The organism is Prauserella halophila (assembly GCF_024171895.1).
GTDB classification, from domain to species: Bacteria; Actinomycetota; Actinomycetes; order Mycobacteriales; family Pseudonocardiaceae; genus Prauserella; species Prauserella halophila.
The window spans coordinates 400,161-504,935 of sequence record NZ_JAMTCQ010000011.1 but is presented as its reverse complement, the minus strand read 5'-3'; the positions used below and the strand labels follow the sequence as shown (position 1 = coordinate 504,935).

The 104,775-nt window shown below is 70.5% G+C and carries 93 protein-coding genes and 2 pseudogenes (1 of these 95 cut by a window edge); 64 read left to right on the top strand and 31 right to left on the bottom strand.

Going from position 1 to position 104,775, the window contains the following annotated elements; translation table 11 throughout:
• The 12 genes from metK to LY41_RS17120 all read left to right on the top strand — a co-directional run.
• Positions 1-737: methionine adenosyltransferase (gene metK / locus LY41_RS17175; protein WP_253865037.1), on the top strand; the 737-nt coding region annotated here is incomplete at its 5' end.
• Between the two features lie 227 nt (positions 738-964).
• On the top strand, positions 965-2,098 hold the full coding sequence (locus LY41_RS17170; RefSeq protein ID WP_372493302.1) for an acyltransferase family protein: 1,134 nt from the start codon (positions 965-967) through the stop codon (positions 2,096-2,098).
• A 25-nt stretch (positions 2,099-2,123) separates the two neighbouring features.
• Positions 2,124-4,505, top strand: coding sequence for a primosomal protein N' (locus LY41_RS17165; RefSeq protein ID WP_253865036.1), 2,382 nt, complete (start codon positions 2,124-2,126; stop codon positions 4,503-4,505).
• Positions 4,506-4,566: 61 nt separating this feature from the next.
• Positions 4,567-5,532: a methionyl-tRNA formyltransferase gene (gene fmt, locus LY41_RS17160; RefSeq protein WP_253865035.1), complete on the top strand. Its 966-nt coding sequence runs from the start codon at positions 4,567-4,569 to the stop codon at positions 5,530-5,532.
• Positions 5,529-7,238: an RsmB/NOP family class I SAM-dependent RNA methyltransferase gene (locus LY41_RS17155; RefSeq protein ID WP_253865034.1), complete on the top strand. Its 1,710-nt coding sequence runs from the start codon at positions 5,529-5,531 to the stop codon at positions 7,236-7,238. Before fmt ends, LY41_RS17155 begins: the two co-directional genes overlap by 4 nt.
• Before the next feature lie 28 nt (positions 7,239-7,266).
• Entirely contained in the window at positions 7,267-7,803 is a 537-nt protein-coding gene (locus tag LY41_RS17150; RefSeq protein WP_253865033.1) for an HFCD family protein, read from the top strand.
• A gap of 111 nt (positions 7,804-7,914) precedes the next feature.
• Entirely contained in the window at positions 7,915-8,589 is a 675-nt protein-coding gene (gene rpe / locus LY41_RS17145; protein ID WP_253865074.1) for a ribulose-phosphate 3-epimerase, read from the top strand.
• Positions 8,590-8,674: 85 nt separating this feature from the next.
• Positions 8,675-9,682 (top strand): bifunctional diaminohydroxyphosphoribosylaminopyrimidine deaminase/5-amino-6-(5-phosphoribosylamino)uracil reductase RibD, encoded by a 1,008-nt coding sequence (gene ribD / locus LY41_RS17140; protein WP_253865032.1) that lies wholly within the window; start codon positions 8,675-8,677, stop codon positions 9,680-9,682.
• A 1-nt stretch (position 9,683) separates the two neighbouring features.
• Entirely contained in the window at positions 9,684-10,310 is a 627-nt protein-coding gene (locus LY41_RS17135) for a riboflavin synthase (protein WP_253865031.1), read from the top strand.
• 1 nt (position 10,311) lies between these two features.
• Entirely contained in the window at positions 10,312-11,670 is a 1,359-nt protein-coding gene (locus LY41_RS17130; protein ID WP_253865030.1) for a bifunctional 3,4-dihydroxy-2-butanone-4-phosphate synthase/GTP cyclohydrolase II, read from the top strand.
• Positions 11,667-12,176 carry a 6,7-dimethyl-8-ribityllumazine synthase gene (gene ribH, locus LY41_RS17125; protein WP_253865029.1) on the top strand — a complete coding sequence of 170 codons (510 nt, stop codon included), beginning with the start codon at positions 11,667-11,669 and terminating at the stop codon, positions 12,174-12,176. Before LY41_RS17130 ends, ribH begins: the two co-directional genes overlap by 4 nt.
• 50 nt (positions 12,177-12,226) lie before the next feature.
• On the top strand, positions 12,227-12,697 hold the full coding sequence (locus LY41_RS17120) for a PH domain-containing protein (RefSeq protein ID WP_253865073.1): 471 nt from the start codon (positions 12,227-12,229) through the stop codon (positions 12,695-12,697).
• Between the two features lie 149 nt (positions 12,698-12,846).
• Here LY41_RS17120 and LY41_RS17115 read toward each other — a convergent pair whose 3' ends face one another.
• The gene (locus tag LY41_RS17115; protein ID WP_253865028.1) at positions 12,847-13,632 is read right to left on the bottom strand and encodes an exodeoxyribonuclease III; all 786 of its coding nucleotides are present in this window, start codon (positions 13,630-13,632) and stop codon (positions 12,847-12,849) included.
• Positions 13,633-13,768: 136 nt separating this feature from the next.
• On the opposite strand from LY41_RS17115, the gene uvrC reads away from it, so the two are divergent.
• The 15 genes from uvrC to LY41_RS17040 all read left to right on the top strand — a co-directional run bounded on the left by uvrC (position 13,769) and on the right by LY41_RS17040 (position 34,261).
• Complete coding sequence (gene uvrC, locus LY41_RS17110) at positions 13,769-15,868, top strand: excinuclease ABC subunit UvrC (RefSeq protein ID WP_253865027.1); 2,100 nt, start codon at positions 13,769-13,771, stop codon at positions 15,866-15,868.
• A gap of 56 nt (positions 15,869-15,924) precedes the next feature.
• Positions 15,925-16,782, top strand: a complete 858-nt coding sequence (rapZ, locus tag LY41_RS17105) for an RNase adapter RapZ (RefSeq protein ID WP_253830561.1) — start codon at positions 15,925-15,927, stop codon at positions 16,780-16,782.
• Positions 16,783-16,790: 8 nt separating this feature from the next.
• Complete coding sequence (locus LY41_RS17100) at positions 16,791-17,798, top strand: gluconeogenesis factor YvcK family protein (RefSeq protein WP_253865026.1); 1,008 nt, start codon at positions 16,791-16,793, stop codon at positions 17,796-17,798.
• A complete protein-coding gene (whiA, locus tag LY41_RS17095) occupies positions 17,789-18,775 on the top strand; it encodes a DNA-binding protein WhiA (protein WP_253865025.1) in 987 nt (328 codons plus the stop codon). Before LY41_RS17100 ends, whiA begins: the two co-directional genes overlap by 10 nt.
• 215 nt (positions 18,776-18,990) lie before the next feature.
• Positions 18,991-20,070, top strand: a complete 1,080-nt coding sequence (locus LY41_RS17090) for a glucosyl-3-phosphoglycerate synthase (protein ID WP_253865024.1) — start codon at positions 18,991-18,993, stop codon at positions 20,068-20,070.
• A 148-nt stretch (positions 20,071-20,218) separates the two neighbouring features.
• Positions 20,219-21,895, top strand: coding sequence for a putative hexosyltransferase (locus LY41_RS17085; RefSeq protein ID WP_253865023.1), 1,677 nt, complete (start codon positions 20,219-20,221; stop codon positions 21,893-21,895).
• Positions 21,896-22,029: 134 nt separating this feature from the next.
• Entirely contained in the window at positions 22,030-23,634 is a 1,605-nt protein-coding gene (locus LY41_RS17080) for a hypothetical protein (RefSeq protein ID WP_253865022.1), read from the top strand.
• Between the two features lie 56 nt (positions 23,635-23,690).
• Entirely contained in the window at positions 23,691-24,422 is a 732-nt protein-coding gene (locus tag LY41_RS17075; protein WP_301297261.1) for a hypothetical protein, read from the top strand.
• Between the two features lie 8 nt (positions 24,423-24,430).
• Complete coding sequence (locus tag LY41_RS17070) at positions 24,431-28,873, top strand: coiled-coil domain-containing protein (protein ID WP_253865020.1); 4,443 nt, start codon at positions 24,431-24,433, stop codon at positions 28,871-28,873.
• Between the two features lie 71 nt (positions 28,874-28,944).
• Positions 28,945-30,153 carry a winged helix DNA-binding domain-containing protein gene (locus tag LY41_RS17065; protein WP_253865072.1) on the top strand — a complete coding sequence of 403 codons (1,209 nt, stop codon included), beginning with the start codon at positions 28,945-28,947 and terminating at the stop codon, positions 30,151-30,153.
• 200 nt (positions 30,154-30,353) lie between these two features.
• Positions 30,354-31,358: a type I glyceraldehyde-3-phosphate dehydrogenase gene (gene gap, locus LY41_RS17060; protein WP_253865019.1), complete on the top strand. Its 1,005-nt coding sequence runs from the start codon at positions 30,354-30,356 to the stop codon at positions 31,356-31,358.
• 3 nt (positions 31,359-31,361) lie between these two features.
• On the top strand, positions 31,362-32,567 hold the full coding sequence (locus LY41_RS17055) for a phosphoglycerate kinase (protein ID WP_253865018.1): 1,206 nt from the start codon (positions 31,362-31,364) through the stop codon (positions 32,565-32,567).
• Positions 32,568-32,791: 224 nt separating this feature from the next.
• On the top strand, positions 32,792-33,577 hold the full coding sequence (gene tpiA, locus LY41_RS17050; RefSeq protein WP_253865017.1) for a triose-phosphate isomerase: 786 nt from the start codon (positions 32,792-32,794) through the stop codon (positions 33,575-33,577).
• A 59-nt stretch (positions 33,578-33,636) separates the two neighbouring features.
• Entirely contained in the window at positions 33,637-33,867 is a 231-nt protein-coding gene (gene secG, locus LY41_RS17045; protein WP_253865016.1) for a preprotein translocase subunit SecG, read from the top strand.
• Between the two features lie 46 nt (positions 33,868-33,913).
• Positions 33,914-34,261: an RNA polymerase-binding protein RbpA gene (locus LY41_RS17040; RefSeq protein ID WP_253865015.1), complete on the top strand. Its 348-nt coding sequence runs from the start codon at positions 33,914-33,916 to the stop codon at positions 34,259-34,261.
• A gap of 136 nt (positions 34,262-34,397) precedes the next feature.
• Here LY41_RS17040 and LY41_RS17035 read toward each other — a convergent pair whose 3' ends face one another.
• The 7 genes from LY41_RS17035 to tkt form a co-directional block, all read right to left on the bottom strand.
• Complete coding sequence (locus LY41_RS17035; protein ID WP_253865014.1) at positions 34,398-35,651, bottom strand: sensor histidine kinase; 1,254 nt, start codon at positions 35,649-35,651, stop codon at positions 34,398-34,400.
• A 148-nt stretch (positions 35,652-35,799) separates the two neighbouring features.
• The gene (gene pgl / locus LY41_RS17030) at positions 35,800-36,591 is read right to left on the bottom strand and encodes a 6-phosphogluconolactonase (protein ID WP_253865013.1); all 792 of its coding nucleotides are present in this window, start codon (positions 36,589-36,591) and stop codon (positions 35,800-35,802) included.
• Entirely contained in the window at positions 36,588-37,712 is a 1,125-nt protein-coding gene (gene opcA, locus LY41_RS17025) for a glucose-6-phosphate dehydrogenase assembly protein OpcA (RefSeq protein ID WP_253865012.1), read from the bottom strand. The genes pgl and opcA overlap by 4 nt, the downstream gene beginning before the upstream one ends.
• A 73-nt stretch (positions 37,713-37,785) precedes the next feature.
• Complete coding sequence (gene zwf, locus LY41_RS17020; RefSeq protein ID WP_253865011.1) at positions 37,786-39,315, bottom strand: glucose-6-phosphate dehydrogenase; 1,530 nt, start codon at positions 39,313-39,315, stop codon at positions 37,786-37,788.
• Positions 39,312-40,919, bottom strand: coding sequence for a phosphoglucose isomerase-related protein (locus LY41_RS17015; RefSeq protein WP_253865010.1), 1,608 nt, complete (start codon positions 40,917-40,919; stop codon positions 39,312-39,314). The genes zwf and LY41_RS17015 overlap by 4 nt, the downstream gene beginning before the upstream one ends.
• 9 nt (positions 40,920-40,928) lie before the next feature.
• Positions 40,929-42,038, bottom strand: coding sequence for a transaldolase (gene tal, locus LY41_RS17010; RefSeq protein WP_253865009.1), 1,110 nt, complete (start codon positions 42,036-42,038; stop codon positions 40,929-40,931).
• A gap of 20 nt (positions 42,039-42,058) precedes the next feature.
• Complete coding sequence (gene tkt / locus LY41_RS17005) at positions 42,059-44,158, bottom strand: transketolase (protein WP_253865008.1); 2,100 nt, start codon at positions 44,156-44,158, stop codon at positions 42,059-42,061.
• 535 nt (positions 44,159-44,693) lie between these two features.
• Here tkt and LY41_RS17000 point away from each other — a divergent pair.
• From LY41_RS17000 to LY41_RS16990, 3 genes are all read left to right on the top strand, one after another.
• Positions 44,694-45,719 carry a heme o synthase gene (locus LY41_RS17000; RefSeq protein WP_253865007.1) on the top strand — a complete coding sequence of 342 codons (1,026 nt, stop codon included), beginning with the start codon at positions 44,694-44,696 and terminating at the stop codon, positions 45,717-45,719.
• A gap of 399 nt (positions 45,720-46,118) precedes the next feature.
• Positions 46,119-48,503 carry an ATP-binding domain-containing protein gene (locus LY41_RS16995; RefSeq protein WP_301297175.1) on the top strand — a complete coding sequence of 795 codons (2,385 nt, stop codon included), beginning with the start codon at positions 46,119-46,121 and terminating at the stop codon, positions 48,501-48,503.
• 21 nt (positions 48,504-48,524) lie between these two features.
• The gene (locus LY41_RS16990) at positions 48,525-49,124 is read left to right on the top strand and encodes an FKBP-type peptidyl-prolyl cis-trans isomerase (RefSeq protein WP_253865006.1); all 600 of its coding nucleotides are present in this window, start codon (positions 48,525-48,527) and stop codon (positions 49,122-49,124) included.
• Positions 49,125-49,230: 106 nt separating this feature from the next.
• Here the strand turns inward: LY41_RS16990 and LY41_RS16985 are convergent, their stop codons facing one another.
• Positions 49,231-50,202: a quinone oxidoreductase family protein gene (locus LY41_RS16985; RefSeq protein ID WP_253865005.1), complete on the bottom strand. Its 972-nt coding sequence runs from the start codon at positions 50,200-50,202 to the stop codon at positions 49,231-49,233.
• 122 nt (positions 50,203-50,324) lie between these two features.
• Between LY41_RS16985 and LY41_RS16980 the strand changes: the two genes are divergently transcribed.
• A complete protein-coding gene (locus tag LY41_RS16980) occupies positions 50,325-50,648 on the top strand; it encodes a hypothetical protein (RefSeq protein WP_253865004.1) in 324 nt (107 codons plus the stop codon).
• Positions 50,645-51,526, top strand: a complete 882-nt coding sequence (locus LY41_RS16975) for an ATP-grasp domain-containing protein (protein ID WP_253865003.1) — start codon at positions 50,645-50,647, stop codon at positions 51,524-51,526. Before LY41_RS16980 ends, LY41_RS16975 begins: the two co-directional genes overlap by 4 nt.
• A gap of 50 nt (positions 51,527-51,576) precedes the next feature.
• Here the strand turns inward: LY41_RS16975 and LY41_RS16970 are convergent, their stop codons facing one another.
• From LY41_RS16970 to mptB, 5 genes are all read right to left on the bottom strand, one after another.
• Positions 51,577-52,530, bottom strand: a complete 954-nt coding sequence (locus LY41_RS16970; RefSeq protein WP_253865002.1) for an acyl-CoA desaturase — start codon at positions 52,528-52,530, stop codon at positions 51,577-51,579.
• Positions 52,531-52,928: 398 nt separating this feature from the next.
• Entirely contained in the window at positions 52,929-54,011 is a 1,083-nt protein-coding gene (locus LY41_RS16965) for a COX15/CtaA family protein (protein WP_253865001.1), read from the bottom strand.
• A gap of 335 nt (positions 54,012-54,346) precedes the next feature.
• Positions 54,347-55,138 (bottom strand): ABC transporter permease, encoded by a 792-nt coding sequence (locus LY41_RS16960; protein WP_253865000.1) that lies wholly within the window; start codon positions 55,136-55,138, stop codon positions 54,347-54,349.
• Complete coding sequence (locus LY41_RS16955) at positions 55,135-56,061, bottom strand: ABC transporter ATP-binding protein (protein ID WP_253864999.1); 927 nt, start codon at positions 56,059-56,061, stop codon at positions 55,135-55,137. The genes LY41_RS16960 and LY41_RS16955 overlap by 4 nt, the downstream gene beginning before the upstream one ends.
• Positions 56,062-56,123: 62 nt before the next feature.
• Positions 56,124-57,896 carry a polyprenol phosphomannose-dependent alpha 1,6 mannosyltransferase MptB gene (gene mptB, locus LY41_RS16950; protein WP_253865070.1) on the bottom strand — a complete coding sequence of 591 codons (1,773 nt, stop codon included), beginning with the start codon at positions 57,894-57,896 and terminating at the stop codon, positions 56,124-56,126.
• Positions 57,897-58,357: 461 nt separating this feature from the next.
• Here mptB and LY41_RS16945 point away from each other — a divergent pair, with 461 nt between their 5' ends.
• The 7 genes from LY41_RS16945 (at position 58,358) to LY41_RS16915 (ending at position 64,991) form a co-directional block, all read left to right on the top strand.
• A complete protein-coding gene (locus LY41_RS16945) occupies positions 58,358-59,218 on the top strand; it encodes a helix-turn-helix transcriptional regulator (protein ID WP_253864998.1) in 861 nt (286 codons plus the stop codon).
• Positions 59,215-60,663: a Fe-S cluster assembly protein SufB gene (sufB, locus tag LY41_RS16940; protein ID WP_253864997.1), complete on the top strand. Its 1,449-nt coding sequence runs from the start codon at positions 59,215-59,217 to the stop codon at positions 60,661-60,663. Before LY41_RS16945 ends, sufB begins: the two co-directional genes overlap by 4 nt.
• Before the next feature lies 1 nt (position 60,664).
• Entirely contained in the window at positions 60,665-61,843 is a 1,179-nt protein-coding gene (gene sufD, locus LY41_RS16935) for a Fe-S cluster assembly protein SufD (protein WP_253864996.1), read from the top strand.
• Between the two features lie 54 nt (positions 61,844-61,897).
• Positions 61,898-62,659 (top strand): Fe-S cluster assembly ATPase SufC, encoded by a 762-nt coding sequence (gene sufC, locus LY41_RS16930; protein ID WP_253864995.1) that lies wholly within the window; start codon positions 61,898-61,900, stop codon positions 62,657-62,659.
• A 68-nt stretch (positions 62,660-62,727) separates the two neighbouring features.
• Positions 62,728-64,026, top strand: coding sequence for a cysteine desulfurase (locus tag LY41_RS16925; RefSeq protein ID WP_253864994.1), 1,299 nt, complete (start codon positions 62,728-62,730; stop codon positions 64,024-64,026).
• A 4-nt stretch (positions 64,027-64,030) separates the two neighbouring features.
• A complete protein-coding gene (gene sufU, locus LY41_RS16920; protein WP_253864993.1) occupies positions 64,031-64,483 on the top strand; it encodes a Fe-S cluster assembly sulfur transfer protein SufU in 453 nt (150 codons plus the stop codon).
• A gap of 91 nt (positions 64,484-64,574) precedes the next feature.
• Positions 64,575-64,991 carry a metal-sulfur cluster assembly factor gene (locus LY41_RS16915; protein WP_253864992.1) on the top strand — a complete coding sequence of 139 codons (417 nt, stop codon included), beginning with the start codon at positions 64,575-64,577 and terminating at the stop codon, positions 64,989-64,991.
• Between the two features lie 166 nt (positions 64,992-65,157).
• Here LY41_RS16915 and LY41_RS16910 read toward each other — a convergent pair whose 3' ends face one another.
• From LY41_RS16910 to LY41_RS16870, 9 genes are read right to left on the bottom strand one after another with little or no spacing between them, the layout of a single operon-like run.
• Positions 65,158-66,249, bottom strand: coding sequence for a serine hydrolase domain-containing protein (locus LY41_RS16910; protein WP_253864991.1), 1,092 nt, complete (start codon positions 66,247-66,249; stop codon positions 65,158-65,160).
• Positions 66,250-66,251: 2 nt separating this feature from the next.
• Positions 66,252-67,943 (bottom strand): nickel ABC transporter ATP-binding protein NikE, encoded by a 1,692-nt coding sequence (nikE, locus tag LY41_RS16905; RefSeq protein WP_253864990.1) that lies wholly within the window; start codon positions 67,941-67,943, stop codon positions 66,252-66,254.
• Entirely contained in the window at positions 67,940-68,821 is an 882-nt protein-coding gene (locus LY41_RS16900) for an ABC transporter permease (RefSeq protein ID WP_253864989.1), read from the bottom strand. Before LY41_RS16900 ends, nikE begins: the two co-directional genes overlap by 4 nt.
• Entirely contained in the window at positions 68,818-69,774 is a 957-nt protein-coding gene (locus LY41_RS16895; protein WP_253864988.1) for an ABC transporter permease, read from the bottom strand. Before LY41_RS16895 ends, LY41_RS16900 begins: the two co-directional genes overlap by 4 nt.
• A 15-nt stretch (positions 69,775-69,789) precedes the next feature.
• Positions 69,790-71,355, bottom strand: coding sequence for an ABC transporter substrate-binding protein (locus LY41_RS16890; RefSeq protein WP_253864987.1), 1,566 nt, complete (start codon positions 71,353-71,355; stop codon positions 69,790-69,792).
• A 29-nt stretch (positions 71,356-71,384) separates the two neighbouring features.
• Positions 71,385-71,822: a thioesterase family protein gene (locus LY41_RS16885; RefSeq protein ID WP_253864986.1), complete on the bottom strand. Its 438-nt coding sequence runs from the start codon at positions 71,820-71,822 to the stop codon at positions 71,385-71,387.
• Positions 71,815-72,786, bottom strand: a complete 972-nt coding sequence (locus LY41_RS16880; RefSeq protein WP_253864985.1) for a 3-hydroxyacyl-CoA dehydrogenase NAD-binding domain-containing protein — start codon at positions 72,784-72,786, stop codon at positions 71,815-71,817. The genes LY41_RS16885 and LY41_RS16880 overlap by 8 nt, the downstream gene beginning before the upstream one ends.
• The gene (locus tag LY41_RS16875) at positions 72,779-73,672 is read right to left on the bottom strand and encodes a beta-keto acid cleavage family enzyme (RefSeq protein WP_253864984.1); all 894 of its coding nucleotides are present in this window, start codon (positions 73,670-73,672) and stop codon (positions 72,779-72,781) included. Before LY41_RS16875 ends, LY41_RS16880 begins: the two co-directional genes overlap by 8 nt.
• An 8-nt stretch (positions 73,673-73,680) precedes the next feature.
• Entirely contained in the window at positions 73,681-74,535 is an 855-nt protein-coding gene (locus tag LY41_RS16870) for a TetR/AcrR family transcriptional regulator (RefSeq protein ID WP_253864983.1), read from the bottom strand.
• A gap of 219 nt (positions 74,536-74,754) precedes the next feature.
• On the opposite strand from LY41_RS16870, the gene LY41_RS16865 reads away from it, so the two are divergent.
• From LY41_RS16865 to LY41_RS24105, 10 genes and pseudogenes are all read left to right on the top strand, one after another.
• Positions 74,755-76,317, top strand: coding sequence for a deoxyguanosinetriphosphate triphosphohydrolase family protein (locus LY41_RS16865; protein WP_253864982.1), 1,563 nt, complete (start codon positions 74,755-74,757; stop codon positions 76,315-76,317).
• Between the two features lie 180 nt (positions 76,318-76,497).
• Positions 76,498-79,626 (top strand): RHS repeat-associated core domain-containing protein, encoded by a 3,129-nt coding sequence (locus tag LY41_RS16860; RefSeq protein WP_253864981.1) that lies wholly within the window; start codon positions 76,498-76,500, stop codon positions 79,624-79,626.
• A 101-nt stretch (positions 79,627-79,727) separates the two neighbouring features.
• The gene (locus tag LY41_RS16855) at positions 79,728-79,958 is read left to right on the top strand and encodes a hypothetical protein (protein ID WP_253864980.1); all 231 of its coding nucleotides are present in this window, start codon (positions 79,728-79,730) and stop codon (positions 79,956-79,958) included.
• A 33-nt stretch (positions 79,959-79,991) separates the two neighbouring features.
• Positions 79,992-80,138: pseudogene (locus LY41_RS16850) on the top strand (DUF6188 family protein); the annotation flags it as partial.
• A 71-nt stretch (positions 80,139-80,209) separates the two neighbouring features.
• Positions 80,210-80,788: a hypothetical protein gene (locus LY41_RS16845; protein ID WP_253864978.1), complete on the top strand. Its 579-nt coding sequence runs from the start codon at positions 80,210-80,212 to the stop codon at positions 80,786-80,788.
• A 5-nt stretch (positions 80,789-80,793) separates the two neighbouring features.
• Positions 80,794-81,120: a hypothetical protein gene (locus LY41_RS16840; protein ID WP_253864977.1), complete on the top strand. Its 327-nt coding sequence runs from the start codon at positions 80,794-80,796 to the stop codon at positions 81,118-81,120.
• On the top strand, positions 81,099-81,269 hold the full coding sequence (locus LY41_RS16835; protein WP_253864976.1) for a hypothetical protein: 171 nt from the start codon (positions 81,099-81,101) through the stop codon (positions 81,267-81,269). Before LY41_RS16840 ends, LY41_RS16835 begins: the two co-directional genes overlap by 22 nt.
• A gap of 64 nt (positions 81,270-81,333) precedes the next feature.
• The gene (locus LY41_RS16830; RefSeq protein WP_253864975.1) at positions 81,334-81,648 is read left to right on the top strand and encodes a hypothetical protein; all 315 of its coding nucleotides are present in this window, start codon (positions 81,334-81,336) and stop codon (positions 81,646-81,648) included.
• A 278-nt stretch (positions 81,649-81,926) separates the two neighbouring features.
• Positions 81,927-82,253, top strand: coding sequence for a hypothetical protein (locus LY41_RS16825; protein WP_253864974.1), 327 nt, complete (start codon positions 81,927-81,929; stop codon positions 82,251-82,253).
• The gene (locus LY41_RS24105) at positions 82,169-82,405 is read left to right on the top strand and encodes a DDE-type integrase/transposase/recombinase (protein WP_372493300.1); all 237 of its coding nucleotides are present in this window, start codon (positions 82,169-82,171) and stop codon (positions 82,403-82,405) included. Before LY41_RS16825 ends, LY41_RS24105 begins: the two co-directional genes overlap by 85 nt.
• A 35-nt stretch (positions 82,406-82,440) precedes the next feature.
• Here the strand turns inward: LY41_RS24105 and LY41_RS16820 are convergent, their stop codons facing one another.
• Complete coding sequence (locus LY41_RS16820; RefSeq protein ID WP_253864973.1) at positions 82,441-82,992, bottom strand: endonuclease V; 552 nt, start codon at positions 82,990-82,992, stop codon at positions 82,441-82,443.
• 580 nt (positions 82,993-83,572) lie between these two features.
• On the opposite strand from LY41_RS16820, the gene LY41_RS16815 reads away from it, so the two are divergent.
• The 6 genes from LY41_RS16815 to LY41_RS16795 all read left to right on the top strand — a co-directional run bounded on the left by LY41_RS16815 (position 83,573) and on the right by LY41_RS16795 (position 86,087).
• Positions 83,573-83,956 (top strand): hypothetical protein, encoded by a 384-nt coding sequence (locus LY41_RS16815; RefSeq protein ID WP_253864972.1) that lies wholly within the window; start codon positions 83,573-83,575, stop codon positions 83,954-83,956.
• Positions 83,957-84,146: 190 nt separating this feature from the next.
• The gene (locus tag LY41_RS16810) at positions 84,147-84,743 is read left to right on the top strand and encodes an HYD1 signature containing ADP-ribosyltransferase family protein (protein WP_253864971.1); all 597 of its coding nucleotides are present in this window, start codon (positions 84,147-84,149) and stop codon (positions 84,741-84,743) included.
• Complete coding sequence (locus tag LY41_RS16805) at positions 84,740-85,024, top strand: DUF6881 domain-containing protein (protein WP_253864970.1); 285 nt, start codon at positions 84,740-84,742, stop codon at positions 85,022-85,024. Before LY41_RS16810 ends, LY41_RS16805 begins: the two co-directional genes overlap by 4 nt.
• Before the next feature lie 218 nt (positions 85,025-85,242).
• Positions 85,243-85,368, top strand: a complete 126-nt coding sequence (locus LY41_RS23675; protein ID WP_301297172.1) for a hypothetical protein — start codon at positions 85,243-85,245, stop codon at positions 85,366-85,368.
• A gap of 257 nt (positions 85,369-85,625) precedes the next feature.
• On the top strand, positions 85,626-85,916 hold the full coding sequence (locus LY41_RS16800) for a hypothetical protein (protein ID WP_253864969.1): 291 nt from the start codon (positions 85,626-85,628) through the stop codon (positions 85,914-85,916).
• Positions 85,917-85,943: 27 nt separating this feature from the next.
• The gene (locus tag LY41_RS16795; RefSeq protein WP_253864968.1) at positions 85,944-86,087 is read left to right on the top strand and encodes a hypothetical protein; all 144 of its coding nucleotides are present in this window, start codon (positions 85,944-85,946) and stop codon (positions 86,085-86,087) included.
• Positions 86,088-86,213: 126 nt separating this feature from the next.
• Here the strand turns inward: LY41_RS16795 and LY41_RS16790 are convergent.
• Positions 86,214-86,465 (bottom strand): annotated as a pseudogene (locus LY41_RS16790) (integrase core domain-containing protein); the annotation flags it as partial.
• A gap of 543 nt (positions 86,466-87,008) precedes the next feature.
• On the opposite strand from LY41_RS16790, the gene LY41_RS16785 reads away from it, so the two are divergent.
• The 3 genes from LY41_RS16785 (at position 87,009) to LY41_RS16775 (ending at position 90,079) form a co-directional block, all read left to right on the top strand.
• Entirely contained in the window at positions 87,009-87,710 is a 702-nt protein-coding gene (locus LY41_RS16785; RefSeq protein WP_253864967.1) for an acVLRF1 family peptidyl-tRNA hydrolase, read from the top strand.
• Between the two features lie 286 nt (positions 87,711-87,996).
• Positions 87,997-89,625: an ABC-F family ATP-binding cassette domain-containing protein gene (locus LY41_RS16780; RefSeq protein WP_253864966.1), complete on the top strand. Its 1,629-nt coding sequence runs from the start codon at positions 87,997-87,999 to the stop codon at positions 89,623-89,625.
• A 244-nt stretch (positions 89,626-89,869) separates the two neighbouring features.
• On the top strand, positions 89,870-90,079 hold the full coding sequence (locus tag LY41_RS16775) for a helix-turn-helix domain-containing protein (RefSeq protein ID WP_030530550.1): 210 nt from the start codon (positions 89,870-89,872) through the stop codon (positions 90,077-90,079).
• A 45-nt stretch (positions 90,080-90,124) separates the two neighbouring features.
• On the opposite strand, the gene LY41_RS16770 is transcribed toward LY41_RS16775, so the two are convergent.
• Positions 90,125-91,492, bottom strand: a complete 1,368-nt coding sequence (locus tag LY41_RS16770) for a glycosyltransferase 87 family protein (RefSeq protein WP_253864965.1) — start codon at positions 91,490-91,492, stop codon at positions 90,125-90,127.
• 170 nt (positions 91,493-91,662) lie between these two features.
• On the opposite strand from LY41_RS16770, the gene LY41_RS16765 reads away from it, so the two are divergent.
• From LY41_RS16765 to LY41_RS16755, 3 genes are all read left to right on the top strand, one after another.
• Positions 91,663-93,582 carry an ABC transporter ATP-binding protein gene (locus LY41_RS16765; RefSeq protein WP_253865069.1) on the top strand — a complete coding sequence of 640 codons (1,920 nt, stop codon included), beginning with the start codon at positions 91,663-91,665 and terminating at the stop codon, positions 93,580-93,582.
• 68 nt (positions 93,583-93,650) lie between these two features.
• On the top strand, positions 93,651-94,373 hold the full coding sequence (locus LY41_RS16760; protein WP_253864964.1) for an alpha/beta hydrolase: 723 nt from the start codon (positions 93,651-93,653) through the stop codon (positions 94,371-94,373).
• A gap of 463 nt (positions 94,374-94,836) precedes the next feature.
• Entirely contained in the window at positions 94,837-95,901 is a 1,065-nt protein-coding gene (locus tag LY41_RS16755) for an LCP family protein (protein WP_253864963.1), read from the top strand.
• 79 nt (positions 95,902-95,980) lie between these two features.
• On the opposite strand, the gene LY41_RS16750 is transcribed toward LY41_RS16755, so the two are convergent.
• From LY41_RS16750 to LY41_RS16735, 4 genes are all read right to left on the bottom strand, one after another.
• A complete protein-coding gene (locus tag LY41_RS16750; protein ID WP_253864962.1) occupies positions 95,981-96,433 on the bottom strand; it encodes a peroxiredoxin in 453 nt (150 codons plus the stop codon).
• A complete protein-coding gene (locus tag LY41_RS16745; protein WP_253864961.1) occupies positions 96,430-98,301 on the bottom strand; it encodes a diguanylate cyclase domain-containing protein in 1,872 nt (623 codons plus the stop codon). The genes LY41_RS16750 and LY41_RS16745 overlap by 4 nt, the downstream gene beginning before the upstream one ends.
• Positions 98,302-98,555: 254 nt before the next feature.
• Positions 98,556-99,956, bottom strand: a complete 1,401-nt coding sequence (locus LY41_RS16740; protein ID WP_372493305.1) for a cytochrome P450 — start codon at positions 99,954-99,956, stop codon at positions 98,556-98,558.
• Positions 99,957-100,212: 256 nt separating this feature from the next.
• Positions 100,213-101,703, bottom strand: coding sequence for a flavin-containing monooxygenase (locus LY41_RS16735; RefSeq protein WP_253864959.1), 1,491 nt, complete (start codon positions 101,701-101,703; stop codon positions 100,213-100,215).
• A gap of 73 nt (positions 101,704-101,776) precedes the next feature.
• Here LY41_RS16735 and LY41_RS16730 point away from each other — a divergent pair, with 73 nt between their 5' ends.
• Positions 101,777-102,814, top strand: a complete 1,038-nt coding sequence (locus LY41_RS16730; RefSeq protein WP_253864958.1) for an AraC family transcriptional regulator — start codon at positions 101,777-101,779, stop codon at positions 102,812-102,814.
• On the opposite strand, the gene LY41_RS16725 is transcribed toward LY41_RS16730, so the two are convergent.
• Positions 102,771-103,472, bottom strand: a complete 702-nt coding sequence (locus LY41_RS16725; protein WP_253864957.1) for an acetoacetate decarboxylase family protein — start codon at positions 103,470-103,472, stop codon at positions 102,771-102,773. The two genes, LY41_RS16730 and LY41_RS16725, sit on opposite strands and share 44 nt — an antisense overlap.
• Positions 103,473-103,768: 296 nt before the next feature.
• On the opposite strand from LY41_RS16725, the gene LY41_RS16720 reads away from it, so the two are divergent.
• Together LY41_RS16720 and LY41_RS16715 are read left to right on the top strand one after the other, a co-directional pair.
• Positions 103,769-104,623 (top strand): TIGR03084 family metal-binding protein, encoded by an 855-nt coding sequence (locus LY41_RS16720; protein WP_253864956.1) that lies wholly within the window; start codon positions 103,769-103,771, stop codon positions 104,621-104,623.
• 2 nt (positions 104,624-104,625) lie between these two features.
• Positions 104,626-104,775: the beginning of an acyl-CoA dehydrogenase family protein gene (locus tag LY41_RS16715; protein WP_372493299.1), read on the top strand. The gene runs 1,005 nt beyond the window's last position; 150 of the gene's 1,155 nt are visible here — the first part of the coding sequence; the start codon lies at positions 104,626-104,628; its stop codon lies off the right edge, out of view.

Sequence of the window (104,775 nt, the reverse complement as noted above, 5' to 3'; positions counted from 1 at the left end):
CGCACCGGTTGTCGTTGCGGTTGTCGCAGGTGCGGAAGAACGGCACGGTGCCGTATTTGCGTGCGGATGGGAAGACGCAGGTCACGATCGAGTACGACAAGGACAAGCCGGTCCGGTTGGACACGGTGGTGTTGTCGTCGCAGCATGCTGAGGGTATCGATCTGGACAAGCAGCTTGCGGCGGATGTGCAGAAGTATGTGATTGATCCGGAGATCGAGGATCTGGGTCTGCAGGCGGAGAACCCGAACATTTTGATCAATCCGACGGGCCGGTTCGTGGTCGGTGGTCCGATGGGTGATGCGGGTCTGACGGGTCGGAAGATCATTGTCGACACGTATGGCGGGATGGCCCGTCATGGTGGTGGCGCGTTCTCGGGTAAGGACCCGTCGAAGGTGGACCGGTCCGCGGCGTATGCGACGCGGTGGGTGGCCAAGAACGTGGTGGCTGCCGGTCTGGCGGATCGGGCCGAGGTGCAGGTCGCCTATGCGATCGGTAAGGCGGCTCCGGTGGGGCTGTTCGTGGAGACGTTCGGGACGGAGAAGATCGCGCCGGAGAAGATCCAGGCGGCGATCAACGAGGTGTTCGATCTGCGTCCGGCGGCGATCATCCGGGATCTGGATCTGCTGCGGCCGATCTATGCGCAGACCGCGGCGTATGGCCACTTCGGCCGTCCGGACGCGAACCTGCCGTGGGAGAACACCAACCGCGCCGACGACCTGCTCCACAGCGTCGGTTGAGGTGCCATAACGTCGGTTGAAGCGTCACAGCGTCGGTTGAGGCACTGAGCCGTGTGCTGACACCGTGTCGCCGGTCGAGTGACGGCAACACGATTCAGCGGTGGTCGTCCGGGGTGGACCCGGACGACCGCATCGCTGTGTGTGAGGTCGTCCGGGTGAGATCCGGGACACGCCGCGGACCTGCCGCCCGTACGGGTGAGACGGTGCCTTACGCTACGGAACTTGTGGTGAGTACGCAGGGATCACAGGACGTGGCGTCCGGGGCCTCCGGCCCCGCGCCGCAGCCCGCGCGGGGCACCCGGTACATCAGCTGGGACGCCATCCGCGTGCTCGGCATCGCCGCGGTGCTGGCGTTCCACGCCACGTTCCTCACCCCGCACACGCTGCCCGGATACGACATGCCGCCCGGGCCGCTGCAGATGGACTTCCCGTTCGGCGCCTCGCTGCTGATCGTCATCTCCGGCTATTTCGCCGCGATGACCGTCGGCAGGAAACCACCACTGCGGTGGTGGCTGCGACGGCTCGCGCGGCTGTTGCCGGCATTCTTCGTCGCGGTGGTCGTGATCTTCGTGGCGAGCCTGGTGCTGCATCCCGAGGGTTTCTACCGGCCGTCCTACACCGACCTCGTCGGCAACCTCGCGCTGCTGCCGAACCTGCTCGACGGCGTGGAGTACATCGACAGGGCCCACTGGACGGTGCCGATCCAGGTGTGCGGCTTCACCGCGATCGCGCTGCTGGCCTGGAAGGGCCGCGTGCGCGGGCGCGCGGCGACGGCGGTCATGTGGGGCGTGCTGCTGTTGCCGCTCGCGCTGCGGTACCTGTTCATGGGTCCCGGCCGGATCCCGCCGGAATGGGTCAGCATGCTCATGGACGGCACGGGTCTTGCCCGGGCGCATCTGCTGATCGCCGGCGTGGCGATCTTCCGGTGGTCGAAACAGCGCATCACCTTCACCCAGCTGCTGCTGATGCTGGTGGTCGTGCTCGTGGCCCACACGAAGCACCCGCCGCCCGGCGACTCCGTGGTGGCGTTCGCGGTGGCGCTGGTGCTGATCAGCGTGGCCGCCTACCAGCCGGTGTGGGACGCGCCGCTGCTGACGAATCTCGCCAGGCCGATCCGTTGGCTGGGCGGCATCTCGTACGGCGTGTACCTGATGCACTATGTCATGGGCTCGCTCGTCGCCCGTCACCTCGCCGACCTCGGCGTACCGTGGTTCGGCTGGATTCCCGCGTACGTGGCGGTCGCCGTGCTGCTGGGCTGGGCATTGACCCGATGGGTCGAACAACCCGCGTTCACCCTGCTGAACCGTGGCATCGACGCGCTCCCGTCGCGGACGCCGGGTGCAGCGCGCTCCGGAGGGTGACCACCGCTCTGGTAGAGAAGACGGCGTGAGCAGTCCCGAACCGACCCCGCTGTGGGAACTGGACGACCTGCCCGCGCCGAAGCCGGGCCGGGCGAGCGGTTCCGGCGCGTCCGGAGGGGCAGACGAGTCCGGAGGGGCGGGCGCGGCCGCGGGCGGCGTGGGGCGCACCACCGGCGACCGCAGCGGTGGCAAGGGCGGCACTCGCAAGGGTGACGGTCGCAAGGGTGACGGTCGCAAGGATGTCGGTGGTAAGGGCGGCCGGAACAGCACCAAGGGGCGCAAACAACCCGCCGACCGCGATCCGATCGCCCGCGTGGCGGTCGACGTACCGCTGCCGCATCTGGACCGGACATTCGACTACCAGGTGCCCGCGGAATTCGACGAGCGCGCCGTCGCGGGCTGCCGGGTACGGGTGCGGTTCGCGGGCAGGCTGGTCGACGGGTTCGTCGTCGAACGGGCCGCCACGACCGAGCACCGCGGCAGGCTCGCGTTCCTCGAACGGGTCGTCTCCAGCGAGGTGGTCCTCACCCCGCAGCTGGCCGCACTGTGCCGCTCGGTCGCCGACCGCTACGGCGGTACGTTCATGGACGTCGCCCGGCTGGCGATCCCGCCGCGGCACGCCACCGCCGAGGCCGAGGCCGTGGGCGCAGGCGGCGCGGGCGGTGCTCCGGACGGCGCGGACTCCGGGGACGAGGGCGACCGGGACGATGCCGCCGAGACGGCCGGCAGGGCGGCACCGGACACCACCGCGCCGGACACCACCGCGCCGGACATTCCGGCGTCGGACGCACCGGCGCGGGACATCACGGCACCGGATACCACGGCACCGGACACCACGGCGTGGGAGCGGTACCGGTGGGGGCCGTCGTACGTCGGTGCGCTGACTGCGGGACGGGTGGCGAACGCGGTGTGGCAGGCGCTGCCGGGGGAGGACTGGCCCCGGCGGCTCGCCGAACTCGCCGCCACCGTGGCCGCGGCGGGCCGGGGCGCCGTGCTCGTCGTGCCCGACCACCGGGACGTGACGCGGCTGGCGGCCGCGTGCGCCGAACTGGCCGGTCCGGAGGTGGTGACCGCGCTGTCGGCCGACCTGGGACCCGCGGAACGGTACCGCCGGTGGCTGGCGGTGAAACGCGGCGCGGCACGCATCGCCGTCGGCACGCGCGCCGCCATGTTCGCCCCCGTGCACGATCCCGCCCTGTACGTCGTGTGGGACGACGGCGACGATCTGCACGCCGATCCGCACATGCCGTATCCGCAGGTGCGGGACGTGCTGATGCTGCGTGCGCACAGCGACCGCGCGTCGCTGCTGGTCGGCGGGTTCGCCCGGACCGCCGAGGCGCAACTGCTGCTCGAGTCCGGCTGGGCGCAGCCGCTCGTGGCCCCGCGGGAGCAGCTGCGCTCGCGGGCCCCGAGGGTGACGCCGACCGGTGAGGACTTCGACGTCGCGCGGGACGAGGCGGCGCACGCGGCCCGGCTGCCCGCGGTGGCGTTCGAAGCCGCGCGGGCGGGCCTGAAGGCCGGGGCTCCGGTCCTGGTGCAGGTACCTCGGCGCGGCTACGTACCGGGGCTCGCGTGCGCGCACTGCCGCACGCGGGCGCGGTGCCGGCACTGCGCCGGGCCACTGGCGCTGCCGGGAGGAGGGGAGGCGGGCTCGCCGCGCTGCCGGTGGTGCGGGGTGACCGACGCGTCGTTCCGCTGCTCGGCGTGCGGGTCGGTGCGCCTGCGCGCGGTCGTCATCGGGTCGAAACGGACGGCCGAGGAGCTGGGCAGGGCCTTCGCGGGCGCCCCCGTGCGGACGTCGGGCGGTGGCGAGGTGCTGGACGAGGTGCCCGCGGCGCCCGCGATCGTCGTGGCGACCCCGGGAGCCGAACCGGTCGCCGAGGGCGGCTACGGCGCGGCGCTGCTGCTCGACGGCTGGGCCCTGCTGGGCAGGGAGGACCTGCGCGCGTCCGAGGAGGCGCTGCGCCGGTGGATGGCCGCGGCCGCCCTGGTGCGCCCGGCGGCCGACGGTGGCCGCGTGATCGTCGGTGCCGAGGCCGGGGTGCCGGTCGTGCAGGCGCTCGTGCGGTGGGATCCGGGCTGGCTCGCGGAATCGGAACTCGCCGAACGCCGGGAACTTGGCTTCCCGCCCGCGGTGCGCATGGCCAGCATCGACGCTGCGCCGGACGCCCTCGCCGCGGCGCTCGACGAGCTCGCGCCGCCCGACAGCGCGGAGATCCTCGGCCCGGTGCCGCTCGGCGAGGTCGACGAGGACGGCAACGCCGAGCGGGAGCGGGCGCTGGTGCGCGTCCCTCGCGGCGACGGCCGCGCGCTCGCCGCGGCGGTGCACACGCTCAACGCCGTCCGCGGCGCACGCAAGGAGGAGGATCAGGTGCGGACCCGGCTCGACCCCCTCGACCTCATCTGATGCCCGGGCGGCGCTCTAGACTGGCGGGGATGATCGCACCGCTGACCCGTGCGGGCGGCCGATGAGGCTCGTCTTCGCCGGCACCCCGGAACCCGCCGTCCCCGCGCTCCGCGCGCTGCTCGCCTCCCGGCACGACGTCGTCGCCGTCGTCACCCGACCGGACGCTCCCGCGGGCCGGGGCCGCACGCTCGTGCGCTCCCCGGTCGGCGCGCTGGCCGACGAGCACGGCATCGAGGTGCTCACGCCGACCCGCGCGGACGACCCGCAGTTCCTGGCGCGGCTCGCCGAGCTGGCGCCCGACGCCTGCCCGGTGGTGGCCTACGGCGCGCTGCTGAAGCAGGACGCACTCGACGTCCCCGCCCACGGCTGGGTGAATCTGCACTTCTCGCTGCTGCCCGCATGGCGCGGCGCCGCCCCGGTGCAGGCCGCCGTCGGCGCGGGCGACGAGTACACGGGCGCGTCGACGTTCCGCATCGTGCCCGAACTCGACGCCGGCCCCGTGTTCGGCGTGGTGACCGAGCGCATCGGTGCCACCGACACCGCGGGCGCACTGCTCGGCAGGCTCGCCGAATCGGGTGCGGACCTCATGGTGTCCACGATGGACGGGATCGAGGACGGCACCGTCACCGCCGTGGAGCAACCCGCCGACGGGGTGAGCCACGCACCCAAGGTCACCGTCGACGACGCGCGGGTGCGGTTCGACCGGCCCGCGCTCGCCGTCGACCGGCACATTCGCGCGGTGACGCCGGAACCGGGCGCGTGGGCGGAGTTCCGCGGCGCGCGGTGCAAGCTCGGCCCGGTGCGGCCACTCGGCGACAGCGGTGCGGACGACGGCGGTGCGGACGACGGCGGCGACACCCCGGAGCTGGCGCCCGGCGAGCTGCTGGTGGAGCGCAAGCGCGTACTGGTGGGCACGGCCACTGCACCCCTCGAACTCGGCGAGGTGCAGGCACAGGGCAAGAAACGGATGGCGGCGACCGACTGGGCTCGCGGCACGAGGATCGAGCACGGGGAGCGCCTCACATGAGCGACGACGGCACGGGCCGTGGCGACGACGGCAGCAACCACGGCGACCGCGGCGACCACAGCAACCGCGGCAACGGTGGCAACGGCAACGGTGGCAACGGCGGTACGAACGGCGGCGGTACGAACGACGGCAAGAGCGGCGGCGGCAAGAGCGGTGACGGCGGCAACGGCCACCGCAGCGGCAAGCATGTCGGCGGCAGGCAGGGCGGCGGCCGGGGTGACGGCCGCGGCGGCGGCCGGGGCGGCCGAGGGGGCCGCGGTGCCAGGCCCCAGGACGATCGGCAGCGCAGGCAGGGCGGCGGACGGCCCGAGCGCGGCAGGCGGCCCGCGACGCGGAAGGAGGGCCCGCGCAAACCGCCCGTCGACGACCCGGCACGCCGGGTCGCGTTCGATGCCCTGCAGGCCGTCAGCGAACGCGATGCCTACGCGAACCTGATCCTGCCGGAGCTGCTGCGGGAGCGTCGCATCTCCGGTCGTGATGCCGCACTGGCGACCGAGCTCACCTACGGCACCGCACGCGCGACCGGACTGCTCGACGAGATCATCGCGTCCTGTGTGGACCGCCCGCTGTCCGACGTGGACGGCGCCGTGCTCGACGGGCTCCGGCTCGGTGCGTATCAGCTGTTGCGCACCAGGATCCCGCCGCATGCGGCCGTGGACTCCGCGGTGGAGATCGTCCGCGATGTCGCCGGTTCGCACGTTGCCGGGTTCGTCAACGCCGTGCTGCGGAAGGTGTCCGATCAGGACGAGCAGGCGTGGGTCACACAGTTGGCCCCCGACGCCGAGACGGACCGGATCGGCAATCTCGCGATGCGCACGTCCCACCCCCGGTGGATCGCGCGGGCATTCGCCGAGGCGCTCGGCGACACCGGTGACGAACTGGAAACGGCGCTCCGGGCCGACGATGCGCGCCCCGAGGTGCACCTGCTCGCGCGGCCGGGTGAGATCAGTGCCGACGAGCTCGCCGCCGTCACCGGTGGGGACGTGGCGCCGTACTCGCCGTACGGCGTGCACCTGCCTGCGGGCAGCGGCGACCTGGCCGCGTCGGAACCGCTGGCCGAGCACCTCGCGGCCGTGCAGGACGAAGGCAGCCAACTCGTCACGCTCGCGGCCGTGGGCGCGCCCGTCGACGGTTCCGATGCGCGCTGGCTCGATCTGTGCGCCGGCCCGGGCGGCAAGGCGACCCTGCTCGGCTGTCTGGCCGCGACCGCCGAGCACGAGGTGGCCGTCGACGCCGTCGAGGTCGCCGATCACCGCGCACGGCTCGTCGAACACGCCGTGTCGGGACTGCCCGTGACCGTGCACCGCGGCGACGGGCGGGATCCCGGGCTCGACGGCGGCTACGACCGGGTGCTCGTCGACGCGCCGTGCAGTGGACTCGGCGCGCTGCGGCGGCGTCCGGAATCCCGGTGGCGCAGGCAGCAGAGCGATGTCGCGGATCTGACGAAATTGCAGGCCGAACTGCTCGAATCCGCGTTCCGGCTGGTACGGCCGGGAGGGATCGTGGCCTACGTCGTGTGCTCGCCGCACCTGGCCGAGGCGGAGGGGGCGTTCACCACGGCCGTCCGGCGCGCGGGAGCCGAACCCGTCGACGCGCGGGAGTTCTTCCCCGGGATGCCGCTGCTCGGTGACGGTCCCACGGTGCAGCTGTGGCCGCACCGGCACGGCACCGACGCCATGTTCTGCGGACTCGCCCGCGCCACGTGAGCACCGCGTGAGCGCCGAGGAGTACCGCGTGAGCACCGAGGCGAGCGCGCCGCCGGAGCGGGAGCGGGGCTGCCTGGGTCTCGTCGCGTCGGCCTGCGGCGGAGTGGAGGATCGGCTGGCCGCCGAGCTGGCCGAACCCGCGGCCGAGCGGGGCTGGCGGCTGGCCGTCACACTGACGCCCACCGCGGCGTCGTGGTTCGACGACCGGCAGTTCGCGCGACTGCAGGCGACCACCGACCTCGACGTCCGGTGGCTCTCCCGGCTGCCCGGCGTGCCGCGTCCGCATCCGGACCCCGAGGCGTTCGTCGCCGCGCCGGCGAGTGCGGGTTCGGTGGCGAAACTCGCACTCGGCCTGGCCGACAATCAGGCGCTGACCGTGCTCGGTGACGCCGTCGGCGCGGTGCCGATGGTCGTCGGCCACCGGGTGGGGCCGACCCGGCCCGCCCATCCGGCATGGCAGGGTCACCTCGATGCGCTGGCCGGCGCCGGGGTGGACGTCACGTCGCTCGGTGCCGCCCCGTGGACGGAGCTGCTGGACCGCCTGCCGCGGCCCGGCGTCCGGTGAACGCGGCGGTGCGGCCCACATCACGTCCGGCGCGGCGAACACCGCCCCGGACGGTTGCGGCGGGTGCGGCTGCCTAGGATTCGCGGTGTGGCCTCTCAACCGCTTCACCCGCTGATCGCACCGAGCATCCTGTCCGCCGACTTCGCCCGACTCGGCGAGGAGGTCGCGGCCGTCGCCCGTGACGGCGAGACCCGGGCCGACTGGGTGCACGTCGACGTGATGGACAACCACTTCGTCCCCAACCTCACCCTCGGCCTCCCTGTCGTCGAGTCGCTCCGGAAGGTCAGTGAGGTGCCGCTCGACTGCCACCTCATGATCGAGGACCCCGACCGGTGGGCGCCCGGTTATGCCGAGGCGGGCGCGTACAACGTCACGGTCCACGCCGAGGCGGCCCGCGAGCCGGTGATGCTGGCGAAGAACCTGCGGGCTGCGGGGGCGAAGGCGGGCCTGTCGATCAAGCCGGGCACACCGCTCGAACCGCACCTCGACACGCTCAAGCACTACGACACGCTGCTGGTCATGTCGGTCGAACCGGGCTTCGGCGGCCAGTCGTTCATCCCGGACGTGCTCGAGAAGGTGCGCACGGCGCGCCGCCTCGTCGACACCGGGCACCTCACACTCGTCGTCGAAATCGACGGCGGCATCAACGCGAGCACGATCGAGCAGGCCGCCGAGGCCGGGGTCGACTGCTTCGTGGCCGGATCCGCCGTCTACGGCGCCGAGGATCCCGGCAGGGCCGTCGCGGCGCTGCGGGACCAGGCGGCCTGCGCACGCTCGGCGCACTGACGTGCCGACGGGACCGGCCGGCGGCGGCGCCGGGACAGGTGACGCGGGGACGGGTGACGCCGGAACAGTGGCGGCGGAGGCGGCCATGGCGGCGGCGCTGGCGTCGAGCGAGGACGTACGCGGTACGACGAGTCCGAACCCGCCCGTCGGAGCGGTGATCCTCGACGCCGAGGGCGCGGTCGTGGGCAGGGGTGCCACCCGGCCTCCCGGCGGGCCGCACGCCGAGGTGATGGCGCTGCGTGAGGCGGGGGAGCGGGCGCGGGGCGGCACCGCGTACGTGACGCTCGAACCGTGCGGGCACCGGGGCCGCACCCCGCCGTGCGCGCAGGCGTTGCGCGAGGCCGGGGTCGCCGCGGTGCGGTACGCGGTCGCCGACCCCAACCCGCCGGCCGCGGGCGGCGCCGAGGTGCTGCGTGCGGCGGGCGTGGACGTGGCAGGCGGGCTGCTGGCCGACGAGGTCGCGGGCGGGCCGCTGCGTGCGTGGCTGCACTCGGTACGCACCGGCAGGCCACACGTCACGTGGAAGTACGCCGCCACGCTCGACGGCCGCGTCGCCGCCGCCGACGGCACGAGCCGGTGGATCTCCGGGCCCGAGTCCCGCGCCGAGGTGCACCGCATCCGCGCGGCGGCCGATGCCGTCGTCGCGGGCACGGGAACGGTCCTGGCCGACGACGCGTGGCTCACCGCCCGCGGCGCCGACGGCGACCCGGCCGATCGCCAGCCGCTGCGCGTCGTCGTCGGCGCGCGGGAAATACCCCACGCCGCACGCGTGTTGGACGACGCGGCTCCGACACTGCACCTGCGCACGCGGGACCCGCGTGCGGTGCTGGCCGAGCTGGCCGAGCGCGAGGTCGTCGACGTGCTGCTCGAAGGCGGGCCGACCCTGGCGGGGGCCTTCGCCGGGGCGGGCATGATCGACCGGGTCGTGGGATACGTCGCGCCTGCGCTGCTCGGCGCCGGGCCGACGGCGCTCGGCCCGGCGGGCGTGTCGACCATCACCGAAGCCCACCGGTGGCGTGTCGAAGGGGTCACCATGAGTGGGGACGACGTGCGGATCACGGCCGTACCGGCCGCAGGTGAAGGAGGACCCTGACGTGTTCACGGGCATCGTGGAGGAACTCGGCGAGATCACGGCCGTCGAGCAGAGCGGTGACGCCGCGCGGATGCGCGTCCGCGGTCCGGTGGTGACCGGCGATGCGAAGCACGGGGACTCGATCGCGGTGAACGGAGTGTGCCTGACGGTGGTCGACGTCGACGGCGACGAGTTCACCGTCGACGTCGTGCACGAGACGCTCGAGCGCAGCAGCCTCGCCAAGGCCGAGGTGGGACGCGGCGTGAACCTCGAGCGGGCGATGGCGGCGAACGGCCGGTTCGGCGGGCACGTCATGCAGGGCCACGTCGACGGCACGGGGGTGTTCCTGCACCGCGACGCCGACGATCTGACGCACTTCGCGTTCCCGCCGCGGCTCGGGCGCTACATCGTGGCGAAGGGGTCCGTCGCGATCGACGGGGTGTCGCTGACGGTCGCGAGCGTCTCGCCCGAGGAGCTGACGATCGCGCTCGTCCCGACGACGCTGTCGCTGACCACGCTCGGCCGTACCGCACCGGGCGACGTGGTGAACGTCGAGGTGGACGTCCTCGCCAAGTATGTCGAGAAGCAGACCGCCGGCGGAACATCGTCGCTGTCGGTGGACAATGGCGGTGGCAAGGAGGACGGGTGACATGACAGAGACGTCAGAGGCGTGGCAGGCGGGCGCGGGCGCATCGGCGGGGTTCGACCTCGAGTCGATCGAGCTGGCCATCCAGGACATCGCCGACGGTAAGGCCGTCGTCGTGGTCGACGACGAGGACCGCGAGAACGAGGGCGATCTGATCTTCGCCGCCGAGAAGGTGACGCCGGAGCTGCTGGCGTTCATGGTGCGGTACACGTCCGGCTACGTGTGCGTGTCGCTGACCGGCGAGGACTGTGAGCGGCTCGACCTGCCGCCGATGTTCCACTCCAACCAGGACGTGCGCGGCACCGCGTACACCGTGACGGTCGATGCCGCCGAGGGCATCGGCACCGGCATCTCCGCCACCGACCGGGCGCACACGATCTCGCTGCTCGCGGACTCGGCGACGGGCCCGAAGGACGTCAAGCGCCCCGGGCATGTCGTGCCGTTGCGCGCCAAGGACGGTGGCGTCCTGCGCAGGCCCGGCCACACCGAGGCGGGCGTCGACCTCGCGCGCCTGGCCGGCCTCGCTCCGGCCGGCGTGCTGTGCGAGATCGTGTCGCAGAAGAACGACGGCGACATGGCCCAGCGCGACGAGCTCGAGGTGTTCGCCGCCGATCACGACCTGCGGCTGATCACGATCGCGGACCTGATCGCCTATCGCAGGCGGATGGAGAAGCAGGTCGAGCGGGTGGCCGAGGCGCGGATCCCGCTCGCGGCGGGCACCTTCCGCTCGATCGGCTACGACAGCCTGCTCGACGGTATCGAGCACGTCGCGTTCGTCTACGGCGAGATCGGTGACGGTGAGGACGTTCTGGTGCGGGTGCACTCGGAATGTCTCACCGGCGACGTGTTCGGCTCGCTGCGCTGTGACTGCGGTCCGCAGCTGCAGGCGGCGCTGCGAGCGGTCGCCGAGGAGGGGCGCGGCGTCGTGCTCTACATCCGCGGTCACGAGGGCCGGGGGATCGGCCTGCTGCACAAGCTGCAGGCGTACCAGTTGCAGGACGACGGCGCCGACACCGTGGATGCGAACCTTCAGCTGGGCGTGCCCGCCGACGCGCGCGACTACGGCACGGGTGCACAGATCCTCACCGACATCGGGGTGCGGTCGATGCGCCTGCTGACCAACAATCCGACCAAGCGGGTCGGGCTGGAAGGTTACGGCCTGCGCGTGACGGGCAGGGTGGCGTTGCCGGTGTCACCGAACCCGGAGAACCTGCGGTACCTGGAGACCAAACGCGACCGCATGGGTCATGAACTGGCGCAACTGGAGAATGCGGACGACGTCGGCGCGGGCCTGGCCGAGTTCGGCCGTGCCGGCACCGGCGCGGCCGGCACGGGAACGGAAGACGGTGGTGGACAGCCGTGAGTGGCGAAGGACGGCCGGAGGAGGACGCCGAGGCACTGCGCGAGTGCGACAACCTGCGCCTCGCGATCGCGGTGACCCGGTGGCACTCGACGATCACCGACAGTCTGCTCGACAACGCGTTGCGTGCGGCGTCGGCGGCGAAGCTGGCCGACGACCCGACGGTGGTGCGCGTGGCGGGCGGGATCGAGCTGCCCGTGGTGGCGCAGGCGCTGGCCAGGGGGCACGATGCGGTCGTGGCGCTCGGCGTGGTGATCCGCGGCGGCACTCCGCATTTCGAGTACGTGTGCGATGCCGTGACGGCGGGTCTGACGCGGGTGGCGCTCGACGAGTCGACGCCCGTCGGCAACGGGGTGCTGACGTGTGACACCGAGCAGCAGGCCCTCGACCGCGCAGGCCTGGCCGATTCGGTCGAGAACAAGGGACGCGAGGCCACTGTCGCCGCGCTGACGACGGCCGGCGTGCTGCGGGGGCTGCGACAGCCCTGGACCGAACGGGGCTTCGTGTGACCACGGGTGACCAGATGACCACGGGTGACCAGATGACCACGGGTGACCAGATGACGAGGGATTCCGGCAACGGCGCACGCGACGGCGACGACGTGGTCGTGGCCCGGCCGCGGCGGACCGCCTGGATGGGCGGGGTGCTCGGCGTCGCGCTGCTGGCGGTGTTCACGGTCGTGGCCGTGCTGTTGCGCGGGTCCGACAGCGGCGCGATCTTCCACCTCAGCGACCAGATCGCGATGGTGTTCGTCGGCCTGTTGCTGGGGCTGGCGTGTGCCTCGTTCGGCACCCCGAAGGTGCGCGCCGATTCCCGCGGCATCGACGTCCGCAACGTCGGCATCACGAGGCACTTCGACTGGGACGAGGTGCTGTCGGTGAGTTTCCCGGACGGTGCGTCGTTCGCGCGTCTCGAATTGCCCGACGACGAGTACTACCCGCTGCTGGCGGTGCAGGCCGTCGACCGGCACCGTGCCGTCGAGGCGGTGCGCGGGCTGCGCAGGCTGCACCGCCGCGCCGGACAGGACTGACCAGCGCCGGACAGGACCGACCGGGCCGGACAGGACTGACCAGCGCCGGACAGTGTTGATCAGCGCCGGACAGGACCGACCGGGCCGCCGCCGGTCCGGGGCCCGGCGAGGCGGGGCACCGGAACCGGGCAGGGGAGAGCCCGATCGGGTCAGCGGTCGAGGTCGACGACGACGGGTGCGTGGTCGGATGGGCTCTTGCCCTTGCGCTCCTCGCGGTCGACGTAGGCGTCCGACACGGCGCCCGCGACGGCGGCGTCGCCGTAGACCAGGTCGATGCGCATGCCGTTGTTCTTCGGGAACGCCAGCTGGCGGTAGTCCCAGTAGGTGTACGGGTGGTCGTACTTCAGCGGACGCGGCACGACGTCGGCCAGGCCCGTGTCCCGCAGCGCGGCCAGTGCCTTGCGCTCGGGTTCGGTGATGTGCGTCGACTCGGTGAACAGCGCGATGTCCCACACGTCGTCGTCGGTGGGGGCGATGTTGAAGTCGCCGAGGACGGCGAGCGGCCGCGACGGGTCGGCTGCGGTGTCCGCGGCCACGGTGTCGTTCAGTGCCGCGAGCCAGTCGAGCTTGTAGTCGTAGTGCGCGTGGCCCGGCTCGCGGCCGTTGGGCACGTACACCGACCAGAGGCGCACGCCGCCGCACGTGGCGCCGATCGCGCGGGGCTCGATCGCCCCGTCGTAGGCCGGCTGGCCCGGCAGATCGCGGACGACGTCGTCGAGTCCGGCCTTCGAGAGGATCGCCACGCCGTTCCAGCGGCCCGTGCCGTGGCTCGCGACCTCGTAGCCGAGCTCACGTACCTGCTCGGTGGGGAACGCGTCGTCGGTGCACTTGAGTTCCTGCAGGCAGAGTACGTCCGGCCGGGCCGAATCGAGCCAGGCGAGCAGTCGAGGCAGGCGGGCGGTGACCGAGTTGACGTTCCAGGTGGCGATCCGCATGCGGGCAGCCTCGCACAGCACGTTTGATGTATAATGATCTATACAGCTGGGCTCCGGCCGCCCCGTGTGGCATCGGCGCCGGTTCGGTGCGTGGCCCCTGACCAGGGTGTCGGTGGGTCGCCATACAGTGGTGACCGTGGCTGACCCGTCGACCTACCGGCCTGCGCCGGGAAGCATTCCGGACGAACCGGGCGTGTACAAGTTCCGCGACGACCAGCGGCGCGTCATCTACGTCGGCAAGGCGAAAAGCCTGCGCAGCCGGTTGAACTCCTACTTCGCCGACCTCGCGGGGCTGCACCCGCGCACCCGGCAGATGGTCACCACGGCCGCGAGCGTCGAATGGACCGTCGTCTCCACCGAGGTGGAGGCGCTCCAGCTCGAATACAACTGGATCAAGGAGTTCGACCCGCGGTTCAACGTCCGCTACCGCGACGACAAGAGCTACCCGGTGCTGGCCGTGACGTTGAACGAGGAGTTCCCGCGGCTGCACGTCTACCGGGGTCCGCGCAAGAAGGGCGTGCGCTACTTCGGCCCGTACGCCCACGCGTGGGCGATCCGCGAGACGCTCGACCTGCTGCTGCGCGTGTTCCCGGCCCGCACCTGCTCGAACGGGGTGTTCCGGCGGCACGCCCAGATCGGCAGGCCTTGCCTGCTCGGCTACATCGACAAGTGTTCGGCACCGTGCGTCGGTCGGGTCACCGCCGACGAGCACCGCGCGATCGTCGAGGACTTCTGCGACTTCCTCGCGGGCAGCACCGACAAGATGGTGCGCAGGCTGGAGAAGGCGATGACGGAGGCGTCGGGGGAGCTGGAGTTCGAACGTGCGGCCCGGCTGCGTGACGATCTCGCCGCCCTGCGGCGCGCGATGGAGAAGCAGGCGGTCGTGCTGGGCGACGGTACGGACGCCGACGTCGTCGCGTTCGCCCACGACGAGCTGGAGGCCGCGGTCCAGATCTTCCACGTGCGCGACGGCCGGGTGCGCGGGCAGCGCGGCTGGGTGGTCGACAAGGTCGAGGAGATGGACGTCGCCGCGCTGGTCGAACAGTTCCTCGGCCAGTTCTACGCCGAACAGCTCGACCTGGCCCGCGAGGCGCCGGGCAGCGTCGGTTCGACGGTGCCCCGGGAGGTGCTCGTGCCGGAGCTTCCCGCCGACGCCGGGGCGATGACCGACTGGCTGTCGGACCTGCGCGGTTCCCGGGTCCGGCTGCGGGTGCCGCAGCGCGGCGACAAACGTGCCCTCGCCGAGACGGTGGAGCGGAATGCCAAGGAGGCGTTCTCCCAGCACAAGCTCCGCCGGGCAGGCGATCTCACCGCGCGTTCGGCGGCGTTGCAGGAACTGCAGCAGCACCTCGCCCTCGACACCGCACCGCTGCGGATCGAATGCGTCGACATCAGTCACACCCAGGGCACCGACGTGGTCGCCTCGCTGGTCGTGTTCGAGGACGGGGTGCCGCGCAAGAACGAGTACCGCCGGTTCGCCCTCCGTGAGGCCGCCGACGAGGGCGACGTCGCCGCGATCGCCGAGGTCGTCCGGCGTCGCTTCGCCCGCTACCTCGCCGAGACCGCCGAGACCGCCGAGACCGCCGACGGCGCCGAGACCGACGGGAGTGCCGACGGCGCCGAGACCGACGGGAGTGCGTCCGGTACCGCGGGTGCCGAGGCCGCGGCACCCGAGCGGCCGGCCACCGGTACGGCTCCCGGCGAACCCGCAGGCCAGCAGGACGGCCCGCCCGGGCTCGACCCGGAGACCGGGAAGCCGAAGAAGTTCGCCTACCCGCCGAACCTGCTGGTCGTCGACGGTGCCGGCCCGCAGGCGAGCGCGGCCGCCGACGTCCTCGCCGAGCTCGGCATCACCGATGTGGCCGTCGTCGGTCTGGCCAAGCGGCTCGAAGAGGTCTGGCTGCCGTCCGACGACGAACCGGTCGTCCTGCCGAGGACCTCGGACGCGCTGTACCTTCTGCAGCGGGTGCGCGACGAGGCGCACCGGTTCGCCGTCCGGTATCACCGGGAGAAGCGCGGGAAGCGGGTACAGGCTTCCGAGCTGGACGGCGTCCCGGGGCTCGGGCAGGCGAGGAAGTCGGCGTTGATCAAGCACTTCGGTTCGGTGAAGAAGCTCAAGCAGGCCGGCATCGACGACATCGCGCGGGTTCCGGGTTTCGGGAAGCGCACCGCGGAGGCCGTGTACACGGCGCTCGCAGGGGGACAACGCACGGAGCGAGGGGAGTCAGACCAGTGAACAGTGCCGCAGCCGACAGAGCCGACGCGGCCGAGGAGGACGGCCGGGGTTCCGGTATGGAGGTCGCGGTGGTCACCGGCTTGTCCGGGGCCGGCCGCAGCACGGCGGCGAAATGCCTGGAGGACCTGGGCTGGTTCGTCGTCGACAACCTGCCGCCGGAACTGATCTCGACCATGGTCGAGCTCGGCGCGCAGTCGCGGGGAGCGATCACGAAGGTCGCGGTCGTGATGGACGTACGGTCGCGGGCGTTCACCGACGACCTGTCGTCGGTGATCAAGGGGCTGGACATGCGGGGGTACAAACCGCGTGTGCTGTTCCTCGAGGCGACCGATGCGGTACTGATCCGCCGGTTCGACCAGGTGCGGCGCGGCCACCCGATGCAGGGCGACGGCAGGCTCGTCGACGGCATCGGGGCCGAGCGGGCGCTGTTGGAACCGCTGCGTGCCGAGGCGGATCTGCTGCTGGACACGTCGTCGCTGTCGGTGCACGACCTGCGCGCCAAGATCGAGGACGCGTTCGGCAGCGAAGCCTCGGCGCAGACCCGGGTGACGGTGCTCTCATTCGGCTACAAGTACGGTCTGCCGATGGACTCCGACCTCGTGATGGACGTGCGGTTCCTGCCGAACCCCTTCTGGATCCCCGAGCTGCGTGATCACAGCGGCCTGGACACCGAGGTGCGCAACTACGTGCTCGGCCAGGAAGGTGCGGAGGAGTTCCTCGACCGGTACCAGGACCTGCTCCGGTTGATCGGTGCCGGCTACAAGCGCGAGGGCAAGCGGTACCTGACCCTTGCGATCGGCTGCACCGGCGGCAAGCACCGCAGTGTCGCGATCTCGGAGGAACTCGCGAACCGACTATCCAAAGAGGACGGAACAGCCGTGAAGGTGGTGCACCGGGACCTGGGCAGGGAGTGACCACGAAGATGCGCGCGGTCGCACTGGGCGGGGGTCACGGTCTGCACGCCACGCTGACGGCGTTGCGGCGGCTCACCGACGACGTCACGGCGGTGGTCACGGTTGCCGACGACGGCGGATCGTCGGGCAGGCTGCGCCGCGAACTCGGCCTGTTGCCGCCCGGCGACCTACGGAAGGCGCTCGCGGCCCTGGCCGCGACGGACGACGGCGGAGCGCGGTGGGCCGAGGTGTTCCAGCACCGGTTCGGCGGCAGCGGTGCGCTCACCGGACACGCCGTCGGAAACCTGCTGCTGGCCGGGCTGTTCGAGGTGCTCGGCGACCCGGTCGCCGGACTCGACGAGGCGGCCCGGCTGCTCGGCGTCTCCGGCCGCGTGCTGCCGATGTCGGCCGACCCGCTCGACATCGAGGCCGAGGTCACCGGCCTCGAACCCGACGGTGCGGTGAGCCGTATCCGCGGGCAGGTCGCCGTGGCGAGTACCCCGGGGCAGGTCCGGCGCATCACCCTGCACAGCGTGGTCCGGGCGGAGCAGGCCGGGCCGGGCGACGAGGTGACCCCCGCGGTGACACCACCGCGGGCGTGCCGGGAGGCCGTCGAGGCCGTGCTGGCGGCCGATGCGGTGTTCCTCGGCCCGGGGTCGTGGTTCACGAGCGTGCTGCCGCACCTGCTCGTGCCGGAGCTGCACGACGCGCTCGTGAAGACAGCGGCGACGAAGATCGTTATTCTGAACCTGGTGCCACAGCCGGGAGAGACGGCGGGCTTCTCGCCCGAACAGCACCTGGACGTACTCTTCCAGCACGCTCCCCGGCTCGGGGTGGACGCCGTGATCGCCGACAGCGACTCGGTACCGACGCCCGCGCGGTTGCACTCGGCCGCCGCGGCGCTGGGAGGGCGTGCACATCTGGCGCCGATCGCCGCCGCGGGCGCGGTGGGGCGGCACGATCCGGATGCGCTGGCTGGTTGTGTGCGAGACGCGCTCGATGTCACGGGCGCGAAGGAGGGGCCCTCATGGCGATGACCGCTGCGGTCAAGGACGAACTCAGCCGGCTGGAGCTGACCAAGGTCAGCCCACGGCGGTCCGAGGTGGCGGCCATGCTGCGGTTCGCGGGTGGACTGCACATCGTGGCCGGACGCGTCGTCGTCGAGGCCGAACTCGACACCGGTTCGGTGGCCCGGCGACTCCGCAAGGAGGTTCACGACCTGTACGGCCACCAGGCCGAGGTTCACATGATCACCTCGGGCGGGCTGCGCAAGGGTAACCGCTACGTGGTGCGCGTGGTCTCCGGTGGCGAGGGGCTCGCGCGGCAGACGGGGCTGATCGACCAGCGCGGCCGTCCCGTGCGCGGGTTGCCCGCGCCCGTCGTGTCCGGTGGCATTGCCGACGCCGAGGCCGCCTGGCGCGGCGCGTTCCTGGCCCACGGTTCGCTGACCGAACCGGGGCGTTCCTCGTCGCTCGAGGTCACGTGCCCGGGGCCGGAGGCGGCACTGGCGCTCGTCGGTGCGGCGCGCAGGCTCGGTATCCAGGCCAAGTCGCGTGAGGTGCGCGGCGCCGACCGGGTCGTCGTCCGCGACGGCGACGCCATCGGCGCACTGCTGACCCGGCTCGGGGCGCATTCGAGCGTGCTGGCGTGGGAGGAGCGCCGCATGCGCCGCGAGGTGCGGGCGACCGCGAACCGGCTGGCCAACTTCGACGACGCCAACCTCCGCCGGTCCGCGCGCGCCGCCGTGGCGGCAGCGGCACGGGTGGAACGCGCCATGGAGATCCTGGGGGAGGGAGCGCCGGACCATCTGCTCACCGCGGGCAGGCTGCGGGTGGCCAACCGGCAGGCCTCGCTCGAAGAGCTCGGCCAGCTCTCCGACCCGCCGATGACCAAGGACGCGGTCGCCGGCCGGATCCGCAGGCTCCTCGCCATGGCGGACAAGAAGGCCTCCGACCTGGGGCTTCCCGACACGGAGTCGGCCGTGACCGCGGAGATGCTCGACGAGGAAGTGTGACCGTGCGGGCGTGACCCGGGCGTGCGGCGGCCGTGATCTCGTACCGTAGCGGTGGCGCGGCCGAGTCACGGCCGGAAACACGGCGCCCTGACGCTCGGGACGAACGGTGTCGTCCGTCGTCCGGGAAATGGAGCCCGGGAAACGGAGTCCGGGAAACGGAGTCCGGGAAACCCGGCACGGAAGGTCAGGAGCGGGTTCGAGAAAGGGGGCATCACGTGCACGCGACCAGGGCGGGTTCCGACGGCCATGAACTCGCCGTCTCGCCCGAGATCGGAACGTGGCTCGAGCGCCGGTCCGGCCGCGCGGACGACTGGACCGCTGCCGAGCTCGTGGCCGCCAAGCGCGGGCGCACGGTGAGTGTCGTGATCCCGGCCAAGGACGAGGAGGAGACGGTCGGCGAGATCGTGCGGACGATCCGTACCGCGCTCGTGGAGGCCGAACCGCTCGTCGACGAGGTTCTCGTCGTCGACTCCTGTTCGCAGGACGGGACCGCCGACGTCGCCGCCGACGCGGGTGCCCTCGTCGTGGCCCAGGACGACGTGCTGCCCGCGCTGCCCCGCTGCCGTGGCAAAGGGGAGGCGTTGTGGAAGGGGCTCGCCGCCACCCGCGGCGAGCTGGTGGCGTTCGTCGACGGCGACCTCTACGACTTCACCGCCGACTACGTCGTCGGACTGCTCGGTCCGCTGCTCACCCGGCCGGGCGTCGATTACGTGAAGGGCTTCTACCACCGGCCGCTCGCCGGGGAGGGGCGGCACGAGGCCGACGGCGGCGGACGCGTCACCGAACTGGTCGCACGCCCGCTGCTGAACATGTTCTGGCCGGAACTGTCCGGGTTCGTCCAGCCGCTGGCCGGCGAGTACGCGGGGCGGCGCGAGGTGCTGGAGGCCATCCCGTTCGTGACGCATTACGGCGTCGAGGTCGGCCACCTCATCGACCTGATCGAACGGCGCGGTCTCGACGCGCTGGCACAGGTCGATCTGGGTACCCGCACCCACCGGCACCAGACCACGCAGGCGCTGGGCCGCATGTCCGCCCAGATCATCCTCACGATGCTGGACCGGCTGAAGCGGTACGGCAGGTTGTCGATGCCGGTGCCGCCCGCGACCCTGCTGGCCCAGTTCCAGCGCAGCGTGGCGGGACCGGGCACCGGGATCGAGCGGGACCTGGTGCTGACCGACCTGACGCTCGAGGAACGCGATCCGCTCGCCGGGATCGCGCGCGAATCCGGTGGCGCGGCCGGCCGCGGCGCCGCGGCGGCGCACGTGGCCGGCGGTGACCTGCCGCGGACGGCCTGACCTCCATTCGGGTGGGGACCGGCCGAGTCCGGCGGCACCGTGCGGGCGTTCCCGGCCGGGCGGGTCCGCGCCGTGTCCCCGGAGCCGGCAGCCGACCTCCCCCGGGGGCCTGCACGCGAGGACAGGACCGGGTTGCTAGCTTCCTGGCGTGCTCGCTCCCGCGCTGCTGAAGCGCCGTGCTTTCGACTTCGGCCGCCGTCACTGGCTTTTCCTCGTGGTGTTGGTGGCCGGTCTCGGCCTGCGCGCCGCCGCCTGGCTGGCGTATCCGCCTGCACTGCTGTACGGCGACTCGTTCCGTTACCTCGACAACGTCGGAACCCACAATCCGACCGGACTGCACCCGATCGGCTACGACCTGTTCGTCCTCGAACCGGTGCTGGCCGTGGGCGGGCTGGGCCTGGTGTCGTTCCTGCAGCACGTCGTCGGGCTGGGCTGCGGCATCGCGCTCTACGTGCTGGCGCGCCGGCTCGGGGTGCACCGGAACTGGCTGGCTGCACTCGCGGCGGCACCGGTCCTGCTCGACGCCTACGAGGTGCAGATCGAGCAGATGATCATGTCCGACGTCTGGTTCCAGGTCATCCTGGTCGCACTGCTGTGGCTGCTGCTCGGCACGAAGCGAGGTGGCCAGCCGCCGGTATGGGCGACCGCCGTGGCGGGGGTGCTGTTCGGCGTCGCCGTCGTGTTCCGGCTGGTCGCCCTGCCACTGGCGCTGCCCGCCGTGGTGTTCCTGTTCATCGCGGGCGGTCTCTGGCGCCGCTGGGGCACGTGGGCGGCGTGGCGGACGATCCTCGTCCGGGTCGCCACGCTCCTGCTGCCGTTCGCGCTCGTCGTCGTCGGTTACGGCACGTACTACGCGAGCTGGGCGGGCCACTTCGCACTCAGCCCGTCGACCGGCAACGTGCTCTACGCCCGCGGTGCCGTCGTGGCCGACTGCCGGAACCTGGAGCTGTCGGAACGGCTGCGACCCGCCTGCCCCGACGAACCGCTCGGGGAGCGGCTGGGCAGTGACAGGTACGCGCACATCGGCGCGGACGACGAGTGGCGCGCACAGTGGCCCGAGGGCACGAACATCGTCGGGATCCAGCAGGACTTCGGCACGGAGGTCATCCGGCAGCAGCCGGTCGACGTCGCCGCCGCGATCATGATCGACTTCCTCAAGGGGTTCCGCAGCTGGCGTGTCGACAGCCCGGGTGACGTGTCGGTGCAACGCTGGCATTTCCAGCCGACGTATCAGTTCTACAACCACGAGGAGAAAAGCCGGGAGTACGCGGTCCGCTACAGCGGCGAGGAGCCGGAGTCGCGGCCGACGCTGGGACGGGCCCTGCGCTGGTATCAGCTCTTCGGCGGCTTCACCCCGGGCAACGTACTCGGGGCGGCGCTGTTGCTCGCTCTGGCCGCCGGACTCGGGGTGACGCGCAGGGCACGTGCGAGCGGTCTGCGCTCGGCGATGCTGCTGCCCGCGGGCATGGCACTCGTGTCGCTGGGCGGTGCCGCGGCGTTCGAATTCTCCTGGCGTTACCAGCTCCCCGGCCTGACGTTGCTCCCGCTGGCGGGTGCTCTCGCCCTGACCGCCCTGTTGCGGCACCGCAAACGGCGCCGTGCCGAGCCGGCCGACGAGCCGGTGCCCGCTCCCGACGGCAGGTCCGGGCCGGGCGATGGTGCGGGGAGTCGTGCCGGGAGCAACGGCAGTGCGGATCCGGGCACAGCCGGCGGTACCCACCACGACAACGGGACGGGTGCCGACAGCGGAGCAAGTACTGACAGCGGAGCGGGTGCGCACTCCCAGGACCCGCCGGAACCGGAGCGGTCGTCGCCGGTCCGCTAGCCGGCCCGGTTCGCGGTCCGTGTCGGTGCGGTGGGCCGCTCGGCACGGTATGCAGTCCCTTCGTCACGGTGGGTCGCCGAACCGTGTGGTTCCCCGCTCGGAACCACGCGGCTCGACTGCCTTAACCTCACACCGTGCGAGCTGACGAGACGACCGCGGACCCCGACGAGGGGCTCGCGCGCAGGCTGAAGGCGCTCGCGTGCACCGCACCGCTGCACGATCTGGACGCCCGCAAGTCCAAGCTCGACTGGGCGGACGCGACCGTCTACCAGATGGCCGAGATCGGACTCCACACGATCGACCAGGTCACGATCGCGATGGATTTCGACACCGGCGCCGACCACCACCGGGTCACGCACCGGTTGCTGCCCTTCATCGCCGCGCAGGCGCCGGATCGCACCACCGACGAGCACACGCGGGTGGCGCGGTGGGTGCTCGACAACCTGATCAACGTCGGCACCACCGACCGCGGGTTCCGCCGCGTGTACGGCGCCGTCGACACCGACGGGCAGTACCGGCGGCGGGCCTTCGACTTCAAGCTGCTGGTCGAACTGGCCGCCCCCGACGGCGAGGTGTATCTGCGCGCGACCGACGAGGCGATCAACGTGCTCGTCGGTGCGCTCGACACCGATGTCGAGTCGGCCCACATCGCCGCGGAGGTCAAGCTCGAGAACCTCATCACGCGCGGCAGGCTCGCCGACGCGAAGCTCGCCGCGGAGCAGGCCCGGTACCGCACCGTGCAGTACGGCGAGATCCTGCGCGCCAAGCTCGACGCGACCCGGCGCGACGTGCGCTCGGTCGACTGGGAACGCGAACTGCCCGAACTCCTCGACACGGCGCTCACCCACATCGAATCCCGGTTCCGCGCCGAGACGGCCATCCTGAAGAACATCACGGCCGCCAGGGACGAGGCCGAGGACCCCGGCCACAAACGCCGCGCCGCCGAACTCGTCGACATCGTGGCGGACTGCATCCGCAGACATACCCAGCTGCAGAACCGGCTGCAGGCCGCGGGTGCGGTGTTCCGGGCCGAACAGGACCGGCAGCAGTTCTCCGGTCCGCCGCAGCGTGCGGCCGTCGACGTGTTCGGACAACTGCTCACGCCGACACTGGACCTGCCGCTGTCCGAGGCGCTCGCGCCCGTGGAGGCGTACTTCCGGGCCGGAGCCGGCACCACCGTGCCGACGGCGCCGTCCCTGCCGTCGCTCGTGTCGCTGCTGCTGCGGCCCGCCCCTGAACGCGAACACGTCGTCGGCGAGGTGCCGGACCCGGAGTTGCAGCCGGCCGAGGACACGGACCTGTTCACCGACGAACAGTGGCGGCAGGCCGACGCGCTGCTCGACCTGCCCGAGGTGCCGCGGCGGCTGTCGGGCCTGCTGGCCGACGCCCGTGCGGGCGATCCGGCCGTGGCGCGGCTCGTCGCCCTGCGCGCGGTGCACGCCTACGGCCCCGAGGTCGGCGGTGCGCTGCGGCAGCCGCAGCAGGTCGTGCTGCTCGCCGTCGACGACGGCACCGAACTGGACGACCCCGAGATCGGCGGTGCCGACCTGCTGCTGATGTCCGCGACCGTCGACACCGACGCCGACGCCGACACCGACGCCGACACGGACACCGGCACCGACGCCGACATCCACACCGGCACCGACGGTTCCCCCGGGGTGGCGGCGGAGGACGCCGCTGCGCAGCGCGATCCCGGATTGTTCGACGACGGCGACGCGATCGAGGAGGCGGCTCTGTGAGCACGGGACATGCGTCCGGCGATGCCGAGGCGGCGGCGCGGCTGCTCGCCTTCGGTATGCGTCCCAAGCTCGTGCCGGGGCGGGACGTGGTCTATGCGGACCTCGTCCGGCGCTACGGCGAGGACAGCGCGTTCAAACAGCTCACCCACGCCGTGGCCGCGGGGCTGGGCCTGATGGTGCTCGAGGTGAACGCACAGGCCGGCGCGGTGCTGGCCGCCACGGACGAGTCCGTCTTCGAGATCAAGATGGACAGCTACGCGCGGCAGTCGAAGATCCGGGAACGGCGCGACACCGAGAAGGTCCTGCACGGGCTCATCCACCTGGCGGCGGCGGCGCTCGGCTACCCGCGGCCCGACGATCTGGCCAACGACACCTACATCGGCCGGGTCAGCGTCGAGCAGGTGGACGGGGTCGTGCGGGAGGCGTGCCGCATCCTCGACGAGCGCGCCGCGGCCAACACCGATCCGCTCGCCGACGCGCCCGAGCTGGAACAGGCATGGCGGGCCTACGCGCGCAGGCCGGCCACGGCGGCGACCAAGGACGGCCGTCTCGCTCCCGACACCACGCGGGGCATGGTGACGCGGGCGCTACGGTTCCTGGCGGAGCAGGGATTCCTCGTCTCGGTGAGTTCCGAGCAGGGCGGGACCTACCGCACGACACCGCGCTACCAGGTGCAGGTGCGCGAGCTGGCGGCCGACGCCGCGTTCGACGAGCTGCTCGCACTCGGCGTCGTCGCGGTGCCGGGTGAGGGATCGACGCTGCGGGCGTCGGCCACCGACACGCTGTAGGGGAGTGGATGTACGAGCTGTCGCGGGTGCGCCTGCACTCGGTGGGCCCGAGCGGTGCGCGGTACCAGGACGTCGTGCTGGACTTCTCCGGCGTCGGCGACGTCGTGTCCACGCCGACGCAGGACGCGCTGTTCGGCGCGGGGGTGCACCCCGCCGAGGGCGGACCGCCGCGCCGCCCGTCCCCGGCGAGTGTGCTGTTCCTCGAGAACGGCGGCGGGAAGTCGGTGCTGATCAAACTGATCTTCTCGGTGATGTTGCCGGGCAGGCGGCAGGTCGTCGGCACGACGAACACGCGCGTGCTGGAGAAGTTCGTCGGCGCGAAAGATGTCGCCCACGTGGTGCTCGAGTGGCAGCACGTCGAGACCGGCGAGCGGCTGATCACCGGGAAGGTCTCCGAGTGGCGCGGGCACGTGGCCTCGTCGGACCCGGCCAACCTGGTCGACTCCTGGTACTGCTTCCGACCCGGCGCGGAGGTGGGCCTGGAGTCGTTGCCGCTGACCGCCGACGGCAGGTTGCTGACGATGTCCGGTTTTCACGACCGGATGACGTCGCTGCACGCGGACGTGCCGGAGCTGCAGGTGTTCTGGACCCGCAGGCAGCACGAGTGGACCGAGCGCCTCGACCGGCTCGGTCTGGACACCGAGCTGTTCCGGTACCAGCGCGCCATGAACGCGGGGGAAGGCGAGGCGGCGGACGCGTTCTCGTTCAACACCGACGAGGCGTTCGTCGAGTTCCTGCTGCGCGCGGTGATCACCGAGGACGAACCGAAGGACCTCGCCGAGGTTGTCGTCACGTACGCCGACAATCTCGCCCAGCGCAGTGAGCTGATGACCGAGCGCGACTTCGTGGCAGGCGCCCTCGACGCGCTCACCCCGCTGATCGACGAGGAGAAGCTCGCGGCCGCGGCACGGAAGCTCGCCGGCGCCGCCCGTGCGGAACTGGAGACCCTTGCCGGGGAGGTCGCGGGCAGGAACGCCGCGGAGTCCGAACGGCTCGAGACGCTGACCGCGCAGGTGCAGGAGGCCGCCGACGCCGAGCGGCTCGCCGAGGGCGATCACCGGCGCAACGAGGCGGTGTTGACGGAGCTGCGCAGGCAGGTGGCCGTGATGCTGCGGGACGAGGCCCAGGCCGAGTCCGACCGCGTCGACGCCGAACTGGCGGAGGCGAAGACCCTCGCCGAGGCGTGGCGGGAGACCGGCACCGTGCTGGCGCAACTGGGCGCGACGCGCAAGGCCGCCGACATCCGCGAGCTCGTCGGGAGCCGGGAGGAGAAGGCGCGGCCCGCGCTGGAGGCCAAGAACGCCGCGGCGACGGCGCTGGCGCGTGGCCTGCTGGGACTGGCGCGCGAGGCCCAGGACCAGGCCGACGACGCGGACCGGCAGGCGACGGCGCTGCAGGCCGAGGCCGAGGAGGCGCAGCGGGAACGTGACGAGGCGACCTCCGTCGCCGCGAACCGTCGGGCCGAGGCCGACGGCCTGGCCACGCGGCTGGAGGAGGTCAGGGCGGAGATCGCCAGGGCCACCGCCGACGGGCTGCTGCCGCACCGGGCCGACGTGGCCGAGGCGGCGCGGACGGCGGCCGCCGAGGGGCAGGAGGCGACCGCCGAGCTCGCGCGCAGGGAGACGGAGCTGGAACGCCTCGCCGAGGAATCGGCGGCCGCCCAGACCGCCGCGCACGAAGCGCAACGCGAGGTCGGCAGTGCCCGCGACGGCGCACACCGCGCCGCCGAGGAACTCACCCGCGCGCACCGTCGCACCGATGCGCTGGCCGCCGAGCCGCGGCTGGCCGAGCTGCTCGGCACCGACACCGTCACGCTGGAGACCGACACCCCGGTACTGGTGGAGCGGCTCGCCGACGCGCGCGGTGAGGCCGAACGCGAGCAGACGCGGCTTCGGATGGAGGAATCGCGGGACGAACGCGCGCTGGGCGCGCTCGGTTCGGGCGGGCTGTTGCCCGCACCCGAGGAACTGCAGGCGGCGCTCGAGGTGCTCGAAGCGGCCGGCATCACCGCGTGGTCGGGCTGGCGCTATCTGTCCACGCTGGACTCCTCGACGCGCGGCGACGCCGTGCAGCGGGCGCCCCAGCTCGTGTCGGGGGTGCTGCTCAACGACCCCGCACAGCTCGACCGTGCCCGGCAGGTCCTCACCGAGCACCGCCTGTTGCCCGGTGCGGCGATCGCCGTCGGCACCACCGCGGCGCTGGCCGACGGCGACCTCGGTGCGGCGCCCGGTGTCGCGTTCCTCGTGCCGCCGAACCCGGCGATGTACGACGAGGACGCGGCCGACGCGGAACGTGAGGCGATCAGCCGCCGTCAGCACGAGCGCCAGCGCAGGCTCGCCGAGCTGGAGGACTCGATCGGCCGCGACGCCGCGCTCACGTGGAAGCTCACCAGCTGGCGGGAGGACTACCCGGCCGGCAGCATCGCCGTGCTGGCCGAGCGTGCCCAGGAAGCAGACACCGCACTGGCGGCGGCCGAACGGAGTGCGGAGGAGGCCGAGCGAACCTCCGCGCGCCTCACCGAGAAGCGGGACGGGCTCCGGGAGCGGATCCCGGAGCTGCGCACGGAGGCCCGCCGCACCGAGGACGCCGCTCGCACACTCGAGGACCTCGCGGGAAGGGCCGGCCGGGTGACGCAGTGGACCGAGGAGGAACAGCGGGCCAGGGAGGCGGCCACGCTGGCGCAGCAGCGTTCGGAGGACGCCGCGGCGCGGGCGGCCCGGCTGCGGGACCGGGTCGCGGAGCACCGCCGCACGGCCGACGGCCACCGCCGCACCGCGAGTACCGCACGCGGCGAACTGGCGGAGGTGCCCGGCGGCGGGTCCGTGTCGGCCGACGATCCGGTTCCCACCGAACCGGTCGACGCCCTGCGGCGGGCCTTCACCTCGGCCTCCGAGGCCTACGCCCGGGTCGAGGTGGGCGGGGACCTGCGAGCCGAACTCGAGCAGGCCGAGGCCGCCGAGTCGGCGGCGAGGGCGGCGCTGGAGAACCTCGACGAGGACGTCCGGACCAGGGCGAGCGAGCTGCTCGACACCCCCGACGGCTCGGATTCGTCCGCCCGCGTGGCTGCGCAGGCTCGGGCGGCGCGGGTGGTCGAGACGCTGGAGGCCGAACGCACCGACGTGATCGGCAGGCTCGCCACCCGCACCGCCGAACTCGAGCAGCTGCCGTCGCCGTCGGGGCCACTGGACACCGTGGAACGACCGCGGGACATCGACCACGGCAGGGAGCTCATCGAGGCGGCGGCCGACGAGGTCTCGGCCGCCGCGCGGGAGTGGGAGGAACTGCAGCAGCGGCACGCGGCTGCGCAGGCGACTCTCGACACGGCGACGCAGAGCGCGTCCGGGTTCCGGATGCTGGCCGAGTCGCTCGCGCCGTACGTGCCCGCCGGTGAGGCGGTCCGCGCGTTCGACGGTGACGTGGAGGAGGCGCAGGCCAGGGCCACCGAGCTGACCGGGCGCCTCACCTCGGCCCAGCAACAGGTCGACGAGGCGGCGGCGCGAGTGCGGGCCGCCGCCGACACGCTGGCGCAGTACGCCACCGAGAAGCGATTCGAACAGTTGGACACGCCGGTGCGGCAGCAGGTCGTGTCGGTCCGCCACGACAGCCTGCCCGAGCACGCCGAGGAGTGGGCCGAGGCGCTGCGGCCGCGGCTGCGCACGCTCACCGACGACCTCGCCCAGATCGACCGGCACCGCTCCGGCATCGTCACCCGGTTGCAGAGCATGGTCGAAGGCGCGATCCGCACGTTGCGGTCGGCCCAGCGGGTGTCGCGCCTTCCCGACGGTCTCGGCGACTGGTCCGGGCAGGAGTTCCTCCGCATCCGCTTCACCGAGCTCGACGACGCCGACCTGGCCACGGCGCTCGGGGAGGTCGTCGACGAGGCGGCGGTCGGCAAGACCGCCGACGGCCGCGGCGTCAAACGCGACGGGTTGTCGCTGCTGCTGCGCGGGGTGCGCGCGGCCGTGCCCAAGGGCTTCCGGGTGGACATGCTCAAACCGGATTCGGTGCTGCGCACCGAACGCCAGCGGGTGTCGGAGATCCGCGACGTGTTCTCCGGTGGTCAGCAGCTCACCGCGGCCATCATCCTGTACTGCACGCTCGCGGCGCTCCGGGCCAACAACCGGGGCCGGATGCGGAATCCGCACTCGGGCGTGCTGTTCCTGGACAACCCGATCGGTCGCGCCTCGGCCGGGTATCTGCTCGAACTGCAGCGTGCCGTCGCCAGGGCGCTCGGTGTGCAGCTCGTCTACACGACCGGCCTGTTCGACGCCGGTGCGCTGTCGGAGTTCCCGCTCATCGTGCGGCTGCGCAACGACGCCGATCTGCGCGCGGGCCGCAAGTACCTGTCGGTCGACGCCACGATGCGCCGCCAACTCGACGAGCTGTCCGATCCCGACGGCACGGCCCGGCTGTCCTCGACGCGGGTGTACACGAAATCGGCGGCGGGCTGACCCCGCACCGACCTGCGGTGCGGTCGGCTTCTGTCGGTGACGGCTGGTAGACACGGCCCGTGACCCCGACGATGGCTGAGATGACGACGGCCGAGCGGCGGGCCCGGCTCGCGCGACGCCATTTCCTGAGCGATCCTGCGGCCTGCGTGGCCGACGTCGCAGCGGGCGTGGTCGCGTTGCACGCCACGGACCCGGCCACCGTGCATCTGTCCGCAGCGGCGCGACTCGGCGAGTCCGGCACCGTCGGCGATGCCGTCGACGCGGTGGAGCACGCGTTGTACGAGGAGCGTTCGGTGGTGCGGATGCTCGGGATGCGCCGCACGATGTTCGTCGTCGATCGCGACGTTGCGCCCCTCGTGCAGGCGGGTTGTGCCGTCGACATCGAACGCAAGCAACGGCGACTTCTGCTGCGCCACCTCGAGCAGACCGGTATCCCGGATCTCGAATGCTGGCTGGCCGACGTCGAGAACGCCACCGTCGAGGCCCTGCGGGCGCGCGGGACGGCGCGGGCGGCCCGGCTGGCCGAGGACGAACCCCGCCTGCGCACGGAGATCGTCATGGCCGCGGGCAAGCCGTACGAATCGACCACCTACATCACCAACCGGGTGCTGTTCCTGCTGGCGGCAGGCGGCCGCATCGTGCGCGGCCGGCCCGGCGGATCGTGGCTGTCCACGCAGTACGAGTGGTCGCTCACCGCCGACTGGTTGCCCGGCGGCATCCCGGAGCGGGAACCCGCCGACGCGCGGGCCGCGTTGCTGCGGCGATACCTGCACGCCTACGGGCCGGTGCGCGAAGCCGACATCCGCTGGTGGACCGGATGGACGGCCGCGCAGACCCGCCGCGCGCTGGCCGACACCGGCGCTGCGACGGTCGATCTCGACGGCGCGCCCGCGTTCGTGGCCGCCGGAGACGTCGAACCGACGCCCGAACCGGAGCCCTGGGTGGCGCTTCTGCCCGCGCTCGATCCGACGCCGATGGGCTGGACGGATCGCGACTTCTTTCTCGGGCAGCACCGCTCGGCGCTGTTCGACCGTAGCGGCAACATCGGCCCCACGATCTGGTGCGACGGCCGCATCGTCGGCGGTTGGGCCCACCGGTGCAGCAGCGAGGGAACCGGGGGAGTGGTGGTGACGCGGCTGCTGGAGGACATCGGTGCCGAGCGGACGGCACTGGTGGAGGCCGAGGCCGAACGGCTCACGCAGCGGTTGCACACCCGGTTGTCCGGCGCGGTGGTCGTGCCGAGGTTCCGGACCCCGGTGGAACGGGAGCTGAGCGCGTGAACCGGGCGTCCGGTCCGGTCCCGTGACAGGGTGATGCGATCTGAGCGAGCTTGAACGATTCTGTATTGTTCGAAGTGCGCTACACCTCACGTGCGGGGCAACCGGGAACGACCTGGTCGCCGCGCTAAGGTGTGGCCGTCCCAACGACGTGCGAGCCGGCCATCGGGCCGGGTCGAGAACACTGTGAGGTGAGAGCAGACGTGACGGTTCGCGTAGGCGTCAACGGCTTCGGCCGGATCGGCCGCAACTTCTTCCGTGCCGCGGCGGCCAGCGGCCACGACATCGAGGTCGTCGCATTCAACGATCTCGGTGACGTCTCCACGATGGCCCACCTGCTCAAGTACGACAGCGTGCTCGGCCGTTACCCGGAAGAGGTCACCACGTCGGACGAGGGCATCGTCGTGGGCGGCAAGACCATCAAGGCGCTCGCCGAGCGTGACCCGGCGAAGCTGCCGTGGGGCGACCTGGGCGTCGACGTGGTCGTCGAGTCCACCGGTTTCTTCACCAACGCCGACGACGCGAGGGCCCACCTCGAGGGCGGCGCGAAGAAGGTCCTCGTGTCCGCGCCGGCGAAGGGCGAGGACCTGACGGTCGTGCTCGGCGTCAACGACGACCAGTACGACGGTTCGCAGACGATCATCTCGAACGCGTCCTGCACCACGAACTGCCTCGGCCCGCTCGCCAAGGTGCTCAACGACAACTTCGGCATCGAGCAGGGCCTGATGACGACGGTCCACGCCTACACGGCCGACCAGAACCTGCAGGACGGCCCGCACAAGGACCTGCGCCGTGCGCGCGCCGCCGGGCTGAACATCGTGCCGACCGGTACGGGCGCCGCCAAGGCCATCGGCCTGGTCCTGCCGGAGCTGAACGGCAAGCTCGACGGCTACGCGCTGCGCGTGCCGGTGCCGACCGGCTCGTCGACGGACCTGACGGTCACGCTCTCGAAGAGCGCGAGCGAGGAGGCCATCAACGAGGCCTACAAGGCCGCCGCCGAGGGCCCGCTGCAGGGCATCCTGCGCTACAGCGACGAGCCGATCGTCTCCTCGGACATCGTCACCGACCCGGCTTCCTGCATCTACGACGCGCCGCTGACCAAGGTGATCGGCAACCAGGTCAAGGTCATCGGGTGGTACGACAACGAGTGGGGCTACTCCAACCGCCTCGTCGACGCCGCGAAGCTCGTCGGCTCCAGGCTGTCCTGAGCCATGGCAGTCACGTCACTCGACGATCTGATGTCCGGCGGGGGAGTCGCGGGCCGGTACGTACTGGTCCGGTCGGACCTGAACGTGCCGCTGGACGGCGCCACCATCACCGACGACGGTCGCGTCCGCGCAGCACTGCCGACCATTCGCCGTCTCGCCGAGGCGGGCGCGCGGGTGGTCGTCATGGCGCACCTGGGCAGGCCGAAGGGAACGCCCGACGACACGTACTCGTTGCGGCCCGTCGCCGCGCGGCTCGGCGAGCTGCTCGGCAGCGACGTCCCGCTGGCCGGTGACGTTGTCGGGCGTGAGGCCCGCGACGTCACGGCGAGCCTGGCCGACGGCCAGGTGGCCATGCTGGAGAACGTCCGCTTCGATCCGCGCGAGACGAGCAAGGACGCCGACGAGCGCGGTGCGCTGGCCGGTGAACTCGCCGCACTGGTCGGGCCCGGTGCCGCGTTCGTGTCCGACGGCTTCGGCGTGGTGCACCGGAAGCAGGCGTCCGTTTACGACATCGCCCGGGAACTGCCCGCCTGTGCCGGCGACCTCGTGCTGTCCGAGCTCGAGGTACTGCGCACGTTGACCGGGGATCCGCAGCGGCCGTACGCCGTCGTGCTCGGCGGCTCCAAGGTGTCGGACAAACTCGCGGTCATCGATGCGCTGCTGCCGAAGGTCGACCGGCTGCTGGTCGGCGGTGGCATGTGCTTCACGTTCCTGGCCGCACAGGGCCAGGGCGTCGGCAGTTCGCTGCTCGAGACCGACATGATCGACACGTGCAAGCGCCTGCTGGCCGAAGCGGGCGACAAGCTCATGCTGCCGGTCGACGTCGTGGCCGCGGACGCGTTCTCCGCCGAGGCCGCCACCCGTACGGTGGCGGCGGGCGAGATCGAGGACGGCTGGATGGGCCTGGACATCGGCCCGGAGTCGGTGCGCCGGTTCGCCGACGCCGTCGGCTCGGCGGCGACGGTGTTCTGGAACGGCCCGATGGGTGTGTTCGAGATGGAACCGTTCGCCGGTGGTACGCGGGGCGTGGCCCGCGCCATCGCCGACGGCGGCGCCTTCAGCGTCGTCGGCGGCGGCGACTCGGCCGCCGCGGTGCGGCAGCTCGGCCTGTCCGAGGACGGGTTCTCGCACATCTCCACCGGTGGCGGCGCCTCGCTGGAGTACCTGGAGGGCAAGGATCTGCCCGGTGTGGCTGTCCTGAGCGAGTGATGCACGGACCCGGCGCATGCTGATACCTGCCGAGGGCGCCGTGGCCGCACGGCCCGGCGCCCTCGGCACGGATCGTCGGCACGTTCCACCCCAGACCCCCCTCGTTCTCCGTAAGGTGCAGGTGTGACCCGCAAACCGCTCATCGTCGGTAACTGGCTGTGTTGTTTCCCCGGGGGGAGCTCCGCTCCACCCCAGACCCCCCTCGTTCTCCGTAAGGTGCAGGCGTGACCCGCAAACCACTCATCGCCGGCAACTGGAAGATGAATCTCAACCACCTCGAGGCCATCGCCCTGGTGCAGAAGATCGCCTTCTCGCTGCCGGAGAAGTACTACTCCAAGGTGGACGTGGCGGTCATCCCGCCGTTCACCGACATCCGCAGCGTGCAGACGCTCGTCGACGGCGACAAGCTGCTGCTCACCTACGGCGCCCAGGACGTGTCCCGGCACGCGTCCGGTGCCTACACCGGTGAGGTGTCGGCATCGATGCTGGCCAAGCTCGGCTGCACCTATGCCGTGGTCGGCCACTCGGAGCGGCGCGAGCACCACGACGAGACCGACGAGATCGTCGGCAAGAAGGTGCGCGCCGCGCTGAAGAACGACCTGACGCCGATCCTGTGCGTCGGTGAGCCCCTGGACGTCCGGGAGGCCGGTGACCACATCTCCCACACGACCACGCAGCTCATCGAAGCCCTGAAGGGCCTGAAGACCGAGCAGGTGGCCGACATCGTCGTCGCGTACGAACCGGTGTGGGCGATCGGCACGGGTCGCGTCGCGACGCCGGCGGACGCGGAAGAGGTGTGCGCGGCGCTGCGCAGCGCACTGACCGAGAAGTACGGTGCCGAACTCGCCGCAGGAGTGCGGGTCCTCTACGGTGGCTCGGTGAAGTCCGGCAACATCGCCGAGCTCATCTCCTGTGAGAACGTGGACGGTGCGCTCGTCGGCGGCGCCAGCCTCGACGGTGACGAATTCACGAAACTCTGTGCGATGGCAGCCGGAGGCCCGCTACCCTGATCGCGTGCGGCACCCGCTACTCTGGGTGCCCTCACCGCCCGCAGTCGACAGAGGATGACATGCAACTGTTCCTGCAAATCTTGTTGATCGTGACCAGCGTTCTGCTGATCGTCGCGGTGTTGCTGCACCGCGGTCGTGGTGGGGGCCTGTCGTCCTTGTTCGGTGGCGGGATGCAGGCCAGCCTGGCCGGTTCGAGCCGGGCCGAGTCGAACCTGGACAAGGTCACGATCGGGCTCGGCGCGGTCTGGCTGATCGCGATCGTCGGGCTCGGCCTGCTCCTCAAGCTCTGATCGGTCGCGTGCTTCGGCACGCCGGGTTCCTGGTGGGTGAGGTTTGATGGTTGGTGGGAACGCGATCCGCGGGATGCGCATCGGCGCGTCCGGTCCGTCGAGCGAATCCGAGCGCGGTGAGACCGCGCCGCGGAACATCGTGTCGTACTGGTGCGCCAACGGGCACGAGTCGCGACGGTCGTTCGCACTCGACGCCGAAATCCCGGACGAATGGGACTGCCCGAAATGCGGTCTGCTCGGTGGGCAGGACGAGCAGAACCCGCCGTCGGCGGGCCGGGCCGAGCCGTTCAAGTCGCATCTCGAATACGTCAAGGAACGGCGTAGCGAGGAGGACGGCCAAGCCCTCCTCGAAGAGGCTCTTGAGAAGCTGCGGCAGCGCCGCGGCAGAGCCTGACCGGCAGTAACGACATCGCGGCGGACCGCGGCAGCGAGTCTGCGGGAACCCGTACCACGTGCGCCGGCGACGACGATGTCGTCGCCGGCGCACGTATGTCTGTGGTGGCCCGGCCCTGCGGTCGCCGACGCGCCTGTTACGGCACCGGTGTCTCGACGGCTCCCGTGTCTGCGACGGGACTCACCGGGTAGCGGGCGGTGACACAGAATCCGCCGTCCGAGGTGGGCGCCGATTCGACCGAGCCGCCGAGCATCCGGGCGCGTTCGGCCAGGCCGGTCAAACCGAACCCGCCCGAGGGCAGTGGCCCGCCGTCGGCTGTCCGCGCAGGCGGATCGTTACGCACCTCCACCAGCAGAGCCTCGTCGGCGGCCGAGACCTTGACGAGTGTTGCCGCGCCCGGCGCATGCTTGCGGACGTTGGTGAGCGACTCCTGCACCGTGCGATAGGCCGCCGCCGACACCCGGTCGGGCACGCACGCGGGAAGGGTGTCGAGCTCGAGTTTCACCGGAACCTCACAGCCGTGCACGAGGTCGGGAATCTCGCAGACCTTCGGGGACGGCCCCTCGTCCTCGGCCGATCCCGACCGGAGCAGGCCGACCAGGCCGCGCAGCTCCTCGAGTGTGTGGGTGCTCAGTTCCCGGACCGTGCGCGCGGTCCGTTCCGCGTCACCGCCCGGCGCGGCCGCGGTGAGGACCCCGGCCTGCATGGCGATGAGCGTGATGTTGTGCGACACCACGTCGTGCATTTCCCTGGCCAACCGAGTGCGTTCCTCCGTTCGGACCATCTCGGCGTGGAGTTTGCGCTCGCGATCCCGGCTCTCGGCCAGTTCGGCCAGCCGGGTGGCCAGTTGCTGCCGGGCGCCGATGAGCAGCCCGATCGCCAGCGGCATGCCGGCGACAACCGTGCTGTAGATGACGTCGAGGGCGTGGAGCTGCCAGGTCAGGGCGGCGAACTCGTCCAGCGGCCAGAGGATGAAGCGGCACATCCAGACCACCCAGGCGCCGACCCAGACCTGCCAATGGGTCTGCTTGCGGGTGGCGAGGAAGCCCAGCGCCATCATGGCGGCGACCTGCGCCCAGCCCGCCATGAATCCGGGTGCGGCCAGTAGTAGCACCGTGAACGGGAACCAGCGGCGCAGGAGCAGGGCACCGCAGCTGAGTGCCGACAGGTACACCGAGTAGCCGGGTGCGTCGTCGGGGACGATGAGCCACACGTCCAGAACGGCGATCAGGAACACCGAGGCGTCGATGACGGTGCTCCGGACCGCAGCGCGGCTCCACAGGGTGGACAGCGAATTTCTGATGGCGGAGAACGCGAGGCGTACGCGGTGTGCCGCGGAGCGCGGGCCCTGAAGCGAGACGTCAGGGAGAAACGTTCCCTCTGTGGTCATGGTCGAGACCTCTCGTCTTGTGGACCTCACCATGAGAGAACATCCTGCCCCGAAGTGTCTCCCTATTCGGAAAAAAGTGTGCGGATGTTAACGCAACGCGCATGATATTTCTGTGTGGTCCCACCTGCGTGTGCAGGCGGTCTCACACCTATGGGTAGCGTTCCTGTACGCGCGGTGACCAGGGAAGTTCCGCGGCGGCCTCGGTGTCGAGCAACCAGAGCGTCCGGCCCGTACCGCGGGCACCGGCGACCGGCAGCGTCACCTCACCCGCGCCGCGGTGTGCGGCGGCGACCGCCTCCGCTTTCGCGGAGCCGGCGGTCACCAGCCACACCTCCTGTGCCCGCCGGATCGCCGGGAAGGTCAGCGATACCCGGGTCGGCGGCGGTTTGGGGCAGTCCCGCACCGCGACCACGGACCGCTCGGCCTCGCGGGCCGCCGGCGTGTCCGGGAAGATCGACGCGGTGTGCCCCTCGCCGCCGAGGCCGAGCAGCATCACGTCGAACGCCGGCACGCCGTCACCGGCGGCCGCCGTGGCCAGGACCCGGGTGTAGGCCGCCGCGGCGGCGTCCGGATCGTCGCCGAACTCCCCGTCGGAGGCCGCCACGGCGTGCACCCGCGCGGGATCGAGCGGTACCTGGTCGAGCAGTGCCTCGCGGGCCTGCTTGTCGTTGCGTTCGGCGTCGTCTGCCGGGACGAACCGCTCGTCGCCCCAATACACGTCGAGCCGCGACCAATCGAGTGCGTCTCTGGCGGGGGAGCGGCGGATCTGCTCCAGGATCGCGATGCCCGTACCGCCACCGGTGAGGACCACCGACGCCGAGCCGCGGGCCGCTTGTGCGTCGGTGAGTGCCGTGATCAGCCGTGCGGCCGTTGCCGCGGCCAGGACGTCGGCATCGGCGTGGACGACGACGTCGGCCGCCGACGTGGCGGAGGTGGTCATGCCTGGGCCTTCCCGGTCGGCTTCGAGGACTTCGACGCCGTGGACTTCGCGGGCGCGGATTTCGCCGATGACGTCGCCGCTGAGGACTTCGACCTCGAGGACGTCGGTTTCGACGACTGCTGCTTCGTGGATTTCGCCGACGTGGATTCCGCCGCTGTGGACGTCGCCGCTGTGGACGTCGATGTCGAGGAGCTGCGGCTCCGGGGACCCGACAGCTTGGCGAGACCGCGCAGCGTCGCCTCGTAGACCGCGTCCGAATCGAGCCTGCGCAGCTCTTCGACCAGACAGTCCCGGTTGTCGCGGCGGTGGAGCGCCACCTTCCGCGTGGGCTGGCCCGGCTGCGTGAGAGTGCCGGTGCGCCCGTCCGGACGTTCGATCGAGACCGGGCCCGAGGGGCGGTCCAGCGTCACCGACAGGATGCCTTGTGCACTCGACGTCTTGTTCCGCTTGACCGGCACATCCAGGTACTCGGCCAGCCAGCCCGCCAGGAGTTCGGTCGACGGCGAATCCGCCTCGCCGGTCACCGTCGCGCCCGTCACCTGCTCGTACGGTGGCAGATCCAGCGCCCCCGCCAATTGGGCCCGCCAATGTGTCAACCGGGCCCACGCCAGGTCGGTATCGCCGTCCGTGTACGACTTGGAACGGGCCAGCAGCGTCCGGATCGGGTTCTTGTCGGCAGCGGAATCGGTGATCCGGCGCTGCGCCAGCTTGCCCAGCGGATCCTTCATCGGCGACTTCGGGCCGTTGCTCGGCCACCAGGTGACGATGGGCGCGTCGGGCAGCAGCAGCGGCACCACGGCACTCTGGCCCTGATTCGCGAGCGGCCCGTACAGCCGCAGCACGACGACCTCGCTCGCACCCGCGTCGCCACCGACCCTGATCTGCCCGTCGATCCGCGGGGCAGCCGTGCGGACCCCCTTCGCCACGACGATCACCCGCGACGGATGCTCCCGGCTCGCCTCGTTGGCCGCGTCGATCGCGTCTTCGAGCTGCTCGTCGTCCTCGGCGACGATCACGAGTGTGAGGACCCGGCCGAGCGCCACCGCGCCGCCCCGTTCCCGCAGCTCCACCATTTTCTTGTTCAACTGCGACGTCGTCGTCGACGGCAGATCGATGATCACGGGCGCCTCCAGTGTTTTGCGGGACCCCCGCACCCGGTCGGCCCCCCGCGATCGAGGGCTGCGCAAGGGTGAATCACGGGCGCCTCCAGTGACGGCCGGTGCGCTCGAGCATCCGGTCCGCCCCAGGCGGACCCCAGCTGCCCGGCGCATACGGCTCCGGACTTCCCCGGTCGGCCCAGTGCTGCAGGACCGGATCGAGGATCTTCCAGGACAGCTCGACCTCTTCGTTGACCGGGAACAGCGACGGCTCTCCCAGCAGGACGTCGAGGATCAGCCGTTCGTAGGCCTCCGGCGAGCTCTCGGTGAACGAATGGCCGTAGCCGAAGTCCATCGTGACGTCCCGGACCTCCATGGTCGTGCCCGGAACCTTCGAGCCGAACCGCATCGTCACGCCCTCGTCCGGCTGCACCCGGATCACCAGGGCGTTCTCACCGAGCTCCTCGGTCGACGTGGAGTCGAACGGCAGGTGCGGCGCACGCTTGAACACCACGGCGATCTCCGTGACCCGCCTGCCCAGCCGTTTGCCGGTGCGCAGGTAGAACGGCACGCCTGCCCACCGCCGGTTCTCGACCTCGAGCGTGACCGCGGCATAGGTCTCGGTGGTCGACTCCTTGCGGAACCCGGCTTCCTGCGCGAGCCCCGGCACCTTCTTGCCGCCCTGCCAGCCGCCCGAGTACTGCCCGGCCGCGGTCGTCTCGTCGAACGGGCCGACGGCCTTCGTCGCGCCCAGCACCTTGACCTTCTCGGCCCGAAGGGCTCCCGGTTCGAACGAGACCGGTTCCTCCATCGCCGTCAGCGCGAGCAGCTGCAACAGGTGGTTCTGGATCACGTCGCGGGCCGCGCCGATACCGTCGTAGTACGCGGCACGTCCGCCGAGCCCGATGTCCTCGGCCATCGTGATCTGCACGTGGTCGACGTAGTGCGCGTTCCACAGCGGTTCGAACAGCTGGTTCGCGAACCGCAGCGCCATGATGTTCTGCACCGTCTCCTTGCCGAGGTAGTGGTCGATGCGGAACACCGACTCCTCGGGGAAGACGTGGTTCACCACGGAGTTGAGCTCCTGGGCGCTGGTGAGGTCGTGACCGAACGGCTTCTCGATCACGACGCGGCGCCACGTGTTCGCGTCGCAGTCGGACAGTCCGCTCCGGGAGAGCTGTTTGGTCACGATGGGGAACGCCCACGGTGGGATCGACAGGTAGAACGCGGTGTTGCCGCCCGTGCCGCGCTCGGCGTCCAGGTCGTGCACGGTCTGGGCCAGCCGGTCGAACGCGTCGTCGTCGTCGAAGGTGCCCTGGACGAACCGGATGCCTTCCGCGAGCCGGTTCCACACCGACTCGCGGAACGGCGTCCGTGCGTGCTCGGCGACCGCGTCGTGGACGACTTCGCCGAAGTCCTGGTTCTCCCACTCGCGGCGGGCGAACCCGATGAGGGAGAAACCGGGTGGCAGCAGGCCGCGATGGGCCAGGTCGTAGATCGCCGGCATCAGCTTCTTGCGGGACAGATCGCCAGTGACACCGAAGATCACCAGACTGGACGGGCCCGCGATGCGGGGGAGGCGTTTGTCCCGGGGATCGCGGAGCGGATTGGTCCAGCTACGCGTCATCGATCGAGCTCCTGTACGGCACGCACCAGTTCGGCGAGGCCGGCTGCCCGGTCGGTCAGGTGTAACCGCAGCACGGGCCTGCCGTGGTCGGTCAGAACCTGGCCGTCACCGAGTGCCTGCGCCAGCTGGAGCGTGCCCAACGTGTAGGGGCGGTCCGGTACCTGCAGATCCTCCTCGGACGCGCCGGTGAGCTGCAGGAACACACCGTTCTGATGGCCGCCCTTGTGGTATTGGCCCGTCGAGTGGAGGAACCGCGGGCCCCAGCCGAACGTGGTCGCCACGCCGGTGCGCTTGGCGATCTCCGACCGCAGCAGTGCGGCGGAGGCGTCGTCGAGCCGGTCGAGATAGGCCTGCACGGCCAGGTATCCGCCGTCGGGGACCGCGCCGGTGAACTCCCGCAGGATGTCGGCGAGCGAGCCGTCGGCGCTCGTCCCGGCGGAGGCGTAGATCTCCACCGTCCCGGCCACGGCGGCCGGAACCGACGTGGCGTGGAGCGCATCCGGGTCGTCGAGCAGCGAACGGGCCGCCTTCTTGGCTGCCTCGACGTCCGGCTGGTCGAACGGGTCGATCCCGAGCAGCCTGCCCGCGATCGCGACCGCCGACTCCCACAACAGGAACTGCGCGCCGAGCGGGCCGTCCACCGCGATCCGCGCCCCGTCGGCCGCCGGACCGGTCGCCACCGGGGTGGCGTCGTCGCCCGCGTCGTGGAAACCGGGCGCTTCCGGACCTTCGACGACGACGGGCAGCAGCCCCGTGCCCTGCTTGCCGGTGGACTCGGCGATGAGCTGTTCGGCCCAGTCGCCGAAGCCGGTCATGCCCGATCCGGTGTCGGCGAGCACGAGCTTCTCGGCCCCGCCGTCGTGAGCCGCACCGAACGCCGCGGCCAACCGCAGTGCCGGGTTCTCGTGCGAGTCGGCGGCGACGACGTCGGCGACCTGCGCCGCCTGGTCGAGCAGCCGCGCGACGTCGGCCCCGGCCAGGCCTGCTGGGACGAGACCGAACGCGGTCAGCGCCGAGTACCGGCCGCCGACGTGCGGATCGGCGAGGAAGACCTTGCGGCACTGGTCCAGCTCCGCCAGCGGTGAACCCGGATCGGTCACGACGACGATGCGCCGCGCGGGGTCGATGCCCTCCTCCTCGAAGGCGGCCGCGAACACGCGGCGATGACTGTCGGTCTCGACGGTCGTGCCCGACTTCGACGACACCACCAGCACGGTCCGGTCCAGGTCACCGGCGAGCGCGTCGGCGACCTGCGCGGGATCCGTGGTGTCGAGAACCGTGAGCGACACGCCCTCGGTGGCGGTGATGACCTCCGGTGCGAGCGACGACCCGCCCATGCCGGCGAGCACCACGCGGTCCACGCCTTCGGAGCGCAGATCGTTGCGCAGCGCCTCGATCTCACCGATCAACGGCCGTGACGTGCGGTGCAGCCCGGTCCACGACAGCCGGATCGACGCTTCGGACTCGGCGTCGGACCCCCACAGCGTGGCGTCCTGCGCGGCGAGTTTGCTCGCCACCCCGTCGGCCGCCAGCTGATCGAGCAGCGGTGCCGCGGCGGCCTCGAGTGCGGGATCGACGGTGACCCCGGTCTGTTGAGCGCCCATTCCCGTGCCTCAGCCCTTCGCCTTCTCGAGCTGGCCCGACACGGTGTCGAGCAGCTCGCCCCACGACTTGTCGAACTTCTCCACGCCCTCGTTCTCGAGCGTGACGAACACGTCGGGGATGTCGATGCCTGCGGCCGCCAGCGTGTCGAACACGGTCTGGGCCTGCTCCGCCGTGCCGGACATCGTGTCGCCGGTGACGTTCGCGTGGTCGGCCGAGGCCTCCAGCGTGGACTCCGGCATCGTGTTGACGGTGCCGGCGACGACGAGCCCGTCGACGTAGCGCGTGTCGGAGTAGTCCGGGTTCTTCACCCCGGTGGACGCCCACAGTGGACGCTGAGGGTGCGCGCCGTCGGCCTCGAGCGCCTGCCACCGTTCGGAGGAGAACAGCTCCTCGTAGGCGGCGTAGGCGAGCCGGGCGTTGGCGACGGCGGCCTCGCCACGGAGGCCGAGTGCCCCGTCGGTCCCGATCGCCTCGAGTCGCTTGTCGATCTCGCTGTCCACACGGGACACGAAGAACGAGGCGACGGAATGGATCGCCGACACGTCGTGGCCGTTGGCCTTCGCCTGCTCGAGACCGGCGAAGTAGGCGTCGATCACGGCGCGGTACCGCTCGACCGAGAAGATCAGCGTGACGTTGACGCTGATGCCCTGGGCGAGCGTCTTCGTGATCGCGGGCAGGCCCTCTTCGGTGGCCGGGATCTTCACCAGCACGTTCGGCCGGTCGACCGTCTTCCACAGGTCGGCCGCCTCGGCGACGGTCTTGTCGGTGTCGCGGGCCAGGCCGGGGTCGACCTCGATCGACACGCGGCCGTCGACGCCGCCGGTCTCGCTGTACACGTCGCGGAACACGTCCGCGGCGTTGCGCACGTCCGTGGTGGTCAGCTCACGCACGGTGGCGTGCACGTCGGCACCGCGCGCCGCGAGCTCACGCACCTGCGCGTCGTAGGCCTCGCCGTCGGACAGGGCGCCCGCGAAGATCGTCGGGTTGGTCGTGACGCCCACGACGTGCCAGTCGCGGATCAGCTCGGCGAGGTTGCCGGAAGTGATCCGGTCGCGGGACAGGTCGTCGAGCCAGATCGACACGCCGGCCTGGGACAGAGCCGCAAGGTTGGTGCTCATCAGGTGATTCCCCAATCCGGTCAGGAGTTCTTGTCCAGTGCGCGGCGGGCCGCGGTGACCACGGCCTCCGCGGTGATGCCGAACTCGCGGAACAGCGTCTTGTAGTCGGCGGAGGCGCCGAAGTGCTCGATCGAGACGATCTCGCCGCCGTCGCCGACGAACCGGTGCCACGGCTGGGCGATGCCCGCCTCGACGGCGACCCGCGCCGTCACGGTCGGCGGGATCACGGCGTCGCGGTAGGCCTGGTCCTGGCGGTCGAACCACTCGACACACGGCATCGACACGACGCTCGCCGCGACGCCGTCGGCCTCGAGGGTCGCCCTGGCCTCGACGGCCAGCTGCACCTCGGAACCGGTGGCGATGAGCACGACCTCCGGATTGCCGTTGGACGCCTCGGCCAACACGTAGCCGCCCTTGGCGACGCCCTCGGCGTTCGTGCCCTCGAGCACCGGCACGTTCTGCCGGGTGAGGGCGAGGCCGGTCGGGTGCTGAGTGTCCTCCAGCGAGGCCTTCCACACGGCGGCCGTCTCGTTGGCATCGGCGGGGCGCGCGACGCTCAGCCCCGGGATGGCCCTGAGCGCCGACAGCTGCTCGATCGGCTGATGCGTCGGACCGTCCTCGCCGAGGCCGATCGAGTCGTGCGTCCAGACGTAGGTGACGGGCGCCTTCATCAACGCGGCCAGGCGGACGGCCGGGCGCATGTAGTCGCTGAAGATCAGGAACGTGGCGCCGTACGGACGGGTGCCGCCGTGCAGCGCGATGCCGTTGAGGATCGAGCCCATCGCGTGCTCGCGCACACCGAAGTGCAGGTTCCGGCCGTACGGCTTCATCTCGAACATGTCCGTCGACGCGGACTCGGGGCCGAACGAGTCGGAGCCGTTGATGACGGTGTTGTTGCTCTCGGCCAGGTCGGCCGAACCGCCCCACAGCTCGGGCAGCACGTCCGCGACGGCGTTGAGTACCTGACCGGAGGCCTTGCGCGTGGCCACGCCCTTCTCGTCCGGTTCCCACGTCGGCAGCTTCTCGGCCCAGCCCTCCGGCAGCGACCGGGTGCGGAGCCGGTCGGCGAGCTGCTTGCGCTCCGGATTCTTCTCGGCCCAGGCGTTGAAGCGCTCCTGCCACTGCGCGCGCTCCGTCTTGCCGCGGTCCAGCGCCTTGCGGGTGTGGGCCAGCACCTCGTCCTCGATGGCGAAGCTGCGCTCGGGGTCGAAGTCCAGGGCCTTCTTCACGCTCGCGACCTCGTCGGCGCCCAGCGCGGCACCGTGAGCCTTGCCGGTGGCCATCTTCGTCGGCGCCGGGTAGCCGATCACCGTGCGCAGCAGAATGAACGACGGCCTGCTCGTCTCGGCCTTGGCCGCGGCGATCGCGTTCTCGAAGGCGACGACGTCCTCGCCGCCCTCGACGACCTCCACATGCCAGCCGTAGGCCTCGTAGCGCTTGGCGGTGTCCTCGGACAGGGCGATGTTCGTGTCGTCCTCGATGGAGATCTCGTTGTCGTCGTAGATGACCACGAGGTTGCCGAGTTCCTGCCGGCCCGCGATGGAGGAGGCCTCGGACGTGACGCCCTCTTCGATGTCACCGTCGGAGGCGACGACGTACACGTGGTGGTCGAACGGGCTCTCGCCCACCGGGCTCTCCGGGTCGAGCAGGCCGCGCTCGCGGCGGGCGGCCATGGCCATACCGACCGCGTTCGCCAGTCCCTGGCCGAGCGGTCCGGTGGTCGTCTCGACGCCGGGGGTGTGGCGGTACTCCGGGTGCCCCGGCGTCCTCGACTCCCACTTGCGCAGCTGCTCGAGATCGGCCATCTCGAGGCCGTATCCGGCGAGGAACAGCTGGATGTACAGCGTCAGGCTCGAATGGCCCGCCGACAGCACGAACCGGTCGCGCGCGGGCCACTCCGGGTCCGCGGGGTCGTGGCGCATGATCCGCTGGAACAGTGAATAGGCCGCCGGAGCCAGGCTCATCGCCGTGCCGGGGTGGCCGCTGCCGCAATGCTCCACCGCGTCGGCGGCAAGGACGCGGATGGTGTCCACGGCGCGGGTGTCGACGTCGGCCCAGTCGGCCGGGTAGTTCCGGCGCAGCAAGGGGTTGTTCTCCGCGGTCGAGGCGATTTCCGACACTAGAACTCGGCTCCTGATCGTCTTTGGCTGAAGCTGTTTCGGCGAACGCTCTGGTCCGGGCGCACGCTCCGGCTCGGGCGCACGCTCCGGTTTCGGTGCACGCCCGGGGCGCCGGGTGCGGTGGCGCCGGATGTACGTACTGCGACCACGTGGACGCCGTCACCGCGATCTTAATCGATCAGGCGCCGCGTGCCCATGGGGTTCGCCGGGTGGATGCCGACCGGGCGGCCGACGGAGGCCAGCGTAGTCCGCCCGCCGCGCCGGCGCGCCCGGGCGCGCCGGGTGGGCACCGGTGTGACCCGACCGGTGTGCCCTGCCCGCTCGCGCTCGCGCTCGCGCTTGCAGGCCGGTGTCGGCTCCGCCGGCTCCGCCGGCTCCGCCGGTGACGGCCGGATGTGACGTGCGCTGCGCCCCCGGGGTGCCGTGCGCCGGGGCTCGCCGGGCCTCTACTACCCTTTGTCACGGAAACGGCCGACCCGCGCCGTGCGGTGTCCGCGCCGTCACGGCCCGACCCGAATCTGACGCAGGGAGCGACATGTCGTTGGTGCACGCTGCGCATGCGCCGCATGGGCGCAGTGGTCACACCAGCGCCGGCAACAGCAACGTCGACGGTGCCGACTCCGCAGGCGGGGCCGCTGCCGACGGTGGGCCCTCCGGCGGCAGGCGTGGTGTGCGCGGTGCGGTCGCGGCCTACGCGGCCCTGGCCAAACCACGCGTGATCGAGTTGCTGCTCGTCACGACGATCCCCGCGATGTTCCTGGCGGGCCGCGAGATCCCCAGCCCGTGGCTGCTGCTCGCGACACTCGTCGGCGGCACCATGGCTGCGGGCAGTGCCAACGCGCTCAACTGCGTCGTCGACGCCGACATCGACAAGGTCATGAACCGCACGAAGAAGCGGCCACTCGTGCGGGACACCGTGCCGCGCACCAACGCGCTGATCTTCGGGCTCGCGCTCGGTGCGGCGTCGTTCGGGCTGCTCTACGGCACGGTCAATCTGCTGGCCGGGCTGCTGGCGATCGCGACGATCCTGTTCTACATCTTCGTCTACACCCTCGGGCTCAAGCGGCGGACGCCGCAGAACGTCGTCTGGGGCGGCGCCGCGGGCTGCATGCCCGTCGTGATCGGCTGGGCCGCGGTGACCGGCACCGTCGAATGGCCCGCGTTCGTCATGTTCGGCGTCATCTTCTTCTGGACGCCCCCGCACACGTGGGCGCTCGGCATGAAGTACCGCGACGACTACGAGCGTGCGGGTGTTCCGATGCTGCCCGTGGTGGCGAGCCCGCTGCACGTCGCCAAGCAGATCGTCGTCTACTCGTGGGTCATGGTCGGCTGGACGCTGTTGCTCGTGCCTGCCACGAGCTGGCTGTACGCCGGATTCGCAGGGCTGGCGGGTGCCTGGTTCCTGTTCTACGCCCACAGTCTGTACGCGGGCGTGAAACGCGGCCGCGAAACCAAGCCGATGGCGCTGTTCCACCGCTCCAACACCTACCTCATGATCGTGTTCGTCGCGCTCGCCGTCGACTCCGCGATCGGCATGCCGGTGCTCGGCCTGCCGTTCTGAGTTCTTCATCGCGCCACTGCAATTCATCGCGCCACTGCAATCGGTCGGGCAGGGGGCGCCCGCGTGTCGCGCGTAGGTTCCTGTCGGTCCGTTGGACGCCCCCTGCCCTCGCGATTCAGCGCCTTCGGCTGCGCGATCTGCCCCCTCCCAACCCCACCCCCTCCCTTCGGTCGGGGTGCCGTTGCGAGGTCGGGGTGCCGTTGCGAGGGGCGGGGTGCCGTCGGTCGGGGAATGCCGTTGCGCCGACGGGGGAGCAGGGCGCGCCCATGACGTCTCATCGCGTGGGGCGGGGTGGGTTGCTCATCTCGCTTCCCGGGAATTCATACGCGACCCCGGTCGTTGAACCTCGGCCGAACCTCCCCACGCCCGAACCTCCCCACGTCCGAAAGGCGCCGCCCCTTGTCCGTGTCCGCCGACGATCGGGCCACCGAAACCGGTAACACCGCCGAAACCGGCAAGACCACCGCGATCGCCGAGGAACAGGCGTACGTCACCGGTCTGTACGCCGCTCTGGACGCCGAGCGTGAGCTCGTCGCCCGCAGGCTCGAGGACAGCCTCCGCGCCGTCGACGACGGCGAGCCGCAGGCACAGGCCGAACGCGAAACCGCGACAGCCACCTACAGCGACCGCATGGCACAGCTGAAGACCGTCGAACAGGGACTGTGCTTCGGCCGCCTCGACTTCACCGCGGACCGTCTCGCGGCCGGGGACGTCGAATCACCGCTGTACATCGGCAGGCTCGGACTGTTCGACGAGGCCGACGACTACCGGCCACTGCTGATCGACTGGCGTGCCCCGGTGGCGCGCCCGTTCTACCTGGCCACGGCCGCGTCCCCGGACGGCGTGCGCAGACGGAGGCACCTGCGCACCCTGACCCGGCGGGTCGTCGGCGTGGACGACGAGGTGCTCGACCTCGGCGAGGACGGCGACAGCGACCACCTGGGCCTCGCAGGCGAAGCGGCGCTGCTGTCCGCGCTGGAACGTCGCCGCACCGGTGAGATGAGCGACATCGTCGCCACCATCCAGGCCGAGCAGGACCGCATCATCCGCGCCGACATGGGCGGCGTGCTGGTCGTCCAAGGTGGCCCCGGTACGGGCAAGACGGCCGTCGCCCTGCATCGCGCCGCGTACCTGCTCTACACCCATCGCAGACAGCTCACGACGCGCGGCGTGCTGGTCGTCGGGCCGAACAGCACGTTCCTGCGCTACATCGGCCAGGTGCTGCCGTCGCTGGGCGAGACGGGTGTGCTGCTGGCGACGGTCGGGGAGCTGCTCCCCGGCCTCGAGGCGGTCGGCACCGACACGCCGGAGACCGCGGAGGTCAAGGGCCGCATCGTCATGGCGGACGTGCTCGCCCGGGCCGTGCGCGATCGGCAGACCGTGCCCGACGACGTGCTGCCCATCGAGGTCGAGGACGGCGACGGGCTGACGCTGGATCGACGCACCTGCGAGCAGGCGCGGGAGAAGGCGCGGGCGACCCTGAAGCCGCACAACGCGGCACGCCGCGTGTTCGTCGACACACTTCTCGACGCGCTCGCGGAGCAGGCCGTGGCACGACTCGAGTCCAGCGTGCTCGACGACGTCCCGGAGATCCCGTTGACCGGTGACGAGGCCGACGACGGCGTGCTGCTCGACGAGCGCGACCACGCCACGATCAGGCAGGAGCTCGCCGAGGACCGCGCGGTCCTCGCGGCGCTGCACGAACTGTGGCCCAAGCTGACGCCGCAGGAACTGCTCGCCGACGTGCTCACCGACGCAGGCCGGCTGGCGTCGGCCACCGACGGCCTGCTGCCGGACGGCGACCGGGACGGGCTGCTGCGCAGTCCCGGGTCGTGGTGGACCCCCGGTGACGTGCCGTTGCTCGACGAACTGGCCGAGCTGCTGGGTGAGGACGACACCGAGGCACGGCAACGGCGCGAACGGCGTGAACGCGAGCAACGTGCCTACGCCGAGGGCGTGCTGCACGTGCTCGAGCAGGACGACGAGATCCTCGACGAGGACCAGATCCGGGTGCGCGACGTCCTCGACGCCGAGATGATCGCCGAGCGGCAGGAGGCCAGCAGCAACCTGACCGCGGCCCAGCGCGCAGCCAAGGACCGGACCTGGACGTTCGGGCATGTCATCGTCGACGAGGCACAGGAGTTGTCGGCGATGGACTGGCGCACGCTGATGCGGCGCTGCCCGAGCAGGTCGATGACGCTGGTCGGGGACGTGTCGCAAACCGGATCGCGCGGCGGGACGTCGTCGTGGGGCGAGGTGCTGTCGCCGTACGTCGGGGATCGCTGGCGGCTGCGCGAACTCACCGTGAACTACCGCACCCCCGCCGAGGTGATGGAGGTCGCCGCGGGCGTGCTCGCGGCGATCGATCCGGAGTTGCGCGCTCCGCAGTCCGTGCGTGACACCGGGGTGCGGCCGTGGCAGAGCTGCGCCGACCGGAGTGACCCGGCTGCGACCCTGGGGTCCGTTGTGGACGGCGAACTGGCCGAAGTGGACGGAGGTACGGTGGCTGTCGTCGTCCCCGAGGCGCTGGTGGATGTGACGTTCGACTCCGTCGAGGCGGCCGCCGACCGCGTGTCGGTGCTGACCGTCGGCAGGGCGAAGGGACTCGAGTTCGACTCGGTCGTGGTCCTGGCGCCGGACGAGATCATCGCCGAGTCGCCGCGCGGTCCGAACGACCTGTACGTCGCGTTGACCCGCGCCACGCAACGGCTCGGGATCGTGCACACCGGCCCGGTACCCGCAGCGCTCGAGCCCGCGGTGTCAGGTGCGGAAACCACTCGGTGAGCGGGCCGCTAGGGTAGGCGCATGCGCAAAGCTGGCAAGATCCTGATCGCGGCGGCCGCCGCCACGGCGCTCGCGGCGTGCTCGCCGTCCCTGCAGGAACCGACCGACCAGCAGGCGGGTGAGCAGAACACGCACACGCCCGCACCCGTGTCGGTCTCCGAGAGTCCCGCGTCCGACAGCGGCGACGGCGCCGACGGCGGCGGACACGCCGGCGCGGGCGACGACACCACCGCCTGTGCGGCCGACGACATCACCGTCGACAACGCGGCGGCCGAGCCGCGGGTCGAGATTCCGCGCGACTGCGCCGCCCCGGCGCAGGTCCTCACCCGTGATCTCGAGCCCGGGTCCGGCGCCGCCGCGACGCCGCAGTCGACGGTGCAGCTGGATTACACCGTGGTCGGCTGGTCCGACGGCAGCGTCGCCGACAGCGGCACCGCATCGATCGACCTGTCGGCGTCGGCGGGCGAGATCGAGGGCTGGCAGCAGGGTCTGGAAGGCGTGCGCCAGGGTGGCGAGCGCGTCGTCGTGCTGCCGCCGGACCTCGGTTATGCCGAGCAGAGCGGCAATCCGCTCGCCGGTGAGAATCTCGTCGTGGTGGCCGAGGTCACCGGCGTCGCCTGACGCGGACCGCTCCGTCGCCTGACGCGGACCGTTCCCACGCCGCGAATCCGCCCCCGGCGGCCCTCGGAGAGGAGCCGCCGGGGGGCGGTCGTACGTCGGCGGTTCCTCAGGGGATGAGCAGCACCTTGCCGGTGGTGCGGCGGCCCTGGAGATCCTCGTGGGCCGTACGCGCGTCGGCCAGTGGGTAGCGCGCGCCGATCCGCACGTCGAGGGTGCCGGCCGCGACGGCCGCGAACAGCTCACCGGTACGCCAGGTGAGCTCGTCCCGGGTGGCGACGTGGTCCGCAGCCGTCGGGCGGGTGAGGAACAACGACCCGCCGGAGTTGAGCAGCTGCGGATCGATCGGTGGCACGGGACCGCTGGAGGCTCCGAACAGCACGAGCATGCCCCGCCTGCGCAGGCAGCGCAGGCTCGCCTCGTACGTGCTCGCGCCGACGCCGTCGTACACGACAGCGGCGCCCTCGCCGCCGGTGAGTTCCCGAACCGCGTCGGCGAAGTCCCGGTCCGTGTAGCGGATCACCTCGTCGGCGCCCGCCTGCCGCGCGAGGGTCTCCTTCTCCGCCGTCGACACGGTGCCGAGTACACGCGCACCCTTGGCCTTGGCGAGCTGGGTCAGCAGCAGGCCCACTCCGCCCGCGGCCGCGTGCACGAGGATCGTCTCGCCTTCGGCCACCGGGTACGTCGAGTTGACGAGGTAGTGCGCCGTGATGCCCTGCAGCATGACGGCCGCCGCCGTCTCGGCGGGTACCTCGTCGGGTACGGGGACGGCCACGGCGGCCGGCACGAGAGCCCGCTGCGCGTATCCGCCGGGATGTCCTTGCCACGCCACCCGGTCGCCGAGGGTGAGGCCGGTGACCCCGGACCCGACCGCGGCGACCGTGCCTGCGCCTTCGAGCCCCGGCGTGTACGGCAGGTCCATCGGGTAAACGCCGGCCCGCTGATACGTGTCGATGTAGTTGACCCCGGCGGCGGCGACGTCGACGAGCACCTGGCCCGGTCCGGGGGAGGGCGTCTCGACGTCCGCAGGCGTGAGGACCTCCGGACCTCCGGTGCGTTCGATCCGGATGGCTGTGGGCATGCGGTTACCTCCTGGGTGGGGTTCGTGGGACGTGACGGTTCCGACCTTAGAGCCGAGGTCATGATCGTGACGTGCAGCGCGTCCCGGCCCGTGCCGTGGGGCCTGCCCCCTACACTGTCGCCGTGGCTGAGACCGAGAGCACCGAGAAGACCCCGACCGAACCGACGAAGGCGCAGCTGTCCGCCGCCCGCGGGTTCGTCGCCGAGCACGGCACGCCGTCGAAGGCCGTCGTGGAACGGATCGGGCGCCTGGGCGCCCGCGTCGTGCTGGTGGGAGCCGACGGCGCGATGGGCGACGTCGTCGTGCCGAACGCGGAGACCGGCGCGGCGCTCGTCGAGGCGATCGACGCCCTCGAATCCGCCGAATGGGATTCGGACACCGTGAACGCGACGGTGATCGGCGCGGAGCACCGCCGCACGATGGCCGGTCCGCGCGCTCGCGCGTGAGCGGGGCGAAACGCACCGCCCTGCTGGTCGGCTGCGGCCGGGTCGCGCAGGGCGACGGGGACGAGCACGCCGTTCCGGAGGCCCTCGCGGACGTCGGCGTCGACACGCGCTGGGCCGTCTGGGACGACCCGGCCGAGGACTTCGCGGCCGCCGACATCGTGATCCCGCGGTCGACGTGGGACTACCCGGAGCGGCGCGACGAGTTCCTGGCCTGGTGCGCGTCGGTGCCGGGACTGGCGAACCGGGCGAGCGTGGTCCGCTGGAACACCGACAAGGCCTACCTGCTCGACCTCGCCGCCGGCGGTGTCGACGTCGTGCCCACCGAACTCGCCGCGCCGGGTGAGACGCCGCAGTGGCCGGACCGCGACTTCGTCGTCAAGCCGTCCGTCGGCGCGGGCTCGCGGGGTGCGGCGCGGTTCACACCGGCCGGTCACGACGCCGCCGCACGGCACCTGCGCGCGTTGCACGACGACGGTTACACCGCCCTCGTCCAGCCGTATCAGCCCGCGGTCGACAGCGAGGGTGAGACCGCGCTCGTGTTCTTCGGCGGCCAGTACTCGCACGCGTTCACCAAGGGCCCGATGCTCAGTGGCGCCGACCTCGACGAATCCGGGTTGTTCGTCACCGAGAAGCTGGGGACCGCGACGCCGCGGGGTCCGTGGCGCGCGCTCGCGGAGGACGCGCTCGACGCGGCGGCTGCGCGGCTCGGCCTGCCCCGCACCGCGCTGCTCTACGCCCGGGTCGACCTGGTGCGGACCGCATCCGGTGAACCTGCCCTCCTGGAACTCGAGCTCAGTGAGCCGAGCCTGGGATTCCGGCAGGCCGACGCCGATGCGCCCGTCCGGTTCGCATCTGCGGTGCGTGCTGCGCTGACGTGACCGCCCGGTGACGCCCGCGGTTTCGGCCGGGCGTCACCGGGCGAGGTGCGTCAGGCGGCGACGCGTTTGGCGGCGAGTCGTTCGGGCTTGGGCCAGCGGACGCCCCGGGCCCAGCCGAGCTTCTCGAAGACCCAGATCAGCCGGGCGGAGATGTCGAGCTGACCGCGCAGCACGCCGTGCCGGGCGCAGGTCGGGTCGGCGTGATGGGAGTTGTGCCACGATTCACCCATGGACAGGATCGCCAGCGGCCAGAAGTTGGATGCCTTGTCGCGGCTGGTGAACGGACGTTCGCCGACCATGTGGCACACCGAGTTGACCGACCACGTCACGTGGTGCGAGAAGGCGATACGCACGAGTCCGGCCCAGAAGAACGCGGTCACGGCGCCCCACCAGGACCAGGTCACCAGCCCGCCGATGAGCGCGGGCAGGGCGAGGCTGGCCACGATCCACAGCGCGAAGAACCGGTTGACGATCTTGAGGTCCTCGTCGGCGAGCAGATCCGGGGCGAACCGCTGGTAGTTCGTGACGTCGCGGTTGAACATCCACCCCATGTGGGAGTGCCAGAAGCCGCGCAGCAGCGCGCCGGGGGACGTGCCGAACAGCCACGGTGAATGCGGGTCGCCCTCACGGTCGGCGAAGGCGTGGTGCCTGCGGTGGCTGGCGACCCAGAAGATCACCGACCCTTGCACGGCCATGCTGCCTGCGATGGCGAGTGCGATGCGCAGCGGACGGCCGGTCTTGAACGCACCGTGCGTGAAGTAGCGGTGGTAGCCGACGGTCACGCCGAGTGTGCCGACCGTGTAGAACCCGACGGCCAGGCCGAGGTCGAGCCAGCTGAGTCCCCAGCCCCACGCGAAGGGGATCGAGACGAGCAGCGCGAAGAACGGGATGAGCAGGAACGTTTTCAGCACCAGCATCTGGCCGGTTGTGCGGGCCTCGCCGAGGAGGGGCTTTCGTCCGGACGTTCCGGACGTGGTTTCCGGTGCCTGTTCGGCAGTGCTCATGGGGACGTGCGACCTCGTCTCGATGCGGTGGCAGGGGAGTGGTTACGGTCTCGGGCCCGCGGTGACACGGGCGGGTGTGGGATGCCGGTGGGCGGCGCCGACCGGAGAATACCGGGACGTGCACCGGTCATGGGCGGTTCCGTGGTGACAGGTGACGAAACGTACGGTCGCGTCCTTCGGACGGTGCGGTGCGGGCCGCCGGACGGTCGGTGCTGCGTGGTCGGCACTGCGTCGGCGGAGCTGTATTGGCGAAGCTGCACGGTCGGCACCGGACGGTTGGCGCTGCATTGTCGGCGGTGCACGGTCAGTGCTGGACGCTGGCGCTGGACGCCGGCACTGGACGATCGGCGGGGTGCGACGCCGACGGCGTGTTCGGCCACGGTGCCGGCGTGCGGGCGTCAGCGCGGTCCGGTGCCGGAGGCAGGTCCGCTCGCCGAGGATGCCGCGGTACCGGATGCCGCGGTACCGGATGCCGAGTTGGCGGGTGTCGCGGTACCGGTGGCGCCACGGGCGGCGCGGTGATGGCTGACGACGGGCCCGCGGTCGCGGGTGGCGCACCACAGGGCGGAGACGGCGACGATGACCGCGGCGGAGCCGAGGACGTGGAACGACACGAGTTCCTCCGGCACGCCGAGTTCGTACTGCACGCTGCCGAGGGCGCCCTGCGCCAGCGCGACGATCCAGACGACGGTGTAGCGGCGGCGGAAGGCCGCGGACGGCGGTGTCTCGTGCTTGTGGCGCCATGCGGCGACGCCGAGTGCCGCGAGGGTCACCAGGAACACGACGAGCAGGCCGCCGTGGATGAACGAGAGTGTTGCGATGGGCACGTCGAATCGCGCGGTGTCGGGATCGCCGCCGTGGGGGCCGGCACCGGTGACGGTGGTGCCGGCGACGAGTACTGCGGCGAGGGCGACGACCAGTCCCTGCACCAGCGGCCGATACCGGGCGGGCAGCGACGGGCGTGGCGTCTCGTCGCCTTCGTCGAGGGCGTAGAGGAGCTGGGTGGCGAGCCAGACGAGGACGGCGGAGACGAGGAAGTGGATCGCGACGGTCCACCACAGCAGGCCGGTGACGACGGTGATGCCGCCGATCACGGCCTGGGCGATGACGCCGCCGGGCATGGTCCACGCGAGCTTGACGAGCCGGGTGCGGCCGGGGTGCTCGAGGTGGATGCGCCAGGCGATGAGTACGCAGAGCGCTGCGACGACGCCGACGATGCCGGTGAGCAGGCGGTTCCCGAACTCGATCCACTGGTTGAACATCTCGTACTCGGGATGCTCGACCGGGAACATGCTGCCGGGGAAGCACCGCGGCCAGGAGGGGCAGCCGAGTCCGGACCCGGTGACCCGCACGATGGAGCCGGTGACGCCGATCCCGCCCTGGGTGATGATCGCGGCGATCGCGATGGTGCGTTGGACCGCCCGCGACGGGTACGGCAGCCGACCGACGAGCGAGGACAACCGCTCCACGAATGCGCTCACACTACAAAGTGTAAGAGGCGGCGCGAAGCGCCTCCCTTTGGGCGGTGGAGGGAGAAGGGCTGGCCGTAGGGGTAGCGCGGAGCGCTTCCATCTGGGTGGCGGTGGGAGAGGGGCCGGCCGCGCGCCCCGAAGGGCACCTTGGGGGCGTTCAACGCCCCAGATGTTCCCCTCGCGTCGTACCCGGTGTCGCCCTGGCTTCCGCGCGTCCTGCCGGCGTCGTCGGTCGCACCGCGAGGAGAAGATCGGGGCACTCGCATCGCGAGGGGAAGATTCGGGGCGCTCAGTGCCCCGAAGGTGCCCTTCGGGGCATCAGACCCGGAACCCGGAACCCGGGGTCAGGTGAGTTTCGTGGTTCGCGTGGCGATCGCGGCGGCGACGACGGTCCATGCGGCCAGCACGGCGCACGCTCCCGCCGAGAACGTGCCGTCGACGAGTGCGGCGTGCAGACCCTCCGCGAGCGCCCCGGACGGCAGCAGGCCGACGACCGTCGCGTAGGTGTCCGGCAGGGCGGACGGCACCATCAGGATGCCGCCTGCCAGCAGCAGGACGAACCACACGATGTTGGCGAGTGCCAGTACCGCCTCGGCCCTGAGTGCGCCGCCGAGCAGCACGCCCAGGGCGCCGAAACACAACGTGCCGACCGCGAGCAGGACGACGCCGAACGCGATGCCCGCGGCCGACGGTGACCAGCCGAGCAGCGCTGCGACGGCGCCGAGGACGAGCACCTGCAGGGTGACGACGACGAGTGCGGCGACGAGCCTGCCCGCGACGAGCAGCCACCGCGGCAGTGCGGTGGCGGAGAGCCGCTTCAGGACGCCGTATCGCCGGTCGAAACCGAGTGCGATGGCCTGGCCGGTGAACGCCGACGACAGGACGGCCAGGGCGAGAATGCGCGGAGTGATCCAGTCGACGCGTTCCATGCCGGCGAACTCGCCTGCGGGCAGCACGTCGAGCAGGCTGAGGCCGATGAGCAGCGCGAGGGGAATGAGGAGGGTGAGCAGGATTTGCTCGCCGTGCCGGAGCGTCAGTGCCGTCTCGACGCGCGCGTGGGCGGCCAGCATGCGCCCGAGGCGGCCGCGGCCGGGTGCGGGTGTGAAGGTGCCGGGGGCGAAGCGGGACGTCGTCATGTGCGCAGCTCCCGTCCGGTCAGTTCGAGGAAGACCTCTTCGAGATCGCGCCTGCCGACGTGCAGCTCGTCGGCGAGTACGCCCTGCTGGGCACACCACGACGTCACGGTGGACACGACCTGCGGGTCGACGTGCCCGATGACCCGGTAGGAGCCGGGGGTCGATTCGCGGACGACGTAGCCTTCGGGCAGGGCGGCGGCGAGCAGTCGGGTGTCGAGGCCGGGGCGGGCGCGGAACCGCAGGTGCGCGTCTTCGGCGTGCTCGGCGGTGAGCGCGCCGGGGGAGCCCTGCGCGATGACGGTGCCGTCGTCGACGATCACGACGTCGTCGGCGAGTGCCTCCGCTTCCTCCATGAGGTGAGTGGTCAGCAGCACGCTGACGCCGTCGGTGCGGAGTGCGCCCAGCAGCTCCCACACGAGCCGCCTGGCCTGTGGATCCATGCCGGCCGTGGGTTCGTCGAGAAACACCAGTTCCGGCCTGCCGATGAGCGCGCACGCAAGGGACAGGCGCTGTTGCTGGCCGCCGGAGAGCCGTTTGAACGGGGTGCGGCGCGCGGTACCGAGGCCGAGCACGTCGAGCATCCAGGCCGGGTCGAGCGGATCGGCCGCGCAGGCGGCGACCAGGCGGAGCATCTCTTCGGCGCGCACGCCCGGATACGCGCCGCCGCCTTGGGGCATGACGCCGACCCGCGGGCGCAGAGCGGAGCCGTCGCGAGCAGGATCGAGCCCGAGCACGCGCACCGTGCCCGCGTCGGCGTGGCGGAAGCCTTCGCAGATTTCCACGGTGGTGGTCTTGCCCGCGCCGTTGGGCCCGAGCAGGGCGAGGATCTCGCCTGTCGGCATCTTCAGATCGAGCCCGTCGACGGCGGTGACCGACCCGAAGCGCTTCACCAGCCCGGTGATCTCGACGGCCGCAGCATTCACGAACGTCAAGGGTACGGCGTGCCGCCGGGGCGTTCGCGTCGCCCTGGCGGGTGCCGACTCCGTCACGGGTGGTCGCGCGCCGACTCGTCGCGGGTGCCGGCACCGCTCACTTCGGCGGTCGTGCCGTCGGAACCCGGCCCATCGACGTGGGAACCCGCCGCGCCGACGTGGGAACCCGTCGCATCCGCGGCGGTGCCGGCCGGGTCCGTGGCGTGGCCGCGCCGAGTACGTCCGGCCGTGCGGGCCCGTGGTGGGTGGAACAGATCGTCGGGGTCGGTGCGGGCGAACAGCACGGCGGGTGCCCGCCACCAGAGCAGCGCGAGCGCGCCGAGCACGACGAGCCCTCCGGCGAAGTAGGCCTGCGGCAGCGTGTAGAGGCGACCGTCGAACGGGCTGCCGTTGGGCGGGATCAGTACGGCCAGCACGACGCTCATCCCGGTCGCGAGTACGCGGAACCGGGACGTGCCGGCCGAGGCGGCGAGCGGGATGATCGCCCAGAGCAGCCACCACGGCTGCATCGCGACGTGCAGCAGCATGAACGCGCCGACGGAGACGCCGAGGCCGATGATGGGCCGATATCGCCAGTGGAGGCTGTCCCAGAGGAACTTGACGGTGATCGCCCCTGCGGCGAGATAGCTCAGGATCGCCAGTACGGCGATGATCCCCGCGGTGTGGTTGCCGAGTCCGAGAGCGACCCCGAGCACGCCGCCGAGCTGGCCGATCTCGGCGGTCGGCGCGATCCAGTTCCACAGCTTGGTGGGGGTGCTCAGCCCGTTGACCCAGCCGTAGTCGAGGCCGACGCCGTAGGTCACCGCGGTCATGACGACGGCGCAGATCGCGATCATGCCGGTGGCGGCCTTGAGCAGGTCCTTGATACCGCCGTACCAGCGCCGGGCGATCATCACTCCGAAGAAGCCCAGCGCGACGATCGCGTGCAGTTTGACGGTCGCGGCGACGGTGATGATCGCTGCGCCGGCGACGATGAAACCGATCTCGCCCTTGGCCAGCGGCGGGGGCGAGTCACCGCGGACCCGGTAGGGAAGGCGCCGGAGACCGACCTCGAGGCCGAGCAGCATGAGGCCGATGCCGAGCGCGTCGTTGTGGGCGCCGCCGACGATGTGGAACAGCACGAGCGGGTTGGCCACACCGAGCCACAGTGCGGTGCTCGGCGGAACGCCGAACCGGGCGGCGAGCCGGGGCAGCGCCCAGACGACGATGCCGAGCCCGACGAGCGTGAGCAGCCGGAACAGCAGGATGCCGCCGGAGACGTGCTCGCCGCTGATGCCGGTGAGCCAGCTGCCGATGCGCAGGAACAGCGGCCCGTACGGGGCGGGGGTGTCGCGCCAGATGTTCGCGACGCCGACGACCAGCGGATCGCCGTTGCCGAGCGCCTCGGGGCCGACCTCGTACGGGTCCATGCCGCGGGTGAGGACCTCGCTCTGGCCCAGATAGACGTACGGATCACGGGTGAAGACCGGCGGGATCACGACGAGCGGGGCGATCCACAGCAGCAGAGTGCGGTGCAGTTCGCGCCTGCCGACGATGCGCTTGCGGCTCGGCCGGGCGAAGCGGCCGAGCAGCAGCCAGCCCGCGATCAGCATGATCATGCCGATGAACGCCAGGGCCAGTGACACCGTGGGGATCCGCGCGAAGATCCGCAGTACCGGCAGCGTGTTCACCGGGTTGAGTACGGGAGCGGCGCCCGCGCCGAGTGAGCCGAACGCGAGCATCAGTGAGCCGACGGTGCCGAAGCTCTGTACCAGGCGGATCGACCGTCGCTCGTCGGCCGTCAGGGGGTCGCGGTCACCCGGATGTGCGGGGGAGCGTGCGGGCACCCAGACGGTGGAGTCGGCCGGCGGGGACCGTCGGGAGCCGGAACCGCCGGTCTCCCGCGCCGGCGCGGGGTCGTCCTCGTCGCCGGGTCGCCGCCTGCGTCCCCCGCCGAATGCCACGGGGCCCCTGCCGAATGCCACGCCGAGAGAGTAGCGGTGGGCAGCGTCCCGCCGGCCGGTGGTGGTCCGGCCCTGCTCTGGCGAGCCGCGCGTGGACCTCGCGTGGACGCTGCGTGCCCCCAAGGGGTTCAGTGCCCCGGATCTTCCCCTCGTGTCCCCCGCATCGACGGCAAGCCCGGTGCTCGCAGTTCGTACCGAAGGGACGTATCGCCCACCGAGGGGGCGTCTCCTACCGAGGAGTGCGTCTCCTGCTGTGGCGCGGTGCGCTGCAGTGTGTCGGTGAGTCCGGTCACTGCCGGTGAGGCGCCTTTGCCTGCCGCGAGGAAATAAGACACAATCATGTTGTGAAAAACGACGGCAACCAGGATCAGCAGGGTGGCACCGCGCCACCGGCGCCTCCCGGTTCCGTCACGGCACCGGTACCGCCGCCGGGTTCGGACGGCGGTACACGGGGCGAGGTCGCCCGGGTTCTGCTCGAGCAGGGTCCGATGACTGCGGCCGCGGTGGCCGAGCAGCTCGGTATCAGCCCGGCTGCGGTGCGTCGGCATCTCGACGCACTGCTGGCCGACCGTGAGGCCGAGACGCGGGAGGCATCGCGACGCGGCAGGAGGGGCCGTGGCAGGCCCGCGAAGCTGTTCCTGCTCACCGAGCAGGGCAGGGCGCGGTTCGGGCATGCCTACGACGACCTTGCGGTCTCCGCGATCCGGTTCCTCGCCGAGCACGCGGGCGAGGAGGCGGTTCGTGCGTTCGCCGAGCGGCGCGTGGCGGCGCTCGTCGATCCGTACTGGGAGCAGATCTCGCAGGAGGCTGCTCCCGCGGACAAGGCGGAGGCACTGGCCACCGTCTTGACCAGGGAGGGCTACGCTGCGTCGACCAGGCAGGTCGACGCGGGCGGTCCGGACACCGGCGGCTCGACTGCGTCCGGGAGCGATCTCCCGGGTGGCACCGGAGCCTCCGGAACCACCTCCGGAACCACCTCCGGAACCGGAGCGCAGCTCTGCCAGCACCACTGCCCGGTGGCCCACGTCGCAGCGGAGTTCCCGCAGCTGTGCGAGGCCGAGACCGAGGCGTTCGCCCAGTTGCTCGGCACCCACGTGCAGCGACTGGCCACCATCGCGCGCGGCGATGCCGCGTGTACGACGCACGTGCCCGGCCCGGCGCCGGGTCACGAAGCACGAACTCCGAATGGAGGGACGACCGCATGACTGCCGCTGCCGAGCAGCGCAATCCCACCACCACGCCGTTGAGCCAGGAAGAGACCATCGAGTCTCTCGGCAACTACGCGTTCGGCTGGTCGGACCCGGACACGGCGGGCGCGAGCGCTCGGCGTGGCGTCGACGAGGATGTCGTATCGGACATCTCGGAGAAGAAGTCCGAGCCGGAGTGGATGCGCGACGCACGCTTGAAGGCGCTCAAGACCTTCGAGCGCAAGCCGATGCCCAACTGGGGCGCGGACCTGTCGGGGATCGACTTCGACAACATCAAGTACTTCGTGCGTTCGACCGAGAAGCAGGCCACCAGCTGGGAGGACCTGCCGACGGACATCAAGAACACCTACGACAAGCTCGGCATCCCCGAGGCGGAGAAGCAGCGCCTCGTCGCCGGCGTCGCCGCGCAGTACGAGTCCGAGGTCGTCTACCACCAGATCCGCGAGGACCTGGAGGCACAGGGCGTGCTGTTCCTGGACACCGACACGGCTCTGCGCGACTACCCGGAGCTGTTCGAGGAGCACTTCGGCTCGGTCATCCCGGCGGGCGACAACAAGTTCTCCGCGCTGAACACGGCCGTGTGGTCCGGCGGTTCGTTCATCTACGTGCCGAAGGGCGTGCACGTCGACATCCCGCTGCAGGCCTACTTCCGCATCAACACGGAGAACATGGGCCAGTTCGAGCGGACGCTGATCATCGTCGACGAGGACGCCTACGTGCACTACGTCGAGGGCTGCACGGCGCCGATCTACCAGTCCGACTCGCTGCACTCCGCGGTCGTGGAGATCGTCGTGAAGAAGGGCGGCCGCTGCCGCTACACGACGATCCAGAACTGGTCGAACAACGTCTACAACCTGGTGACCAAGCGCGCCAAGGCCGAAGAGGGCGCCACCATGGAGTGGGTCGACGGCAACATCGGCTCCAAGGTGACGATGAAGTACCCGTCGGTCTTCCTCATGGGCGAGCACGCCAAGGGCGAGGTCCTGTCGGTCGCGTTCGCGGGCGAGGGCCAGCACCAGGACGCGGGTGCGAAGATGGAGCACCTCGCCCCGCACACGTCCTCGTCGATCGTGTCGAAGTCGGTGGCGCGAGGCGGTGGCCGCACCTCGTATCGCGGTCTGGTGAAGGTCGCGAAGCGGGCACACCACTCGAGCTCCAGCGTGGTCTGCGACGCCCTGCTCGTCGACACGGTCTCCCGGTCGGACACGTACCCGTACGTCGACATCCGCAACGACGACGTGTCGATGGGGCATGAGGCCACCGTGTCCAAGGTGAGCGAGAACCAGCTGTTCTACCTGATGTCGCGCGGTCTCACCGAGGAGGAGGCCATGGCGATGGTGGTGCGCGGGTTCGTCGAGCCCATCGCGCGGGAGCTGCCGATGGAGTACGCGCTCGAGCTCAACCGCCTGATCGAACTGCAGATGGAAGGAAGCGTCGGCTGACATGACGGTTGCTGAGAACACCGCAGCCGCGAACACCGCGGAGGCCGCCGAGGTGACGATCCCGGCGGCCTCCCGCGGGGAGCGTTTCACCTCGTACGACGTCGAGGCGTTCGAGGTCCCGGGCGGCCGGGAGGAGAACTGGCGGTTCACGCCGATGAAGCGCCTGCGCGGGCTGCACGACGGTTCGGCGCCGGCCACCGGCGAGGCCGAGCTCGAGCTCGAGACGGCGCCGGAGGTGCGGGTCGAGACCATCGGCCGCGACGACGAGCGTCTCGGTGTGGCGGGTGTCCCGAGCGACCGGATCGCCGCTCAGGCGTACTCGTCGTTCGAGAAGGCCACGCTGGTGACGGTGCCCGCCGAGACGAAGGCCTCGGCCCGCACGATCGTGCGGCTGCACGGCCCCGGCGAGGGCAAGACCGCCTACGGCCACGTGCAGATCCGCGCCGAGCAGTTCGGTGAAGCGACGATCGTGCTGGACCACGTCGGTTCCGGCACCTACGCCGACAACGTCGAGTTCGTCCTCGGCGACGGCGCACAGCTGACGGTCGTGTCGGTGCAGGACTGGGCCGACGACGCGGTCCACGTCTCCGAGCAGCACCTCAAGCTGGGCCGGGATTCGCGCCTCAAGCACATCGTCGTCACGCTCGGTGGCGATCTGGTGCGCGTCAGTCCGACCGCCACGTTCGCGGGCCCGGGCGGCGACGTGGAGATGCTCGGCCTGCATTTCGCCGACACCGGCCAGCACCAGGAACACCGGTTGTTCGTGGACCACGCCGTGCCGAACTGCAAGTCCAACGTCCTCTACAAGGGCGCACTGCAGGGCGACGGGGCGCACACCGTGTGGATCGGCGACGTGCTCATCCGCGCGGCCGCGGAGGCCACCGAGACCTTCGAGCTCAACCGCAACCTCGTGCTGACCGAGGGTGCGCGCGCGGATTCGGTGCCGAATCTCGAGATCGAGACCGGCGAGATCTCCGGTGCGGGCCACGCCAGCGCCACGGGCCGGTTCGACGACGAGCAGCTGTTCTACCTGCAGGCACGTGGTCTTCCCGAGGACGAGGCCCGCAGGCTCGTCGTCCGCGGGTTCTTCCACGAGATCCTGATGAAGATCGAGGTCCCCGAGGTGCGCGAACGGCTCGAGGCGGCCATCGAGGCCGAGCTCGAAGCCATCGGCGTGTAACGCGGCCGGACCATCACCGACGACTTTCGAACGCCTAAGAGAAACGAAGAAGGCATGGCCACACTGGAAATCAAGGATCTGCACGCCGACGTCGTGACCGACGAAGGCAACAAGCCGATCCTCAACGGCGTCAACCTGACGATCCGCTCGGGCGAGACCCACGCGATCATGGGCCCGAACGGCTCCGGCAAGTCCACACTGTCGTACGCGATCGCCGGACACCCCAAGTACGCGGTGACCTCGGGCGAGGTGCTGCTCGACGGCGAGAACGTCCTCGAGATGAGCGTCGACGAGCGGGCCCGCGCGGGCCTGTTCCTCGCGATGCAGTACCCGGTCGAGGTGCCGGGCGTGTCGATGTCGAACTTCCTCCGCTCGGCCGCCACCGCGGTGCGCGGTGAGGCCCCGAAGCTGCGGCACTGGGTCAAGGAGGTCAAGGACGAGATGGGCCAGCTGGACATCTCCTCCGAGTTCGCCGAGCGCAGCGTGAACGAGGGCTTCTCCGGCGGTGAGAAGAAGCGCCACGAGATCCTGCAGATGGCGCTGCTGAAGCCGAAGTTCGCCATCCTCGACGAGACCGACTCGGGCCTCGACGTCGACGCGCTGCGCACGGTGTCGGAGGCGGTCAACGAGTACAAGTCGAACAACGAGGTCGGCGTCATGCTGATCACGCACTACTCGCGGCTCCTGAAGCACATCGAGCCCGACTTCGTGCACGTGTTCGCCGGTGGCAAGGTCGTGCAGTCCGGCGGCAAGGAGCTGGCGGACGAGCTCGAGGCCGACGGTTACGTCAAGTACACGACCGAAGCCGCGGTCTGACACGTCACCCGGGGTCTGCCGGCGGCGGGGGTACCGCTCCGGCAGACCCGGACCGAAGGGAGCCGGCGATGACCACCACGGATTCGCTGCCTGTGGACGTCACAGCGCTGCGAGCCGATTTCGCCATCCTGTCGCGCACCGTTCGTGACGGGAAACCGCTGGTGTACCTCGATTCCGGGGCTACGTCCCAGCGTCCCGCCCAGGTGCTCGACGCCGAGCGGCGGTTCGTGGAGACGGCCAACTCCGCCGTGCATCGGGGGGCGCACCAGCTGTCCGAGGAGGCGACCGACGCCTACGAGGGCGCCCGCGCGACGATCGCGTCGTTCGTCGGGGTCTCGCCGGGCGAGGTCGTGTTCACCAAGAACGCGACCGAGGGCGTCAACCTGGTCGCCTACGCGATGAGTAACGCCGCCACGGCGGGCCCCGAGTCGGAGCGGTTCGCGGTCGGGCCGGGTGACGAGATCGTCGTCACCGAGATGGAGCACCACGCGAACCTGGTGCCGTGGCAGCAACTCTGCCAGCGCACCGGGGCGACGCTGAAGTGGTTCTCGGTCACCGCCGACGGCAGGCTCGACCTGTCCGAACTGGACTCGCTGATCACCGAGCGGACCAAGGTGGTCGCATTCGCCCATCAGTCCAATGTGCTCGGTACCGTGAATCCGGTCGAGCCGTTGGTACGCCGGGCCCACGAGGTCGGCGCGCTGGTCGTGCTCGACGCGTGCCAGTCCGTGCCGCACGGCGTGTACGGGCAGGGCGCTGTCGATTTCGGCGCCCTGGGTGTCGACTTCGCGGTGTTCTCGGGGCACAAGATGCTCGGCCCGTCGGGCATCGGCGTGCTGTACGGGCGGCGGGAGCTGCTCGAGGCGATGCCGCCCTTCCTGACCGGTGGGTCGATGATCGAGCTCGTCCGGATGGAGGGTTCGACGTTCGCACCGCCGCCGCAGCGCTTCGAAGCGGGCGTGCCGATGACCTCGCAGGCCGTCGGGCTCGCCGCTGCGGTGGACTATTTGAACGGCGTCGGCATGGACCGCGTGTCCGCGCACGAGCACACGCTCGCCGAGCGGGCGCTCGCGGGCCTGTCGGAGATCCCCGGTGTGCGGATCATCGGACCGGCCGACACGGCCGATCGCGGTGCGACCGTGGCGTTCGTCGTCGACGGCGTGCATCCGCACGACGTGAGCCAGGTGCTCGACAGCCTGGGTATCGCGGTGCGCGTGGGACATCACTGCGCGTGGCCGCTGCACCGCGCGTGTGAGGTCCCGGCGACGGTGCGCGCGTCGTTCTACCTGTACAACGAACCATCCGAAGTGGACTCGCTGGTCGCGGGGGTTCGCGAGGCGCAGCGGTTCTTCGGAGTGGGGGAGTAGAGGCATGCAGCTCGAGAGCATGTACCAGGAGATCATCCTGGATCACTACAAGAACCCGCATGCCCGCGGTCTGCGTGAGCCGTTCGACGGCGAGTCGTTCCAGGTCAACCCGACCTGTGGCGACGAGGTGACCCTGCGCGTCAAGGTCGCCGACGACGGCACGGTCGAGGACGTGTCGTACGAGGGGCAGGGCTGTTCGATCAGCCAGGCCTCGACGTCGGTGATGACCGACCTCGTGATCGGCCACAGCATCGGCGAGGCGATGACCACGATGGATGCGTTCACGGAGCTGATGCAGGGGCGCGGCCAGGTCGAACCGGACGAGGACGTGCTCGACGACGGCATCGCGTTCGCCGGTGTCGCGAAGTATCCTGCGCGGGTGAAGTGCGCGTTGCTGGGATGGATGGCCTTCAAGGACGCACTGGCCCGCACGTCGATCGGCGCGGAGGCGGTGTGAGCGTGAACGGAGGCGGTGTGAGCGGGAACGGAGTCTGCGCAGCAGCGCTCACCGAGGCCGGCCGGGTAGTCCGGAAGATTGAGGTGGAAGCATGACCGAAGTCGGCACGCAGCAGGAGCGAGAGGGCCGGACTGCGGCCGATCTCGACCAGGAAGCACAGGCCTCCTCCGAGGCCGCGGCGGGCGGCGACGTGGCGAAGGTCGAGGACGTCGAGGAGGCCATGCGTGACGTGGTCGACCCCGAGCTCGGCATCAACGTCGTGGACCTGGGCCTGGTGTACGGCATCCAGGTGGAGCCGGACAACACGGCGACCATCGACATGACGCTGACGTCGGCGGCCTGCCCGCTGCAGGACGTGATCGAGGACCAGACGGCGTCGGTGCTGAAGGGCTCCGGCAAGCTGGTCGACGACTACCGGATCAACTGGGTCTGGATGCCGGCGTGGGGTCCCGAGAAGATCACCGATGACGGGCGCGAGCAGCTGCGCGCCCTCGGCTTCACGGTCTGAGGAGCTCCTCGGCCCGGACGATTCTCGCGCGCCGGACACCTGCTGACAGGTGTCCGGCGCGCGTTGTTTGTCTGGCCTGCCGTCGTCCCTATGTGGTTCGCCAAGCGGCGGCCGGAGCGGCGGCTCGCAGGGCGGCGGCTTCCGGAGCTGAGCGGCGCGGCGCTCGTCAGAGGGAGGCGTCGAGCGCGTCGAGGAGGCGGTCGGCGCGACCGTCGGCGTTCTCGCTGCGCAGTTCGTTGGTGACGAACGAGAAGCCGAGGCCCGTTTGGGGCCACGCGCCGTGGCGTCCACCGCCGGCTCCGGAGTGGCCGAAGGCGCCTGCCGAGCGGGACGCGGGGCCGTAGGTGCCGATGGGGTCCTCGAGCTCGTAGCCGAGACCGAATCGCAGTGGCCGGTCGTTGATGGCGTCGAACCCCTCGGACCAGGTCCGGGTCGCCCGCGCCAGCGCGTCCGGTGCCACGACGTGCCCGCGGGCGAGCAGATCGTAGAGCCGTGCCATCGACCGTGCCGTTCCGGTGCCGCTCCCGGCGGCCAGTTCGGCGCGGCGGTAGGCGGCGGAGTTCATCCGCTCGTCGGAGTCGAGCAGGCCCGCATACATGCGTTCGACGATCTTCCGGCGCTCCGGATCGTCGAGGAATGTGCTGATCGTGTACCCGGGTGCGCGCAGCAGCCGTGCCATGCGCTCGTCCAGGCACTCCGGCGTGCCGAGATGCAGCTCGAGCCCGAACGGTTCGGCCAGTACCTCGCGCACGAGGGTTCCGATGGAGCGGCCCGTCGCGCGGCGCAACAGTTCGGCGACGAGATGGCCGTGGGTCAGCGCGTGGTAGCCCACGCGGCTCCCCGGTGTCCATAACGGACGTTGTGCCGACAGAAGTGCGGCACACGCCGCATTGTCGAGCATGTCGTGCGGACTGTCCACATAGGGCAGGCCGGCGGTGTGGGACAGCACGTGGCCGATCGTGGCGTCGGCGGTGAACTCGGGCCAGAGATCCCGCACCGATGCATCCGGGTCGAGCACGTCGAGTGCGGCGACGACGGTGGCGACGACACCCTTCGTACCGGAGAACAGGACACACAGGGTGTCGTCGCGCCACGGCGCGGCCGAGGCCGGGTCGGCGAGGCCGCCCCACAGGTCGACCACCGCCGTGTCGTCGCGCACGACGGCGAAGGACCCGCCGCCGCGCGCGTCGGCGAGCACGTCGGCGAAGGCGTCCCGCACGGGCTCGAACCCCGGTGCGACCGATCCGTGAACCGTCATCGTCACATCCTCGGTGTGTTGGCGAGCAGTTCGCGCGTGTACTCGTGCGACGGGGAGTCGAGGACCTCGCCGACCGTGCCGGATTCGACGACCTCGCCGCCGCGCAGCACCGCGATCCGGTCGGCAACGTGCCGTGCCAGCGCGATGTTGTGGGTGACGAACAGCATCGCCATCCCCAGTTCGCGCCGCAGTTCGCAGAGCAGGTCCACGATCGTGGCTTGCACGGACACGTCGAGCGCGGAGGTCACCTCGTCGCACAGCAGCACGTCCGGTGTGGTCACCAGGCCGCGGGCGATCGCGGCGCGCTGCCGCTGGCCACCGGACAGCTCGTCGGGAAGCCGCCCTGCGAGCGCGGGATCGAGCCGCACTCGTTCGAGGGTCTCGGTCACCCGTTCCCGCCGCGCCGCGGCATCCAGGTCCGTGAGCGTCCGCAACGGCAGCTCCACCGACTGCGCGATCGTCTTGCGGGGGTTGAGCGAGGAGTACGGACTCTGGAACACGTACTGCACCGAGCGCAACTGTTCGGCGGTGCGCCGCTGGGTCGAGGCGGCGAGCGGGGTTCCGGACACCGACACCGTGCCGGCGTGCGGCAGGCCCAGCCCGGCCACGCACTGCGACAGCGTCGTCTTGCCGGAGCCGGACTCGCCGAGCAGCATCAGGCATTCGCCCGCGCGCACGTCCAGCGAGACGTCACGCAGCACCCGGTGCTCGCCGTAGGCCACGGACAGGCCGGACACCGACAGCACCGGCGTGTGTTCCGCATCGCCGGCGACCTCCATGTCCGCAGCACTCGCCCCTGCGGCTCCCGACTCCGTGGCACCCGGTGTCGAGCTGCCCGGTGTCGAACGGCCCGATCCGGACGTGTCGGTCGCGCCCGTGCCGTCGAGGTGCGGCACCGCGGTGACGAGTTCGCGAGTGTAGGCGTGCGCGGGGGCGCGGAGCACTTCCTCGGTGGAGCCGCATTCGACGACCTCGCCGCGGCGCAGCACGGCGACCCGGTGGGCGATCGTGGCGACCACCGCCAGGTCGTGCGTGATGTAGAGCGCGGCGGTGTCGTGTTCGGTGGTGAGTGCGGAGATCGTGCGCAGGACCAGCGTCTGCGTGGTGACGTCGAGTCCCGTGGTCGGTTCGTCGAGCACGACGACGTTCGGCCGGCACGCGAACGCCATGGCGATGCCGACGCGCTGCTGTTGTCCGCCGGACAGCTCGTGCGGGTACCGCCGTCGGTAGGCCTCGTCGTCCGGGAGCCCGACCTCGCCCAGGACTTCGGCGATACGCGTGGATCGTTCGGCCGCGGACGCGCCGTAACCGTGCGTTTCGAGCACCTCGCCGATCTGCTTGCCGATACGCAGGGCCGGGTTGAGCGAGGCGGCCGGGTCCTGGGGGATGTAGGCGACGGTGCTGCCGCGCAGCGACCGCCGCTGCCGGTCGCCGACCTCCAGCACGGACACCGGTTCGCCGTCGTCGGACTGCACCGACACGCCGCCGCCGGTGTGGATGAGCCCGCGCCGGAAGTGGCCGAGCGCGGCCAGTCCCGCGGTGGTCTTGCCGGAGCCGGACTCGCCGACGAGTGCCAGCACCTCACCGGGTGCGATCTCGTACGACACGCCCTTCAGCACGGGGTGTCCGGTGGCGGTGTCGACACGCAGCTCCCGGGCGAGGAGCGTGTGCGTCACCGTGGCGGGAGCGGTCATGCCGAGGCCTCCTTCGCAGTGTTCGGCTTGCCGGTGTTCGACGTGCCGGAGGCCGCCGACGCGAGCGAGTCGGTGATCAGGTTGGTGCCGACGGTCAGCACCGCGATCGCGAGCACGGGCAGCAGCACGCCCCACGGCTCGACGACGAGTGCGATGCGGTTCTCGTTGATCATCAGGCCCCAGTCGGCGGTCGGTGGCTGGATGCCGAGGCCGAGGAACGACAGCGACGCGACGTAGCCGATGGAGTACGTCAGCCGCAGGCCGAGCTCGACCATCAGCGGCCCGGTGATGTTGGGCAGTACCTCGCGCAGCAGGATGCGTCGGCGCGGCATGGCATACATGCGGGCGGCGCGGATGAAGTCTGCGTCCTTGACCGCCACCGTGGCCTGTCGTGCGACGCGGGCGACACGGGGCGCGTGGGTGACGCCGATGACCAGCACCAGCAGCCAGCCCTCCGGGCCGATCATGGCGATCGCCAGGAGGGCGAACACCAGCTGGGGGAAGGACAGCAGTACGTCGCTGCCGCGCATGATCAGCGAGTCGAGCCGGCCGCCGCTGTATCCGGCGAGCATGCCGAGCACTGCGCCCAGCACCAGGCCGAGTGCGGTGGCCAGCACCGCGTAGACCAGCAGTGTCAGGCCGCCGGAGAGGAACCGGGTGAACACGTCACGGCCGAGACCGTCGGTGCCGGCGATGCCGCCGGGTTGGAAGGGCTTGCCCGCGAAACCGGTCGTGTCGTGGCCGGTCAGCCACGGACCTACCCACGGGCCGAGTACCGCGACACCGACGACGACCACGGTCAGGGTCAGGCCGATCTTCGCCTGGGGCAGCGACAACGCGCGTCGCAGCAATGTGGGCTGTGTGGTCGTCGCGGTCATCGGGCCACCTCCGCACGCAGCTTGGGGTTGGTCATGATGCCGACGATGTCGGCGATCAGGTTCACCACGATGTAGACGCCCGCGATGAGCAGCGTGATCGCCTGGACGACCTCGACGTCACGGTTGTTGACGGCGTCGATCAGCGCCTGCCCGATGCCGGGGTAGCGGAAGAGGAACTCGACCACGACGACACCGCCCGCGAGCCAGGCGAGCTGGATCGCGATGACCTGCGCGACGGGGCCGATCGCGTGCGGCACGGCGTGACGCGTGATGACGACGCGTTCGGGTATGCCCTTGAGCCGCGCCATCTCGACGTATCCGCTGTCGAGCACCTCGCTCATCGTCGCGCGCATCATGCGCGTGATGTACGGGGTGACGACGAGCGTCAGCGTGAGTATCGGCAGCACGAGTTGGATCGGGCGTGACCAGACGGGTTCGCCGGGCGGCGCCAGTGTGACCGACGGGAACACGGGCAGCACGGTCGTCGACAGCAGGACGATCAGCGCGACACCGATGACGAACTCGGGTAGCGCGGCGACGACCAGGCTCAGGCCGGACACGGTGTGGTCGACGGCACGGCCACGCCGCAGCGCCGACCACGTGCCGAGCGCGAGCCCGCCCGCGGTACTGATCACCGCGGCGCCGACGAGTAGCACCAGCGAGGCGCCGATGCGCCCACCCAACAGCTCGGTCACCGGGCCCTGCGAGGCCGCCGACGTACCGAGATCGCCGGTGAACACCCCGCCGAGCCAGTCGAGGTAGCGCTGCCACACGGGCGCGTCGAGGCCGAGCTGGTCGTTCAGCGCGGCGATCCGCTCGGGAGTGGCCTGTTGGCCGAGGATGGCGCGGGCCGGGTCGCCGGGAAGCAGCAACGTCGCGACGAACACCAGCAGCGTCACCAGCCACAGCACCGCGACACTGATCGCGAGTCTGCGCAGAATCAAACGAAACACGAAATCCTCACCTCCTCAGCCGAGCCAGACCTGGCCGAACGAGTAACCGGACAGGGGCAGGCCGGTGCGGTCCGGGACGAGCCCGGCGACGTAGACCTGATGGGCGTCGACCTGGTTCACGAAGCCCCAGACGATGAGGCCGCCGCGTTCGTGCTCGATGCGCTGTGCCTGCTTGAGCAGGCGGGTGCGCCTGCTGGTGTCGCTGGTGCGGTTCGCCGTGCGGACGAGCCGGATGAACTCCGGGTCCTGCCAATGGGTCTCGTTGTAGGGCGAATCGGGCAGCGAGCCGTTCGCGGCCTGCGGCAGGTAGTTGCGCGTGTACCAGAAGTCCTGGGCGAAGTCCCACTTCAGGTAGTTGTCGCCGTAGAACGTGGTCGTGTCGACCCGGTTGAGTCGCACGTTCACGCCGGCTGCCTTGGCCTGCTGCTGGAACACCTGGGCGGCCTCGACGGCACCGGCCTGGATCGGTGCGGTGACGAGTTCGACGTCCAGATCGGACTTGCCCGCCTCGGCCAGCAGTCGGCGCGCCTCGGCGATGTTCTGCGTGCGCTGTGGCAACTCGGAGGCGTACGCGGGGTCGAACGGTGCGTACAAGTCGTTGCCGACCCGGCCCTGGCCCGCCAGCACCTGGTTGATCATTTGTTCGCGGTCGACGATGAGGCGCATGGCCTGCCGGACGCGCACGTCGTCGAACGGCGGACGGTCGACGCGCATGGTGAACGGCAGCCACGTACCCGTTTCCGACGAGAGGATGCGCATTCGTTCGTCGCTGCGCAGCACGTCGACGAGCGCCACCGGCACCTGGTCGATGGCGTCGACCTGGGAGGCGAGCAGCGCGTTGATCCGCGCGTCGTCCTCGGTGAAGTTGATGAGAACGAGCTCGTCCAGATACGGCCGCCCCGGCCGCCAGTAGTGCGGATTGCGCACGAACCGGCTCTGCAGGCCCGCCGTGAACTCCGCGGCGCGGAACGGGCCCGTGCCGACCGGCTTCGCGACGTCGAAGTCGGCGGGCACGATGCCCAGCGAGTATTGGCCGAGGTAGTCGGCGAACACCGCCGAGGGTTCGTTGAGGTGGAATTCGACCTGCCGGTCGCCTGCGGCCGTCACCTCGTCGAGCATCGAGAGGCTGGCCGCACCGGACTTCGGGTCGTCGGGGTCCATGATGCGGCGGAACGTGGCGACGACGTCGGCAGGGGTGACCGGTCTGCCGTCGTGGAACCGGATGTCCTCGCGGAGGGTCGCCGTCCACGTGGTCGCGTCCGCCGAGGACTCGAGTTTCTCGGCGACCAGGTAGGAGACCTCGAAGTCGTGGTCGCGGTAGACCAGCGGCTCGTACAGGTTGCGCACCCGTGCGATGTCGGGGTTGGTGACGGGGGAGTGCGGGTCGAGCGAGTCCGAGGCGCCGCCGCCGGTGACGCCGACGCGCAGCGTGCCGCCGCGCTTCGGTGGGCCGGTCGGCGCTGCGGCGGCGTCGCTGCGCCCGCCGCAGGCCGACAGGAACGGGACCGCGCCGGCCAGTGCGGCGCTGCCGAGCAGGAACTTTCTGCGGGAGAAACGAGTGTCGTGGTTGTCGAGGGACATGAAGGGCTTTCCGTCGGGGACAGGGGCGGTTACGAGCGGATCGCTCTCCCCGCGTACTCCGGCGCCGGCCGGAGCAGGCGGCGGAGCTTGTCCGCCACGTGATCCGGGAACGGCGCGGCCCCCTCGTCGGCGACGTGGATCGCCGTCAGCTCCTCGGTGGCGACGAGTTCGCCGCCGACACGGAGTTCGTGGCACAGCACGGCCTTCTTGGCGTCGACCGATGTCACGAACGTCGTGACGTGGAGGTCGGCACCGGGGCCGACCTCACGCAGGTACCGGACGTGTGCCTCGACGGTGTAGAGCGAGCACCCGGTCTCGGTGCGGTAGGTCTCGTCGAGACCGACGTGGTCCATCAGGCCGGTCGTGGCGAAACCGAACACCATGACGTAGAACGGCTCGCTGAGGTGACCGTTGTAGTCGATCCAGTCGTCGCGGACCCGGTCGTGGTACTCGAGAACGTCAGCCATCGGTGCGTCCCCGGGACTCGGCGACGGCGCGCTGCACGGCGATGACGGCCCGGTCCCGCTCGGCGACGAGCTCCGCGATGCTCCGGCCGTCGGCCTCGGACTCGCAGCCGTCGACCATGTCGTCGCGCAGCTGTTTCGTGAGGTCGGGCGCGGTCAACCGGGTCCACGGCGCCTCGAGCGACGGTCCGAAGTGGTCCAGCATGTGCGCCATGCCGCCCTCGCCGCCCGCGAGGTGGAACGTCAGGCACGGGCCGTGGACCGGCCAGCGCAGCCCGGGACCGTCGGTGATGGCGGTGTCGATCTGCTCGACGGTCGCTTCGCGCTCGGCGACCATGTGCAGGGCTTCGCGCCAGAGCGCTTCCTGCAGCCGGTTGGCGATGAAGCCCGGCAGTTCGTGGTCCATGGTGATGACGGACTTGCCGACGTGGCGGTAGAACGCGCTCGCCTGCTCGACGGCCCAGCGCTCGGACTTCTCGCCGCCGACGACCTCGACGAGCGGGATGAGGTACGGCGGGTTGAACGGGTGGCCGACGACGAGTCGCGCGGGATTCGCGGCGGCCGTGGCCATGTCGCTCATCGGAAAGCCCGAGGTGGACGAGGCGATGACCACGTCCGGCGGGGTGACGGTGTCGATGTCGGCCAGCAGCCTGCGCTTGAGGTCGAGGTCCTCCGGCGCGCTCTCCTGGACGAATTCGGCGCCGTCGACGGCCTCGGCGAGCGTCGGCGGCACGGTCAGGTTGTCCTGGGATGCGCCTTCGGCGAGGCCCAGTTCGGTCAGCGCGGGCCAGGCGCCCGCCACGACCCGGCGCAGCCTCGCCTCGGCGTCGGGCGCCGGGTCCCAGGCCTGAACCCGGTAGCCGCGGGCGAGGAAGTGGGCGGCCCAGCCGCCGCCGATGACGCCCGCGCCGACACAGGCGACGGTGGTGATGCCGATGGAGTCGGTGTCGGTCGGAGTGTCAGCCACGGCCGGCTCCCTTCAGGTTCAGTTGTGCCCGTGCCTCGTCCGGCGTGGCGGTGGTGCCGCCGAGGCTTTCGACGATGTTCACGGCGCGCTCGACCAGCCGGGCATTGGTGGCCTTGACCCCCTTGGAGAGGTACAGGTTGTCCTCGAGACCGACGCGCACGTGGCCGCCGAGCAGCGCCGACTGTGCCACCCATGGCAGCTGGTTGCGCCCGATCGCGAACGAGGCCCACTGGGATCCCTCGGGCAGCATGTTGACCATCGTTTGCAGCAGCTCCGGGTTCGCTGGCGCGCCGTACGGGATGCCCATGCACAGCTGGAACAGCGGTGGCGCGTCGATCAGGCCTTCCTCGATCAGCGTCGTGGCCAGCCAGAGCTGGCCGGTGTCGAAGATCTCCAGCTCGGGCTTGACTCCGAGTTCCTGGATCCGTTTCAGTCCGGTGCGCAGCATGTCGGGGGTGGAGACGTAGAGCTGGCTGCCCTCGCCGAAGTTCAGCGACCCGCAGTCCTGGGTGCAGATGTCGGGCAGGAGCTCCTCGACGTGCGGCAGCCGGTCGGTGGCGTTGACGAGGTCGGTGCCGTCGACGGGCTTGAGCGGGTCCTCCTCGTCCAGGAACAGGTCGCCGCCCATACCGGCGGTCAGGTTGACGACGACGTCGACACCGGACTCGCGGATGCGGCGGACGGCCTCGCGGTACAGCGGGACGTCGCGGGAACCCTGGCCGGTCTCGATGTCGCGTACGTGGATGTGGACGACGGCGGCGCCCGCGTCGGCGGCGGCGACGGCGTCGGCGGCGATCTGTTCCGGCGAGACCGGAACGTGCTCGCTCTTGCCCACCGTGTCACCCGCGCCGGTCAGCGCGGCGGTGACGATGATCTTGTCTCGCATGGAGGGATTCACATTCCTTTTCCGGCGATGGTGCGGTCGATGAAGTCCTTCAGGTGCTCGCGCATGGCCTCGACCGAACTCCCCGGTTTGCCGGTGAGCACCTGGATGCCGAGCCCGTCGACGAGCGCGCTCAGCTGGGTGGTGATCGCGTCGGGGTTCCGTTCGGCGAAGACGCCCTGTTCCTGGCCGCGTCGGATGGTCATGGCGATCGTGTGGAACCACCGGTCGTAGGAGTCCCAGTAGAGTCCGCGCATCTCGGGGTTGAGCGCGGACTCGTTCCACACCTGCAGCCACACGGACCACTCGTCGCGGAGCAGTCCGTCGGTGGGCAGCTGCAACTCGACGAGCCGCAGCAGCCGCTCGTAGGCGTTGTCGATCGTGTGCAGCTCGGCGACCTGCCGGTCGAACGCAAGCTTCACGTTGCGTCGCAATGCTTCGGTGAGCACGGCCTTCTTGGTGGGGAAGTGGTAATGGATGCTCGCCGTGCTCTGGCCGCACGCCTTGGCGATGTCGGCGATGCGCACGTGGTGGTAGCCACGTTCGGCGATGAGTTCCCACGCGGTTTCCAGGATTCTCCTGCGGGTCTCCGGTTGCGGACCGTCCTGTGTGGAGCTCGCCGACGGGGCGGGCACCGCGGTGACGGTCGCGGCGTCGTCGCTGCCGTTGAGCAGCCAGTTCACCGTCACCCCGGAGTGTTCGGCGATCCGGACGAGTTCGTGGGGGGAGAACCTGCGGGTTCCCTTGAGCGATTTGGACAGTTTCGTCTCGTCGAGTCCGATCGCCGCCCCGAACTCTCGCTGCGCGCCCGCTTTGGCGGGGAGCAGTCCCCGGATGCGGTCATGCAGTCCATCCGTCTCGGCCATGGCGCCGGACCGTAGTCAGCCTCTTGCGGTGATCGCAAGAGGCTGACTGGCACATCAGTCAGTCGCAAGTGCATGAACTGGGCATACGTGGGAAACGAGACGTGGGTCACCGCCTCGGTTGTCGCGGTTCGGGCGGGTTGTTCGTGTCGGCCGGAGGAACCGGCCCGGGGTGGGCCGACCCGCCCACGGGGGCACGGCGGGTCGCATAGTGTGTCGCGCATGGGAGCTGTGGACACCGCGCGCACGACACGACGGAACGCCGAGGCGGAGGCGGGAGGCTTCGCGGACCTGGTGAGCATTCCGTTCCGGATCGACCGGGACCGCATCGCCGGCTCACCGTTCTTCGCCCGGTTGTCGGGCGTGACCCAGGTCGTCAGCACCGGCGGGTCGGGGCTGCTCCACAACCGGCTCACCCACAGTCTCAAGGTCGCGCAGGTGGCGCGGGCGATCGCGGAACGGCTCGGTGCCGACGCCGAGGCGGGCTCGGTCGTCGGCAAGCTCGGCGGTTGCGACCCGGACGTGGCGGAGGCCGCCGCGCTCGGCCACGACCTCGGGCATCCGCCGTTCGGGCACCTCGGTGAACAGGTGCTCGACCGCATCGCCCGGCGCCGGTACGGCCTGTCCGACGGTTTCGAGGGCAACGCGCAGACGTTCCGCATCGTGACGACCACGGAGGTGGGCGGGCCGACGCCGGAGGGGCTGAACCTCACCGCGGCCACCCGTGCCGCGCTGCTGAAGTATCCGTGGCTTCGGCTGCATCGTCCCGAACCGCACCCGGCGACGATGGACGAGCCGCCCCGGGGCGCTGCCGAGGGGGAGGAGCCGGGTACCGGATCGGCGAAGTTCTCGGCATACGTCACCGAACTCGACGACGTCGACCAGGCCCGGGCGCCGTTCGCCGGGCTGGTCGAGCCGTGGCAGCAGACCGTCGAGGCGTCGGTCATGGACCTCGCCGACGACATTGCCTACGCGATCCATGATCTGCAGGATTTCCACCGGATCGGGGTGCTGCAGCACGCCTCGGTCGCGACCGAGCTGGGCCGGTGGCTCTCGGAGTCGGGCGCGTTCGCTGCGCTCTCGGACGAGACGCTGCGCGAGGTCCACGGTCGCCCCGGCCGGTCGCTGGAGGGGCTGCGGCGGCGGTTGCAGGCCAAGGATGCGTGGATCGCCGACGACGCGGTGTTCGCCGCTGCGGTGGCGCGGGTCCAGCACCAGCTGGTCGACGGCCTGCTGGCGAGCCCGTTCGACGGCTCGGTCGAGGCCGAACAGGCGATGGCGACGTTCTCGGCAGGCTGGACGGCGCGGCTGGCCGACGGTGTGGTCGTCACGCCGTCGCCGACGACCCGCAGCGGGCACGTGACGCTGCGGCAGGCGCAGTGGCACGAGGTGCAGGTGCTGAAGTTCGTGCACCGGCAGTTCGTGTTGCAGCGGCCGGACTTCGCCTTGCACCAGCGTGGCCAGGCAGCGCTGTTGACGTCCCTTGTGGACGCGCTCGACAGCTGGCTCGGTGACCGCGACGAGGCGGGCAGGCTTCCTCGCAAACTGCACGACCTGGTGGCGCTGGCGAGTGCGGAGTACGGCCGGCTGGTGCGCGAGGCCCCGGATCTGCTGGTCGGTGCGACAGGGGAGCGGGTCGAAGGTGCCGACGCCGTGCGCGGGCTCGCGCGTGGCCGCGCGGTGGTCGACTTCGTCGCCTCACTGACCGATGCGCAGGCGGCGACCATGCTCGAGGCCATCACCGGCCGCGGCGGTCAGCCGTGGTCGGACTCGTTCGTGCTGTGACGCCGCCGGTCCGCCGGATTCCTTGAATTGTGGAGAACCTGTTCCGGATTGTTAGAATTCCGGAATAGTGTGATTCTCGCGACTCGTCCTGATCGGATTCTCCGCGCCGGGAAGTGAGGCCGTCACTCGTGGCGGCTTGATTGCCACCACGCACACCCACACAGATGGCAGCGAGCGGTGGTGGAGCGTGTCCCGGAACCCACGCGGAATCTGACGACCCGTTACACCTACGACGAGTTGGGCAACCCGGCGACGGTGACCAGTCCGTCGGGAGTGGTCACCAAGGCCACCTGGGACGACGCGGGCAACCGGCTGTCGAGCACCGACGGGCTGGGAAACACCACCACAGCCACGTTCGACGGAGCGGGCAATCAGCTCACCGCCACGGACCCGACGGGGCGGGCGACGCGTTACGACTACGATCTCGCCGGCCGCCGGGTGTCCGCATCGGACACGAACGCCGCCGGTGAGCAACAGCGGAAGCGCACTGTCGACTACGACCGGGCGGGCAACCGGATCGGTGTCACCGACGCGCTGGGCCACACCACCACCCGCACGTACGACGCGCTCGACCGGCTGCGGTCGATGACTCGGCCGGTGGCCGAGGGTGAGTCGACGACCCGGAGCTATGGCTACGACGCGGCGGGGAACGTCACGCGCGCCACCGACGGGAACGGGCATGCGACGGTGTTCACCGTCAACGCGTGGGGCCTGCCGGAGTCCACTGTCGAACCGGCTACCGCGCAGACCCCGGACGCGGCCGATCGCACCTACACCGCGGTCTACGGGCTGAACGGGCGACTGGCCCGGCTCGTGAAGCCGGGTGGGGTGACGGTGTCCAACAATTACGACCCGTTGGGCAACCTGACCAAGCAGGTCGGCAGCGGGGCGTCGGCGGTGACGCCGGACCGGACGTTCACCTACGACACGGCCGGCCGGTTGACGAGTGTGTCCGCACCTGGCGGTACGGACGAGTTCGAGTACGACGATCGCGGCAATCTCGTCTCGGCGACCGGACCGTCGGGCTCGTCGAGCTATGCCTGGGACGACGACGGCCGTCAGGTGAGTGCGACGACGCAGGCAGGCACGGCGACGTTCGGCTACGACGGTGCGGGCAGGCTGGCGTCGGCGACGGATCCGCTGACCGGGACGAGCGTGTCCTACGGCTACGACGAAGCCGGGCGGGTGACCTCGGCCGGGTACGGCGACGGCCGGGCGTCGCGGGCGTTCGGTTACGACGGCCTGGGCCGGTTGACCTCGGACGAGGTCACGGCGCCGGACGGCACCGTGACCGCGTCGATCGCCTACGGCTACGACAAGGCCGACCGGCTCACGTCGAAAACCACCACGGGCGTCGCGGGTGCGGCGGACAACACCTATGCCTATGACCGGGCAGGGCGGCTGACGTCGTTCGACGACGGTGACGGTGCGCACGCCTACGGCTGGGACGCGGCGGGCAATGTCGTGCGCGACGGGGCGGTCGAGGCGACGTTCGACGCCCGTAACCGGCTGGTGTCCAAGGACGGCACGAGTTACGCATACACCCCGCGGGGCACGCTGACGTCGCGCACGAGCGGTGGCGAGACCACGCAGGTGCAGTTCAACGCGTTCGACGAGCTGGCCGCCGATGGGCCCACCGACTACGCGTACGACGGGCTGGGCCGGTTGGTCTCGGCCGGTGATGCGACGTTGTCGTATGCGGGGTCGGGTATCGCGGTCACGGGTGACGGGACGGATTCCTACACCTACACCCCGGGCGGGGATGTGCTGGGTGTGGGATCTGGTGACGGCTCGACGAGTGTGGCGTGGACGGATCAGCACACGGACCTGGTGGGGTTGTTCGATCCGGCGAACGGGCAGTTGGCCGGATCGCGCACTTACGGTCCGTTCGGGCAGCAAACTGCCGGTGAGGGTGCCGAGCCCGGTCTGGGCTATCAGCACCAGTACACCGACCCGGAATCGGGCAACGTGAACATGGGTGTCCGGTGGTATCAGCCCGATGCGGGCACGTTCGCCTCCCGCGACACCACCGGCCTGGATCCCCGCGACGTCGGTAACGCGAACCGCTATGCCTATGTGGGTGGTGACCCGCTGGGGCGGACCGATCCGACTGGTCGGTGTTTCGGTGTGTGCACGGCGATCGGGATCGGTATCAGTCTCGGTACGGCCGCGAAAGCGGTCGGGGGTGCGACTGTGGTTGCGGGGGCGTTGGTGGCGGCTCCGCATGTGGCGGATCGGGTCGAGTCGTGGCGTTCGGATGCGACGACCGACCCGTCGCCCGCCCCGACTCCGAATCATCGGCCGCCGCGGCGCTCTCTCAAGGACTGGTGGAACGACACTGCCGGGAAGTGGTGGAAGGGCACCGGCCGGGAGTTGTGGAAGGGCGCCAGGCGGTGGGCGGGCCATGTTGGTGATCAGTTCGAGGAGCTGTTGTCGTCGCAGGGTTCGGGGCCGAATGGGCGGCCGCCGTCGAATCCGGGGCAGAACTGGACTTTTTCGCCGGGTGCTGATCCTGATGGCCGTGGTGCCTGGTTGGGCGATTCGGGTGGTGGCCGGGCTGCTGCGGTGGCGGCTGCCGGGCGGGCTTATCGGGCGTGGTTGGTGGTGCGGCGTCAGCGGGTGATCGATGATGCGATGACGTCGCACGCATTACCGGACAGCTCGAAGCGGCCGGTGGTTGCTCCGTCGGTGCGGCGTGCGATCGAGGCGGCGGAGGGTGCTTCGCCGGTGCGTCTCGGGGTGCTCACTCCGACCGGTGATGGTGATGAGCCGTATCAGCCGCAGCAGCAGCCCGGTGGTGCCGCCGAGCCCGATGGTGTGCAGAGCAGCCACCTGTTGGGCGAGGAGTGTGCCGCCGGTGGGCAGGTGCGGCGTAACGGCACCGGCTGGGAATGCACCGCCCTCGAAGGCGGAGACACCGCCGAACCCGGTACCATCAGCGGCAGCCAAGGCGACCAGCCCTACGGCTTCCACACGGACGCTGGAGCCGTAAACGCAGGAAGGGTCGCTGGGCCAGCGCGCAGCACGGATCAGGTTCTGGACTCGTTCCGCGGTCTCGGGCCAGGGCGGAACAGTCACGTTCGCACTGTCGGCTCCAAGGGGGAGCTTCAAATGACCTTCGATTCGTGGATCGTGGGAGCAGAACGGCTTCCTGCCCGAGGACCGAGCGTGCCGAACGTGTATCGGCTCCCCGATGGCGGCACCTTCCAATGGCGGACGAGCTCGCGTACGGGCGGCCCAAGCATTGACATCTTCCCTGTGAAGGGGCGACAGCGCACGGTGCACCTTCAAGATGGTGCGACATGGTGACTGACGATCAGGTCGTGGCTGAGCTCTTGGCCTCCGGGCTCGGAGACTGGGTGTCACTGCATGACGTGGTGTGGCTCTGCACGGAAGGAGCGATCACACCAGTGGCGAAGAGTAGGACTCTTCGTGTCCTCGAGCGTGTCTACTCCGAGTACCTCATGGTTCCAGGCGACCTCGGCGAGTCCGGATTCGACGACTGGCCGCAGCCGAACGGATGGCTCGCGCGATCGGAGGCCGACCTGAACCGGCTCGACTGGAGGCCAATGGGTGACGGCTTCTGGCTGCGCTTGACGGAACGCGGCTTGCAGCGTGCCCGAAGGATCGGGCAGTCGTGAAGCGACACTGGGGAGGCGGGTCGTGAGGATGGAAGATTGGAGCTGCCCTTCGTCGACGACTGGCGGGTGTTGGTGGCCGCCTGCGAGGACTACGAATCGTGGAATGTCGTGGGCCCGCACGGTCTGCTGATCGTCTCGATGCCGGGCGGTGACCTGGCAGTCTGGCAGCCTTCCCTTTGATACGAGGCTGCTGTGCGCGAGTCCGGAGAGGTCGCCCATCCTCGCATTCATCGGAATTCAAGGGTTGAGAGGTGGTTGAGGCCGCACCGGTGGTGGGGCTCAGGGGCCTCAACCCCACCGCCAACGACACCGACCCGTACCAACCACAACAGCAGACCGATGGTGCCGCCGAACCCGACGGCATCCAAACCAACCACCTCATCGGCGACGAATGCGCCACCGGCGGACAGGTCCAACGGAACGGCACCGGCTGGGAATGCACCACCATCGACACCGGCGCCACCGAACCCGGTAGCATCAGCCGCGCCGGAGACCGGCCCTACGGCTTCAACACGGGCACCAGCGAAGCCGCAACCGACGGTGCGTCATCGGTTGGCGACATACTTCGGCCGGGTGGGGTGACGATTGGCAAGGCCGGAACCGACGACACAATCCGCGAGATCACCGGTGGCCTCGGCGAAGCTCAGGCGATGTTCCAACAGCTCAGCCACGGCGGCGCGGTCGTCGCTCAGACATCGAAACTGACGCGCGTGGAGCTGCCCAGCGGAGGAGGGTTCGTCCAACTGCGCAGGGAAATGTCGCGCAGTCCGAATACGGCCGCCACGATCGACGTCAACATCCCGGGCCTCGACATCAGGAAGTTGAAGTAGAACCCATGACCAGCGTTCTGACCGTGGCGGCTTCGGTGGCGATACTGATCCACCGGGAGCTCGACGACGATTACGTGGGTCTGTGGGTACTTCCGTGGCACATTCGGCGGGCGCTCCCCGACGCGTCTGACGATCAAGTGAGGACAGTTGCGACGGCGGTTCTGGAGGCGCTGGTCGCTGGCGACACGGCACTTGGAACCCTCGACGAGTACACCGGTTCATTCGAACCGTGGGTGACCGGTGAGACGGTTGGGTACGCCATGTCAGCTTGGCGTGCCCTCGGCCGCGACCCCAACCTCGGGGAGGTGGCGTGGCTCGCCCGGACCTCCTGATGCGGTACCGCAGTGCTGGTGGCACGGTTCCGCGCGGAGCCGACATCGATCACACCATTGACCTTCAGCTCGGTGGCCTCGACGAGATCGCGAACATGAGCCCGCTGGACATGTCGGTGAACCGGAGTCTCGGATCGCAGATCGGGTGACAGCTCCGAGGCGTTGAACCGGGCACGTGCGTGACGGCCGTAAGCATCTGTTGAGGGGATTCTGATGTTTGGATGTTTCCGTGCCGCGTATGCGCCGCTCGGAGACGTCGTCCTGGCGGGACAGATGTGGCAGCACGAGCGGCTCATGGGTGTTGAGGGGTATCTGGACTTCGCTGTGGAGTTCGCCGGCGCGACCTTCGGTGGTGGCCTCTACCGGGTCCATGACGACGCGTCTGGGGTGCGGGTGCTGAAGCTGATCTCGGAGGCGTTCCCGGAGTACGTCGCACGGGTATGCCCGTTCGGTTATGACTGGCTCGGGCGGCAGTTCGCGGTTGATTCCGGCCGGTCGTCACGACCAGCTGGACCGCCTCGGCCTTGAACTGCGGACTGAACTTCCGACGCTTCTCCGGCACGGACACATCCTCTCAGCCGAGAGGCCCTGTCCAAGATCCTTGGTACACCCCATATCTCGTTGACCGCATCCCGTGCCGGCGACGACTCCCCGGCCGCACGTGCCTCCGGACCATTCGTTGCCATGGGCGCACTCCATCAAATCTGATCTCGTACACAACCCATCTGACACGCCCGCTCCACCGCCAGCACTACTACGCCCGGCTGCGCAGGCCGGTCACCGACGCCGAGTACGACGAGGCCTATGTGGCGAACGCGGTCTTCGACGCTCACCGCGAGGATCCCGAGTTCGGCTACCGCCTGGTGCACGACGAGGCCACCGCCACGGGCATCGCAGTGCCGGACCGGACGGTGTGGAAGATCTGCTCGGACAACCAGTGGTGGTGCGTGTTCGGCACGAAACGCCGCGGCCGCAAGCGTCGGCCCGCCGCGCCGGCGCACGAGGATCTGGTGCGCCGCGAGTTCACCACTGACAGGCCGAATCGCCTGTGGCTGACCGACATCACCAACATGCCACCAGTGAGGGCACGCTCTACCTGTGCGCGATCAAGGACGCGTGGTCGAGCCGGATAGTGGGCTACTCCATCGGCGACCGGATGACCTCCCAACTCGCCCTCGATGCGTTGGAATCGACCGTCGCCCGCCGCGGAGGCAGCGTCGCCGGTTGCACGGTGCACAGCGATCGTGGAGAAAATTCCGCAGTAAGAAGGTGCAGCAAGCACTGATTTCCCTTGCTGCGAAGGTCCGTGGGTCTCGAAGGTCAAGTGATCTGGCGATCGATGTTCGGTCGAACGCGTCCACGGGCGAGGTTGTCTGCCTTCGCAAGCACGGTTGGAAGTCGATATGGCCCCGCCATCGCCGCAACGATTCGTGCCGCCTCGTCGATTTCAAGACCTCCGGCAGCAGTGACGTACACGGGTCTGGTCGCCGAGCCCCGGATCACTTCGGCTGCGTGTGTGGCGGTGCGGAAGGGCGTCTTGGCGGCGCCGATGACGGGAATGCCGAAGGCGTCCGCGGCATACGCTCCGAGCCCTGGCCGGCCTTGGGGGTCAAGGGTCGCGTACCCATCGACGACCAGGAGCTCAAGTTGCGGGCCGAGAGCTCGAACCGTTCGGATGCACGGGAGTTCGCGCTTGTAGAGCTTGCCCGGCTCGTATGGCTCGGTTCGGACGATGTCGGCGACGTGCTCGGACACGATCGTTGAGAAGGTCATGTCTCGGCAGACGACCAGTGCCACCTTCGCTTGTTCCTGGTCGTCGTAGTGGACGTCTACGACGCCGACCGTCGACGCTTGGTTCGCGGGTGCACTCAACTTGTTTGTCCGGTCGTGGCTCGGTGGGCGTGGTGGCCGGCACGTGGCCGTACGGCCTGCCCGAGCTGCTGCTGGGTAAGGGCCTGTGACTTGCGCGCCGTGCTGAGACGGGCGGAGATGTTGGTATCGGTCGCGGGCTCGCTCCCGGGGGTGCAAAGAGGAGTGACTGGTGCCCGAACCATAGGTGCCGCCTTAGCGTGTCGTTGACGTGCGGAAGCGAAGTAGGCCTATCTTAGCGAGCGAAGTAACGTTCTTGACAAGAGTTTGCCGCCGTTGCTCTCGCTCGAGTCAGACCCTGACCCACCTCTACCGACTTGAGTGCCTGAACGGGAGGGGCGCCACCCGAGCCGACTTTCTGGTCTCCCTGGATGCGCAGCTCCGCGTGGTGGACGATGGTGGCGTGACCGTCTTGGACGAGCCAGGGTTCCCCGTGGTCGAACTCGCTCGGAGCTCGTTGATCTGGCTGGGCGATTCCGAACGTCGGGATTTCGAGTTCGACGGTCGTGCTGCTGCGTAGTGCGCGGAGCTCGCCGCGGCAACGTCAGCGGCCGACCTCGTTCAGACCGATCGAGTGGGACTGGTGACATCGGTGAGCGACTGCTGGAGTATCCCCGGGTTCGAGGATGTCTATCTCGAGGACAGCTGGGTGCTGGGCATTTACTCAGGGCAGGGGAGGCTGACCTTCGATGTCGACGTGGTCCTTCGTGAGTCGCACCCCGATTACCGGCCGCCCGTGGCCGGGGAGCAGTACTGCTACGGCCGTGGCCGCTTATGTTTCGCATCGGTCACGGCATGTGAGTGGGTGGGCGGGTGCGTCGTCCCTGCGATCGATGCCTCAGATGAGGAAGATCTCGGCTCGTTCGACCGATTCGAGGTTCATGGTGATCGCTACATGATCGAGGGTGATTTCGGCCGAATCGAGGTCGTGGCCGGTCCGCCGTCGTTGGAACTGATGGTGCGGTAGCCAGACCGCGGCCGCTGCTGCGGCCGCCGCCGCGGCAGCCCAGCGGGCCTACCAAGCATGGCTAGCCGCACAGCGCCAACGGGTCATCGACGACGCCATGACCCCGCATGTGTTGCCGGACAGTTCGAAGCGGCCGGTGGTTGCTCCGTCGGTGCGGCGTGCGATCGAGGCGGCGGAGGGTGCTTCGCCGGTGCGTCTCGGGGTGCGCACCCCGACCGGCGATGGTGACGAGCCGTATCAGCCGCAGCAGCAGCCCGGTGGTGCCGCCGAGCCCGATGGTGTGCAGAGCAGCCACCTGATCGGCGAGGAGTGCGCCGCCGGTGGGCAGGTGCGGCGTAACGGCACCGGCTGGGAATGCACCGCCCTCGAGGACGGCGACACCGCCCAGCCCGGTAGCATCAGCAACACCCGGGGACAGCCCTACGGCTTCAGCACGGACGCTGGAGCCGGTCCACGGACGCTGTACCACTATACCGACGACGCTGGTTTGAAGGGCATCCTCGACAGCAAGCGCCTGAATCCGTCGTTGCGGAGCGTCAACCCAAAGGATGTCAGATACGGCAACGGTCAGTACGTCTCGGACATCGTCCCGGGCACTAGGACGTGCGCCCAACTCTCGAGGTGTTTCCTTGGCCAGCCCTTCCAGGGCCGACAGTTCGAGAACTACGTGGAGATCGACGTAAGGGGACTGAACGTGATCAAGGGCAGGGATGGTGTCTACGTCATCCCGGGGGAACTTCCGCTCGACATCAGTAGGCGCCTCACCTCCTCGGGGACGAACCGATGAGGAGATACCTGCGTGTTGCCTGGATTCACGATTTTGATGACGAGCCTGTCTCACTGTTGAGTGAGATTCTCAACGGAGAAGAGGTCCGGAAGGTCGAGATTTATCGAGACGGCCATGCGGACTTTGCTGACGCCACGCGGGCGACGGGGTCGACGCAGCTCTCCGAAACACTTATGCCCTCGGCCGAGGAAATCTCTGAGCAGGAGGAGTTCATCCCCGAGAAGATCGAGGCCGAGACGTTCGAAGCCGAGTGGCGCGTGGCTACCGAGCAACATGGCTAGGAACTTTTTAAGAATGAGGGGCATTGCAGGGATTTGGGGTCGGATGGCGCCGCCCAACCCGACGGCATTCAAGCCAACCACCTCATCGGCGAAGAATGCGCCACCGGCGGTGGAACGTTCCCGCTTTTGTCGGCAGTGATTTAGGGTGTCGTTGGCGCGCGAGAGCAGATTTGAGTCTAACTTGGCGAGCGAAGTAAGGTTCTTGGAAGGGGCTTGCCGTGGGGAGGATTCCCGACATAGAACGGAGCAGGCTCAAGGCCGAGGTCAGCGTGCAGCGGCTGATGGAGGGCTGCGGCGTCACCGAGATGATCATGCATCGCTTCTGCATGCCGGGCTACAGATGATCGCGCATGGTCACCTCGTCTCCGAGTTCGATGTCGCCGTCGAGGATTGCCCGGCCGCGAGTCCGGACCACTCCTTTGTGGCTGAGGGGGCTGGGTCGCGTGCTGCCGCTGTCGTTGTCGAGCCATGGGGAGAGGCTGCATGGACTGCAACGTTCGCGAGTCCTGATCCGGGGCGCCGTGCTCTGAGCGCGCTGCTGGGCACGCCTAGCACCACAGGTCTATGCGTCGTTGAACGCGGCACGGTTTTTCTGGGAGACGTGCTCGAGCCCGAGGGCTTCGATGTGGTGCTGACTCCAGGGCCCGTGGTCGCCGCCGAGGAGCTCGCAGCCGAAGCAGTTCTCCTGCTCGTGACCCCGTGGGCGATCACGGCCGTCGGCATCAGCGGCGTGCTGTGGACGACCCCGCGCATCGCGATCGACGGCTTGCGTGTCGACGAGGCCAGCGACGGATGGGTCGGAGGAGTTGCCGATCCCGATGACGACGAACCACGCGACTTCGCGGTCGAGCTGGCCACTGGTCAGGTTGTCGGTGGTGCCATGATCGCCTGATCAGCTTGCTTGGCTGGTGATGGCTTGGTGGGCGTGGTGGCGTGGGAGGGCGCCTTCGAGGAGGGCGGCGACGTGTTGTTGTTCTTCGGGGGTGAACTGGTCGACGGCTTCGAGCTTGAGTCGCAGCACGGCCACTGCGAGATGCGATTAGATCTGGTCAGATCGAGCTGAGGTCAATTCCATGAATGATAAGAAGGAGTGAGCTGTGTCAAAGATTTTGGACAGTTCCTCTGGTTTCTGCTGATTAGGCCGCTGCTGTTGCGGGGGTGTGGTGGGCTTGTAGGGCTTCGGCTGGGGTCGGTAGCCGAGGCTGCTGTGCAGCCGTCTGCGGTTGTAGAAGACTTCGATGTACTCGGCGACGGTGAATCGCGCCCGGGCCCGGGTCTCGTGCCGGCGGCGGTGATAGCACTCGTTTTTCAGGCTCGCGAAGAACGACTCGGCGGCGGCGTTGTCCCAGCACACGCCGGTGCTACCCAGGCTGGTGGTGACCCGGTTCTTCTCGCAGTAGCGGGCAAAATCCGACGCGGTGTATTGCGCACCGCGATCGGAACGCCGCTACCGAGTGCGGGCCGCCCGTTGGGTACGACCGCACCACCTATGACGCCGTTGACCGTTGGCCGCGGGGTGTCGTAGTCCCAGCCACGACGCGGTCGCGGCTGGGACTACGACCACCGACACCACTTCGGCTGAGTTCGCTCACGTTGCGGTCCGCTGTACGACCCGGGAGTCAGTTGAGGTCGACGGCAGGACGTGACGCATCGCCTGGATCCCACCACCCACCAGATCGCTGACACTCCCCCCCCCCGCCGGCGAGGCGAAACCCCGGGATTGGATCGATTCCGAGAATCGCACCTCGCCAAAACCCGTGCGCCAAAACCGGCGCACTAAAACCTGCGCGCCGAAAAGCCCGTCACTGAAGAACCGACCGAGCCGCGCGGGTCACGGCATGGCCGAGCAGCAGGGCGACCGTGACGCCACGCGAGACGATGGGCGCCACGCCAGACGACCGATGCCAGGGTAAGCGACCGACGCCAGGGCAGCCGCGCGGTGCCTCGGCACGCGACGCCGGGCACGGCGGCATACGGTGACGCCATGGCACGCGTGCGGCAGGTCAGCGGTGGCGGTAAGGCCGTCGAGGTGGAGCCCGAACGTCTCGCCGGCTGGTTCGACCGGTTCGCCGACCGGAACGGCGGTGCCGCATCGACCCGCGTGACACCGACGCAGGTGGTCGTGACCGCGGGAGACGGAACCACGGCCACCGTCGACGTGCCGTTCCCGCCGCTGGACCCCGGCTACGGCGACAGCGGCGGCTACGGCGACAGCGGCGGTTTCGGCGACAGCGAGGGCCTCGACGTGGCCGCACTCGTCGAGCACGTGCGGGTCCCACGGCGGATCGGACTGCTGCTGGTCCGGCTCGGCGCGCACAGCGTCGGCATCGCCGAAGGGTCGGACGTGGTCGTCTCCCGCACCGACCGGCACCTCGTGCACGGCCGCAACGCCGCGGGCGGATGGTCCCAGCAGCGCTTCGCCCGGCGCAGGGACGGCCAGGCCCGGCAGGCGCTGCGGGCAGCGGCCGACGATGCCACGGACGTCCTCGCCGCGGCCGCGTCCGAATTGGACGGTGTGGTGCTCGGTGGCGACCGCGCGGCCCTCGACGAACTGCGCGACGATCCGCGCCTGCAGCCGGTGTTCGCACTCGCCTCGCCTCGCGTGCTCGACGTGGCCGAACCCCGCCGGGCCGTGCTCGACGAGGCCGCGCGCCGCGGGCGGGCCGTCGAGGTCGTCCTCCGGTGACCTCGCCCCGGTGACGTCGTCTGGCCTCGCCCCGGTGGCCTCGTCGCCGGAGGCCTCGCCCCGGTGACCTCGTTCCCCGGTGGCCTCGCCCCGGTGACCTCGCCTCGGTGACCGTGGTCACCGGGGCCGGAACCCCGTTGCGGGCGCCCCGTACACTCGGGGCCGTGGTCGTTCTGCTGGAGTAACCCTCGCGCCGTGCCCGTGCGCCTGCGCCCCGTGTGCGCGCCGCACGCGCAGCGGCATGCACGGACGTCTCCACCTTCCGAACCGACGCCACGGAGTTCCTGTGATCACGGCTACCGGCCTGCAATTGCGCGCGGGTTCGCGCATCCTGCTCGACGACACGAGCCTGCGGGTTCAGCCCGGCGACCGCATCGGCCTCGTGGGCCGCAACGGCGCGGGCAAGACGACGACACTGAAGGTTCTCGCCGGCGAGGGCGAACCCTATGCGGGCGACGTCACCGTCGGCGGCGAGGTCGGCTACCTGCCCCAGGACCCGCGCGAGGGTGACCTGTCGGTACTGGCCAAGAACCGCGTCCTGTCGGCCCGCGGGCTCGACAAGATCCTGCGCGACATGGAGAAGGCGCAGACGGCGATGGCCGAGCTCGTCGACGAGGGCGAGCGGGACAAGGCCGTCCGCAACTACGGCAAGCTCGAGGAGCGGTTCTCCTCGCTGGGCGGATACGCCGCCGAGAGCGAAGCCGCACGCATCTGCGCCAACCTGGGACTCGAGGAGCGGATCCTCGACCAGCCGCTGCAGACGCTGTCGGGCGGACAGCGCAGGCGAGTGGAGCTGGCGCGCATCCTGTTCGCCGCCTCCGAATCCGGAGCAGGTGGCAAATCCGGCACCATGTTGCTGCTCGACGAGCCGACCAACCACCTCGACGCCGACTCGATCAGCTGGCTGCGCGGGTTCCTCAAGGCCCACGAGGGCGGGCTCGTGGTGATCAGCCACGACGTCGAGCTGCTCGACGAGGTCGTCAACAAGGTGTGGTTCCTCGACGCGACCCGCGGCGAGCTCGACGCCTACAACATGAACTGGAAGCGCTACCACGAGGCGCGCGCGACCGACGAGAAGCGCCGCCGCCGGGAGCGCGCCAACGCCGAGAAGAAGGCGAGCGCGCTGCAGCAGCAGGCCGCCAAACTCGGTGCGAAGGCGACCAAGGCCGTGGCTGCGAAGAACATGGCACGCCGCGCCGACGAGATGCTGTCGAACCTCGACGAGGAACGGCAGTCCGACAAGGTCGCGAAGATCAAGTTCCCGGCGCCGGCGTCCTGCGGCAAGACCCCGCTCACCGCCGAGGGGCTGTCCAAGTCCTACGGGTCGCTGGAGATCTTCACGGGTGTCGACCTGGCCATCGACCGGGGCTCGAAGGTCGTCGTGCTCGGGCTCAACGGTGCCGGCAAGACGACCCTGCTGCGACTGCTGGGCGGGATGGAAAAGCCCGACACCGGCGCGATGGTTCCCGGTCACGGGCTGCGTCTCGGCTACTACGCCCAGGAGCACGAGACGCTGGATCACGACGCGTCGGTGTGGGAGAACATCCGCAGCCTCGCGCCGGACACGGGAGCGCAAGAGCTGCGCACGCTGCTGGGTTCGTTCCTGTTCTCCGGTGAGCAGCTGGACCAGCCCACCGGCACGCTGTCGGGCGGGGAGAAGACGCGGCTCGCGCTGGCCGGCCTCGTGTCCAGCGCGGCGAACGTGCTGCTGCTCGACGAACCGACGAACAACCTGGACCCGGCCAGCCGTGAGCAGGTGCTCGACGCGTTGCACAGCTACACCGGCGCCGTCGTGCTCGTGACCCACGATCCGGGTGCGGTCGAGGCGCTGGAACCGGAACGGGTGATCCTGCTGCCGGACGGAACGGAAGATCATTGGTCCGCCGAGTATCTGGATCTGGTCCAGTTGGCGTGACGACATTCGCCGGCCGGCGGCCGTTCCCGGCCGGATTTCGTGGTCGGCGGCTCGTCGTTGACGGGTGGTCACAACGCCTGCCGGTCGTTAGTTGACGTGCACAAATACCGGATCGGCGCAACATTTTCTCGCGTGTCCCGGGTTTTGCCGTTCTCGTCTGGCATTCCGGCCGTACGTGTTCGATCATTACGACCACAGGGGTCGAATGTGGCCCAGAACACGAACAGGCGGAAGGTGGATCGACGTGGTTGACCTCAAGAAGGGCGCGCGTATCACCGGAAACACGCGTGACAAGCTCGCCGCCGACCTGAAGAAGAAGTACGAGAAGGGCGCGAGCATCCGTTCACTGGCCGAATCGACCGGCCGGTCCTACGGGTTCGTGCACCGCGTGCTGTCGGAGTCCGGTGTGCAGCTTCGGGGTCGTGGCGGCGCCACGCGCGTCAAGAAGAAGTAGACACGTCACGAAGTAGGCGTAGCAGACCTCCGCGCCTCGTCGCCCTCACCCTGGTCGTCGTCCTGCGCGGAGGTGCCGGCCGGATGTTCCTGCGGACGCGCGGAGCCGGGTCGGACGCGCGGAGCCGGGTCGACCGGTGGAATCGCGTAGGCCGGTGGAATCGCGTAGGCACAGCATCGCGCCGAGCAGTACGGCCGGATACACGAGGTACCCGAATCGCGTCGCAGGCGTGAGCAGTGTGAACGCGCCGAGTCCGGCGGCGATGCGGAGCAGGGCGTCCGCGCCGTCGGCAGGCGGGCGGACGAGCAGCCAGGCGGTCATCGCGACGGCGGCGAGGCCGAGCAGGACGAACGCGATCACGGTGCCCGCACTGCCGGTCGCGGCGATGAGATGCCCCGGCAGTGGGCTCGCCGCCGGTGATGTGACGGCTCCGAGTCCGGCCGGGAATTTCAGGACGTGCTCGATCATGTCCCGTGGGGCGACAAGCAGGGCCGGGAGGTGCACGGCGGCGCAGGTGCCCGCGAACACACAGCAGAACCGGACGAGTGTGCCCGCGCCCAGACGCGCGCACACGAGGGTGCCGACGACGACGGCGGCGGGGAGCACGATCAGCTTCGCGCTGGTGACCAGTGCCAGGACCCCGGCGGCCCACAACGGCCGGTCGACCGCGGCAAGCGTCGTGCCCAGGATCAGCAGGCCCGCGACGGCCAGGTCCGGACCTGCCGTGGCCCACGTCAGCGCCGTCAGCGGAAACACCGCGGCGAGCTGTGCCGCACGGACGGGGACGCGCGGGCGGCCGAGCAGTCGCCAGGCTCCCCAGGCGCACGCCACGGCGGTGAGCGCGAACAGCAGCCGGGCGTCGGTGAGCAGATCCCCGGCCGGGCTGCCGCCGAACCACGCCCGCGGCAGCCCGAACAGCGGCATCACCGGGCCGTAGGGCGTGTAGTCGTCGACGACGGGCGGGCGGCCGAGTGCCGTCACGTCGACGTACGGCGTACCTGTCGTGGTCAGCAGCTCGGCGGAACGTTCGATCACCCACACCTCGGGCTGGGCCGCCCAGCGGCCGGGATCGGGAGTCCAGTCTCCGCCGGAGAGCCGTCGGACCAGGAGGGTGCCGAGCGGTGCGAGCATGCCGACGACGCCGATGAGACCGACGCCGGTCCACCGGGAGGCCCACCGTCCGGTCGTGCGCGGGGACAGCCGCAGCCACAGGGTGTGGGCGAGGGCCAGCCCGTAGGCGGCGACGGCGAAGCCCGCCCATACGCGGAAGCCGTAGTGCTTGTCGGTGAGCGCCAGGGCGAGGGCGTAGCCGATGCACAGCGCGTAGAGCACGAGGTCGAGCCGCAGCGGACGGCCGGACGGTCCCTCGTCCCAGCTCACGCGTATCCAGTCCCCGGCGCGGCGGCTGCCCATAGCGTGTCAGGTTAGGTGACAGGTCACAGCGCCGGTGAGGCAGCCGGGAATTCGGGTCGGGAATCGGGAAGGATCATGTTCCCGGTGGTGTTGTGCAGGACATATGCCGACCATAGTTCGATTAATGTCGAGCATTGGTGCAGACGGGAAAGGCGGACGGAGACGCGGTGATGGACGGCAGCTGGTCGCTGATGAACGGTGCGATGCGCGCGGCGGACGCCCCGAAAGGCCTGCAGACAGGAACTCTGCGGCGGGTCGCCGCGTTCGCCCGGCCGCACTGGCGACGCCTGGGGGTCTTCCTCGGGCTGACGGTCGTCGCCGCGGTCATCGCGGTGTCGACGCCGCTGTTGGCCGGACGGGTGGTCGACCAGATCGTCGGGGACGGCGCCGTGAGCGCCGTGGTCTGGCTGGCACTCGCGATCGCGGGTCTCGCCGTCGCCGATGCCGCCGTCGGGCTCGCGGAACGCTGGCAGTCGGCCCACATCGGCGAGGGGCTGATCTTCGACCTGCGCCGTGCCGTGTTCGAGCACGTCCAGCGCATGCCGATCGCGTTCTTCACCCGGACCCGCACCGGCGCGCTGGTCAGCAGGCTCAACAACGACGTCATCGGCGCCCAGCGCACCTTCACCGCGACGTTGTCGGGGCTGGTGACGAACGTGATCCAGCTGGTGCTGTCGGTGGCCGTGATGGTCACGCTCTCCTGGCAGGTGACGCTGCTGGCACTGGTGCTGCTGCCGATCTTCGTGATCCCCGCGCGTCGCATCGCCCGGCGGATGGCGGAGCTGCAGCGCGAGTCGGCGGAACAGAACGCGTCGATGACGACGCAGATGACCGAACGGTTCTCGGCACCCGGTGCGACGCTGGTCAAACTGTTCGGCAGGCCGCGCGAGGAGGCGGGTGAATTCGCCGAGCGGGCGGGACGGGTGCGCGACCTCGGAGTGCGCACCGCGATGCTGACCCGCTGGTTCATGACCACGCTCACGCTCGTCTCGGCGCTGGCGCTCGCGCTGGTCTACGGCCTGGGCGGCTGGCTCGCACTCGACGGGCAACTGGCCGCGGGCACGGTCGTGTCGCTCGCGCTGCTGCTCACCCGGCTGTACACGCCGCTGACGGCGCTGGCCAACGTGCGCGTCGACGTGATGACCGCCCTCGTGTCGTTCGAGCGCATCTTCGAGGTGCTCGACCTCGACCCGATGATTACCGAGAAGCAGCAGCCGCGGGAACTGCCCACCGGTGCCGTGTCCGTCGAGTTCGACGGGGTGCGATTCGCCTACCCGTCGCCGGACTCGTACTCGCTGGCCTCGCTCGAGGACGTGGCCGCTCTGGACCACCGCGGTGGCGAGGACGTGCTGCACGGCGTGAGCTTCCGCGCCGGGGCGGGCGAGATGGTTGCGCTGGTCGGCTCGTCCGGCGCGGGCAAGTCGACGATCGCGAGCCTCGTGCCGCGGCTCTACGACGTCGACGCCGGCACGGTCCGGCTCTCCGGCGTCGACGTGCGTGATCTGAGTTTCGACACGCTCAAATCGTCCGTCGGTGTCGTGACGCAGGACGGGCACCTGTTCCACGACACGATCCGCGCCAACCTGTCGTATGTGCGCCCCGGAGGCGCCGACGCCGACATCTGGCACGCACTCGGCCGCGCCCGGCTCACCGAGCTGGTGCACTCGCTGCCGGACGGCCTGGACACGGTGGTGGGTGAGCGTGGCTACCGGCTCTCGGGAGGCGAACGGCAGCGGCTGACGATCGCCCGGTTGCTGTTGGCACAGCCGCGCGTGGTCGTACTCGACGAGGCGACGGCGCACCTGGATTCCGAATCCGAGGTCGCGGTGTCGGAGGCGCTCGGCGAGGCTCTCGCCGGACGTACCTCCCTCGTGATCGCGCACCGGCTGTCCACGATCCGCGCGGCCGACCGCATCTGTGTCGTCGACGAGGGCCGCGTCGTCGAGCAGGGAACCCACGACGAGCTGCTCGCGGCCGACGGCCGGTACGCGCAGCTGTACCGGACACAGTTCCGCGACGGCCAGGACGGTGAGACCGAACCGGCAGGCGATGACACCGAACCGGCCGGCGACGAACCGGTCGTGGCGTGACCGGCTCGGGTACGTGCGGCTCAGGTGAGGAGGGTTCGGGTGCGGACGGCGGCAGTGGCGGTGAGGGCATGACGGGTGAACCGGGCGCGGCCGGCGCGGCGGCACCGGCGCTCACGGTGCGGCGAGGCCGCGGCACCACCCGGGGTGTGGCGCTCGTCCTGCACGGCGGCGCCGAGCACGGCACGGAGCCGGTGCGGCCGTGGCACCTCGCGTACCTGCGGATGGTGCCGTTCGCCCGCGCCCTGGCGGCCGCCTACGGACCGCACGGGGTGGATGTCTACCTGCTGCGCAATCGTGTCCGGGGCTGGAACGGACCGGCGTACGACCCGGTCGTCGATGCGCGCCGGGCACTGGCGCGCATCCGGAGCGAGCATCCGGGCGTCCCCGTGACGCTGACCGGGCATTCGATGGGAGGCCGGGTCGCGCTGACCGTCGCCGACGACGACGCCGTCCGCGCGGTGTGCGCGCTCGCACCGTGGACGCCCGACGGCGACCCGGTGGAGCCGGTCCGCGGACGCAGGGTGCTCCTCGCGCACGGCACGGCCGACGAGCGCACCAGCCCGGCCGCGTCCCGCGGTTACGCCGAGCGCGCTGTGGCCGTCGCGGGCCATCTCGCCCGGGTGGAGCTCACCGGCGAGCGGCACGCGATGCTGCGCAGGCCGGGGGTGTGGCGACGGCTGGTGCTGGACACGACGGCGCGCGGACTGGAGCTACCGGCCGGACCGCGGGTTGCCGATCTCGACGACGCGTGGTGTGAGCCTGCTCCCACACACTTGTCGATCACCCTGTGACGTACCGTGACCAGCGGTTGAACCAGCTGCGGGCCACAGGTGCGGCGGCGGGTGGTGCAACCGGATCGGGGCCGCATGCGTCTTCGGTAGTGGGTGTGCGGTGTAGTGGACCGGGTGCGGCGTAGTGGACAAGGTGCGGTGTAGTGGACGAGGTACGTCACGGGCCCGCACTCCCGGGACCGTGCCAGCACTCGAACAACCCCGCACGTAACCGACCCGGTGCCGCGAACGGATCGAGTGCAGGCGCGGAGGGCGGAGCAGTAGTGAGACGGATCGGGAGACGGGCATGACGCAGGGCGGGCAGTACGGCGGGGGACGGCCGGAGGGCCGGCCGCCGCACCGGCGAGGTCCGGGCGGACCGGGAGGACCCGGTGGGCCCGGACGTCCGGGTGCTCCTCAGGGTGGTGGTCCGCAGGGTGGCCGCCCGGGACCGCGCGGGCCGCGTGACCACCAGCGGGCCCAGATGATGCCGTTACCCGGTAACGAGCAGGCCAGGCGCGCGGCGCCGCAGCAGGACACCCGGATCGCCCCGCCGCCCGAGGAACCGCCTCCGGAACGTCCGCGCCCGAAGGGGCGCCGCAAGCGCCGGTGGTCGTTCGGCAGGGTCGCCGGAGCGCTGGCGATGGTGATCGTGTTGTTGCTGGCCGGGGTGTGGTTGTATCTGGAGTTCTCGATCAACCGCATCGATGCGATCCAGGACTACGAGGGAAGGCCGGCCGCGGCGGAGGGCACCAACTGGCTGATCGTGGGGTCCGATTCGCGGGAGGGACTCGACCAGGATCAGAAGGACACGTTGTCCACCGGTGACGCGGGCGGCAGCCGCACCGACACGATGATGATCGCGCACCTGCCGGACAACGACACGAAGCCGACGCTGTTGAGCCTGCCGCGGGACTCGATCGTGGAGATCCCCGGTCACGGCTCCGGGAAGATCAACTCGGCGTTCGCGTTCGGTGGTGCCCCGCTGCTGGCGAAGACGGTCGAACAGGCCACCGACCTGCGTATCGACCACTACGCGGAGATCGGTTTCGGCGGCTTCGCGGGCATGGTCGACGCGATGGGCGGCGTCGAGATGGACATCGAGCAGGAGATGCACGATCCGAAGACCGGGATCACCATCCCGGCGGGGACGCAGGAGCTCGACGGTGCGCAGGCGCTCGGGTTCGTCCGTATGCGCTACAGCCCGGCGACGCCGCGTTCGGACCTGGACCGGGTGGTCAACCAGCGCCGGTTCATCGGCGAGATGGTCAGCCAGATGGCCAGCCCCGGCACACTGCTGAACCCCTTCGCCGTGGTGCCGCTGCTGGCCGAGGCGCCGGATGCGCTGGCGATGGACGACGAGGACCACCTGCACCACCTGATGGCTCTGGCCTGGGCCATGCGCGGCATCTCCAGCGACGAGGTGGTCAGTACGACGATGCCCACGGTGTCGGCCTCGGCCGAGCAGTGGGACGAACAGCGCTCGACCGCGCTGCTCGACGCGCTGCGCAACGACACACCCGTGCCGGAGAATGCGATCACCGAATGACGCGCCCGGTGGCTCGCCCTGAGCGCGGGCGGGCCACCGGGACGGGACGCGGGGAGTGGGGAGCCGCCGGGCGGCCGGGTCAGGCCGTGCGGCGCAGCACGTCCAGGGCGCGCTCCGCGTGCACCGCCATGCGCAGCTCACTCTTGACGACCGCGAGCACCCGGCGGTCGGTGCCGATGACGAACGTGTGCCGCTTGGTGGCCAGCGGCACGAACGCCCGCCGCACGCCGAACTGCCGCGCGACGGCGCCGTCCGCGTCGGACAACAGCGGAAAGCCCACGTCATGGGTCGTGTCGAACTTCTGCTGCTTGTCCACCGGATCCGGGCTGATACCGACCCGGTGTGCACCGACCTCGGCGAACTCCGCCGCGTGGTCGCGGAAGTGGCACGTCTCGGCCGTGCAGCCGGGGGTCATCGCTGCGGGATAGAAGAACAGCACAACCGGACCGGTTTCGAGGAAGCCGGTGAGCGACCGGGGCGTGGCGCTCTGGTCGGGCAGTGTGAAATCCGGGGCGAACTCGTCGGTGTTCATGCGGGGGAGTATCGCTGGTCGAGTACGGCGGCGATCTCGGTACCCGTGGCGGAACCGCCGTAATGGTCGCCGCGGCCGGCGAAGATGCCCACGTCCCGGAGCCGCTGGCCGTGGGCCGCGCTGCGGACGCCGTCCGCGCCGACGCGTTTGATTCCCAGCTCGTTCGTGCGTTCGAGGAGCGCGTACAGGTGTGCCCGGGCGTTGTCCGCCTCGGTGCCCTCGGCGGCGAGGCCGTCGACCAGCGGGCCGGACAGGATCGCGAACCCGACGGGGAGCTGGTGGGTGTGGACCAGTTCGAGGTCCGAGGCGCCGGAGACGGCGAGCGTGATCTTCACGTCCAGGTCGGCCAGTACGGACAACGTGTCCAGTACCTCGCCGCGCGGGTAGAGGAGTGCGAGACTGTCGGTGCAGATGCGCAGCTTCTGCGGCGGCAGGCCGGTACGGTCGAGCTCGTCGCGGATGATGCGGACGAGGTTCGGGTCGACGGCGAGTCGTGTCGGCAGTCGTACGCACAGATCCGGCGCCGTGGGATAGTCGCGGTACCACGCGGCGGCGTCCGACATCGCTTTGGTGAGCAGCAGCGTGCCGAGGCCGGGTGTCATGCCGGTCGTGTCGGCGAGCGGGAAGAACTCGTCACCCGTCAACATGCCGTGTTCGGGGTGGTTCCACCGCAGGACGGCGTTGACGACGGCGATCTCGTCGGTGCCGTCGAGTTTCACCGTCGGCTGGTACTCGACGTCGAACTCACCGTTCTCCATGCCGCCGCCGATACCGGCACCGATGCCGTAGCGCTTGCGATCGCCGGAGTCGAGCTCGGGCTCGAACAGCATCCACTGGGCGCGTCCTGCCTCCTTGGCGCGGTGCAGCGTGATCTCGGCGGCGCGCTGGATCTCCTCGGTCGTACCGGTACCCGCGTCCTGGACGACGATGCCCGCGCTGATGCTCACCGCGACGCCCAGGTCCCCGACGTAGACCGGCTCGGCGAGTTCGGCCATCGCCGCTTCCACGAGTTCGATCACCGCGGCGGCGGTGACCGGACCCCGGTGCAGGACCCCGAACCCGTCACCGGACAACCGGGCGACGACGGTGTCCGGACCCCGGAACACGGTCTCGAGTTTGCCTGCGGCGTAGCGCAGGACGTCGTCGGCGGAGCCGGGGCCGAGGCCGTCGTTGATGACTTTGAAGCCGTCGATGTCGAGATACACGACCGCGATCCGGTCGGACTCCGGAGACCCGAGCCAGGTTTCGAGCGTCGTCTGGTAACTACGCGAGTTGGGCAGCCCGGTCAGCTGGTCGTGGGTGTTCTGCCGCCGTAGCGCTTCGCGCAGCAGTTGCAGTTCGTTGATGTTCTCCGCGAGGAGTACCGGGTGCAGGCGGTCGCCTTCGGCGCTCGGCAGTGCCGTGACGGTGATGTTGGTCAGCGCGAAGCTCTCCTCGGCCGGGCCGAGGTGGACCTGCTCGCGCTTGCGGGCGCGGCCGTCCTCGGCGAGATCGGAGAGGGCGGTGCGGAGTGCGGCCGTATCGCGCTCGCCGGTGCCGAGCCCGGTGAGCGTACGGCCGACGAGATCGTCGAGCGTGACGTCGAGCAGTTCGAGCATGGCGGGGTTCGCGTCGAGGATCACGCCGTCGGGGCCGGCGAGGGCGACACCGCACGGCGAGGAGGAATAGAGCGCGGCGAAGCGCTCCACCGAGGAGTCGTGCCGGGTGCGGCACTGCGCCGCGCCGGCGTCGGCCCCTTCGCGGACCGCGGCGGCGAGGGCACGTTCGAGTTCGGCCGTGGGCACGGTCGACCCGGCTGCGGCGGCGATCTCGGCGGCCCAGCGGCGGGTGATGTGGGACAACCCTGGTGCGTCACCAGGTTCGGGCACCGTGCACCTCTCTCAACGTGCGCCTTTCCAAAACACCGATGGCACAGCCGTGCGATCCAGCTGCCCCGACTGCGCTGGAACACGGCTTCGACATGTCGAAGGCCGGCTCGCCCGTCTGCCCACCCTGCGGAGTACCGCAGTGTTTGCATCGTCGATCGAGTCGGCCGTTAAGTATGCAACATCATCATGTCGGCCACGCTGTGTCCACCGACTGTACGGGTGGTTCTACGCGCAGTATGTGTCACTCTGTGTGATTAGACCGGCTGGAGGTGGACCGGCAGGCCGTCGACCGGTACGGGCAGCGAGACGTGGTCCCAGCGGACCTCGTAATCACGCGGCACGGTGATCCGGTACGACCGGACGAGTTCGTGCAGCAGCGCCTTCGTCTCGAACATGCCGAAGTGCAGTCCGATGCACTTGTGCGCACCGCCCCCGAACGGCATCCACGCGAACCGGTGCGATTTGTCCTCGCGGCGTTCCTCGGCGAACCGCTCGGGGTCGAATCGGTGCGGATCGGTCCAGCACGCGGGGTCGAAGTGGTTCACGGCCGGCGTGACACTGACGAGCGAACCCGCCGGGATGTGGTGCCCGAGCACCTCGGTGTCCTTGACGGCCGTGCGCGACAGGCTCGGCACCGGCGCGACGAGCCGGAGTGCCTCCTTGATGACCAGTTCCAACGACGTCAGCGAGTCGAGCGCCGCCATGTCCGGGTGGTCGTCGCCGAGCGCGAGCGACTCGGCCCGAACGCGGTCCTGCCACTCCGGGTTCTTCGCGAGGTAGTAGGCCGCGGCCGTGGCGGTGATCGTCGTGGTGTCGTGCGCGGCCATCATGAGGAAGACCATGTGATTGATGACGTCGGTGTCGCTGAACCGCTCGCCGTCCGGTGTCGTGGCGTGGCACAGCGCGGAGAACAGATCGTCGCCGTCGCCTGCTCGCTGTGCGGGCAGGTTGGCGGCGAAGTAACGCTCAAGGCGCTTGCGGCCCTCGAGTCCGGCACGCCACCGGCCGCCCGGCACGGGGAACCGCACCAGGGCCGTACCCGCCCGTACGCATGCCACGAAGGCCCGGTTGATCTCACGGGTCTCGTCGTCGGTGCGCATGCCCATGAACACGCGAGTGGCGACGTCGAGGGTGAGCTGCTTGAGTGCCCAGTACAGCCGCGGCGACGAGGGCCACGCCCGGATGCCCTCGCGCAGTGCCGGCCCCATGCTCGCGACGTAGCCTCCGAGGCGGTCGCGGGTGAAGGCCTCCTGCATGATCCGCCGGTGCATGCGGTGCTCGTCGAAATCGAGCAACATCAACCCGCGGTGGAAGAACCTGTCGATGAAGAACCGCCAGCCCTCCTGTGAGAAGGCCTTGTCGCGGTTGACCAGTGCGGCCTGGGTGGCATCGGCGCCGGTGAGGGTGACGATCCGCTGTCCGAAGGCTCCGGTCCACGACACCGGCCCGTAGCGCTCGAACCGGTGGAGGCCGAACTCGACACCGAAGCGCATCTGGGTCAACGCGTTGCCCACGAGCGGCGGGCCCGCGTCGCCGAGCACGGGTGCGAGCCCGCTGTCCGCGGGAGGTGTGGCCAGCTCGCGCGCGGGCCAGCGCTGCTTGAGCAGCCGTTCGTCGACGGCACCGGGCAGTGGCCACGCGGTCAGCGGCGGCATGCGTTCCCGCAGCGTCGTGCTGATCCGGTCGATCGCGGCCGTGGTCGCACCCCGGGCGGCAGTGACTGGTGTGACGGCCATGACGGCACCTTCTCCTCGTCGCGGGACCCGTTTCTTTCACGATGCCTTCTTTCACGATGCTGCACGTGTTGGCACAACGACAAGGGCGTTCCCCCGACCGCAGGCCGGGCTCCCGGGCACGATGTCGCGCCCGCCGCCCCTCGGCGGCCGTCGCGCTCGACGGGCGGACGATGCGTCAGTCGGCCGGCACGGTTCGGGACGGGTGGCGCGAGGCGGAGCCGAGGCGGAAGTCGGCGAGGTTCACGCGGCGCGTACGGCGGCGGTACTCGCGCGTCCGTCCCGGCCAGTTCGACACCACGCGGCCGCTTGCGGCCCGGTACCAGCTCTGACAACGGGTCCACACCGAACGGGCGAGCCTGCGCTGCACCGTCTCGTCCCAGGCGCGTTCGGCCTCCGGGCGGACGTCGAGGTATCGGTCCGGCCGGGCGCGGAGGGTGCTGACGGCGTCGCGGATGTAGCGCGCCTGACTCTCCAGCATGTAGACGATCGAGCTGCCGCCGAGGTTCGTGTTCGGCCCGTACACGAGGAACATGTTGGGAAAGCCCGGCACCGTGATGCCGAGGTGGGCGCGGGCGCCGTCGCGCCAGGTCTCGGCGAGCCGGTGCCCGCCGAGGCCGCGGATCGTCATCGGCGCGAGCAGGTCCTGGGCGGCGAATCCGGTGCCGTAGATGATGACGTCGACGTCGTGGAACGTGCCGTCGGCAGTCCGCACCCCGTCGGGGGTGATCTCGGTGACGTCGTCGGTCACGAGGTCCACCGCGGGCTTCGTGAGCGCAGGCAGGTAGTCGTTGCTGAACAGGATGCGCTTGCAGCCGATCGTGTAGTCCGGCGTCAGCTGCTCACGCAACCGCGGGTCGGCGACCTGCGTCCGCAGGTGCTTGGCGGCCTGCATGCCGAACAGCGGGGTGAGTGCCTGCCACCGCGACAGGCATGCCTGTGCGAACTCGGCGTAGAGCCAGAACCCGAGACGGTCGAGCTGCTGCAGCGCGGGGACTGTCCGCAGGGGTGCGTGGTACCAGCGGTCGTAGGCATGGTCGCGTTTGGGCAGGATGTACTGCGCCGACCGCTGGAACACGGCCAGGTGCCCGACCTGTGGCTGGATCTGCGGTACGAACTGGATCGCGCTCGCGCCGGTGCCGATCACCGCGACGCGCTTGCCGGTCAGGTCGCAGTCGTGGTCCCACTCGGCCGAGTGAAACGCCGCGCCGCGGAACGTCTCACTGCCGGGGATGTCCGGATACGCAGGCTGGGAGAGCTGGCCGACGGCGGGGATGAACGCCCGCGTCTCGTACTCCTCGCCACCGGTGGTGCGCACCAGCCACCGGGCGGTGGTCTCGTCGAACTCGGCCGAGGCGACCTCGCGGCCGAACCGGATCCGGCCGGTGACCCCGTACTGATGAGCGACCCGCCGCAGATACGCGAGGATGTCGGGCTGCCGGGCGTAGCGCCGCGGCCAGCGCGTCGCTGCGGTGAACGAGAACGAGTACAACGGGGAGGGCACGTCACAGCCCGCACCGGGGTAGCTGTTCTCCCGCCATACTCCGCCGAGATCGGCGGCCTTCTCGAGGACGACGACGTCGTCGATCCCGTGGCGCTGCAGTTCGATGGCCATGGCGATGCCGCCGAAACCGGCTCCGACGACGAGCGCGGTGCTGCGAGTGGTCATGGCGGCAGCCTAGGGACGCGGCCGGAGTCCGGCCCACCGCAGCGGCGGACACGATATTGATACTTTCGGCCACGTGTCCGGATGGGATTTTCCCCGCGGGGTGGCGAGCACCGCGCTGCTGGCCGGGTTCGCGGAGGAACTCGGCCAGTCCACCGGCGACGTCCTCGCGGGAACGGGGCTCGATGCGGCGATGCTGCGGGACCCGCAGGCGCTGGTCGCCGCCGAACAGGAACTGGCCGTGGTGCGCAACCTGGTGCAGAGCCGGCCCGGACGTGATCCCGGGGTGCTGGGCCTGGAAGCGGGCACGCGGTATCACGCGACGTCGTACGGCATCTGGGGCTATGCGGTGACGAGCTGTGCGACCGTGCACGAGGCGGTCGAGCTCGCGCTGCGCTACATCGAGCTGACGTACGTCTTCTGCCTGCCGGAACTGCGCACCGGCGGTCCGCTGGCAGAGCTCCGGTGCCGCGACGACGAGGTACCCGCCGATGTGCGGGCGTTCCTGGTGGCACGCGACATCGCGGCGATCGTGACCCTCGTGCGCGAGCAGGCCGGCGCCGATCTGAGGCCGACGGTGCTGTCACTGCGTGCCCCCGAGCCCGTGGACCCGCAGCCGTACCGGGCGATTCTCGGCGTGGATCCGGAGTTCGGCAGCAGCACCGGGATCACGTTCCCGCACGCGGTGCTGGAGCAGCCGATGCCGCAGGCCAGCGAACACACCCTGGCGTGGTGCGAACGGCAGTGCCGGCAGGTGCTCGAAGGGATGCGACGGGACACCGGAGTGGCCGCCCGGGTCCGTCGGACGCTCGCCGGCATCGGTCCCGGCGCGGGCATGGCGGAGGTCGCCGCGGCGTTGTCGATGACCGAGCGCACACTGCGCCGCAGGCTGGCGGCGGAAGGCGTGCGCTACCGCGACCTGGTCGACGGGGTGCGGCGCGGGAGAGCCGAGGAGCTCCTCGCTGACGAGACACTGACGGTCGAGCAGATCTCCCACCGGCTCGGTTACAGCGAGCCGTCGAGCTTCCTGCACGCGTTCGCGCGGTGGCACGGCATGCCGCCGCGCGAGTTCAGGCTCCGAACCGGATCCGCGCATCGGACAGGTGCGCGCTGACGACCGGTGTGCGTCCCGCGAGATAGCCCAGCGGGCCGTCCGGGTTGATGTTCCAGGCCGCCGTCGCCGCCCCCGGCTTCGCCGTCGACCGCACGGCGGCCGTTCGCGGGCCGCACGCGGCCTGCTGGCGGATCGCGACGTTCATGGGTAACCGGGCCGGCAGGCTCGGGCGCGGCGAGAATGCGGCCGTCGCGACCCAGTCGGCTGCGGTGCTCGCGGTGGCGGTGACGGTGCGGCCGTGCGTCAACTGGAGGTCGGCGAGGTCCTTCGGAACGGCCCACAGCTCGCGGCCGCCTGCCTGCGAGGAGGGGCTGTCGACCCAGATCTCGGTGATCGTCCCGGTGGGAGTGCGTCCGCCGCGGACGGCCACGGCGGCGAGCAGTTCGCGATACGACAGCTGGCCCGACGGCAGGTAGTCGAACCAGGCGGTGACCACGAACGCCGCGCCGCCGACCGTCACGGGTCGCTGCGTGGCGGGCAGCCGGGGCAGCTCGGCCGCCGGGACCGTCCACAGTGACAGGTAGGCGTTCGCGGTGAGGTGCCACGGTTCGGGCGGATACTCCGGCGCGCCCGCCGGGGTCGTGGCAGGCGGGGTCGTGGCAGGCGAGTGGACCGGGGAGTGGGACGGCGCGGGGTACGAGGACTGCGGCGTGGACATCGGGCCTCCGGATGCGAGCGGGGCCGGCGTGGGGCCGAGCGGGCACTGCTGCGGGCGCCGGCGGGGAAGTAACGGGGCAGGGCGGGGGCGGTCGGCGTGCCGTCGACGGCGGCCGGGCCGGTGACGGTGTGCCGTGACGTGATTACGGGGGTTGCTGGCACCTTGTCAACAAGGTAAAAACAATCACGCGTGCTTGATTTGGCGCGTGAACGCGGCCTACGGTGCGGCGATCCGCCCACGGGCGGTCACGGCGCACTGCCGTCGGCGACACAGGATCTGGGACGAGGAGGTACCCGGTGGCCGATCTCGAGGCGATCCTCGACGACCTCGACGCGGAGAGCGCCGAGCTCGACGAGCTGGTCGCACCACTGTCGGACGCCGGGTGGCAGCGGCCCACACCGGCCGAAGGCTGGACGATCGCGCATCAGATCGCCCACTTGACCTGGACCGACGACAGGGCCGTGCTCGCCGCGCGCAGTCCGGACGATTTCGGTGCAGAACTCGAGCGTGCCGTCGAGGGCGGTGAAGACTACGTGGATGCCGGGGCGCGCGAGATCGCCACCGGCACCGGGCCCGCCGACCTGCTCGGCCGCTGGCGCGCAGGCCGGGCGGTACTGCGGGAGGCGCTCGCCGCCGTGCCGGCGGGCCGGAAGCTGCCCTGGTACGGCCCGCCGATGAGTCCGGCGTCGATGGTCACCGCGCGGCTGATGGAGACGTGGGCACACGGCCAGGACGTGGCCGACACCCTGGGCGTGGAGCGCAGCCCCGCCGCCCGGTTGCGGCACGTCGTCCGCATCGGCGTGCGCACCCGGGACTTCGCGTTCCTCGTTCACGGCCGCACCCCGCCCGCGGCGGAGTTCCGGGTCGAGCTCACCGCGCCCGACGGCACGGACTGGACCTTCGGGCCCGCCGACGCCACCGACCGCGTCACCGGCAGCGCCCTCGACTTCTGCCTGCTCGTGACCCAGCGCCGCCATCGCGACGACACCGGCCTGCAGGCGAGCCCGGACGCGGAGGAGTGGCTCCGGATCGCCCAGACGTTCGCCGGCCCGCCCGGTGGCGGCCGTGCCGCAGGTCAGTTCGCCACCGGGCGGGCCGCCGGACCGCAGCCGTCCGCCGGCCCCAAACCGTCCGCAGAACCGAGGGAGTGACCGTGACCCAGCCGGATCCGCTCGCCACACCTGAGCGCCTCGCGCTGCGCTCCACCGTGCGCGATTTCATGGACCGCGAGGTCCTGCCGAACCTCGACGAGTGGGAGGCCGCAGGCGAACTGCCGCGCCGGCTGCACAAGAAGGCGGGCGAG

What these genes read in the sequence shown, in the direction of transcription:
- fmt (WP_253865035.1), top strand. Translation starts at nt 4,567, where the DNA reads ATGAGGCTCGTCTTCGCCGGCACCCCGGAACCCGCCGTCCCCGCGCTC.
- LY41_RS17155 (WP_253865034.1), top strand. Translation starts at nt 5,529, where the DNA reads ATGAGCGACGACGGCACGGGCCGTGGCGACGACGGCAGCAACCACGGC.
- ribD (WP_253865032.1), top strand. Translation starts at nt 8,675, where the DNA reads ATGGCGGCGGCGCTGGCGTCGAGCGAGGACGTACGCGGTACGACGAGT.
- LY41_RS17130 (WP_253865030.1), top strand. Translation starts at nt 10,312, where the DNA reads ATGACAGAGACGTCAGAGGCGTGGCAGGCGGGCGCGGGCGCATCGGCG.
- LY41_RS17120 (WP_253865073.1), top strand. Translation starts at nt 12,227, where the DNA reads ATGACGAGGGATTCCGGCAACGGCGCACGCGACGGCGACGACGTGGTC.
- LY41_RS17115 (WP_253865028.1), bottom strand. Translation starts at nt 13,632, where the DNA reads ATGCGGATCGCCACCTGGAACGTCAACTCGGTCACCGCCCGCCTGCCT.
- rapZ (WP_253830561.1), top strand. Translation starts at nt 15,925, where the DNA reads ATGGAGGTCGCGGTGGTCACCGGCTTGTCCGGGGCCGGCCGCAGCACG.
- LY41_RS17100 (WP_253865026.1), top strand. Translation starts at nt 16,791, where the DNA reads ATGCGCGCGGTCGCACTGGGCGGGGGTCACGGTCTGCACGCCACGCTG.
- whiA (WP_253865025.1), top strand. Translation starts at nt 17,789, where the DNA reads ATGGCGATGACCGCTGCGGTCAAGGACGAACTCAGCCGGCTGGAGCTG.
- LY41_RS17075 (WP_301297261.1), top strand. Translation starts at nt 23,691, where the DNA reads ATGCGTCCCAAGCTCGTGCCGGGGCGGGACGTGGTCTATGCGGACCTC.
- LY41_RS17070 (WP_253865020.1), top strand. Translation starts at nt 24,431, where the DNA reads ATGTACGAGCTGTCGCGGGTGCGCCTGCACTCGGTGGGCCCGAGCGGT.
- LY41_RS17065 (WP_253865072.1), top strand. Translation starts at nt 28,945, where the DNA reads ATGGCTGAGATGACGACGGCCGAGCGGCGGGCCCGGCTCGCGCGACGC.
- LY41_RS17055 (WP_253865018.1), top strand. Translation starts at nt 31,362, where the DNA reads ATGGCAGTCACGTCACTCGACGATCTGATGTCCGGCGGGGGAGTCGCG.
- secG (WP_253865016.1), top strand. Translation starts at nt 33,637, where the DNA reads ATGCAACTGTTCCTGCAAATCTTGTTGATCGTGACCAGCGTTCTGCTG.
- LY41_RS17040 (WP_253865015.1), top strand. Translation starts at nt 33,914, where the DNA reads ATGGTTGGTGGGAACGCGATCCGCGGGATGCGCATCGGCGCGTCCGGT.
- LY41_RS17035 (WP_253865014.1), bottom strand. Translation starts at nt 35,651, where the DNA reads ATGACCACAGAGGGAACGTTTCTCCCTGACGTCTCGCTTCAGGGCCCG.
- pgl (WP_253865013.1), bottom strand. Translation starts at nt 36,591, where the DNA reads ATGACCACCTCCGCCACGTCGGCGGCCGACGTCGTCGTCCACGCCGAT.
- zwf (WP_253865011.1), bottom strand. Translation starts at nt 39,315, where the DNA reads ATGACGCGTAGCTGGACCAATCCGCTCCGCGATCCCCGGGACAAACGC.
- LY41_RS17015 (WP_253865010.1), bottom strand. Translation starts at nt 40,919, where the DNA reads ATGGGCGCTCAACAGACCGGGGTCACCGTCGATCCCGCACTCGAGGCC.
- tal (WP_253865009.1), bottom strand. Translation starts at nt 42,038, where the DNA reads ATGAGCACCAACCTTGCGGCTCTGTCCCAGGCCGGCGTGTCGATCTGG.
- LY41_RS17000 (WP_253865007.1), top strand. Translation starts at nt 44,694, where the DNA reads ATGTCGTTGGTGCACGCTGCGCATGCGCCGCATGGGCGCAGTGGTCAC.
- LY41_RS16990 (WP_253865006.1), top strand. Translation starts at nt 48,525, where the DNA reads ATGCGCAAAGCTGGCAAGATCCTGATCGCGGCGGCCGCCGCCACGGCG.
- LY41_RS16985 (WP_253865005.1), bottom strand. Translation starts at nt 50,202, where the DNA reads ATGCCCACAGCCATCCGGATCGAACGCACCGGAGGTCCGGAGGTCCTC.
- LY41_RS16970 (WP_253865002.1), bottom strand. Translation starts at nt 52,530, where the DNA reads ATGAGCACTGCCGAACAGGCACCGGAAACCACGTCCGGAACGTCCGGA.
- LY41_RS16960 (WP_253865000.1), bottom strand. Translation starts at nt 55,138, where the DNA reads ATGACGACGTCCCGCTTCGCCCCCGGCACCTTCACACCCGCACCCGGC.
- sufB (WP_253864997.1), top strand. Translation starts at nt 59,215, where the DNA reads ATGACTGCCGCTGCCGAGCAGCGCAATCCCACCACCACGCCGTTGAGC.
- sufD (WP_253864996.1), top strand. Translation starts at nt 60,665, where the DNA reads ATGACGGTTGCTGAGAACACCGCAGCCGCGAACACCGCGGAGGCCGCC.
- sufC (WP_253864995.1), top strand. Translation starts at nt 61,898, where the DNA reads ATGGCCACACTGGAAATCAAGGATCTGCACGCCGACGTCGTGACCGAC.
- LY41_RS16925 (WP_253864994.1), top strand. Translation starts at nt 62,728, where the DNA reads ATGACCACCACGGATTCGCTGCCTGTGGACGTCACAGCGCTGCGAGCC.
- sufU (WP_253864993.1), top strand. Translation starts at nt 64,031, where the DNA reads ATGCAGCTCGAGAGCATGTACCAGGAGATCATCCTGGATCACTACAAG.
- LY41_RS16915 (WP_253864992.1), top strand. Translation starts at nt 64,575, where the DNA reads ATGACCGAAGTCGGCACGCAGCAGGAGCGAGAGGGCCGGACTGCGGCC.
- LY41_RS16910 (WP_253864991.1), bottom strand. Translation starts at nt 66,249, where the DNA reads ATGACGGTTCACGGATCGGTCGCACCGGGGTTCGAGCCCGTGCGGGAC.
- nikE (WP_253864990.1), bottom strand. Translation starts at nt 67,943, where the DNA reads ATGACCGCTCCCGCCACGGTGACGCACACGCTCCTCGCCCGGGAGCTG.
- LY41_RS16900 (WP_253864989.1), bottom strand. Translation starts at nt 68,821, where the DNA reads ATGACCGCGACGACCACACAGCCCACATTGCTGCGACGCGCGTTGTCG.
- LY41_RS16890 (WP_253864987.1), bottom strand. Translation starts at nt 71,355, where the DNA reads ATGTCCCTCGACAACCACGACACTCGTTTCTCCCGCAGAAAGTTCCTG.
- LY41_RS16885 (WP_253864986.1), bottom strand. Translation starts at nt 71,822, where the DNA reads ATGGCTGACGTTCTCGAGTACCACGACCGGGTCCGCGACGACTGGATC.
- LY41_RS16875 (WP_253864984.1), bottom strand. Translation starts at nt 73,672, where the DNA reads ATGCGAGACAAGATCATCGTCACCGCCGCGCTGACCGGCGCGGGTGAC.
- LY41_RS16870 (WP_253864983.1), bottom strand. Translation starts at nt 74,535, where the DNA reads ATGGCCGAGACGGATGGACTGCATGACCGCATCCGGGGACTGCTCCCC.
- LY41_RS16865 (WP_253864982.1), top strand. Translation starts at nt 74,755, where the DNA reads ATGGGAGCTGTGGACACCGCGCGCACGACACGACGGAACGCCGAGGCG.
- LY41_RS16840 (WP_253864977.1), top strand. Translation starts at nt 80,794, where the DNA reads ATGACCAGCGTTCTGACCGTGGCGGCTTCGGTGGCGATACTGATCCAC.
- LY41_RS16830 (WP_253864975.1), top strand. Translation starts at nt 81,334, where the DNA reads ATGTTTGGATGTTTCCGTGCCGCGTATGCGCCGCTCGGAGACGTCGTC.
- LY41_RS16805 (WP_253864970.1), top strand. Translation starts at nt 84,740, where the DNA reads ATGAGGAGATACCTGCGTGTTGCCTGGATTCACGATTTTGATGACGAG.
- LY41_RS16785 (WP_253864967.1), top strand. Translation starts at nt 87,009, where the DNA reads ATGGCACGCGTGCGGCAGGTCAGCGGTGGCGGTAAGGCCGTCGAGGTG.
- LY41_RS16770 (WP_253864965.1), bottom strand. Translation starts at nt 91,492, where the DNA reads ATGGGCAGCCGCCGCGCCGGGGACTGGATACGCGTGAGCTGGGACGAG.
- LY41_RS16765 (WP_253865069.1), top strand. Translation starts at nt 91,663, where the DNA reads ATGGACGGCAGCTGGTCGCTGATGAACGGTGCGATGCGCGCGGCGGAC.
- LY41_RS16760 (WP_253864964.1), top strand. Translation starts at nt 93,651, where the DNA reads ATGACGGGTGAACCGGGCGCGGCCGGCGCGGCGGCACCGGCGCTCACG.
- LY41_RS16755 (WP_253864963.1), top strand. Translation starts at nt 94,837, where the DNA reads ATGATGCCGTTACCCGGTAACGAGCAGGCCAGGCGCGCGGCGCCGCAG.
- LY41_RS16750 (WP_253864962.1), bottom strand. Translation starts at nt 96,433, where the DNA reads ATGAACACCGACGAGTTCGCCCCGGATTTCACACTGCCCGACCAGAGC.
- LY41_RS16740 (WP_372493305.1), bottom strand. Translation starts at nt 99,956, where the DNA reads ATGCCGCCGCTGACCGCGTGGCCACTGCCCGGTGCCGTCGACGAACGG.
- LY41_RS16735 (WP_253864959.1), bottom strand. Translation starts at nt 101,703, where the DNA reads ATGACCACTCGCAGCACCGCGCTCGTCGTCGGAGCCGGTTTCGGCGGC.
- LY41_RS16725 (WP_253864957.1), bottom strand. Translation starts at nt 103,472, where the DNA reads ATGTCCACGCCGCAGTCCTCGTACCCCGCGCCGTCCCACTCCCCGGTC.